The sequence below is a fragment of the Micromonospora sp. IBHARD003 genome, assembly GCF_056106285.1.
Map to the genome: position 1 here is coordinate 3,957,346 of NZ_JBWBBX010000001.1, position 115,343 is coordinate 4,072,688.

Consider the following 115,343-nt stretch of genomic DNA (forward strand, 5'->3'; position numbering starts at 1 on the left):
CCGGCGTCCCCTCAGTGTCGCCCATCGGACACTGTGATCAGCACAGGGCCCTGCCACAGCCGGAAGGGATCGGTACCATATACCCACGAGGGGTATATCGGACAGGACAACGGGACCACGGGAGCACGCGATGACGACCACGGAAACGGCCGCGGAAACGGCCGCCCAGACGGCCGGCGGACTTCCGGTCACGGACCACGACCGCGGCACGCACGGCTACCACAAGCAGAAGGACGAGCACCTCAAGCGGCTGCGCCGGATCGAGGGCCAGATCCGCGGTCTGCAGCGGATGGTCGACGAGGACACCTACTGCATCGACATACTCACCCAGGTCTCCGCCTCCACGAAGGCTCTGCAGTCCTTCGCCCTCCAGCTGCTGGAGGAGCATCTGCGTCACTGTGTCGCCGATGCCGCGCTCAAGGGCGGGGACGAGATCGACGCGAAGGTCGAAGAGGCGACGAAGGCGATCGCCCGCATGATGCGGACCTGAGACCTCCGCACCTCCACCCCGGCCCGCCGCCGGGCCGGCCCGTGGCGTCGGTCACCGTGCGGAACCGTGATGTCAGCCACCGCGTAGGACTGCCGCACTGCTCACATTGAGGACCTCGTCGATACGGTCGGCGCTGAGCCGCTCCTCGTCGGCGTCCGACGCCGCGATCATCAACTCGCCGCACAGTTCGATCTCGGCGAGGGCCACGTGGTCCTGGGCTGTCGGGGTACTGGGCGGAGCCACGTGCTTTCACCTCTTCCAGCCGGTGTCGACTTCCTGCCTACTGCTGCGACGGGAACGGCTCGCCGGGAAGCGCGAAGCCTGCGGTGCACGGGCTCCCCAGACCAGTGGACGGCCGGGAGGATACATGCCCCCGGGCCCACAAGTGCCGAGCGGAGTCCGCAAGGCGTTGGGGCTCCCCCTGCTGGAGGCCCGGAGCCTGCGGGGCGTCACGAGCCGGTGAACCTTTCCGGTCACGGCCTAGCCTAGGGAGCGGGACACCCGACCCGCATGGCACGTCCGGACCATTTGGCGACCCACCCATTGCGGATCCCTCGGCCTGGGCCCTGTCCGGCCGCCGCATGAGGCGATCACAGCCGGGCCTGTCGCGCGTCAGACGCGGACCCGGCCCGTATAGAGGTCGCGGCGCGCGGGGAGCTCCACGACGACGGGCGTGCCGAAGGCATAGAGCAGGGTCGTCGAGGAGACGGCGACCGTGCGCCCCTGGTTCGTGAAGCTGAACTGATGGCGCACCTTGCGCAGCCGCCCCGCGTCGTCGAGATACGCGTCGAAGGGCACGGAGTCCTCCCCGAAACCCTTCGCCGCCGCGGTCAACGCGCCTTTGGCCAGGGGTGAGGCCGTCTTCGCGGCTTGGGCGATGTCGGTGGTGCCGCGGTAGTGGGCGACCTTGACACCGGCGAGCTCCACCCGGCCGACATAGGTGACCGTCCGCGCCGCCCGCAGCAGTTCGGCGGCCGCCGCCGGGTCGGTCGCCCCACCCGTGACCAGATTGCCGTCCTTGAGCGTATGGGTGTCGACCCGGACCCATTTGTCGGCGGGGACTCCGGCGCCACGGTCCTTCATGTACAGCGCGCCGGGTGCCAGCAGTTCGGTGATCGGGCGGTGCTCGTCGGCTCCCGACGGATCCTTGGGGAGCACGACCCGCAGTCGCCCCATACCGCGGCGGAAGTCGTAGGCGCCCTCGCCCCGGATCGTCACCCGGGTACCTCCGGCCGCCATCTCCATGGAGGTGCGCGCCTTCGACGTCCCGGACCGGGCGAGCACTTCGGCGGCGCTCCGCACGGCGGCGACGGGGTCGCCGGTGGGCCGGGCATCGGCCACGGCGTTCCCACCCCCGGAACATCCGGTGGTCGTGACCATCCCCATCCCTGCGCCCACCACGGCGGCGGCCGTGCACACCCCGCCCCTGAGCCTGTGCTGCACCACCATCGCCGACATCCCCTTCCTGGACCCTCCCGTCCCGGATAACGACGGCAACCGGTACGTCGTCACGGCACGTACGGTGGGGTGGTGGACGGCCAGCATGAGACGCGTACGACCGAGCGGGGTTCCTTCTGCCTCGCCCAGTGCAGCTGTGGGTGGCGCGGCCCGGCCCGGCGTTCCCGTGACCGCGCCCGCACGGACGCGCAGGAGCACGAGAGCCGTCCCGAGGCCGACCTGTAGGCGCGCGCCCGTTACACGCCGCTGTGACGCGCCCCAGTTAGGCGGCCTTGTTACGCGGCCTTGTTACGCGGCCAGGCCCTTCTCGCCCGTCTCCGGCCCCCGCCGAGGCTCCGCGAGGTCCAGGGTCTCGTGCTGTCCCTGCCCCGTCTCCCGCTCCCGCTCTCCGGCGGCGGCGCGCTTCGACCGTACGACCCACCCGGCCCGCCGGGAGCGTGCGACCGCCGACAGCAGCGGCGTCAGCAGTGCCAGCGCCGGAGGAGCGAGCAGCAGGGTGACCGCCGTACCGAGCGCGAACCCGCCGACCACGTCGGTCGGATAGTGGACCCCCAGGTACACCTGGGAGAACCCCTCCACCAGCGCCAGACCGATCGTGGCGAGCCCGAAGCTCCGGCGGGCCATGAACAGAGCTGCCCCGACGGCCATCACCACGGTCGTGTGATCGCTGACGAACGAGAAGCCTGCCGTGTCGCCCGCCAGGACCTCGATTCCCTGGTGGTCCAGGAACGGCCTCGGCCGTTCCACGAAGCCCCGGATGGGGACATTGACCAGCAAGGCGAGACCGGCTGCGAGGGGCGCCCAGACCAGCGCGGCCAGCGCCGAAACGGACTCCTGCCCGGTGCTCCGCCGCCGAACGCTCCACCAGCACCAGAGCACCACGAGGACCAGGGCGAGCATGATCCCGTACTCGCCCACGAACTCCATCACACGGTCGAACCAGGGCGGCGCCGATCGCGCCAGCCCGTTGATGTCATGGAGCAGACTGACGTCGGGGTTCGCCCCTTCACGTCCGAGTCCAGCCATCTGCTGCTGCACCCCTTGCCTGGCTTGTCGCGTCGATGTGGCGGAGGCGCCCGGTTGCGCACCGCTCCGCTCAAGGGAACGACACGTCCCGCGGGTCCGTTCCACTGTCTACGGAACGATCACCATGACGTTATCGAAGAGTGACACGTCGTCGCAGCTCAGGGCCCTGGCTTCACACTGAGTTCCGCTGCGCCGGTCCCACTCTGTGAGATCCGCTCGGCACCGACACCCCGTCAGCTCCCGTTTCCCGTCAGTTCCCGTCAGTTCCCGTCAGTTCCCGTCAGCGTCCAGGCCCGGACGTCGGGAGCGCCGCCGCGCCGTCCTTCGTGACCCTGGTCGCGCCGAAGTAGTCAGGCGTGTCGATCTTGTCGAACCGGATCACGGCCCCCGTGAACGGGGCGTTGATCATGTAGCCGCCGCCGACGTACAGCCCGACGTGCCGGATCGCCCGCGAGTTGGCCAGGTCGTCCGAGAAGAACACGAGGTCACCGGGGAGCAGTTCGTCGCGCGACGGATGCGGTCCCGCGTTGTACTGGTCGTTGGCGACCCGCGGCAGCTCGATCCCCACTTCCCGGTACGCGGCCTGGGTCAGCCCCGAACAGTCGAACCGCCCGCCCTGCTCCGGCGTTCCGTTCCCGCCCCACAGGTACGGCGTACCGAGCCTGCCCTGCGCGAAGCCGATCGCACCGGCCGCCTGCCGCGACGGCTCCAGCCGTCCGACCGGCTTGGCGAAGCTCGCCTCCAGGGTGCGGATGACCTTGACGTAGTTCTGGGTCTCCCGGATGCCGGGCACTCCGCCCGCCCTGATGACCCGGTCCGCCCCCGCGTTGTAGGCGGCCAGCATGTTGTCGGTCTGATCACCCGGCACGGACTTGACGTACCCCGCCAGTTCACAGTCGTACGAGGCGGCGGACGCGATCGCATCGGCCGGGTCCCAGATGTCCCGGTCCCCGTCCCCGTCCCCGTCGATGCCGTGGGCCGCCCACGTGCTGGGGATGAACTGCGCCATCCCACGGGCGTCGGCATGGCTGACCGCACGCGGGTCCCAGCCGCTCTCCTGGTACAACTGGGCCGCCAGCAAAGCGGGGTTGATGGCCGGGCAGTGGGTGCCCCACCGCTGCACCATCGACTGGTACATGGCCGGCACGGCGCCCTTGGCGAGCGCGACGGGCCGCCCGTTCCCACTCGCCCCCATCAGTCCGGCCGCCGCCGAGTACGTGCCGACGACGAGCAGCGCGACGAAGCTCAGACACAACCCGACACCGACACCGGTGGCCAACCAGACTTTGCGCACGCTTCAACCCTGCCTTATCGAACGGCCCCTGACACCCCATCCGGAGGCCGGTGGCCGACTACTTCACGACAAAGCCGGTACAGGCCACGCTCATGTAGTCCCTGACCCCCCGCACATGGAGCACCTGCACGGTCCAGGCGCCCGGGTCGTTGGCGAGGGTGATGGCCGCCTCGGTCCGGCGGGTGCCCGTGTTGTCGGTGGCGTGCGAGACGAAGTCGTCCGGGTAGGTGAGGGTCAGGTCCTTGCCGGCCTCGGCCAGGGGCCCGAGGTCGACGGGCTTGCTGGTGTAGCCGATGCTCAGGTTCTGCATCGGAAGGTCCTTGTAGGGCTTGCCGGTACGGGCGTCGATCTCGTGCGGCGGCTTCACGGCGACCGACACGTGGTACGGCAGCTGCTCGGTGTGGTACGGCTTCAGATACAGGTTCACCTCGACCTTCCCCCCGCCCACCGGTTTGGCGTCGCTCAGCAGGAACTGCGACCGCTCCTCGGGAGGCAGGTTGCAGGAACCGTCCCCCGTCTTCCCGCCCCCCGTCCAGTACTCCCGGGACGGGTTCTTCTGCTCGACGCGGTCGGGAGCGGCTCCCGCCGCGCCGGACCGGGCCGGCACGGGCGCCCCGCCCTGCGCCCGGTCCCCGCTCTTCGCGCCGTTCGCGCCCTTCCCGTTCTGCTGGTTCTGCAGCACCAGATAGCCGCCCACGACCCCGGACGCCACCAGCAGAGCCGCCCCGAGCATCACTGCCCGGCGACGACCGCCCCGACCGTGCGCCGTGGGCGGGGCCGTTGGCGCCGGCGGTATGTGCGTGGGCGCGTTCGCCACGCCGTACGTCGGCACATAGGTGGGCGTGTACCCCTCCGTCGCGTCCGCCGTACGGGCAACGGCGGCGGCCGGACCGGGAAGCTTCGGCTCCTCCCCCGCCGCCACCAGGGCCACGTACACCGGGTCGTCCACCAGCGCCGAGTCCACCCCGCAGCGGCGGATCACCTCGTCCGGAGCCGGACGGTCCGCCGGATCCTTGGCCACGCACGCCCGGATCAGCGCCGCCAGCCCGGAATCGACACCCGCCACGTCGATCTCCTCATGCACGGCGCGATAGCTCACTCCTGACGCCTCGCCATGTCCGAACGGCGGACGGGCCGTCGCCGCGAACGCCATGAGCGCCCCGAGCGCGAACACATCGGCCGCCGCGGTGACCTCGTTGCGCACCAGGACCTCGGGCGCCGTGAAGCCGGGGGTGCCGGGTGCGAGGCCGGTGGCCGTGAGCGCCGAGTCCGTCACGCCCTTCGCGATGCCGAAGTCGATGAGCTGCGGCCCCTGCTGGGAGAGGATCACGTTCTGCGGCTTGAGATCCCGGTGCGTCACTCCGTAGGCATGCACACTGGCCAGCGCCTCGGCCAGTGCGGCGAACAGGCGCCGCGCCGAGTCCGCGGGCAGCGTGCCCCGCTCCCGGACCGCACGGTCGAGGGTCGGACCCGTCACGTACTCGGTGGCGAGCCAGTACGGCGTCGTCTCCAGCGACGCGTCGATGAGATTCGCGGTGTACGCGCTGCGCACCGCCCGGACCGTCGCCGCCTCGCGGCGGAAGCGCGCCAGCGCCTCGGGATGGCCGACGATCTCGTCCTTGATCACCTTGATCGCGACCAGCCGGCCGCCGGGCGAACGCCCCAGGTACACCTGACCCATGCCCCCGGCGCCGAGCCGGGAGAGGAGGGTGTGCGTTCCTATCTGCGAAGGGTCCTGAGGTGTGAGCGCGTCCACCGGAGGACGATGTCACGGCGGACCGGGGAAGGACCCGGCCGTTGATCCACTTGTGATCAATACATCCAGGGCACATCCAGGGCCTCTCTGCGCGTACACCGGAAGCCGTCGGTGGCCGCGGTGAGCCACCGAGACCGGCAGTTGCCGCCCGGCACCTCTGGATCCACCCGGTTACCCGCAGGTAGCGTGGGCCGTACCAGCAGTCGCAGCGGAGAGGCGGCCCCCGTCATGACGGAACCCGAGGCGTTCTTCGAGCGGATCTCCGAGAGCCGTTTCGCGCCGACCGAGCACACCCGCGGCCCCTGGGACGCGCACTCCCAGCACGCCGGACCACCCGCCGCCCTGCTGGGGCGCGCCGTGGAGGAGCGGACCGGAGCGCGGACCGGCATGCGGCTCGCACGCATCACCTACGAGATCGTGCGACCAGTGCCGATACGGCCCCTGGAAGTGACCACGAACGTGCTGCGGGCCGGCCGCAACGTGGAAGTCGTCGAAGCCGCACTCGCCCCCGAGGGCGAGGCCCCGGTGATGCTGGCCCGCGCCCTGCGGGTCCGGACGCTGGAGGACCCCGGACCCGCCGTCACGGACGGGCCCCAGGTGGCCTCGCCGGCCGAGACGGCCGAAACCCCCTTCTTCGGCGTCCCCTGGGACATCGGCTACCACACCTCCATGGACACCCGCTTCACCGAAGGGGCCTTCCGCGAAACGGGCCCCGGCACCTGCTGGATGCGGATGAGGCTGCCCCTCGTCGCGGGGGAGGAGATCCGCCCCCTGGACCGGGTCCTCGTCGCGGCCGACTCCGGCAACGGCATCAGCAACGTCCTGGACTTCACCCGGCACGTCTTCGTCAACGCCGACCTGACGGTCCATCTGCACCGCCACCCGGTGGGCGAGTGGGTGTGCGTCGAGGCGCGTACGAGCGTGGATCCGGCCGGAATGGGGCTCGCCGACTCCCGGCTCCACGACGAGAAGGGTCCCATCGGACGCGGCGCCCAGACCCTGTTCGTGGCGCCCCGCTGAGCAGCACCGATCTCGGCCCGCCCGAAGCGGTTCCGTCACGTTGCGTTATCGAGCGACATCGCGACGCTGCGGCCGAACCGACCTCGGCAGGACGAATCCGGACGGCTGTCACCTCGTCAATATCTGCCCTGATGAGGTCATTGACGGAGCAACGTCTCCCCGCCGCCGTATCCCGGCCCCGCCGGACCCGAACCCCACCTGCGTGGTCTGAACCAGTCTCCCACTACCCTGTGTGACGCAGCCACGAGGCTGTGAACCACCCCTGCCGACGACCAACGGCGGGGCCGGCACCGCAGGAGAACACATGAGCAACACAGGAAACGTGGGGAACAAGGTCCGCCGAGCCGGCGACTCCGGGGGAACGGTTGCCGCGGTGACTGTCATCGCACTCATCGCCATAGCCGTGGCGCTGCTCGGCCTGATGGCCGTCCGCGCCTGAGCCGACGACCCGGCAGGGCGGTGACCGGCCGTCGGCCGCCGCCCTGCCACCGGCGCCCCACCCAGGCGCCCCGCCTCAACCTCGCCCCAACCCCGCACGACCCTCCACACGGGCATCCGGACGGGCTGTTTCCGGCCGAGATCGTGACGTGTCGACACGGACACGAGCCCGATCGGCCGTCCACTCCGTCAACCCCGCTCAACTCGTTCCCTCGGAAGGGACGTTGGGCTGACGCCCGCCTCCGCGGCCACACCCCCGCCCTGACCTCGCTATTTGCCGTCTTAAGTGCCCAAACGACAGTCATTGCCCGAAGTCACCCCCCGTGATACACAGAGTGACCATACGGGTGCTCGCACGGAACCGGCCCGGTGCCACCGCAGGTCACAGCGACCGGTTCGGTCAAGCGTGCGGGGATCGGGTAAAGAGACCAGCCAAGTCGGCGCACAAGACCGGTTTCATCAGCGAAGATAGAACGTGGCCCATGCCGAATGGCAGGGGCGTCGAACTACCCGACAGGGGCGGTGAGTTACATGATCCTGGCAGCCGAGAAGGGTGACATCACCACCATCATCGGTGGTATCGCCCCGAACTGGGGCCCTTTCGGAAGCCTCGGGAACGAAGCCCGCGTGATGATCGAGGTCGTGATGGCGGTCGCCATCCTGCTCTGCCTGGGCATCGCGGTCTGGGGGGCGGCCAAACAGCGCATCGGCGCGACGGCCCTCCGCGACACCTTCAGCGCCGAGCAGGGCAAGGGCCTGATCGTCGCAGGGCTCACCGGCGTCTTCATCATCGGATCGCTGGGAACGCTCTTCACCATCGTCTACGGGATGGCCGTCTGACGTCCCCACACCCGATCCGGCCGACTCCCCCGACTCATCCGATTCCGACTCCTCCTGTTCCGACGACTCCGGCTCCGACGACTGCGGCTCCGACTCCGGCTCCGACTCCGACTCCGACTCCGACGAGCATCCGATTCCCCGTTCCCACGACTCCCGCGGCTCCATCCACCTTCCACACCACCCGCCCGTCGCACCCACCGGCAGAGGTTGCGTCCCCCTGATGTCCAGTCATCACACCGCGCCCGCGCGGACACCAGCACGGCTACCGTCGTACTACGGGACCGGCTGCCCGGGCCGTGCCGAGGGCCCCGGCACCGGGTACGGCAGCCCTGCCCACCGGCACCGCGGCCAGGGGTACGGACACGGAAGACAGGGGCACGGCGGGGACACGTACGACGACGGCAGGGCAGCACCGCAGACGGCTGAGGGGGCGGACGCGGCATGAACTTCGACGACGGGCACGACGAGTTCGACGCAGACGTGGGAGGCGTCGGCCAGACCCGCACCCGCCTCCCGGAACCCGCCGCGGTCACCGATGTGTACGGGGGCGCCCGCCGCCCCGTCCGCAACTCCCGCTCTCTCGTCACCGCGACCGGTGTGGCCGTCCTGCTGATCGCCGCGATCGCGTTCGCCAACCGCGGCAACGGCTCCGACTCCGGCCGCGCCGACGCAGAGCGGGACCGCGCCGCCTCCCCCACCGCGGCCACCGGAGTACGCCCCGTGACCGGCAAGAACGGCGACATCCCCAAGGGCTACACCCGCGACGAGCAGGGAGCACAGAGCGCCGCGTCCAACTACGCGGTCGCACTCGGCTCCACCGGCATGTTCCAGCGCGACAACCGGCACCGGATCCTGGACGCGGTCTACACCCCCGAGGCAGCCGGCCGGATCAAGGGCCCGCAGGACACCGCGTACTCCGCCGACTTCCTCGCGAAACTCGGCCTGGATGCCAACGGCAACCCCCCGCAGGGCAGGACCTTCGTCTCCCGGACGATCCCCGTGGGCACCAGGGTGGACTCCTTCTCCGGAAGCAAAGCCAAGATCTCCGTCTGGTACACCGGCCTCGTCGGCATGTCGGGCGAGGGCTCGAAGGACCCCGTGCGCACCACATGGCGGACATGGACCGCCGACCTGCGCTGGAGCGACAACGACTGGAAGATCGTCAGCGACTCCGAGAAGGAGGGACCGGCCCCGGTACCCGGTGACAACACCGCATCCGGCTCCGAGGAGATCAGCAAGGCGGTCCAGGAGTTCGGAGGGTTCACCTATGCCCGGTAGCCCGCGCACCCACTCCCGCACCGCCCGCGTCCTCGCCGTACTGACGGGAATCCAGACCACCGCCGTCCTCTTCGCCACCCGGGCAGCCGCCGCCCCCAGCCCGTCACCCAGCCCCAGCCCCAGCCCCTCGGGCAACGGCTCGGAGGCCTGCCGCTATCTGTACGGCCACGCCAAGCGCTACTGCGAACAAGGCGAGTCCGCGGGCAGGTCCGGCGGGGCACCCGACGTCACCGCCCCGCTCGACCCCCTCGCCTCACTCGCACGCGGCTGCGCCGACGCGGCCGGCTCGATCATCGACGCCCTCTCGGGGGCCGTGAAGTCCACCGCGCAGGTGGACTTCACCAACGGCACCTTCCTCGCCCAGTACGCCATCGTCTTCGCCGCCTCCACCTTCCTCACGCTCCTGCTGTGGCTGCTGGCCGTCGCCAAACGAGCCATCCGCGGCGTCCCGCTGGCGACCGCCATGTCCGAGGCGATCGGATTCCTCTGGCTCACGGTCATCGCCTCCGCGTTCACCCCGCTCATCCTCTACACACTCGTCTCCGCGACCGACGCCGTCACCGATGTCATCGCCAAGGCCACCGGCGGCCAGACGGACGTCTTCTTCGGCAGCTTCAAACAGGCGCTCCAGAAGGGCGACGACATCGGCGGCGGGCCGATCATGCTGATCATCGTGTCGCTCGTGACGGTGCTCGCCGCCGGAGTGCTCTACCTCGAGCTGTTCATCCGTGCCGTACTGCTCTACGTCGGCGCGCTCCTCGGCGTCGTCGTGTACTCCGGGCTCGTCGACAAGAACCTCTGGGGACACGTACGCCGCTGGGCCGGGATCATGATCGCGGTGATCCTCGTCAAACCGGTCGTCATCATCGTGCTCGGCCTCGCCGGCGCACTGTCGGGCGACGACGGGCCGAACGCCTTCTCCGCGGTCGTCACCGGCCTCGCGATCATCCTGCTCGCGATCTTCGCCTCGGCGATGATCTACCGCTTCGTACCGGGATTCGGGGACGAGATCGCCGCCTCCCGCAACAACCGCATCCAGAACAGCGCGGAGAACAAGGCCGCCGCCGTCATCAGCTCCCCCGCCGCCCTCGTGTCGCAGGGGATCAAGACCCACAGCAGCCGCAACCACCAGGGCGACTCGTCCGGGAACACACCGCGCCCCGCGAGCCCGGTCGCCGGCGGGGTGGCCGCCCACAGCGCCCGTGGAACCGGTGGCGGCGGCGCCACCGGCCCCACCGCCGCACCCGCACCGCGTAGCGGCGGCAGCGGCACCCCGCACAGCCACCGCAAGAGCACAGGCACCGGAAACACAGGAGGTGGAGGGCGTTGACGACGCAGTCACAGCCCATCGCGCCCCGCCGTACGTATCTCATCGGCCGGGCCCGGCCCAACGCGATCGTCGGCAAGAACCGCGAGACCGGCGAGATCGCCCTGATCATCGTCGGCGCGTTCCTCGGCATGATGAGCGGACTGCTGGTCCCCGTCCTGTCCCTGCGGATCGTGCTGCTCACCGGCTTCCCGCTACTCGCTCTGGCCGCCGTGTACGTCCCGTACAAGCAGCGCACCTTCTACCGCTGGTTCGAGATCAACCGCAGCTACAAGCGCACCCTGCGCAGCGGCACCGTCTACCGCTCCGGCGCCATGGAGTCCGGCACCCGGATCGACGGCCGGGAGATCGAGGTCGGACCCCCGCCCGGCATCGGCAGGATCAACTGGCTCGCCGCGCCCTTCGGCCCGGACGAGATGGCCGTTCTGCTGCACGCCGACCGCCGCACCGTCACCGCGGCGATCGAGATCGAGGGCCCCGGCGTGGGCCTGCGCGACAGCGAGGACCAGGAAGCCCTGGTGGACCGTTTCGGCACCCTGCTGAAGCATGTGGCCAACGGCGACGGTTTCGTGACCCGCCTCCAGATGCTCGCCCGGACCCTGCCCGCCGACCCCGACGCCCACGCCAAGGACGTCACCCAGCGCGGCGACACGACCGCACCGGCCTGGCTCCGCGACTCCTACGACCAGCTCCAGTCCATGGTGTCCACGTCCAGCGAGCAGCACCGCGCCTATCTCGTCGCCTGCATGCACTTCAGCCGCGAACTGGCCGCCGAGGCCGACGCCATGGCCCGCGCCGCCCGCCAGGCCGCCGGTACCAAGAAGCTCGACAAGGACGCCGGTCTCGCCGTCGTCATGGCCCGGGAGCTCACCGACATCTGCGCCCGCCTCGCCGAGGCCGACATCCGCGTCCGCCAACCGCTCGGCCAGGCCCGCCTCGCCTCCCTCGTGCACTCCATGTACGACCCGGACCACCCCATCGACCACATCCAGGCGATGACGAAACGCAACGCCTGGCCCGCCGAACTCGACGCCGTGGAACCGACCTACCTCCAGGCCAAGACCCGCGAGTCGTCCACCCGCGCCCCCTGGTGCCATGCCACCGCCTGGGTCAAGGAGTGGCCGATGACTCCCGTCGGCGTGAACTTCCTCGCCCCGCTGCTCGTCCACACCCCGGACGTGATCCGCACCGTCGCGGTCTGCATGGACCTCGAGCCCACCGAGGTCGCCATCGAACGGATGCTGACCGAGAAGACCAACGACGAGGCCGAAGCCAGCCGCGCGGCCAAGATGAACCGCACCGTCGACCCGCGTGACGTCGCCGCCCACAGCAGGCTCGACCAGCGGGGTGAAGATCTCGCCAGCGGCGCGGCAGGGGTCAATCTCGTCGGGTACATCACTGTGTCGTCGCGCACGCCCGAGGCCCTCGCCAGGGACAAGCGCACGATCAGAGCCTCGGCGGGCAAGTCGTATCTCAAGCTGGAGTGGTGCGACCGCGAGCACCACCGGGCCTTTGTGAACACGCTGCCGTTCGCGACCGGCATCCGCCGATAGGGGCCCTGATCCGATGCGAGATCCGCTCTCCGTCCTGACCGAGTCCTTCACCTCGTTCCTCTTCGGAAAGGTCGAGACGACCCGGCTTCCCGTACGCACCTCGACGGGCCAGGCCCAGGCCGTCTATCTGCCGACCGCGGCGCCAGGACTCGGCGACTCGGGCGTGATCATCGGCCGCGAGGTCTACAGCGGCAAGGGCTATATCTACGACCCCTTCCAGCTGTACGGACAGCAGTTGCCCGCCCCGCACTGGCTCGTCCTCGGCGAGTCCGGAAACGGCAAGTCGGCGCTCGAGAAGACCTACGTACTGCGCCAGCTGCGCTTCCGCGACCGCCAGGTGGTCGTCCTCGACGCCCAAGGCGAGGACGGCGTCGGCGAGTGGAACCTCATCGCCGAGGAACTGGGCATCACCCCCATCCGGCTCGACCCGATGGCCGCGCTGGACAGCGGTATCCGGCTCAACCCGCTCGACCCCTCGATCACCACCACGGGCCAGCTCGCCCTCCTCCGTACCATCATCGAAGTCGCGATGGGCCACGGCCTCGACGAGCGGTCGGGCTTCGCCCTCAAGGTCGCGCACGCCTACGTCAACGAGACCATCACCAACCGCCAGCCCGTCCTGACCGACATCGTCGAGCAACTGCGCCACCCCGAACCGGAGTCGGCCGAGGCGATGAACGTCGCCATAGACGACGTACGGGCCTGGGGCCTGGACGTCGCCCTGGTCCTGGACCGGCTCGTCGACGGTGACCTCCGGGGCATGTTCGACGGGCCGACCACGGTCGGGATCGACCTCGACGCGCCGCTGATCGTCTTCGACCTCTCCCATATCGACCGCAACTCGATCGCCATGCCGATCCTGATGGCGATCGTGGGCGTCTGGCTGGAGCACACCTGGATCAGGCCCGACCGGAAGAAGCGGATCTTCCTGGTCGAAGAGGCCTGGCACATCATCAACAGCCCCTTCGTCGCCCAGCTCTTCCAGCGGCTGCTGAAGTTCGGGCGCCGGCTCGGCCTGTCCTTCGTCGCCGTCGTCCACCACCTCAGCGACGTGGTCGACGGCGCGGCGGCACGGGAGGCCGCAGCGATCCTCAAGATGGCCTCCACCAGAACGATCTACGCGCAGAAGGCGGACGAGGCACGGGCGACGGGCCGGGTCCTGGGCCTCCCCCGATGGGCGGTGGAGATCATCCCCACCCTCACCCCCGGAATCGCGGTGTGGGACGTCAACGGCAATGTCCAGGTCGTCAAACACCTGGTCACGGAAGCGGAGCGACCACTGGTCTACACGGACCGGGCCATGACGGAATCCTCGGCGCGCGACGACGTACCGGAGGACGTCCGGGCGGCCGAGTGGGAGACGGAGCAACGCGCGGCCTTCATCGAGCAGCAGCAACAGCGCCTCAGCGAGTCCTCCGAGTCAACGGTGGCCTGACACGATGCCGCGCGACCTGCCGAGACGCGACGAGCGATCGCAAGGGGAAGGGGGCATCCCCGACGGGCTGCTGGTCGGCCTGCTGGGCTTCCTGCTCGGGGTGACCCTGCTGGTCTGGACGGCCACGGGCCTCGCCGGGCTCTTCGCCCACGGGACCTGGCCGCACGGCGTGACCTTCACGAGCACCCCGCTCGCCATACGCAGCCTGATCTCGGAGCCGCACAACCTCCCGGCCGCATGGCCGGCGGCCCCTGCCGACCAGCTCTCCGGGTACGGGCTGTTCTGGGGCCTGTTCATCGGCGAGCTGATGGTGCTCGTGGTGCTCGCGGTGTTCGTACTCGGGACGCTCGCCCGACTGCGCGCCCTCCGGGCGTCCCGGCGCGAAGCCGCGGCGCCCCTGCAGCGACACCTCCGCACCGGCCGCCGGACAGGGCACCACGGGACGGACACGAGCCCACGGACGAGCCCACCGGCAGAGCCGATGGACGACACGGAGACCGAACGGGCGACCGCCACCGCGGTGGAAGCGCGGCAGCCGACGGAAGCGGGGGACCCGCTGGGCCCGCGGAAGACCTTCACTGCACACGGATCAGCCGCCACCGCGGACGCCGGCCCGGTCACCCGGGCTGCTTCGACCGCCCATGCCGCCCATGTACCGACCGCCGTCCCGGCAGAGCCCGGACCGGTCGAGGCGTCGCCGGCATTCGGCACCGACCGCCCCGCGTCGGAACACATCGTCCCCGCCCCGCGTACCCCACAAGCCCGGGGCGTCGTCTACGGAGACCCGCCCACCCGGAGGCCTTCCGCCGTCCAGGCCATCCTCGACGCCAACGGCCCCGTGCTCGTCGTCACCTCCGACCCCTCCGTGTGGACCGAGACGAAGGACGCCCGCGCCAAGCTCGGTCCCGTCCTCGTCTACGACCCGGGACACCTCTGCGACACCCCGGCACGCCTCCGCTGGGCCCCCACCACGGGCTGCGAGGAGCCCGACACCGCCGCAGCCAGAGCAGTGGCTCTACTGGCCCCGGTACGGCCCCACGCCCGTATCGACGCCGCGGTCGCCGAGACAGCGGAAACGCTCCTGCGCTGCTGGCTGCATGCCGCCGCCGTGGACGGACGCCCCTTCAAACAGGTGCACCGCTGGGCACAGGGCACCAGCGCCCATGAGCCGGTACGCATCCTCCGTACGCACCCCAAGGCCAGATCCGGGCTCGCCGGTCTTCTCGAGTCCGCACTCACCGCACATCCCGAACGCCGGGAAATCGCACAGGAACTGACGGCCCGTGCCCTGGCATCCCTGTCATCGATCCACATCCGAGACGCCTGCACATCAAATCGAGCAGATTCGCTCGCGCTGGAATCATTTGTTGTCGAGGGGGGCACTCTCTATGTGGTGGGTGAACCCATTGAGGATCCCCGCACCCGCCCCGGAGCAATGCCTCTGCTGACCGCCGTCACCTCGAGCGTGGTCGAGCACGGCCGCCGCATGGCTGCACGGTCATCCGACGGCCGGCTCGACCCACCACTCGTCCTGGTGCTCGACGACATCGCCGCCGTAGCACCGCTGCCTCTGCTGCCCGAGCTGCTGACGTCCGGAGCCGACCTGGGCATGCCCACACTGGCCTTGCTCCGCTCCCGCGAACAGGGGCGCGCACGCTGGCCGGGCCATGACATCCTCACCGGCTGAACCTCCGTCACCAGACAGCATCCGTCAGGGAAGAGCGGCACGGGGAACGTCAGGGAGAGATGGCTGGAAGGAACGGCTGGGAAGTACGTCAGGATCGGAGTGCAGCACCACGAGGCAGCTCGAACTCCAGCTCCATCGCGGTCTCGTCCCCCGGCACGGGGATCTTCACCCCACTGGGCCGGAAGCCGATCCGACGGTAGAAGGCCTCGGCTCGCGCATTGGACTCGTGCACATACAGCCTCACACGTTCGACGCGGGGCTCCTCCAGCGCCCAGGACCACTCGACGGCGGTCCGGAACAGCTCGTCAGCCAGCCCACCGCCACGTGCCTCGGGCTTGACGAACACTCCGACCAGATGAGTCTGGTCGACCGTCGCCGGCGTCCCGAACCGCGCGTCGTCCTGCGGCCGCTCAACCAGTACGGTCACCGTGCCGTCCCAACGGCCGTCGGCGGCCTCGGCGATGAACTGCGTGACCCACACTCCCGCTGCGGAAGTGCTCGCACGTTCCCGCCAGAAGTCCGGGGACCTGTCGACCGCCTGCTCGTACGTCTCCAGAAAGGCGAGGGGAGCGGCGGGATCCTGCAGCGCGGCGAGCCGGATGTCCCGGACCTTCTCCCAGTCGTCGGCGCGCACGGCGCGAATGGTGTAATCCATGCGCCGATCCTCCCGAGCACCGTCACGCGGGTCAAAGCAATTCCTCCGGGCACCTCCGGTGGGAGCACGGAGCCCATGAACGCAGAAAAGCCCCGTACCATCAAAGGTACGGGGCTTTCCCGGAAAAATTGTTCGGCGGCGTCCTACTCTCCCACAGGGTCCCCCCTGCAGTACCATCGGCGCTGAAAGGCTTAGCTTCCGGGTTCGAAATGTAACCGGGCGTTTCCCTAACGCTATGACCACCGAAACACTATGAAGAAATCAAACACCACCGGCATAAACGGGGGCGTGTTCGTTACTTCAGAACTAACACAGTGGACGCGAGCAACTGAGGACAAGCCCTCGGCCTATTAGTACCGGTCAACTCCACACGTTACCGTGCTTCCATATCCGGCCTATCAACCCAGTCGTCTACTGGGAGCCTTACCCCATCAAGTGGGTGGGAGTCCTCATCTCGAAGCAGGCTTCCCGCTTAGATGCTTTCAGCGGTTATCCCTCCCGAACGTAGCCAACCAGCCATGCCCTTGGCAGAACAACTGGCACACCAGAGGTTCGTCCGTCCCGGTCCTCTCGTACTAGGGACAGCCCTTCTCAAGACTCCTGCGCGCGCAGCGGATAGGGACCGAACTGTCTCACGACGTTCTAAACCCAGCTCGCGTACCGCTTTAATGGGCGAACAGCCCAACCCTTGGGACCGACTCCAGCCCCAGGATGCGACGAGCCGACATCGAGGTGCCAAACCATCCCGTCGATATGGACTCTTGGGGAAGATCAGCCTGTTATCCCCGGGGTACCTTTTATCCGTTGAGCGACGGCGCTTCCACAAGCCACCGCCGGATCACTAGTCCCGACTTTCGTCCCTGCTCGACCCGTCGGTCTCACAGTCAAGCTCCCTTGTGCACTTACACTCAACACCTGATTGCCAACCAGGCTGAGGGAACCTTTGGGCGCCTCCGTTACTCTTTAGGAGGCAACCGCCCCAGTTAAACTACCCATCAGACACTGTCCCTGATCCGGATCACGGACCCAGGTTAGACATCCAGCACGACCAGAGTGGTATTTCAACGACGACTCCACAACCACTGGCGTGGCCGCTTCAAAGTCTCCCACCTATCCTACACAAGCCGAACCGAACACCAATATCAAACTGTAGTAAAGGTCCCGGGGTCTTTCCGTCCTGCTGCGCGAAACGAGCATCTTTACTCGTAGTGCAATTTCACCGGGCCTATGGTTGAGACAGTCGAGAAGTCGTTACGCCATTCGTGCAGGTCGGAACTTACCCGACAAGGAATTTCGCTACCTTAGGATGGTTATAGTTACCACCGCCGTTTACTGGCGCTTAAGTTCTCAGCTTCGCCCCACCGAAATGGAGCTAACCGGTCCCCTTAACGTTCCAGCACCGGGCAGGCGTCAGTCCGTATACATCGCCTTACGGCTTCGCACGGACCTGTGTTTTTAGTAAACAGTCGCTTCTCGCTGGTCTCTGCGGCCACCCCCAGCTCACCGAGTAAATCGGATCACCAGACGTGGCCCCCCTTCTCCCGAAGTTACGGGGGCATTTTGCCGAGTTCCTTAACCATAGTTCACCCGAACGCCTCGGTATTCTCTACCTGACCACCTGAGTCGGTTTAGGGTACGGGCCGCCATGAAACTCGCTAGAGGCTTTTCTCGACAGCATAGGATCATCCACTTCACCACAATCGGCTCGGCATCAGGTCTCACCCTGTATGAGAGACGGATTTACCTATCTCTCGGGCTACACCCTTACCCCGGGACAACCACCGCCCGGGCTGGACTACCTTCCTGCGTCACCCCATCACTTACCTACTACCACCTTGGATCAGCGGCTCCACCACTCCCCCTCACTCCGAAGAGATCAAGGGCGGCTTCACGGCCTTAGCATTAATGGATTCGATATTGGGCGCTTCAAAGCGGGTACCGGAATATCAACCGGTTGTCCATCGACTACGCCTGTCGGCCTCGCCTTAGGTCCCGACTTACCCTGGGCAGATCAGCTTGACCCAGGAACCCTTAGTCAATCGGCGCACACGTTTCCCACGTGTGTATCGCTACTCATGCCTGCATTCTCACTCGTGAACCGTCCACAACTCGCTTCCGCGGCTGCTTCACCCGGCACACGACGCTCCCCTACCCATCACAGTCCCCGTTGGGGGTACATACTGCAATGACACGACTTCGGCGGTACGCTTGAGCCCCGCTACATTGTCGGCGCGGAATCACTTGACCAGTGAGCTATTACGCACTCTTTCAAGGGTGGCTGCTTCTAAGCCAACCTCCTGGTTGTCTCTGCGACTCCACATCCTTTCCCACTTAGCGTACGCTTAGGGGCCTTAGTCGATGCTCTGGGCTGTTTCCCTCTCGACCATGGAGCTTATCCCCCACAGTCTCACTGCCGCGCTCTCACTTACCGGCATTCGGAGTTTGGCTAAGGTCAGTAACCCGGTAGGGCCCATCGCCTATCCAGTGCTCTACCTCCGGCAAGAAACACACGACGCTGCACCTAAATGCATTTCGGGGAGAACCAGCTATCACGGAGTTTGATTGGCCTTTCACCCCTAACCACAGGTCATCCCCCAGGTTTTCAACCCTGGTGGGTTCGGTCCTCCACGAAGTCTTACCTCCGCTTCAACCTGCCCATGGCTAGATCACTCCGCTTCGGGTCTAGAGCGTGCAACTCAATCGCCCTATTCGGACTCGCTTTCGCTACGGCTTCCCCACACGGGTTAACCTCGCTACACACCGCTAACTCGCAGGCTCATTCTTCAAAAGGCACGCAGTCACGACACAGAGACAAGTCTCTGTGCGACGCTCCCACGGCTTGTAGGCACACGGTTTCAGGTACTATTTCACTCCGCTCCCGCGGTACTTTTCACCATTCCCTCACGGTACTATCCGCTATCGGTCACCAGGGAATATTTAGGCTTAGCGGGTGGTCCCGCCAGATTCACACGGGATTTCTCGGGCCCCGTGCTACTTGGGAATAACTCAAACGAGCCGCTGATGTTTCAGCTACGGGGGTCTTACCCTCTACGCCGGGCCTTTCGCATGCCCTTCGCCTACATCAACGGTTTCTGACTCGTCTCATCGCCGGCAGACGATGAAAGAGAAATCCCACAACCCCCACGACGCAACCCCTGCCGGGTCTCACACGTCATAGGTTTAGCCTCATCCAGTTTCGCTCGCCACTACTCCCGGAATCACGGTTGTTTTCTCTTCCTGAGGGTACTGAGATGTTTCACTTCCCCTCGTTCCCTCCACACTGCCTATGTGTTCAGCAGCGGGTGACAGCCCATGACGACTGCCGGGTTTCCCCATTCGGAAACCCCCGGATCAAAGCCTGGTTGACGGCTCCCCGGGGACTATCGTGGCCTCCCACGTCCTTCATCGGTTCCTGGTGCCAAGGCATCCACCGTGCGCCCTTAAAAACTTGGCCACAGATGCTCGCGTCCACTGTGCAGTTCTCAAACAACGACCAGCCACCCATCACCCCATCCTTCAACAGGACGAGTTCACTGGGGCCGGCAACCCGAAGACACAAGCTCACGCTCGTACCCTCAGACACCCAACAGCGCGCCCGACACGATCAGTTGAGACTCTGCGTTCCACGCCGAAGCAGTACTAACAGTCTCTCATCCTGAATCGTGCCGAATAATCAACGTTCCACCCATGAGCTACCAGCACCGGACATTCGCCGATGTTCTGGCCTCTGACCAACCGAAGCTGGTGAGAAGTGCTCCTTAGAAAGGAGGTGATCCAGCCGCACCTTCCGGTACGGCTACCTTGTTACGACTTCGTCCCAATCGCCAGTCCCACCTTCGACAGCTCCCTCCCACAAGGGGTTGGGCCACCGGCTTCGGGTGTTACCGACTTTCGTGACGTGACGGGCGGTGTGTACAAGGCCCGGGAACGTATTCACCGCAGCAATGCTGATCTGCGATTACTAGCAACTCCGACTTCATGGGGTCGAGTTGCAGACCCCAATCCGAACTGAGACCGGCTTTTTGAGATTCGCTCTGCCTCGCGGCTTCGCAGCTCTTTGTACCGGCCATTGTAGCACGTGTGCAGCCCAAGACATAAGGGGCATGATGACTTGACGTCGTCCCCACCTTCCTCCGAGTTGACCCCGGCAGTCTCCTGTGAGTCCCCATCACCCCGAAGGGCATGCTGGCAACACAGAACAAGGGTTGCGCTCGTTGCGGGACTTAACCCAACATCTCACGACACGAGCTGACGACAGCCATGCACCACCTGTATACCGACCACAAGGGGGCGACCATCTCTGGCCGTTTCCGGTATATGTCAAGCCTTGGTAAGGTTCTTCGCGTTGCGTCGAATTAAGCCACATGCTCCGCTGCTTGTGCGGGCCCCCGTCAATTCCTTTGAGTTTTAGCCTTGCGGCCGTACTCCCCAGGCGGGGAACTTAATGCGTTAGCTGCGGCACCGACGACGTGGAATGTCGCCAACACCTAGTTCCCAACGTTTACGGCGTGGACTACCAGGGTATCTAATCCTGTTCGCTCCCCACGCTTTCGCTCCTCAGCGTCAGTAATGGCCCAGAGATCCGCCTTCGCCACCGGTGTTCCTCCTGATATCTGCGCATTTCACCGCTACACCAGGAATTCCGATCTCCCCTACCACACTCTAGCCTGCCCGTATCGAATGCAGACCCGGGGTTAAGCCCCGGGCTTTCACATCCGACGTGACAAGCCGCCTACGAGCTCTTTACGCCCAATAATTCCGGACAACGCTTGCGCCCTACGTATTACCGCGGCTGCTGGCACGTAGTTAGCCGGCGCTTCTTCTGCAGGTACCGTCACTTTCGCTTCTTCCCTGCTGAAAGAGGTTTACAACCCGAAGGCCGTCATCCCTCACGCGGCGTCGCTGCATCAGGCTTTCGCCCATTGTGCAATATTCCCCACTGCTGCCTCCCGTAGGAGTCTGGGCCGTGTCTCAGTCCCAGTGTGGCCGGTCGCCCTCTCAGGCCGGCTACCCGTCGTCGCCTTGGTAGGCCATCACCCCACCAACAAGCTGATAGGCCGCGGGCTCATCCTTCACCGCCGGAGCTTTCAACCCTCCCCCATGCGGAAGAGAGTGGTATCCGGTATTAGACCCCGTTTCCAGGGCTTGTCCCAGAGTGAAGGGCAGATTGCCCACGTGTTACTCACCCGTTCGCCACTAATCCACCCCGAAAGGCTTCATCGTTCGACTTGCATGTGTTAAGCACGCCGCCAGCGTTCGTCCTGAGCCAGGATCAAACTCTCCGTGAATGCTTACCCGACTGCGCTTAACAAAAAGCTGCGGGCTGACACCACGAGAGCGGTGCGACCAGGAGGAATAATCCCGATCGCACACAGCGTCCTCGCTGTGTATCGCCTACCCACCACAAGTGGCCGGTAGGACTTTTCAAAGGAACCTCATCTCCACGATGGGAGACGGGGTATCAACTAATCTGGCGTTGATTTTTGGCACGCTGTTGAGTTCTCAAGGAACGGACGCTTCCTTCGTACTCACCCTCTCGGGCTTTCCTCCGGGCGCTTCCCTTCGGTGTTTCCAGCTTAGCAGACCCGATTTCTCGTTTCCGCCACCCGCCGGACCGGGCTGCCAGAACATTCCTCCGCTTTCGCGAATTCCCTTTCCGGCGTTTCCGACTCTATCAGATCCTTTCGGGCCCGATTCCCAGTCAGAGGGGGGTTGTCTTTCCGGCCCTGCGGCCGTTCCGACGTTCCGAACTCTAGCTGATTTCCCAGGCGACTCATAATCGAGTCCCGTGAAATGAATTTCGGCATGCGAAATTCACCCCGGCTGGGGGATCGTGCAGAGTTTGGTTGCCGCTACTGCGGCGGGAGGGTCGGCACAGAACCGTATCGGCTCCGTGACAACTCGAAGAACCTTACGGAGCGCCGAGGGGTGTGTCAAGCCAACTCTCCCCCCGTCAGTCCAGGTCGCTCAGCCGGCCTCCCGCGTCCGGCTGGGTGTGCTCGACCCGGCGCAGGAGGCGGATGAGCATCTCGCCCAGGACCGCGCGCTCTTCGCCCGACAGGTCCTGGAGCAGTTCCTCCTCGAAGTCCGTCGCCATGCGCATCGCCTCGAGCCACTTCGTCCGGCCCTCGTCCGTCAGCTCGACGATCACGCGGACGCGGTTGCTCTCGTCGCGGTCCCGGGTGACCAGGCCCTCGTTCGCCATCCGATCGATGCGGTGGGTCATGGCGGCCGGGGTGAGACCGAGGCGCTTGGCCAGTTCACCGGGACCGAGGCGGTAGGGCTCGCCCGCGAGCACGAGGGTCTTCAGGACCTCCCACTCGGCGCTGCTGATGCCGAGTGCGGCGACCTGGCGGCCGTACGCGACGTTCATCCGGCGGTTGAGCCGGCCGAGTGCGGAGACGACCTTCTCGACCTGAGGGTCGAGGTCCCGGAACTCGCGCTGATAGGCGGCGATCTGCTCGTCGAGGCTCGGCTCCTGCGCGGGCTGCTGCGTCGAGAGGGCCTTCGGCGTGGCGTCCGGCGTCGCCGTCTTCGTGCGGCCGGACCGGTCGGAGGTGTCGGGCATGGCGTCACTATCCCATGCATCCGGTTGGCTTCTAAGTCCTTCGATGTGTACTGTTCAAGTCCTAACTTTAGTTTCGAAGTCTTGAGGGTTCAGTCCTCCGGACTCCAACCAGATCGAGGCAGGTGAGTGTGACCAGGGTGAGGGGCGCCGCGATGCGCCGGATTCAGGCGGGGAACGCGCTGAGCGCGTTCGGGCTCGGCTTCACGGTTCCGTATCTCTATGTGTACGTGGCCCAGGTGCGTGGGCTGGGGGCCACCACAGCCGGGGTGGTCCTCGCCGTGTTCGCCATGGCCGCGCTCGTCGTCCTGCCCTTCACCGGACGGGTCATCGACCGCCGGGGCCCCCTCCCGGTCGTGGTCGTGGCCGCCCTGCTCGCTTCCCTCGGTGCACTGGGGCTGGGACTGTCCGGGAACGTCGCCATGGCCGTGCTGTCGGCGGCGGTGCTGGGCGCGGGTACCGCGGTGATGCAGCCCGCACTCGCCACGATGATCGTCTGGTGCTCCAGCTCGGCCACCCGTACACGTGCCTTCGCGATGCAGTTCTTCCTGCAGAACCTCGGCCTCGGCATCGGCGGGCTGATCGGCGGTCAGATCGTCGACCAGAGCCGCCCCGGCACCTTCACCCTGCTGTTCGCCATCGAATCGGCGATGTTCGTCGTCCTGGCAGGTCTCGCGGCGACCGTCCGGATGCCCGCCTCTCCGTCGATCCGGGACTCGATGCCGGAGAACATCGAGGCCAAGGCAAAGGGGGGACTGCGAGCGCTGCTCGGTCACCGGGCGATGGTGCAGCTGTGCGTCCTGGGCTTCGTCCTCTTCTTCGCCTGCTACGGGCAGTTCGAGGCCGGGCTCGCGGCCTACGGCATCGAAGCGGCCGGCATCGGCCCGGAGACGCTGGGCTACGCCCTCGCGGCGAACACCGCGGTGATCGTGGTCGCGCAGTTCCTCGTGCTGAAGTACGTCGAGCGGCACCGGCGCACCCGGGTGATCGCCGCCGTGGGGCTGATCTGGGCCGTCGCCTGGCTGCTCGCGGGGTACGCCGGGCTCGGACACGGCAGCCAGGCCATGGCGGCAGCAGCGTTCGTCTCCACGTACGGGCTCTTCGGGCTCGGCGAGGCGATGCTGTCACCGACCGTGGCGCCGCTCGTCGCCGATCTGGCCCCGGAGTCGATGGTCGGGCAGTACAACTCCGCGTTCGCACTGGTCAAGCAGCTCGCGCTGGCGGTCGGTCCGGCGGTGGGCGGACCGATGGGCGCCTCGCTGCACGGCCCGTACATCGTGACGTTCTTGCTCTTCTCCCTCGGCATCACCGCGCTGGCCCTGCGGCTCGGCAAGCGGCTCACGCCGGTACAGGACCGCCCCGCCCTCGTCGCGAAGTCGCGGATCGTGGCCCAGCGGCGGCCGGACCACGACACGGTCGAGGCCACCGTCTGAGCCGTCCTGGCCAAATCACCCGAACGAGTGAGGCCCTCGGGGGTCGGTCGGGGTGGCCGCGCCATGGCGGCCGGGCGGTGGGTCCTGCTGGTCGGGCAGCGCGAACTCGCACCACACCGCTTTTCCGCCGCCCGGAGTGCGGCGGCTGCCCCACGACGAGGCGATCGTCGCGACGATGGAGATCCCCCGGCCCGCCTCGTCCTCCGTCTCCGCGCGGCGGCGGCGCGGCAGATGGTCGTCCCCGTCCGTCACCTCGATGATCAGGCGCCGGTCGGTGCGGCGGAGCCGCAGGCGCATCGGCGGGGTGCCGTGCTGGAGGGAGTTCGCGACGAGCTCGCTCGCCGCGAGCACGCCCAGATCGCACAGCTCGACCGGGAACCGCCAGGAGGCGAGCACGCCGGAGGCGAACGCACGGGCGCGGGGCGCCGCTTCGACACCGCCGAGGAGCTCCAGGGCGGCGTTGTGGAACAGCTCCGCGTCCGTTCCCGTACGGGTGGGGTGCTCGAGGACGAGGACCGCGACGTCGTCGTCGTGCTCGGCCGTCACCCCGAGGGAACGGATCAGCCGGTCGCAGACCACCTGCGGGGCGCCCGTGGCTCCGGCGAGCGCACGCTCCAGGGCGGCGACGCCTTCGTCGATGTCCTCTCCCCGCCGCTCGACGAGGCCGTCCGTGTACAGGACGGCGAGGGAACCGGGCGGGAGGGCGATCGTGGCGGACGTGTGCAGCCAGCCACCGGTGCCGAGCGGCGGACCTGTCGGTTCCTCGGCGCGGTGGACCGTACCGTCCGCGTCCCGGACGAGGATCGGCAGATGGCCCGCCGACGCGTACACGAGGCGGCCCTCGTTGGGGTCGTGGACGGCGTACACACAGGTGGCGATCTGGCTGGCGTCGATCTCGGACGCCAGTCCGTCGAGCAGCTGCAGCACTTCGTGCGGCGGCAGATCGAGGCGGGCGTAGGCCCGGACGGCCGTGCGGAGCTGGCCCATGACCGCGGCGGCGCGCACCCCGCGGCCCATGACGTCGCCGATGACCAGGGCGGTGCGGCCGGCGCCGAGAGTGATCACGTCGTACCAGTCGCCGCCGACCGCGGCGTCCGTGCCCCCGGGGCGGTATTCGGCGGCGATCCGCAGGTCGTCCGGCTGTTCCAGCTCCTGCGGAAGCAGCGAGCGCTGGAGGGTGACGGCGGTTTCGCGGTGGCGGCGCTCGCTGGCGCGCAGACGCTCGGCGGCCTCCGCATGGTCGGTCACGTCGGCGGCGAACACGAGAACACCGCTGCCGCCTCCGTCACCGCCTCCGTCCTCGGCGTCGCCGGCCGCGGCATCCCGGCCGGGTGCGGCGGCCGGCAGGCAGGTGACCGTGTACGAGCCGCCGCCCTGGATCCGGCGGGACTTCACCGTGCGCGGTCTGCCGCTGCGCAGCACTTGGTCCATCAGTGGCAGCAGGCCCAGCTCGGCGAGCTCGGGGCAGGCGTCCGCCGCGGGGGCGCCGACGGCCCGGTGTCCGAAGGCCGCCGCGTACGCGTCGTTGACGTAGGCGACGCGGTGCTCGGGGCCGTGGACGAGTGCGACGAGGGCGGGGAGCGGGCCGAGGAGCTCTTGCACGGCGAACTGCTCCAGCCTGGGAGGCTCACCGGCGTCCGCCGCGCCGGAGCCGTCGGTCATGGCATCGGTGCCATGCGGGGCCGTGGCGCCGTCGGAGGCTTCGGCCGCATCGGAAGGAAGCTCGGGTCGCCGGTCGTACTCACCGCGGGCCGCGGGCACGGAGCCGCGGGCGATCCGCGCTGCGGCGCGACGCTGCGTACCGGGGAGCCGGGCGCTCCAACGCGTGAAGTTCACGGATTTTCAAGCCTCGCGTGTTCGTGTGCTGATCGTCTCGGGTGGCGCGGCCGGCCGGTCCGGCCGACGACCCGGGGTGAGCCGCGGGCAGTGCACCCGGGCCTCGTCGGTTGGTCTGCTCGTCCTCGTGGAGGTCCTCGCGAGGGCCGATCACTCCGTTCGGTCGGTGCGGTCGCTCTGAACGCGCACACTGTGCCTATCACTCTGCGCGGACTCACCCGGTGCGATTCGCTCTTCGCGATTCGCCCGGCGCGGATCGCTACGGACGGATCGCGCCCGGCGAATCGCAGCGGCAGATCACTGGGGACGGCTCACCCGGGCGGGTGCCGGTTCACCTATCGTCACACGCACAGTGTGGCCGACCGCACTGACAGCCGGTCAGTCCTCGGTCCGGTCCGTTTCCCCCCGGAGGTCCCTGCCGCCCAACCCACGGGGCTTCCCCTGCGAGGGTGGATCCTCGTGACGGCGTGTGAGGGGTTTCGACGGCACGGCACCGGCGGCGAGTTCGAACTCGGCACGCGGATGCTCCAGCGAACCGAGCGAGACGATCTCCCGCTTGAAGAGCCCCGACAGCGTCCATTCCGCCAGGATGCGCGCCTTGCGGTTGAAGGTGGGCATACGGCTCAGGTGGTACACACGGTGCATCAGCCAGGCCGGATAGCCCTTCAGCTTACGGCCGTACACATGGGCGACGCCCTTGTGCAGCCCGAGTGAGGCCACGGAGCCGACATATGCGTGTGCGTACTCCTTGAGGGGTTCCCCGCGCAGTGACGCGACGATGTTCTCGGCGAGCACCTTGGTCTGGCGTACGGCGTGCTGGGCGTTCGGAGCCGTCACCTTTCCCGGCTCCGGCGAGGTGACGTCGGGTACGGCGGCGGCGTCACCGGCCGCCCAGGCGTGTGACACGCCCTCGACGGTGAGCTGGGCGGTGCACCTGAGGCGGCCGTGGTCGTTGAGGGGGAGATCGGTCGAGCCGAGGACGGGAGCGGGTTTGACGCCGGCGGTCCACACCACGGTGCGGGTCGGAAGGTGACTGCCGTCGCTGAGGACGGCGACGCGGTTCTCGCAGGAGTCGAGCCGTGTTCCCAGCCGTACGTCGATATTGCGTGCGCGCAGCTCGCGGATGGCGTACGTGCCCATCGCCTCGCCGACTTCGGGGAGGATGCGGTCGCTTGCCTCGACCAGGACCCATTTCAGGTCGCCGGGCTTGATGTTGCGGTAGTAGCGCGTCGCGTAGCGGGCCATGTCCTCCAGCTCGGCGAGCGCTTCGACGCCCGCGTAGCCGCCGCCGACGAACACGAAGGTGAGAGCCGCGTCGCGCAGTCCCGGTTCACGGGTGGAGGAGGCGATGTCCATCTGCTCGATGACGTGGTTGCGCAGACCGATGGCCTCCTCGACGGTCTTGAACCCGATGGCGAACGTGGCGAGGCCGGGGACCGGGAGGGTGCGCGAGACCGAGCCGGGGGCGATGACCAGCTCGTCGTAGCCGATCTGGATCGGGCCCGTGCCCTCCTCGTCCGCGGCGAGAGTGGTGACCGTCGCGGTGCGTTTGGCGTGGTCGAGGGACCGGACCTCGCCGATCAGGATCGTGCACCGGTCCAGCACCCGGCGGAGCGGGACGACCACATGGCGCGGCGAGATGGAGCCGGCGGCCGCCTCGGGGAGGAAGGGCTGGTAGGTCATGTACGGCTCGGGCGTGACGACGAGGATCTCGACCTCGCCGCTGCCCAGCTCCCCCTTGAGTCTCTTCTGGAGGCGGAGCGCGGTGTACATGCCCACGTAGCCACCACCGACGACGAGAATGCGTGTGCGCGGCGAGGAGCCGGGGGCCGTGTCCCGGGAGTATGCAGCCTTCACCATCCCATGACGCAACGCCGTCAGGCGTTTGTCCACAGGCTCGACGAATTGTGTGACCGGAGGTTTTGGCCGAGCATCGTCGGTCCGATTTGTGGGCGTAAGGGAAAGCGTGCAGGTCAGCGCGGGTGAGGGGGAGAGCGGGAGCGGGCGGAATCGGGAATGTTCCGGCCCTTGCTCCGATCGGGGGGCACACCGTGCGGAAGAGCCCCTTCTGAATTGACCCCGACTCAACTATGTTCGTACCTCGTCGGGGCGAGCGGACCGTGACTGGTCCCATTCATCTCACCCCGACTGTCAGGGGAGGGCGTCTCCGGGGGGAGACGACATCATTACCGGGGGAACGGGTATGCACATTCAGGACTCGCATTGGCAGACCGCTGTCGCTTCCGACGGCAGTGGGCACGCGGTGAGGGGACCGGTGACCTCGGCAGCGACCACTGCGGGGGCTGCCGGGGCTTCGGGAGCTGTGACCGGCTCCATGGCCGGGGCCACGAGGCGTTCGGCACCGCTGCGCGTGGACGCGCAGCGCAATCTCGAGCACGTACTGCGCGCCGCGCGCGAGGTGTTCGGCGAGCTGGGCTACGGCGCGCCGATGGAGGACGTGGCCAGGCGCGCACGCGTCGGGGTCGGCACGGTCTACCGCCGCTTCCCGAGCAAGGACGTGCTGGTGCGGCGGATAGCCGAGGAGGAGACGTCCCGGCTCACGGAGCAGGCACGTGCCGCTCTGGGCCAGGAGGAGGAGCCGTGGTCGGCCCTCTCGCGCTTCCTGCGCACTTCGGTCGCCTCGGGAGCGGGGCGGCTGCTGCCCCCGCATGTGCTGCGGGTCGGTGTGGACGTGGACGACTCGACGGTCGTCCCCGAGATCCTAGGCGGCGCACAGGACATCGGGCGGGAGAGCCAGGCAGAGCCGCGGGTGCCACAGCAGCGGCAGGGCTTCGCCGGACAGCCCGATCTGCGGGTGGTCGGGGCGCTGCGGCCGCCGGCCGTGGAGCCGTCGGCCGAGCGGATCGACGCCGGAGCCGGGGAGCTGCTGGAGGTCGTCGGGCAGCTCGTCGACCGCGCACGGGCCGCGGGTGAGCTGAGGAGCGATGTCACCGTTGCCGACGTGCTGCTGGTGATAGCCACGGCGGCTCCGTCACTGCCGGATGCGGCGCAGCAGGCGGCGGCTTCGGCCCGCCTGCTGGACATCCTGCTGGAGGGTCTGCGGTCGCGGCCGATGTGACGGCAACCGGCGGGGGTTCTTCCGCCGGTGGAGGAGGGTGAGTCGAGCCGGGCCTGCCCAATCCGCTCAGCATGCCCCAGACGAGTGAACGCTCGCGCCGGGTTCCGGAAGGTTTCCACGGATGAGTGGATGCCTGACGAGTGCGTCCTGATGGATGCCGCTCTGTGACACTCTGGGCCGATGTTCGGGTTATTGGGGTGTGTACGGGGGCTTCCTCGATGAGCAATGACGGTCGCGACGAACCACTCGGCGGTACGACCGGGCCGCAGGCCGGCACCCCGCCCCGCGGACGCATCCCGAGCCAGGGGGGCGGCCCGGGCCGCCCGCGCAGGGACGGAGCTACCTCCGGGCCCGCACACGCGAGGCGGCCCGGCCCCGAGGTGCCGCCGCAGCGGGCGGGGGCGGACGGACCCGATGGCGAGGCCACCGTCCTCGAACCGCCGCCGTCCGACACCGCGTTGATCGAGCGGATGCGGGACGGAGACGACAGCGCCTACGCGGAGCTGTTCCGCCGGCACTCCAAGGGCGTGCGCCGCTATGCCCGGAGCTGCTGCCGCGACGAGCACACCGCGGACGATCTGACCGCGGAAGTGTTCACGCGCACGCTGCAGGCGGTGCGGGTCGGCGCCGGACCCGAGCATGCGGTGCGGGCGTATCTGCTCACGGCCGTACGACGGGTGGCCGCCGACTGGGCGAGGACCTCGAAGCGGGAGCAGCTGGTCGAGGACTTCGCCGTCTTCGCCGACCAGGCCGCTCGCCCGTCCCATGCGCCGGCGCCCGGCAGCCACGATCCGGGCGCGGACGTGCGGGCGATGCACAAGGCGGAGCAGTCTCTGGTCGTACGGGCCTTCCGCTCACTGCCCGAGCGCTGGCAGGCGGTGCTCTGGCACACGGCCGTCGAAGCGGAGTCGCCCGGAGAGGTGGCACCGCTGTTCGGACTGAGCGCCAATGCCACCGCCGTCCTCGCCAGCCGGGCCCGTGAAGGGCTTCGACAGGCCTATCTGCAGGCGCATGTGAGCACCGCACTCACCGCGGGCGGGGACTGCGCGCAGTACGCCGACCGGCTCGGGGCGTACGCCCGGGGCCGCCTGAGGATGCGGGCCGAACGCGGTCTGCGCAAGCACTTGGAGAAATGCGTCCGCTGCCGGCTGGCCGCGGGTGAGCTGGAGCAGGTCAACGCGAGGATTCCGGCCGTGCTGCCGGTCGCGGTCATCGGCTGGTCCGCCGCCGGGTACACGCTCAAGGCCACCGGGATCGCGGCGGGTGGTGCCGGGGTGGCTGCCGCCTCGGGGGCCGCCGCGGCCGGTGGATCAGGCACCGCCGCGGGTGCGGGAGCGTCGGGCGCTTCGACCGGAACGTCCGGTGGGGCGGCGGGGACCGGAGCCTCCGCAGGCACGGGGGCACAGGGCGGCGCAGTGTCGGCGGGGGTACTGGGAGCTCCGGCGAAGGCCGGGCTGGTGGCGGTCGTGACGGGCATCGCCGCGGCAGCGGCGCTCGTCTGGCTGCTCTCGGCCGATCCGGAGAACGCCCTGCCCGAGCAGAAGGCGAAGCCGCCTGCCACACAGCCCGTCGTACCGGAAGGCTCAGCGCCGTCGCAGGGTCCGGAGCTCCCTCCCTCGTCTGCTCCCCCACTTGTGCCGCGGGCGTCTGCCTCACCCGGCGAGCCGTCGCGCGGTGCGGGCGTGGCCCACTCACCCGCCACCGCCCCGGCCCCCGCCTCACGGCCCTCCTCCTCCGCTCAGCCGTCGCCCCGGCCCGGGCCGGGGCGGCCCACGGCACCGGCCCCGGTCCCCGCACCGCCGTCCGCGGCGGCCGAGCCGGTCGTCTACCACGTCAACCGACTGGCGTACCGGACGTTCGGCCGCCCCACCGGTCCGGAGATCCGGCTCGGCACGGGCAATTGGCTGTGGCAGCGCACGGACCTGCCGGTCGGCGGCACGCGGTACGAGCACGGCATCTCGGTCCGCGCCAGGTCGTCCGTCGCCATCGACCTCAACCGCCCGTGCAGGGCTTTCGATGCGCTGGCCGGTGTCGACGATGCCACCCTGGGCCGGGGCTCGGTGCGTTTCTCGGTGTACGGGGACGGGACACGGCTGTGGCAGTCACCGGTGATGCGACGCGGTGACGCGGCGGTCCCGGTGAGCGTCGGCATCGCGGGACACCGGACGATCCGGCTGGCCGTGGAGCCCCGGACGCCGTTCGGCGCAGTGGCGCTGGCGGACTGGGCGCTGGCACGCATCAGCTGCGGCTGAGCACGACCGGCGATTGCGCCGCGGCTGAACGCACCGCCTCGTCCGACGCCGGGCGTCCAGGAGTCCAGGAGTCCAGGAGTCCAGGAGTCCAGGAGTCCCCTAAGGATTGTCGCCGGCCACGGCCGCCTCGAGCGCCTCGATGACCGTGGTGATGCCGAGCCCGGCTCCCACGGCCTGTTCGGCCGCGAACGCCTCGTCGCCGAGCGCCGTCCGCGTCCTCAGCTCGATCGCATCCGTCATACGGCGCTCGGGGGCCGACCGGTGCAGACCGGCCCGCCAGGCACCGGCCGCGGCGACGACCCGCACCGCGAGCCGGTCCTCACCGAGCAACGGCAGCACGGTCGCGGCGCTCTCGGCGAGATGGGCCACGATGATCTCCGAGCAACGGGCTGTCTGCGCCCTGCGCAGGGCCGCGACAAGCCCGCGCGCCCCGACCAGGACCCTTTCCGACGCCCCGTCCCGCACTCCACCAGGCTCCGCCTCCTGGACGGTGATCCGCGCCGCGAGGGCGTCGAGCACCGCCGCGAACTGCGGGGGAGGCGTGCCGCCGGCGCACGCCCGCTGGGCCTCGCCGACGAACTCCCGGGCCCGGCCCGTCTCACCGCGTTCCAGGGTGATCACGCCGCGCAGATAGTCGATGTACCCCAATGCGTCGCGGACGTTGTGGTGCGTGGCCTCGGCGCCGGCTTCGTCCAGCCCCTTCTCCGCCGCTTCCGTATCCCCCCGGCGGAAGTCCAGATCGGCGATCCGCGCCAGCAGAAACGGCGCCTCGGCCAGGGCCCCGACCTCGCGGGCGATTCCCAGTGCCTCGGCGAACGCGGCCTGTGCGTCGTCGTAGCGGCCCCGCATGAGGCTCGCCTCGGCGACGGCGCTCTGCACCTGGGACCGGAGCCAGCGGTCCCCGACGCTGCGACTGAGCTCGCGCAGCTCGGCGAGGTCGTCGTCGACGGAGGCGAGGCCGCCCATGTGGTCGATGGCCAGATGGGTACGGAACATCAGCATGACCGCGATCTCCCAGTCCCCGCCGTGGCGGCGGCAGTTGAGCACGGCGGCGTCGAGGGTCGGCAGGATGTTGTCGGGCCCGTCGATGAGATAGCTGGTGAACGGCCACATCAGACCGGGGAAGCGGGCAGCCGCAGGCCCGCCCGCGCCGAAGACGGCCCCCAGCCGGTACATGGTGCTCCGGGTGTTCGGGTCCTTGAGGAAGTCCGCGCTCGACTGGTCCTCGAAACCCAGGAAGAGCTGCAGCATGCTCACGTGCAGACGGGGCCAGTAGCGGGGATCGTCGGGTTCGTCGCCCGGGTCGGGGGTGACCGAGAGCGCCCGGTCGACCCAGGCCAGCCCCTCGGGGCGGTAGTTGCGCAGCCACCAGAACCAGGCCATCGCGAGGACCAGGCGGACCGCGTCGCCCTCGCGCCCATCGGCGGTGGTGGCGCGGTGGAGGACGGCACGGATGTTGTCCAGGTCGGCCTCCAGCCGCCGGATCCACGGGAGCTGCCGGCCGGACCGGAGCTCCGGGTCGGCCCGCTCGACCAGGGCCGTGAAGTGCGCGGTGTGGGCCCGCTCGGCCGCCTCGAGGAGCTCCGGTGTCTCGCCGGCGCGTTCGGCGGCGTACTCGTGGATGGTCTCCAGCAGCCGGAAGCGCATCTGGCCGGCGCCGTCGGGAGCGACCGTGACCAGGGACTTGTCGACGAGGGCGCCGAGCAGCGCCGCGGCGTCCGGTGTACCGGTGACCGCCTCGGCGGCGGCCAGGTCCCAGCCGCCGGAGAAGACGGACACCTGGCGCAGCACGGACCGTTCGCCCTCGTCGAGCAGCTCCCAGGACCAGTCGACGACGGCGCGCAGGGTCTGCTGGCGGGGCATGACGGTACGGCTGCCGCTGGTGAGCAACCGGAAGCGGTCGTCGAGGCGGTCGGCGATCTGGCGTGGGGTGAGCAGACGAAGGCGGGCCGCGGCGAGCTCGATGGCGAGGGGCAGACCGTCGAGACGGTGGCAGATCTCGGCAGCCGCCGCGGGATCGTCCTGCACGCGGAAACGGGGGTTGGCGGCAGTGCCGCGGTCGGCGAGCAGCCGGAGGGCCGAATCGTGGGACAGCGAGTCCACGGGGCGGACGGACTCGCCGGGCACACCCAGTGGCTCGCGGCTGGTGGCGAGGACTCGCAAGCCTGGGCAGTGGGTGAGCAGGGTCTCGGCGAGCGCCGCGGCCGCGTCGATCACATGCTCGCAGTTGTCGAGGATGAGCAGCAGGCTGCGGTGCGCGAGGTGTTCGACGAGCTGGGCGGTGGGGTCGTCGTGGGGCGGCTGGCCCTCGCGGGTGATCAGATTGGTCTCGCGCAGTCCGAGGGCGGAGAGTACGGCTCCGGGTACGGCGGCCGGGTCGTCGAGCGGTGCCAGTTCGGCGAGCCATGCAGGGGCGTGTGGGGCGTACGGGGCGTCTGTGCGGGGGTGCGGGTCTGCGCCGGTGTGCGCGGTGCCGGTGTGAGGGTGCGGCGGGGAGCTGTGCCGACTGCCCGCGGCTTCCTCGGCGAGGCGGGTCTTGCCGGCCCCGCCAGGGCCGATGAGGGTGACGAGCCGCGACCGGGTCAGATCGCCGCGGATCGCGAGGAGTTCGGGACCGCGGCCCACGAAGGAAGTGAGACGGGGGCGGAGGTTGCCCTCGGGCTGTTGCGGGTCAGGGGTGCGTGGCCCGCCGGGGGCGGTGGTCGCCGAGGACGGGTCCGGGCTGCGCGGCACCCTGGCCGGTTCGAGCAACTGCTCGTACAGCAGGTCGAGCTCGGGCCCCGGGTCCGTACCGAGGCCGTCGGCCAGGGCACGGCGGGCTTCCTCGTACGCGGCGAGGGCATCGGCGTGCCGGCCTTCGGCACGCAGGGCGCGGATGAGCTGGGCGCGAAGGGTTTCGTCGTAGGGGTGCGCAGCGGTGAGCTCCCCGAGCTCGGGTACGAGGGTGGCGGTGTCCCCGCGCCGGAGATCGGCCTCGACGCGGTGCCGCACGGCGGCCAGACGCTGGGCCTCCGGGCGCACACCGATGTGCCGGCCCGGGAGGTCCGCGAAGGCGGGGCCCCGCCACAGGGCGAGCGCCTGACGGAGCGTGGCGGCCGCGGCGGCGGGGTCCGCGGCGTCGAGCTGCGCGGTGCCGGTGCGTACGAGGTGCTCGAAGACATGGAGGTCGATGTCGTCCGGCGTGGCCGCGAGCCGGTAGCCGCCGGGGGTGGACTCCACGGCCTCTTTGCCCAGGACGCGCCTCAGCCGCCCGACGAGTGCCTGCAGGGCGGCGGGGGCGTCGTGGGGCGGGTCCCCGTCCCACACATCGTCGACGAGCTCCGTCACGGAGGCGCTGCGGCCGCCCCGGTGGGCCAGCGCCGCGAGGAGCGCCCGCAGCCTCGCGCCTCCGACGGGGAGGGGTCGACCACAGTGGTCGCGCGCTTCGGTGACGCCGAGGATGAGATACCGCACGGGGTCATTGTCGCGAAGGGTCCTCGCGGGGGCTCGGCCTTTTCCGGGGGACGGCCCCGGAGTGCGCGAGCGCACCCCGGGCGGCGGCCGGGTCGCCGAGCCGCTCGAAGGTGTCGGCCAGCCTCAGCTGCAGCGCCCCTGTGCACCCCGCGCCACGCACTCCGCACCCCGCGCTGCCGACGCAGCGCGCGCCTAGTGACCTGAGTCGGAGGTTCTTCGTTAGTTCGGTGTGAGTCGTCCTGGACCGAAGATCCCGCCGCTGTTGTTGACTGATGCCCAACGGGCTGTGCTTCTGGGGTGGGTGCGTCGGCGTACGACGGCTCAGGCTCTGGCCCAGCGGTCGCGGATCGTGCTGGAGTGCGCCGAGGGGCACTCGATCTCGGAGGTGTCGCGGTGTCTGGGGGTGGCTGCGGATACGGTCCGTACCTGGCGGCGTCGCTTTCTGGAGCGAGGCTTGGACGGCTTGTGCGACGAACCGAGGCCAGGCGTCCCGCGGAAGATCACCGATGCTGATGTCGAGCGGGTCATCGTCAAGACGCTCGAAGAGCGGCCGGCTAACGCAACGCACTGGTCGACCCGGTCAATGGCTGCCGCCACCGGGATGTCGCAGTCGACGGTCTCCCGGATCTGGCGGGCGTTCGCCCTGGCTCCGCACCGCTCGCAGACCTTCAAACTGTCCACCGACCCATACTTCATCGACAAGGTCCGCGACGTTGTCGGTCTCTACCTCGACCCACCGGAGAAGGCCCTGGTCCTGTGCGTGGACGAGAAGTCTCAGATCCAGGCTCTGGACCGGTCTCAGCCCGTGCTGCCGATAATGCCCGGCGTTCCCGAGCGTCGCAGCCACGACTACGTCCGGGCCGGCACCACGACCCTGTTCGCGGCCCTGGAAGTGGCCACCGGCAAGATCATCGGTTCCCTCCACCGTCGTCACCGTGCTATCGAGTTCAAGAAGTTCCTCACCAAGCTGGACAAGGAGGTACCCGCGGACCTCGAGGTCCATCTGATCCTGGACAACTACGCCACCCACAAGACAGCAGCCATCAAGCAGTGGCTCCTGGCTCACCCTCGCTTCCACCTGCACTTCACCCCCACCAGCGCGTCCTGGTTGAACCTGGTCGAGCGATGGTTCGCCGAACTCACGCAAAAGAAGCTCAAGCGCGGCGTCCACCGCTCCGTCCAGGCCCTCGAACGCGACATCCGCACCTGGCTCACCGACTGGAACACCAACCCACGGCCATTCGTCTGGACGAAGACCGCCGACGAGATCCTCGACAAAGTCGCCGCCTACTGCCGACGAATCTCTGACTCAGGTCACTAGGGGGTTTCTGATGGATCTCCGTGGAGGAAGGAGCGGCGTCCGGTGCGTGCTCTCGGAGTGCCGGTTGGAAGCCCTCGTACGGGACGTACTTGGGCTTTCGGCCGGTGCGGCGAGTGGGGGTACCTCCCACGCCGTAAGGCCGTGGGGGCGTGCCGGGCGTCGCGACGCCGCGGAGATCCGGCAGAAGCCCCCTACCCCCGCAAGCTCGGCTTCGGCGGTACCCCCGCCGCGACCGCCCGGCTCCGCGGCGCCGCCGTCCCCGTCCAGCAGGTGCCGCGCCGCGCGAGCAGGCGCCGCAGCCACAGCTCGGTCGAGACCAGCTCCGCGAGGCCGTCCAGCGGCACCGGCTCGCCCTCCGACGCCGCGCGCAGCGCCTTGCGGACCACCCTCGCCTCCACCAGGCCCGCGTCCGCGAGCAGCGGTGTGTCGAAGAGCGCCAGCAGTTCCGGCAGGGCAAGCCGCAGCCCCAGACGGGTGGCCGCCGTCGAGGCCGCCTGGGACGGAGCGCCCCAGCCCGGCGGAAGGTCGTGGATTCCTGCGCCGGCGAGGACCGACCGCAGCACCGCCGCCCGGGCGCCGGGCTGGACCCGCAATGCTTCGGGCAGATCGCGGGCGGCCCGGACGACCTGGTTGTCGAGGAACGGCGCGTGCAGCCGCTGACTGCGTACCTCGGCCGCCTGTTCCAGCACCCGGTGGTCCGCCGCATGGCGGGCGAGCGCCGCCCGGGCCCGGGCCTCGCCCGGCCGCAGCACCGGCGTCGGCCGGGTCGCCGCGGCCTGAAGGCGAACCGATACTTCGGCGAGTGCCTCCCCCGTGAGCCAGCGCGCCGCGGGCCCCGGGCGGGACCAGGCGAGGGCGGCCAGGGACGCGCCGAGCGGACCGTTCACCGAGGGCACGGCCCGGTTGGCCGACGGCAGATGGGCCGCCGCGGACTCCAGCCCCGCACGGTAGGGCGTACGTGCCAGCCTGCGCGCCGCCCGGTACACCGTCAGCGGTACGAGCAGCGCCCCGGCCGGTGTCCCCTGGGCGCGCGCCAGTGCCGAGACGGGCTTGAGCAGCGGTCGGCGTCGGCGGTCCATCAGAAGGTCGGCGAGCCGGGCCGGATGGGCGTCCAGGACCTGGCGTGCCCCGAGTCCGGTGAAATGGTCGGCGCTGCCCGAGGCCAGCCGGCGCCGGTGGCGTTCCGCCAGTACCAGGGAGGGTCCCGGCTCGTCCGTGAGCGGTCCGGAGGCCAGGTCCGCGTAGGGCAGCGCCTCCTCCCCCGCGGCGACGACGACATGGTGCAGCCGTGGGTTCTCGGCGATGAGCCGGGCCCGTTCGAGCTCGGCCTCCCGCCCTTCGCCGGCGGCCAGGTCGTTGAAGGTGACGGCGAGCAGCCGCTCACCGGCGCCGGTGCCGTGCCCCAGTATCGTGCCGGGCACTCCGGGCAGCCCCGCCGCGAGCAGGGCCAGGGTCGCGGATGCGCTCCCCCCGGACAGGTCGGCTCCTATGCCGGGAGCCGGCGCGCCCCGTGCCGCTCGGCGGTCGGCCGGTCCCATGCCGGGTACGGGGCCCGGGTCGGGCGGCAGTACCCCGGGCGCGTGCCGGGGGGCGGTGAGCCGGGCGCGTACGGCATCGACGAGCGCGTCCCGCATCGCGTCCATGGCCCGGTCGTCCTCGAGTTGGGGCGCGGCGACGGCGAGCGAGGCGACCGGTTCGTATCCGGTGATCTCGCGTGAGCCCTCCCTGAGGATCAGCGCGTGCCCGGGCGGGATGCGCTTCACACCGGTGTAGGGAGTGGAGTCGCGCAGTGCCTCCGGGGTCTCGGGGCAGGCCAGCAGCGCGGCGAGATGGCCGATGTCGAGCTGCGCCTCGATGAGGTCGGCCAGCGGCAGTGCGGCGGTGGCGTAGGCCGTTCCGCCGGCCCAGGGCGTGTAGAACACCGGCCGGGCGCCCGCCAGATCGCTCGTGATGGTGATGCGGCGGCCGATCTGCACCACCGCCGTGTAGCTGCCGGCCCAGGAGGTGAGATGGCGCAGCGCGCCGCCGCGCGCCGCGAGGAGCCCCACCCGTAGCTCCTCGTCACTGGCCGCGCAACAGCCCAGCACGGCCAGGCGGGTGATGGAGCCGCCGGATGCGTCGGCCGTGACGACGCGCACCTCGTCGGGCCGCCAGTCGCCGACGGCCCAGAGGGGATCGGGGTCGCCCCACAGCAGTTGTGCGCCCACGGGGTGCACGGTGCGCTGCTCCTCGCCCTGGCCCGGCGGGGCGCCCGGTCCCGGCGGTGCGCCCTGGCCCGGTCTTCCCGATCCGACGGAGCCCGCCGTGCCGAAGCTTGCGGCGATACTGCTCCACCCGACCAGCCACCGCATCGCGCCTCCACAGCCTGTGGACAACCCTCATGCCCGGCACGCGCGATTCGGTACATCCGATACACCGATTCGACACACACCGATGAGGACATGCTGCCACGACAACGGCGCGCAGGAGTGTCTCCAGGTCGCGTACGCAAAAAGTGAACGCGCCCCTGGCATGGGCCATATGACCACGACCCGGCGGGGACCGGCGGCACACCCCCGGCGGCCCGGCGGCACGCTCCCGGCGAGGGCCTCGCCGCACGCTCCCGGAGGAAGCACGGAGCCACCCCCGGGGAACGCACCCAACCGCCCCCGGAAGGGCGGCATTCGGCCATTCTCCGAACACCCGGAATCCGAACACCGGTCCGGGAACCCGCTCGCACGCACGGCCCGGGAGACGTATCGCCGCCTCCCGGACCGGTCCGCCGCCCGCGGGGATTGAGACGGCGGTGTCCCCCAGCCCACTGGATCCCTGTGCCAGTGGGCCGACCCACGCAGGACTCATCGAAGCGCTGCCGCCACGACCGGGCGAGAGCGCACGGACGGGCGCACGGCCACACGGCGGGAGCACGGCCGAGCGCGGCTCGCGCACACGCGCACGATCCGGGGCCCGGCACCGAACCCACCACAATCTCGCCATACGGGACACCACCTCTTAACGGTCGGGATCCGGCGAACTACGCTGTGTGGCACTGCTGTTCTCCGCGGGGGGCATATTCCGAGGGGCTCGGCCACACGCTCTTGCGGGCGGGCCGGGGACCCACGGTGGAGCCGCCGGCGGATGCCATGCCTCCAGGGGAGAACGCAGTACGAATGCCGCGCGCCCGCACCGGGTGCCCCGGCGGCCGTCTGTGTGTCGAGGGGTGGCGCATGTCCAGGGAGCAACGCGGGCCGAACGAGAAGCTCGGCACCGTTCTCGCCCTCGCGGGAATCAGCAACGCGGGCCTCGCCCGGCGCGTCAACGACCTCGGAGCGCAGCGCGGCCTGACCCTGCGCTACGACAAGACGTCGGTGGCGAGATGGGTGTCGAAGGGCATGGTGCCCCAGGGCGCCGCGCCCCATCTCATCGCCGCCGCCATCGGACAGAAGCTGGGCCGGCCGGTGCCGCTGCACGAGATCGGTCTCGCCGACGCCGACCCGGCACCCGAGGTCGGGCTCGCCTTCCCGCGTGACGTGGGCGAGGCGGTGAAGGCGGCCACCGAGCTCTACCGGCTCGATCTGGCGGGGCGGCGCGCGGGAGGCGGCGGGATCTGGCAGTCGCTGGCCGGATCGTTCGCGGTGAGCGCCTACGCCACCCCGGCCTCCCGCTGGCTGATCACGCCCGCCGACCCTTCGGTCGAGCGCGATGTGGCGCGCCCCGCGGGCCGCGCCGACGAGCGTCCCGCGGACGGCGGCCCCGAGGGCACGACCGCGGAGAACCCGTCCGAAGAGCATGTCCGGGTCGGCCACACCGATGTGGCCAAGCTCCGCGAGGCCGCCGAGGACGCCCGCCGCTGGGACTCCAAGTACGGCGGCGGGGACTGGCGTTCGTCAATGGTCCCCGAGTGTCTGCGCGTCGACGCGGCGCCGCTGCTCCTCGGTTCGTACTCGGACGAGGTCGGCCGGGCACTGTTCGGGGCGACCGCCGAACTCACCCGGCTGGCGGGCTGGATGGCCTTCGACACCGGACAGCAGGAGGCGGCACAGCGGTACTACATCCAGGCGCTGCGCCTGGCCCGGGCGGCGGCCGACGTGCCGCTCGGCGGGTATGTGCTGGCGTCGATGTCCCTGCAGGCGACCTACCGGGGCTTCGCCGACGAGGGCGTCGACCTCGCGCAGGCGGCGGTGGAGCGCAACCGCGGACTGGCCACCGCCCGGACGATGAGCTTCTTCCGGCTGGTGGAGGCGCGGGCGCACGCGAAGGCGAGCGACGCGGCCGCGGCCGGTGCCGCGCTGAGGGCCGCGGAAAGCTGGCTGGAGCGTGCCCGCGAGGGCGACGCGGACCCGTCGTGGCTCGGCTTCTACTCGTACGACCGATTCGCCGCCGACGCCGCCGAGTGCTACCGCGATCTGAAGGCACCACGCCAGGTGCGCCGCTTCACCGAGCAGGCACTGTCGCGGCCGACGGACGAGTACGTACGCTCGCACGGGCTGCGGCTCGTGGTGAGCGCCGTCGCCGAACTGGAATCGGGCAATCTGGACGCGGCCTGCGCGGCGGGGACACGGGCGGTGGAAGTCGCGGGCCGGATCTCGTCCGCGCGTACGACCGAATACGTCCGGGACCTGCTGCACCGGCTGGAGCCGTACGGGGACGAGCCGAGGGTGGCGGAGCTGCGGGAGCGAGCCCGGCCGCTGCTGATGGCGCCGGCGTGAGCCGCCCCCGGGGCGAAGTGACCCACGGCACCCCATCCGGCGCTCCGGGCTGGTTTGACGCCGCTGTCGGCGGGCCAGTGCATCATCGGAGGGAGCGGCCGTCGCACAGCCGCTCCCGGATGCCGTGTCCCCGGCGGGGCACAGCCGGGGTGGGAGGTGTGGGATGACAGCGGCGTACGACTGCGACGTGCTGGTGATCGGTGGCGGGATCATCGGTCTGTCGACGGCGTATGCGGTGACGCGCTCGGCCCCCGGGACCTCGGTGACGGTGCTGGAGAAGGAGCCCGGCCCCGCCCGGCACCAGACCGGACGCAACAGCGGAGTGATCCACAGCGGTATCTACTACCGGCCGGGATCGCTGAAGGCACGTTTCGCCGTCAGCGGCGCGGCGGAGATGGTCAAGTTCTGCGCCGAATACGGGATCCCGCACGAGGTCACGGGCAAGCTGATCGTCGCCACCGGCAGCGAGGAGCTGCCGCGGCTGCACGCCCTGGTGCAGCGCGGCAGGGAGAACGGGATTCCGGTGCGTGAGCTCGGCCCCGCGCAGATAACGGAGCACGAGCCGCAGGTACGCGGAGTCGCGGCGATCCATGTCGGCACGACCGGGGTGTGCGACTTCGGCGCGGTCGCCGCGCAGCTCGCGGAGGTGGCGGGCGCCTCGGGCGCGGAGATCCTCTACGGCGAGCAGGCGCAGGCGGTCGACCGGCGCCCGTGGGGGGTGGCGGTGCGCACTTCGACCGGGAGGATCGTCCGGGCCCGGGTGCTGGTGAACACGGCGGGGCTGCACTGCGACGAGCTGGCCCGTCTGGCCGGCGACGAGCCCGGGATGCGGATCGTCCCCTTCCGGGGGGAGTACTACGAGCTGGTCCGCCCCGAGCTGGTGCGGGGGCTGGTGTATCCGGTGCCGGACCCCGCGTTCCCCTTCCTCGGGGTCCATCTCACCCGGGGGGTCGAGGGGGGTGTCCACGTCGGCCCGAACGCCGTGCCGGCCCTCGCCCGCGAGGGATACGACTGGTCCACGGTCCGTCCGCGCGAGCTCGCCTCGACACTCGGCTGGCCCGGCTCCTGGCGGATAGCGCGCCGCCACTGGCGCTACGGCGCCGGTGAGCTGCACCGTTCGCTGTCGAAGCGTGCCTTCACGGAAGCGGTCCGCCGATTGCTTCCCGCGGTCACGGAGGACGATCTTCGGCCGGTCGCCGCGGGTGTGCGCGCCCAGGCGGTGCTGCGTGACGGCACCCTCGTGGACGACTTCCTCATCCGGGAGGCCCCGCGCACGGTGCACATCCTGAACGCCCCGTCTCCGGCGGCGACCGCCTCCCTCCCGATCGGCCGCGAGGTGGCACGCCGCGCGCTCGCACGGCTCTCCTGAGCCGCGCTCCGCCCGAGGCACGGGCCCCCCACCGGCCCTGCCCCCGCGCGTACAATCGGGGCATTGTGTCTGAGTTCCAGAGCGTCACCGACGTCACCACCGAAGCCGCCCCGCCGGCGGTCGGGCCCCGTGTCGTCGCGGCCCGCGCCAAGGGTGAGCCGCGGTTTCCCGGAGGCCCCGCCGCGGATCCGGCCGGGTCGCACCACGAGCGGCGCATCCGCAGTTTCCAGCCGCGCCGCAGCCGGGTGACCGCCGGGCAGGACGACGCGCTGCGGCGGCTGTGGCCCGTCTGGGGGCTGGACATCGACGGACTGCGGACGCTCGATCCGGACGAGATGTTCGGCGGTCTGCCGGTCGTCCTGGAGATCGGCTTCGGGATGGGTGAGGCGACCGCGCAGATGGCGGCGGCCGACCCCGGCACCGGCATTCTCGCCGTCGATGTGCACACCCCCGGGCAGGGAAATCTCCTGGGGCTCGCGGAGCGCATGGGCCTCGACAACGTCCGGGTGGCCAACGGTGACGCGATCATCCTGCTGCGCGAGATGCTCACCCCGGACGCGCTGGACGGCCTCCGTGTCTACTTCCCGGATCCGTGGCCCAAGAAGCGCCACCACAAGCGCCGGCTGATCCAGCCCGACTTCCTCACACTCGCCGCGACCCGGATGAAGCCCGGCGCCGTGCTGCACTGCGCCACCGACTGGGAGCCGTACGCGGAGCAGATGCTCGCGGTGCTCTCGGCGCACCCGGACTTCGAGAACACCAGGGAGGACGGCGGCTTCGCGCCCCGTCCCCCGTTCCGGCCGCTGACCCGGTTCGAGGGCCAGGGCCTGGACAAGGGGCATGTGGTGCACGACCTGCTGTTCCGCAGGAGTGCCCGCTAGGTCCTGTGGCCGTGCAGGGCGCCGCGAGCCGGTGAACCTATCCGGCCACAGCACTAGGTCCTGTCGTCTGGACGGAAGCCGTACCGGTGACGGCGCCCGACGTGCCCCGTGACACGTCCGGAATGCCTGTTAACGCATCGCGCGCTGTCAGTCGTGCTCGTTAGGGTCGTCGGGTGTCCGACCGGTCCCGGCTGCCGTACCCCACGGCGCCCCACCCCCTCGTCCCGGCCTGCGACGAGCACGTGCTCTTCGACGCCGTGCCGGAGCGTGCGCGCTGGCGCTACAAGCCGCGCCGCTCCCTCTGGGGCAACACGGCGGTGCGCGCCTGGGCCGTGATCACCCTGCTGGTCCTGTGCGGCCTGGTCATCCTGGCACTGGTCCGCGAGCAGACCGGCACCGAGGGCTTCCTGGTGGGCCTCGGCCTCGCTCTCCTGCCGGTGCCGCTGCTGATGGCGGCGTTCCGCTGGCTGGACCGGGTCGAGCCGTGCCCGTGGCCGAACCTTCTCTTCTCCTTCGCCTGGGGCGCCTGCGCCGCCGCGCTCGTCGCGATCATCGCGAACTCCTTCGCGACCCAGTGGATAGCGACCGCGACGGCCGATCCGGCGTCGGCCGACACGATCGGCGCCACGGTCATCGCTCCCGTCGTGGAGGAGAGCGCCAAGGCGGCCGCCGTGCTGCTCCTCTTCCTCTTCCGCAGGAGGGACTTCACCGGAATCGTCGACGGCGTCGTCGTGGCCGGGTTCACCGCGACCGGTTTCGCCTTCACCGAGAACGTCCTCTATCTCGGCAACGCCTTCCTCGAGGACCAGGAGTTCGGCCGTTCGGGCTTCGCGTCCGTCACGGCGGCGACCTTCTTCGTACGGATCGTGATGTCGCCGTTCGCGCATCCGCTCTTCACCGTGCTCACGGGCATCGGATTCGGTGCCGCCGCGCTCACCGCCCGGCGCCGCCGGCTGCGCAGGACCGTGCTGCCTCTGCTCGGCCTCACCCTGGCGATCGGGGCGCACGCCCTGTGGAACGGCTCGGCGGTCTTCGGCCCCTGGGGTTTCTACGCGGTGTACGGGGCCGTCATGGTGCCTGCCTTCGCCCTGCTGACCTGGCTGGCGGTCTGGACCCGGCAACGCGAGCTGCGTACGGTCGCGGCCCAGCTTCCCGCGTACGCGGCGGCAGGCTGGCTCTCCCCCGCCGAGCCACAGGCCCTGTCCTCGATGCAGACCCGCACGATGGCCCGCGATCTCGTCAACCGCGCCCACGGGGGCATGGCGGCCCGCGCCGTGTCGGAGTACGAGGCGTTCGCGACCTCGCTCGCCTTCCTCCGCCACCGGGCTTACCAAGGCACGGCGGGTCCCGACTTCATCGCCCGTGAGCAGGAGCTGCTCCACCACCTCTGGCAGCGCAGGCACATCGCGTCCCCGGCTCTGACGCATGCCGCCAGGGCGACGGGCCGCGTACGGGTGCCGCCGCCACACAGGGACTACGAGGGGTACAACCCCTACCGGGCTTAGGGTCGGCTTAGGGGATGGCTTAGGGTCCGTCTTCCAGGGCTTCCGGGACTTCAGGCCGGGATCAGAGGCTGAGGCCCTTGCCCCGCAGCCATGCCGCCGGGTCCACCCCGTCGCCGCCCGACGTGTGCACCTCGAGGTGCAGATGCGGACCGGTCACATTGCCGGTGGCGCCCACACGCCCGATGGTCTCGCCGGTCGCGACGCTCTGGCCCGCGCCGACGGTCATCGAGGACAGATGGCAGTACCAGATCTCGGTGCCGTCCTCGAGCTCCAGCACGATGCGGTACCCGTACGCCCCCGACCAGCCGGCGGACTTGACGGTCCCTCCGTGCACGGCCTTGGCAGGCGTTCCCGTGGGGGCCGCGAAGTCGAGTCCGGTGTGGTAGCCGGACGACCACATGGAGCCGGCCTCGCCGAACGTGGAGGTGAGGGTGTACGAGGACGTCGGCAGCGAGTAGCTCGCGGCCAGCTTGGCGAGCCGCTCGGCCTCCGCCGCTTCTTCGGCCTTCCGCTTCGCCTCTTCGGCCTCGCGCTTCGCTTCCGCGGCCTGGGCCTCGGCCGCCGACTGCTGCTTGTTGGCATCCGCGGCGGCCTTCACGGCGGCAGCCTGCTCGGCCGCGTTCGTGGCCTCCGCTTCGACTTCGGCCTGCTGCTGCTCGGCCTGCTGGAGGATCCGGGCACGCAGGGCCTCACCCGCGTTGCCCTGCTGGGAGCCGGCCTGTGTGGCGGTGTCGGAGACGGGCTGCGCGGTCAGCGGCCGGGCATTGGCGTCATCGTCCTGCTCGTCGGAATCGTCCGAGATCAGGTCGCCGACCCCGGGAAGCGACGCGGCGTCCGGCAGATTGTCCGTGATGGTGTCCGGCAGGGAGATGGATACCGCCGGCTTGTCCTGGGCGGTGGCCATGCCACCCGCACCGACGGCGGCGATCACCCCGACGCCGAGGACGGTGGAGCTGCGCGCGAGTCCGTTGCGCTGCTTGGCGACGCGGTGCCTGCCGCGGACCGGACGAACGGTCTCCTCGGTGGGGTTCCATTCCTCCGCCCCGGAGGAGAGGTTCCACTCGGCGGTCGGAGGCCACTCGGTGGTGGGAAACTCCTGGAGGGCAGGCTCGTTTGACGCCACGGAGGCGTGCTCCTTTCCTTCCTTCTCGCCTACCGGGTTAGCTGACGGGTTCGGAGCAGGAAGGTCTCCTACGGGCACGACGAAGCACCCGATTCACCCCAATTGGTGGTTCCCCGGTTCCCTTGCGGGATTCGGCGCATGCGCACGGTGCCGCCTCTTGCGGCGGCTGGGACGACCGCGCTGCGTTATCGAACGTTAATAGACACCGAGGCCGTATTCCAAGCCGTTCCCGTTGATCGTTAATGAATCTCAGTGGGGACAAATCAGCCGGATTGCGGGCGAGTCGTGCGACTTGACCGCCCCTCACACCTCAATGTTCACGGTTGAATTTCTGATGGCACGTCACACGTGAGGGGAAGGGCTGCGCGTCGATCACCTTCCGTACATGCATCCGTACCCGCAGGATCGGGCACGGCGCCCGGAGCACGCCCATGCGCCCACGTGCCCACGTGCCCATGAAACCCCTAGGACACCACCGGCATCGTCCGGCGCCGCGCCGGCTGCCGCACACCGGGCCGGCCGACCGCCAGCAGCGCCATGTCGTCCGTCAGGCCACCGCCGGTGTGCCGCCGCACATCGGCGACGAGCGCGTCCAGCAGCCCGTCCGGCCCGGGAAAGATACGGCCGCAGAGCCGCTCCTGCGGATCGTAGAAGGTGCCGTGCCCGTCCCGGGCTTCGGTCAGACCGTCCGTGTAGAGGAGCAGCGTCGCCCCGGGAGGAAAGGGCGCCTCGTCCGCGTGGTCCGGCCAGTGGGCGAGCTCCCCCATGCCGAGCGGCAGCGCGTTCTGGCTCGGTTCCAGCAGGTCCAGAGCCCCGTCCGCGTACAGCACGATGGGCGGCGGATGGCCCCTGTTGACCACCCGGACGCGCCCCTCGCCGTGCCGGATCTCGGCGAGTATGGCCGTGGTGAACCCCTCGACCTCGTCGAGTCCGTGCGGCCGGGCACCCTCACGCGCCAGCGCCCGCTCCAGTCGCTGGGCGACCCCCTCCAGCGCGGACTCCTCGTCGGCCACCTCGCGGAACGCCCCGAGGAGCACGGCCACCGTCTCGACCGCGTCCAGCCCTTTGCCCCGTACGTCCCCGACCACCAGCCGCACACCGAACGGCGTGTCCTGTACCGCGAACAGGTCCCCGCCGATGAACGCGTCCGCCTGCGCCGCCTCGTACCGGGCCGCGACCTGCAGGCCACCGATCCGCTCGGCGGGCGTGGGGAGGACCGCGCGCTGGGCGGCCTCGGCGATGACCCGCGCGGAGGCAAGGCGTTCACCGCTGCGGCGGAGCACCCGGTTGATGTAGAGGGCGACCACGGACACCGTGAGCACGGTCAGGACCTCGGTCGTCGCCGGCACCTGGCCCACCGTGCCGTTGTAGATGTGCAGACCGAGCACGGTCAGCACGCTGGTGACCATGGCGAGCAGGGTGCCGCGCCAGGAGTAGAAGGGGGCGGCGAGCAGCGGAGCGGCGGCGAAGAGCGGCGACGCGCGGTACGCCTCGGGCGTGAACAGATCGAAGACCACTCCGACGACGATCATCAGCCAGGGCAGCAGCATGACGAGGACACGGCCGCGGTTGCGCCGGGGTCCTTCGTCGCCTGCGTTGTATGCCACGACTGTTCTCCTGCCGGTCCGACCACGATCGCGGACGGTACCGCGCCCCACCCAGGCTGGCCGTAGCCGCGCCGCGGGGCGAGTCGCCGTCGGCCAACCGGACCAGGTCCTGGCGGAGGCGATGGTCACCGGGGGCCCTCTCGTGACCGTACCCCAGGCGGCGGCACACGGCAGCCGCTCCGGTCACCGGCTCCGTACGGCACCCGGACAGGGCCTGGACGGGCCTGGACGCACCGATGGCCCGAATCCTTCTGGATTCGGGCCATCGGCCTTGAGTAGCGGGGACAGGATTTGAACCTGCGACCTCTGGGTTATGAGCCCAGCGAGCTACCGAGCTGCTCCACCCCGCGTCGGTGAACACCACCTTACGCCATGCGGAGCAAGATCCACTCCACTTTTCCCCCCGGGTGTCGTGGAAGCCGGTACTGCCGGGCGAAAAACCCGTCCGGCGACCCGTTCGGCGACCTGGCGGCGACCCTGTCCGGCACACGTCTCCCCGGCCCCGGGCGGCGACTGCGGCGGCCGCCCCGGGCCGCGCCCGGCCGACCGGCGACGACTATTCGGCGATCTCCGTCCGCTCCCACCACTTGTACACGGTCAACCGCCCCTCCGGACTGTCCTCGTGACGCGTGGTGGCCTTGAAGTGCTCGTAGCCGCCGTGGTGCGGAATCTTCAGTTCCTGTCCGGGTGGCGTGATCGGCACGATCTTCCCCTGCAGATCGTCCGGTCCGCCCTCCAGGAGTGCCTTGGTAGCCATACCTCCAGTTTTCCCACCACAGGGCCGAACGCGCATGTCCACAGCCGGTTCGTCCCCGGCCTGGCCATCCGGACCGCGCTGCGGTCAGCCGTCCAGCGAGTCCAGGAACCCGAAGAGATTGACCCGAGTGCGTGCGATCTGCTGCTCCACCGTGAGCGACTCCTTGAGCCGCCCGCCGGGCACCGGGACCTTGATCCCCCGCACATACAGGGAGCAGTCGAGATCGGTGCACATGTACGCCCCCACCGAATTGCCCTCCCTGCCCGCCGGGCCCGCCTTGCGCGCGGTCATCAGGGAGACGCCGCCCCCGGGGTGCGTGGTCAGACACAGGGAACACATGCTGCGATGCAGATATCCGCGCTGCCGTGACGGAAAGCGCAGGGCCACTCCGACGGGCCGGTCGTCCCGCTCGGCGACGATGTAGCTGCGGTCGGGCGCCGCCGGGTCCCGCCAGCCGAGGAAGTCCAGGTCGTCCCAGGGGCGCTCGCCGAGGTCACGGGGCACGGCCAGACGCTTGGTCTCGCCCTTCGAACAGTTGACGAAGGACGCGCGGATCTCCTGCTCAGTGAGTGCCTTCATACCCGTGACGCTAGGTTTCCTAGGCCTCCTAGGCAATCGATTAAATGTCCTAGGCTGATGTGTGACGACGGAGACCAGGGACGGAGATGGTGCATGGCTCGTGCGGGGCTCAACACCGAGCGGGTGGTGAAGGCGGCGGCGGATCTGGCCGACGAGACCGGATTCGACAACGTCACGGTCTCCGCGCTGGCACGCCGCCTCGGCGTGCGGGACGCGAGCCTCTACTCCCATCTGAAGAACGCGGCGGACCTGCGCGCCCGGGTCGCACTCCTGGCCTCCCGCGAGTTCGGCGACCGCGTCACGACGGCGGTCGCGGGCCGCGCCGGCAAGGACGCACTGGCGGCATTCGCCCAGGCGTACCGCGCCTTCGCGCTGGAGCACCCGGGACGCTACGCGGCGACTCAGATCCCCCTCGGCCCGGAGGTCGTCGACGAGTCACCGGGACACCGCCGCATGATGGAAGCCACCTACGCGATGCTGCGCGCGTATCCGCTCTCCGAGCCTGATCTGACCGACGCCGTACGGCTCCTGCGCAGCGCCTTCCACGGCTACAGCAACATCGAGGCGAGCGGCGGCTTCCGGGCCGACCGCGATGTCCAGTCGTCCTGGGACCGGAACGTCGACGCGTTGCACTTCCTGCTGGAGCACTGGCCGTCGTCGCCGGACGACCGCAGCGAACCCTGATCAGGCGGCGACGGTCTGCGGGAGCTTGGCTGTTGCGCTGGCGGAGGGGGACGAACTCGATGACGGGGAAGGCGACGAACTGGGTGACCCGGAAGAACTCGCGGAAGGCGCGGGCCCGTGGCGGCGGGATTCGGTGGGGACAACTCATTGGCCTCGGCCCGCACATCGACGAATCTCTGGACCTGCCGCATCTGTTCCAGGATCTCCAGATCCTGCGCCGAGAATCCATCGCGGCTCAGGCGCACCGCCTGTTCGAGCCGGCCACTGGACCGGTACCTCGGCCCGGGAGCGGAGCCCGGGAACGCCCGAGAACGTGTCAGCCCCTGACCTCCGGCTTTCACCGCAGGTCAGGGGCTGGTCGTTCGGTAGGCCGTGTGGGACTCGAACCCACAACCAACGGATTAAAAGTCGAGGAGTCCGAGTGATCACGGGTGACTCGCCATGCCCACCCATGCCATTCCGCCTGGTCAGGCCAGGCACCGAGTCGAGTCCTGTACCGCCTGATCCCACTCCGTCCGCAGGCGTCCGGGCTCACATCGGGCTCACGCGCCTGAGGTCTGACCTGCACGTATGACCGTCACCGTTGCCGGGCAAGCGGGGCCACCTGGGCGACCGCCTGCCCGGCGAGCACCTCCTGTGTCGCCGCGGCCCGAGGTCGAGACACCCCACCTATCGCAATTATCCGATTTTCGGCTTTTTTTCTGTTTTGATGTGAGTCGCTATCACTCCTGCCCGGGTCCGCTACGTGACGGGCCGTCACACAGAAGGAGAGCTACGTCGGATGCCTAGATCACCAGGCATGATCGCGGGTGTCCCGCGTCGTGCGAAGACGGCGGCGCTCAGCCGTCACTGGAAGGCGGCCGTTCTCGCCGCGGCCGGGCTGGTCACCATGACCGGTACCACTGCCGTCGCGGGCATCACGGACGCCGAAGCGACCGAGACGAAGGCTGCCCCTACCGTGCGGGACGACGCCACGGAGACCAACAAGGGCGAGGGCGACAGGGACCACGAAGGCAAGAGGAAGCCCGCCGCCTCGAAGGGCGGCGGGGACCGGGAGTACGGCGACGGGCACGCCCACGGCGACGAGGAGCACGAGGGCAAGAAGCACCACTACGGGGATCACGACGGCGGCGAGCGGCATGTGGGGTGCGACCCGAACGCCCTGGTCGCGGCGCTCGTCGATCTGAACGAGAACCGTGGCGGGCAGCTCGTCCTGGCCAAGGACTGCACCTACGTCCTGACAGCCAGCCAGGACGGCAACGGCCTGCCGAAGATCATTCAGCCCATCTCGATCTTCGGCCAGGGTGCGACGATCGCCCGCGCCGCCAATGCGGACCAATTCCGCATCTTCGAAGTCGGCTCTGGCGGCGACCTGAAACTCGGCCACCTCACCCTCACTCGCGGCAAAGCAGCCGCCGGTCAGGACGGTGGTGGCATCGTGGTCGACTCCGCGGGACGGCTCGACCTCGACCACGTCACCCTCACCAACAACGCCGTCGACAACCTCGAGACCAGCGTCGCCGGCGGCATCTACAACCAGGGCATCACCGCGATCAGCCACAGCACCCTCAGCAAGAACTCGGGGGACGACGGCTCCGCCATCTACAACACCGGAGGCAAGCTCGAGATCACCACCTCCAAGATCACCGGCAACACCGGCGATACCAACGACGGGGACGGCACCATCCTCAACTCCGGCGGCTCCGTAAAGATCACAAAGAGCCTGCTCAGCCACAACCACACCGACGACGGCGGCGGCATCGCCAACCTCAGCGGCGTGGTCGAGGTCGAGAAGAGCGCCATCGCCCACAACTTCGCGGCGGAGGACGGCGGCGGCATCGCCCACAACGGGGGCAGTCTCTTCGTGCGCAAGAGCAGCATCAGCGACAATGTCGGGATCGAGGGCGGAGGCGGCTTGAGTCTCTTCGCGTCCGCGACGATCGAGGACAGCAAGATCATCGACAACGCCACCACCGGCAGTCTCGCTCACGGCGGCGGCATCCTTGTCGACCTGAACGACCCCGATGAGGTCGCACTCCGGGACACGAAGGTCCTAGGCAACCGGGCCGTGGGCGACGACAGCCGCGGCGGCGGCATCGAAGTCGACATCGGCAGCCACCTCACCCTCACCGACACCAAGGTGAAGGGCAACATCTCCGACGTACCCGCCGGCGGCGTCCGCAACAACGGCACGGTCGTCACCAACGGCAAGGTCCGGATCGTCGACAACGTCCCGACCAACTGCCAAGACGCCAACCCCGTCCCCGGCTGCTTCGGCTGACACACCTACCGTTCCCCCGAACGCCACGCCACCCGCTCCTGCCCCCGGCAGCCCTCCCAGGGGCAGGAGGGCGGTATGCCTGGGGAAGGTCGACGAGTCGTCTACAGCCTCATCAGCTTCCCGCCTCAGCGGCACCGCCCCTCGTACCGCCGGGGCCGTCACCGCTGCCGGGCAAGCGGGACGACCGCCTGCCCGGCGAGCACCTCTTGTACGTCGCGCTCGGTACCGGCCCTGCCGCTTTCGTGTGAGGAACGGGAGAACGTTGCTCCGGCTGGTGCCCGCGGTCCTAGGGTTGGCCGCGATTCGATCGGGCCTGCTGCTCCGATCTGCACAGCTCAGCTCGGAGGAACCATGGAACACCTGCGGCTGCTGCGACGGCGGCCCGTCCTGGTTCTGTGGCTGGCGCAGAGCCTTTCCGTCCTCGGCGATCGGCTGTACGCGCTCGCGGTCATGTGGGTCGTGTACGCCGCGACCGGATCGGCTTCCCTCATGGGGCTTGTAGCGGTGGCGGAGTCGCTGCCGTACATCGCTCTCGGGACGGTGGGCCGGCGAGTGGTTGCTCGCTTCTCCTCGTACCGCGCCCTCGCATGGGTCGACGGGGCACGTGCGGCCGTCGCGGTTGCCCTCCCGTTCCTGTGGTCCCCAGACGCGGGCGGTATCGCCGTGCTGCTTGCCGGGGTACTGCTGCTCGGGGTGCTAGGGGCTCTGTTCGATCCCAACCTCGGCGCCCTGGTTCCTGATCTCGTCGAGCCCGAGCGGGTACAGCAAATCACCGGATTGCTCGACCTCACTGGCCGTATCGCCCGTATCGCAGGCCCGGCGAGCATCGGCCTGCTGCTCCTCATCGTCTCCGAGGTCCAACTGTTCGCCCTGAACGGCGCGACGTTCGCCGTCTCCGCCGTGGCCCTGCGATGGTTGGGCCGTCGGTACGCGACGACGGCCGGTGGTGCAGCGGTAGGGCGCTCCGGGGGCAGGGCACGGTCGTCGGTACGGGCGTGGCCGCTGCTGCGTGAGCGCCCCAGGGTCGGACTGGCGATCGGCCTGCACGGCGTGGCTCTGTTCTGCTCAGCCGTTACAGCCGTCGGTATGCCCGCCCTGCTCGCCACGCGATACGGCGCAGGTGCTGCCATGTACGGACTTGCCACTGCGGCCGTTGGCGTCGGCGCCCTGCTGGGGAACCCGCTCGCGAGCAACCGCCGCTCGGGCGGCTGGCTGACCGTGTACTGCGGTGCCTGGGCCGTACAGGGCGCGGCTACCGCGGGCATGGGTCTGGTGCTCGGCATACCCTCGCTGCTACTGCTCGCCTTCGTCACGGGCGTCGTCACTCCGGCGACGAGTGTCACCCTCCGGGCGCATCTCGGCGCATTCGCCCCGGTCGAGCGGCTGCGCTTGATGTCCGTTGATCAGACGATTATCCGTACAGGCGGCACGGCCGGGATGCTGGTGCTGCCCTTGGTCGTGGATGCCGCACCCCGCATGGCGTTCGTGCTGGGGGGCGCAGCGGTGGCCGGCTGCGCGCTCTGCGCCCTGCTGATTTCCTCGCAGTTGCTGCGCCCCGATGCCCTGCCGGTGAGTACGGCACCTCAAGAGCGAGCCGTCGCTGCGGAGTAGGCGCGACAGGGGGCGCCCGCCAAGACGGGCACTGGCCCCCGCCACGGAGTGCGTGGCGGGGGCCAGGGTTCTACTGGTGAGCCTGAGCGGCTACGCCGCCGACGCCTCCGGCTTCCACTCGGCCGCGTCGAGCGCGAGCCAGTGCTCGACGGTCACGTTCTCGAACGGCACACCGATCTCCTTGTAGATCCGGGTGTGCATGGCGCCGAACCAGGCGCCTCGGCGGTCGTCGAAGAACGCGCGGTCGTACCAGGCGACCCCCAGCAGGACCGTGCCGCCGCCGTTCTCGTTGTCCGGGTCGGCCTCGAAGTACGTGCACTCCCAGTCCCAGAGCATCTGCTCGTCGGGGCGAGAGCGCAGGCGCTCGTCGCTGGCGCGCAGGTGCTCGATGCACCGTTCAACGGTCGCGGCGTCGGGGCAGTAGTAGCGGCAGTCGCTGAACGCTACAACCTGCTTGCTGCCGCGCCGCGCGGGGTCGACGTCCTCGCCGGTGAGCACCCGGACGCGGGTGATCGGCGGGGCGCTGGTTTCGAGGATGGTCACAGTGGTTCTCCTCTGTCTGTCGATGGTGCGCCGTGGATGGTGCGCGATCACCAGCCCGACCCGGTGAGCGGGTACAGGCTGGGGCTGTGGGAGTCGCTCGACCGGATGGCACCGGGAGCGACGTAGCGGACGTTCAAGCCGATGCGGGTACCGGCCGTCGTATTGCTGTCCGAGCGGTGGAGTAGCCGGACGTCCATCAGGCACCCTTGACCTGCGTTGAGGGGAAGCCATACCCCTTGGTCGTGGGCGTCGTTGGGCATCCCCTGCGTGCTGAGCGCCCTCCCGCGGCGAGCGTTGCTCTCCTCGCGGTCGTTGGTGAGGTATCCGGCTGTGTGTGAGCCGGGAATCACCTGCAAGCAGCCGTTGGCGGTGGTCGCGTCCGTAACGGCCAGCCAGGCAGCGACGGACTTCTCAGGGTCGAGCTGCATCCGTCTGTTGGTGCCGTCCTGGTGCCAAGGCACGGAAAAATCGCGACCGGGCCACTTGATCATCAGAAAGGTGTTCTCGACGGCGACCGCCTCGCCGATCAGTTGCTGAACGGCGACCAGCAGACCAGGAGAGCGCACCGCGTGCGCGGCCCATTCGGAGCGCAGGTGTGCGTCGAGCACGACCTCGGTTCGGTCCGCCCGATGCTCGGCGATGATCTCGGCTGCGCGAGCGCGGGCACGTCCGTTGGTGTTCCATTCCAGCCCGGTCCGGAACCCACTTGGGTCGAGCGGACTCGGTCCGGCGTACCTGATGGTGGGGCTCTGGCTCATCGGGCTCCACCCTTCGGTTCGCAGCGGGTGCACTGGCAGGGCGGAAACGCGACGGGGTTCGTAGGCGGGCTGTCCCGGACCCCGGGCCTGACGACGACCTCTGCACGCTCTTGGACGATCTGCCCTGTCCGGCCGTTGATGTTGTACACACGAATGGTCATGGGCATGCGCTCTCCCGCTGCTCAGGGGCGTTGTAGATCCGGTGTGCTACCAGTCCACCGTCTGAAGGAGCCTCATGGGTCGCCAAGTAGCGGACGTTTAGGCGGACGTTTTCGCCTCGACAGCGAGGGTCAGATCACTACCGTGGGAGCACATTCCGCAGCGGCGAGGGGGCAGCGCATGGCGGGACAGGTGACGGGTGGGCTGGCGCGGTTACGTCAGACCGCCGGGCACACGCAGGCATCATTCGTCGAGGCGTTCCGGAAGGAAGCCGACCGCCTCGGCGTCGCTGCCGCGGTGAGCGTCCGGCAACTGCGACGGTGGGAGAGTGAGACACCGCCGCCATTGCCACATCCGGGCCAGCAAGCAGTACTTGAGGCCATGTTCGGTATGCCGCTTGCCGAGATGGGATTCGTCGTCCCCGGTCATCGGGTGACTGTAGCGGCGCCGATCAGCGACGCTGGAGAGGTGAAGAGGAGAACGTTCGTCGCAGACGCGGGCGCCCTCGCTGCCGCGACCCTGCTACCTGCCGCGTCGGGGCCTCGCATCGGCACGACCGATCTCGGGCGGCTGAGAGAGCGGCTCGACGGGCTCTACCAGACGGATCACACCGTGGGCAGTGTGCCGGCGAGCACGCAGGCTGAGCGCATTGAAGCGGAGATCACGCGCGCCCTGGGCAGTGCCTCGTACACCTCCCGTGTTGGCCGGGAGCTACAGACGATGCTCGCCGAGTTGCACGGGCACCGGGCCTGGTACGGCTATGACGGCGGGCGCGTCGCCGAGGGCCGCGGCGCCTGTATGGAAGCGCTCGCCGTGGCGCAGCTTGTCGACAACCCGCTGCTACAGGTCTCCGTGCTGGAGACCCTGGTACTACTCGCGGTCAAGGCCGGCCGGTCATGGGAGGCCGCGAGCGCCGTGGAGAACGCTTACCGCCTCGCGACCCGAGCCGGGGCAGGTGCGACCGTTCACCTCGTGATCGCGCTCCGCGATGCCAATGTCGCCACGCACGCCGGAGACCTGTTGGGCGCCCGCCGCGCCCTGACCCGCGCGGTTCGCTACCAGGGGCGCGTGGACTCCGACGCGGACGTGCCCAACTGGGCCAAGTTCGTAGGGCCGTTCGAGGTCGACTACGCCACGGCGGACATGTACGTACGGGCAGATCAGCCCAAACGCGCCGTACCGTTCCTCCGCGCGGCCGTGCGCGGCATCGGCGGCGGGCTCGCCCGTAACAGCGCCTCGTACCGCGTCAAGCTCGCCGGTGCTCTCCTCGCCGCGGGAGAGGTCGACGAGGCATGCGCCGAGGTGGGCGGCGTATTGGATACCTGGGGCGGCATCACGTCGCCCCGCCTGCTGGGCAAGGTGCACGATTTCAAACGGACGGTCGGGGAAGTCGACAGCCCAACGGCCCGCGAATGCGTGGCACGTATCCGCGAAACCGTGTGAGAGGGGCCCGGATGAGTCCGACAGCACAGGTCAGCGTCGAGCAGTTCGACGGGCCGACCGCCGCCAAGGCCGAGGAAGCGTTCCGTCTGGTCTACGCCGAGGCGTTCGCCGACCCTCCCTACGACGAGACCGAGACCGACGTCGCAGCCGCGTTCCGCCGCTTCCGCTCACAGACCCGCAAGGCCACCTTTCGCGGCGCCCTGGCAAGCGCCTTGGACGGCGAGGCTGTCGGCATGGCGTACGGCTATCCCCTCGGCCCGCAGACAGGCTGGTGGGACCAACTGACCGTGCCCGTACCCGAGGAGATACGCCACGAGGACGGCCGGCGGACGTTCGGCCTAATGGAACTTGCCGTACGCGTCGCCTGGCGCAGGCAGGGCATCGCCCGCCGCCTGCACGACGCCTTGCTCGACGGCACCGAGGCAGAGCGGGTGCTGCTCAACGTCCACCCGGACAGCAAGGCGGCGGTGGCCGCGTACCGGGCATGGGGGTACCGGAAGGTCGGCGAGGCGCGCCCGTGGGCTGGCGCCAGCCTGCACGACGTGATGCTGCTCGACCTGCGCTGAACCGGTCGCGACGTCCTCGGCCACGCCCTTGTGCGCGTGGCGGTCGGTATCCGGATGAGCACGTTCGGAAGCCTTGGCAGGACTGTCCGCCGCCCTGTCAGTGGGGCGCGGTATTCGCGCGCGCCCGCGCGCAAGGTCGCGACCGGTCGCAGGGCGGCATTCCAGCGTGTAGAGGGGGACGGTTGGGACGCGGGGGACGCTGTTTCCGGGTTCCTCTCTACCTCTCTCTTCACCTTGATGACGTGGACAGAGGGATGGGGGGTTGGAGGCGTCCCCAGCGTCCCCTTGACGGGGGAGCCTCGCCGCTTCGGTGTGGGTAGGGGTGTCGTGGGGGGGACGACGTAGGGCGTGGGGTGCGTCCCCCCGCGGTCCCCTTGCGTCCTCTGGGCGTCCCTCGCGTCCCCTGGACGCAGGAGCGCCCCGGGCGGCGGGGTGCCGTGCCGGGGCGCGTTGAGGGCGTGGGGCGGTTCATGAGGGTGGGGCGTAGGTGACGGCCCACACCTTGCCGTTCTTGTTGCTGCCGGAGGTCCGGGCTAGGTGGATGCCGCGTGCTCGGAGTGCGGGAGCGACCTGGCGGATACGGGCGCTGAGGACTGCGGGCGTCTTCGGCCAGCCATCGGCAATGCCGCGTCCGTCGCTGCCGAGTTGCCGGTGAAGCTCGGCCATGGTCCCCTGCCAGCCCGCGGGCGGGAAGGCGTATGAGGCGGTCCATTCACGCAGGGCTGCGGCGACGGGGTGTCCGTCGAGCACAGCGTCGTTCAGTGCGTCCTGCGCTCCGGTGAACGCGTCGAGGCTGTGCCATCCGGTGACGCGGTCGAGGGCGTGTAGCAGTTCGGCGAAGTCGGCGAGCCGCGGGCGCTCGGTCAACTCGGCAGCCGCGCGTGGGAGGTCGGCCCACACTTCGGCGGCGAGGTCGAGCAGCGCGCAGAGGATTCGCGGGTGCGCTTGTTCGTAGGCGGCCCACAGGGCGCTCGCGGTGCGTCGTTTGTGCCGTGGGATGGGTTGGAGTTCAAGCGGCATCATGCGTTCGGCGAGGTCGTTGCGGACCGCGCCGAGGTCAATACCGGTGAGCAGTACGGGCCGCTGGTAGGTCAAGACGTTTACGTCGTCGTCGGTGTAGAGGGCGCGGGTTACCTGCGCGTCGCCGGTGACGATGCGGCACAGGGCGTCGGAGAGCCATCCGGGCATGCCGGAGAGGTTGTCGAGGGCGAGGATCCAGCCGGCTGCGGTGGTCGGGCCGAGGTCGCGCAGGGTCTCGGGGGCTTGGCGCAGGGGAGCGCGGGCGCCCTCGATGACCCCGGAGAGCATCTGTCCCGACGTGCTCTTGCCCGTGCCCTGCTCGCCGGTGAGGTAGGCGATGGGCCGGGGGATGCTCGGGCGCAGTGCGGCGAGCAGCCAGCCGATGGCGAGCGGCAGCGTCTCAGCTGTGAACGGCAGCAGCTCGGCGAACTCGTCGATACCGGCGCGCCAGCCACCCGGGCCCTGGTCGGGGCGCGGCAGGGGGCGAATCAGCTTGGTACGGCGCCAGACCGGCCCGGTCTCGGGGTCGGGGTGAGTGAGCGTCCATCCGTCAGGGGCGAGGCGTACGGACTCGCCATCGGCTCGGCCGAGGTCGAGCCATGTCACGGTGGGGTCGTCGGGGTCGGCTGCAATGCGCAGGGGCAGTTCACCCTCGGGTGCGTGCATGGCGAGCGCGTCGAGGGCGGCGAGGGCGTCGGCGAGCGCGGACTGCGAAGGGGTGCGGTCGTGCTCAGCCACGTACGCACGGATGAGGTGCTGTCGCAGGCTGCCCGTGCCGCTGTGGGCGGTGGCACGCAGCGGCACGCCGACGGGCGGACCGTCGTACGGCACCGCGTACGGGGAGCCGTTGTGATGCAGGTACCGGAACCGGTTCTGTCCAAGTACACGAAGGACCTCGGCCTGCGGGGGCTGTCGTTCCTGCTTCGGGACATGCGGCGGCACTGCGCCCGGTTCCTGCCTTGGGAAGGGGACGATGGAGCGCGCGGCGGCGGACGGGTCGAAGGTTAGGGCCTGGGTCATGCGGCGACTCCGGTCAGTGCGCGCGGGTGCCGCTCGCCCGCGGCGAGGCCCGAGCGGATCGCGGTCTCGGCCTCGCGGTCGGGCAGTCCTACGTGCCGAGCGGCGTCGGCGAGGACCTCGGCGACCTGGGCGCGGTCGAGCCGACCCGCCTCGCACAGGGTGCCGAGGGCGAACGCGGCGCGGTTGAGCGTGTGGTTGCGCGTGCCGGGCTGCGCCTCAGCGACGGCGCGCAACTCGGCCTCGACAGCGGCGGCCACATACCCGCTGCCCACGCTGCGGGAGCGCCAGGGCAGGGCGACACGAGGCCGCTCGGGACGTACGCGGTGCCCGGTGCGGTCGAGATCACGGGCGAGCCACACGGGCAGTTCGGCGACCGTGCGGCAGTCGCCGAGCGCGGTGTACGTGCCGGAGCGGATGACCGTGCCCGGCGCCACCGCGTACGACACTCCCGCGCGTACGTCGAGCTGCCACCCGAGCGCCCCCGCTTGCGGACGCCATGTCGTTCCGGCCGGAGCACGGAACCAGTAGTGCAGCCCCCCGGACGGGGTGCGGACGGTGAGCGTTTCCGGAGCGCAGCCGGGCAGCGTGGCGCGGCGTACCTCCACCAGCAGCGCGAGCACATCACGACCGTCGAGGATGCTGCCCGCGGCGACGTCGTCGGGCAGTTCGACGCCGGGGAGCAGTCGCTCGGGCTCGGTCGGCACCTCCCCTCCATGGCAATCAACGTCGAGGATCACCAGGCCGGACGGGCCCGCGGCCACCCCGACGCCGGCCGCGGGGGTACGGCCCCACCATGCGGCGATGCGGTCGGCATCAATCGTGGCGGCGAGCACCCCGTGACAGGGGCGCCCCTCCGCGTGGCATGGGCAAGCGCGCCCGTCATGCTCGGTGTACGCGGGGTTGGGACGCTCGGCAGTGCCGGGCGAGCACCGGGCGCACCCGCGTACGGGCACTTTCAGCCCCGGTGCGAGCGGGTGCACCGCGTATCCCTGCGCAGCCAGCCACAGGGCAACGCGAAACGGGTCTGGGGTCGGGGCAGTCAAACTCTCACCGCCCCAGCAACGCGGCGAGCAGACGCACGACGCTGGCGAGCCCGTGCGGATCGGTGCCGTGCACCTGATAACCCGCGGAGCGTGCCAGGACAGCGGCCAGTGTCCGAGCAGTGTGATCGTCGATATCCCGGGCGCCCCCGATGAAGAGGCGCGCACGGAAGCCGTCGGGCGTCGGGGTCAGACCACCCAGCTCCCGAGTGGCGTCAGGGAGCACCGCCCACCCATGCGAGACGGGCAGGCGGTAGCTCATCGTCGGCAAGGAAGCCGGGCGGCGGATGCGGTCTCCGTTGCTCACGCCGCGCCCGCCTCGGCCTGCGCGTCGCTCTGGAAGCCGAGGAAGCGCAGCAGGTCGTACCGAGTCACGCGGTACTGCCGCCCGAGGCGGAGGACTCGCACCGGGTACTCGTCGTTCTTCGCCATGGCGTACCCAGTGGTTCGGCCGAGCGCCAAGGCTCGGTTGGCCGTGTCGAGGTCGAAGCTGACCGGCAGGGCCATCAGCTCGGCTGCCGTCATTCCCTTGGCGCTCTGGTCGTCGAGCACGCTCATTACATCCTCCAGAAGGTTGAGCGATCTATCCCCTCCGAGCATGATCCCCTGGATTGCCTGGTGTCAACCCCACCCAGGGTGTAGCGTTCATTCCCGTGGAGAATGAACAGGGTCAGCCGGAAAAGACTGCCTGGAGCTACGGCTACGAACCCGAGAAGGCGTTGGGCGAGGCTGTGCGTGAACTCCGCACAGCGCGCGGCCTATCCCAAGAGGACGTGGCGACGATGATGAGCCGCAGTGGGTTCTCGTGGCGTCAGACCACCGTCGCCAAGACCGAGGCCGGCTCACGCCCCGTACGAGTCAACGAGGCTGCTGCGCTGGCCCTGTGCTTCGGAACCTCCGTCAACGAGCTGCTCGGCAACCAGGCAGAGACCACGGAACAGTCCTTGATCGAATCGACCTACCGCGTCGCGTACTCCCTGCACATGAGCACGCGGTTGCGCGCTGAGGAAGCGCTACGGCGCAAGAAAGCCGCGGAACGGGAGTACGAGGAATCCCTCGCTCAGCTCCGCGAGACACAGAAGTCCTACGAAGAAGCCAGTCGGGCGTTCAGTGAGGCATTCCTCGACCCGCTCGACGAGGGGGAGGAGAAGGGTTGACCGGCTCAACCTTCAAGCGGTGCGCCTGCCGCAACCCGGAGACGGGCAAGCAGTACGGGCAGTCGTGCCCCAAACTCACACAGAAGCGCCACGGCCTGTGGAACGTCCGTCAAGAGCTGCCGAACGACCGGGACGGAAAGCGCCGAACCTTCCGCCGCTCCGGATACGCCACGAAGAACGAGGCGCAGGGCGACCTCGACAAGCTGCGCGCGCTGCTCGGAATCCCCGGTGAAGACGACCTGGACGGCCGCCTCCTCATCGGTGACCTGCTCGAAACGGTCGCTTCCAAGAAGGAGGCCATACCCGACTATGAGGAGACCCAACGCCGGTTCCGCACCGGCCAGTCCCTCGCTGCCCGCCTGACGGTCGGCGACTGGCTAGACCAGTGGCTCGCCGGCAAGCGGCGACGCGACTCCACCCTCGACGGATACGAATCGCACATCCGTCTCCACTTGAAGCCACACATCGGACAGCACCGCCTAGACCGGCTCAACGTGGGGCATTTGGTCGAGCTGTTCGACGCGATCGAGGAGCACAACGAGGAGATCCTCGCCGAGAACGCCAACCGGCGGGCGCAGATCGCCCTGAGCAAGCCGACCACATCCGGGCGCCCCCTTCCCGCCGAACGCGCGCGGATCGCCGCGGAGCGCGCCAAGCTCGCCGAGATGAAGCCGTTCCGGAAGGTCACTGGCGCCGCAACCCGACAGCGCATCCGGGCGACGCTTCGCGCTGCCCTCAATGACGCCATCGCTCAGCAGCTCATCACGTTCAATCCGGCGTCACACGTCGAACTGGAGACCGGGAAGCGACCCAAGGCGCTCGTATGGACGGACGAGCGAAGGGCCCAGTGGAGGCGAACGGGAGACAAACCGTCGCCCGTCATGGTCTGGACTCCCGAGCAGACAGGCGCCTTCCTCGACCGCGCGTCGAAGCACCGCCTCTATGCCCTGTTCCATCTGATCGCTTTCCGCGGCCTGCGCCGTGGCGAGGCATGCGGCCAGCAGTGGACGGACACCGACCTCGGGGCCGGGCACCTCACGATCACCACGCAGCTCGTACAGCGCGGCTGGAAGGTAGAGGAGTCCGCGCCCAAGACGGACAGTGGCGAACGCGTCGTCGCCCTCGACTCCGAGACCGTGAAGGTGCTCAAGAAGCACCGCAAGCGCCAGATGCAGGAGCGCCTCACCTGGGGCGAGGCATACGTCGACACCGGCCGCGTGTTCACGCAGAAGAACGGCGAGTGGCTCCACCCGGCATGGGTGACAGACCAGTTCCGGCGGCTGGCTGCCGAGGCTGGCCTTCCTCCGATCCGGCTGCACGATCTGCGCCACGGCGCGGCGACGCTTGCACTGGCGGCCGGCGCGGAGATGAAGGTCGTGCAGGAGATGCTCGGCCACTCCTCCATCACGATCACTTCGGACACGTACACCAGCGTCCTTCCCGAGGTGGCGCGCAAGGCCGCCGAGGCAGCCGTGAGGCTGGTGCCGCGGCAGGCTACTCGTACCGCCGGGCTCACATCGGGCTCACATCAGGCCAACGGCCGCCCTCGAAACAGCAAAGCGCCCCAGCCGAAACACTCGGATGAGGCGCTAAGGCGCAGGTCAGGTGGCATATCCCCGTCCCCGCGTGCGGTAGGCCGTGTGGGACTCGAACCCACAACCAACGGATTAAAAGTCCGCTGCTCTGCCAATTGAGCTAACGGCCCTCGACGCGTCATCCATGAGCATAGCCGGACGTGGCCGGTGAGCCGATCGGGTATTGGCTCACCGGCCACGTCACCCGACGCAGCACGCCCGTAAGGGGCTCTAGGAGAGGCCCTTCATCGACGCCCAGCCGACACCGATCTGCGCCGCCGCCTCGAAAGTGCCGTTGCCGTCGCCCGAAAGGCGGAAGAGGGCGCCGGCCCGGTCGCGGGCGATCAGGTCGGGACGGGCATCGCCGGTCACGTCGCCGACACCGACGATCGAGGTGTACGAACCGCCCCAGCCCGAGAGGATCTTCACCGCCCGCCGGAAGCCGCCGGTGTCCGCGCCGTCGTAGCGGTAGACCGTGCCGTCGCTCTTGCGCGCGATCAGATCACCGGCGCCGTCGACGTTCAGGTCGCCCACACCCACGATGTGGGTGAAGGACGACCACCCGGAGCCGAGCTTCACCGCGCTCGCGACCGTGCCGCCGCTGCGCCCGGCGAAGAGGTACAGCACGTTCCCGTTCCGTCCGATGAGGTCGTCGCGCCCGTCGCCCGTCAAGTCACCGGGGGATGTGAGCACGTCGAACCCGCCGAAACCGCTGCCGGCCTTGGTGTACGGGACCGAAGGCGTCAGGGCCTGTCCGCAGGCCGGCTTGTAGGCGCGCAGTTCGCCACCGGGCATCCGGACGAGCACGTCGTTGCAGTTGTCGCCGCTCACGTCGCCGAACGGCACCGCGCTGACCCCGGCGGGCCAGCCCGCCCCCGAGGTCTTCCCTGAGACCCGGCCCGTGCCCGTGCCGTGCCAGAAGTCGAAGGAACCGGAAGACGTGAGGGCGAGCAGGTCACCGTTGCCGTCCGGGAGGGTGGCAGCGCCCGCGTGATCGTGACGCTGAACGGGATGACCGGTCACCGCAAGGACGCCCGTTGCCGTGGCGACGCCCTGGCCGTCGGCGGGGCGAACCGTAAGCGTCCAGGTGTACGCGCCATCAGGGGCCTTGCCGCCGGACGACATTCTGCCGTTCCACGTGGTGCTGACCGAGTACTTGGTCGCGCCGCCGCTCCACGCGGCCACGGTGCGACCCGTGGTCTTGTGCCGTACTACGACGTCCCAGGAAGCGGCCGGCCTGGTCAGCCACCATTCGGCACGCCAGTCCACGGGCGTCCCGTCCCCGTCCACGCCCGGCGTCGTGGAACTGTAGAGAACGGCGAGGGGCGACGCTGGCATGCCGAAGTGCCGCACGTGGACACCGTCCCGTGCCGTGTACGCCAGCTGCCCGGAGCGGCGGTCGAGCGAGACGATGCCTGCCGAATCGGCGACATGCTGCGCCACTGCGGTCCCGCTGCGAACGTCAAGGACGTCCAGCGCACGGTTGCCACCGCCGATGGCAACGAACCCGTCGCCCAGTTGCGCCGGACCGAAGTCCGCGAGCGGCACGTTTCGCCGGTTCACCAAGTCGTAGACACCGGCCGCGTAATAGGGCGCGGTGGAGATGCTGCACTTCCAGTACACCCATCGACCGACCGCCTGTAGATCGGCAGTGTCATCGCAGCCGGCCCCAGGGCTGATGGAGATCAACGGCTTCCCGGTATGTACGTCCTTCGCCGTGTACGTCCCAGGCAGCGGGATCGTCCAGAGAGTCGTACCCCAGATGGCAGACGCCGTGGACGGCTCCTTACGGATCACCTTGCCGGTGTCGATGTCGACAACCCGGAATTCCCAGCCGGGTTGCGCCGACTGGCCTTGGACCAGCACCAGGTTGTCGGAAGCTCCGCGGACCCACATCTTCGGGGACCGCGAGTCCTGTAGACCGACCTCGACGGGAGCTCCTGGGAAATCTTCGCCCGGCTCCACCACACGCAGCCGGCCCGGCCAGCTGTCCGACGAGAGCTCGTCCCGGTACACCAGGCGTCCATCACCGGTCGGACGGATCTCCGGGCACTCCACGTCTCCCCAGCACTTGTTGTACGGAGACAGAAGACCACCGCGCCGACGGAGCTCTCCGTATCCGGGATCGCCCTCAGTGATCTCCCGCTCGTGGAACGACGTGGCCCGGTCCCCGTATTCGAGTGTCAGGAGCCTGCCCTGATCCATCACCATGCGCTGGATACCCGTGGGTACCGCGGGAATTCCGAGCACTCGCGTCACACGCGGGGGCCCCGCCCACATCCGCGGTGATCGCATTGATGCCGTAGTCCGCTGCCGACGACCCACCCACGACCATCACACCGCCGTCGGGGTGGACGGCCACCCGCGTCGTACCCCGAGCGATGAGTGTGCGCTCCTGTGAGCCGTCGAGGGGAACGGCGACGATCCTGTACTGCGATGCCCCGGACGTCTTCGGGCCGAACTGCGAGTCGTACCTGCCGAGGATCAGCGAATCGCCGACGACGCCCAGGATGTACGCGTCTTTCAGGTCGACCTTCAGCTCCAGGGCCGGGGAGTCGAACTTCCCCAGCTCATGGACACGGACAGCGCTCCCGCCCACGGGGGTCACCAGGTGATGGGCCGTCACCACGGAGTTCACGTATGCCGCCCCGGGCGGCAGGAGCTCGGCTGTCGCCGACCTGATATCGACCCAGGCGTATCGGGTCGTTGCCTCACCGGGAATGGTCACCGAGCGCAGGAATCCATTCGCCCCGTTCCTGGGGGTCGGCCACTCCATGGTGCTGCCGGCGGGGAGTCCCGTCACGAGACGGTCGACCAAAGCCCCGTTCTCGATCCGCAGGAGATGATCTTCGGTCCAGCTGCTCCCACCGGCGCTGCCCCCGGCGCGCGTCACGACGGTGTCACCGATGGTCGACCGGTAACGCTGGCCCTCCGGGATCGTGATCACGGACGCCGCCCCGGTGGCCATGTCCTGCAACCGCACGTCCCGACTGCTGCCCGTCGGTGGAACCGCGACGACATCCGATGCGGTTCCGTACCACTCCACGGGGTCCACCGACCCCTCGCCCTTGCCGCCTTCGATCCGCCGAGTGGAGCCGTCCCACGTCGTCCATTCCAGACCGAAGTAGTCCGAAGCCGTGTCGAGATGCAGAAAACCGGAAGGGCCGGCGCTCATCACAGAGCCGTAGCCGGGCGTGGTTTGCATCGTGCGAGGCACGACGATCTCGCTCGCGTCCACGGCATGTGCGGGCGGCGCACCCGGCACGCCGAGCGCGGCAGCAAGGGCGACGGAGGCACCCAATGTGACAGTGACAGGTCTCGCGGCCCGGACGCGACGGAACACACGATGGGTCAACTGAGCCCTCCCCAGAACTCCAGAAGACGGATGGGGCGAGCGGCAGAAACACCGGTCTGGCGATGAATTCGAGCCAAGCCCCCCTTGGCCGCTCCCCACCCAAAAGTATGCAGAGCATAACAGCGGCCCCATACGCATCGGTAGGTCTTTTCGAACGGGTTCAGGTGGGCAACGGACGAACAAACAAGCGGGCCCGTACGGCACTTGATGTGCCGTACGGGCCCGCAGTCACTCAGTCAGTTCTCAGCCGTTGCGCTTCCAGCGCGGCTTGTCGTCACGGCGGCCGCCACCGAACGAGCCGGAGCCCGAGCCGCGGTGGTGGTCGTCACGGCGGCCCTGCGGGCGGTCGTGGCTGCCGGCCGAGCGGAAGCCACCACCCGAAGGACGGTCGTCGCGACGGTCGCGGTTGAACGGGCGGTCGCTGCCACCTCGGTGGTCGCGGCGCTCGAAGCCACGGTCGTTGTCGCGGCGCTGGAAGCCGCCCGAAGGACGGTCGTCACGACGGAAACCACCGCGGTCCCCGCGGTCGTTGTCACGACGCTCGAAAGAACGGCCACCACGATCGTCACGGCGGTCGTCACGACGGAAACCACCACGGTCGTTGTCACGACGCTCGAAAGAACGGCCACCACGATCGTCACGGCGGTCGTCACGACGGAAACCACCACGGTCGTTGTCACGACGCTCGAAAGAACGGCCACCACGATCGTCACGGCGGTCGTCACGACGGAAACCACCACGGTCGTTGTCACGACGCTCGAAAGAACGGCCACCACGATCGTCGCGACGGTCGTCACGACGGAAACCACCACGGTCCCCGCGGTCGTTGTCCCGGCGGAACCCGCCGCGGTCGTCGTCACGACGGTCACGGCGCTCGAAGTTGCCGCGGTCGTCACGGCGGTCACGGCGCTCGTACGAAGGACGCTCGTCGCGGGACTCACGGGAGTCGCGCTCCTCACGGGCCACCGGTCGCTGCTCCGGCACGGACACCTCGGCGACAACCTCGGCCTGCGCGGCCTCCGTCACCTCGGCGACCGCGGCCTCGGGGTCCTCGCCCCGCTCGCGCGCGGCACGGGCCACCAGGCGGTCGGCCTCCTCGCGCAGCTCGGCCGCGCGGCGCTGGACGCGCTCCAGCTCCTTGGTGAGGCTGGCGGCTTCGCGCTCGGCCTGCTTGGCGGCGTTGTTCGCGGACTCGGCCTGGACTTCGGTCAGCGAGCGGGCGCCGGTGATCTCGGCGACCTCGGGGTCGAACGCGCCGGCGCCACCGACGATGTGGCGCGAGGCGTCGACGCCCGCGTCCTCCATCAGCCGGAAGATCTGGCGGCGCTGGTGCGGAAGCGCCAGCGAGACGACCGTGCCCGACTGGCCCGCGCGGGCGGTGCGGCCGGAACGGTGCAGATAGTCCTTGTGGTCCCCGGCCGGGTCCACGTTCAGCACCAGGTCGATGCCGTCGACGTGGATACCGCGGGCGGCGACGTCGGTGGCGACGAGGACGCTGACGTAACCGTCCTTGAAGTCCGCCAGGGTGCGGGTACGCGCGCCCTGGGTCATACCGCCGTGCAGCGCGTCGGCGTGCACGCCCGCGTCCCGCAGCTGCTCGGCGACGCGGTCGGCGCCCAGCTGGGTGCGGACGAAGATGATGGTGCGGCCCTTGCGGGCGGCGATCGCCGCGGTGACCGGGGCCTTGTCCTTCGGCTTCACGACGAGCACGTGGTGCGACATGGTCGTCACGGCGCCCTGGGCGGCGTCGACCTCGTGGCTGACCGGGTTCACCAGGTAGCGCTTGACGAGCGTGTCGATCTCGTTCTCGAGCGTCGCGGAGAACAGCATCCGCTGGCCGCCGGTCGGGATCTGGTCGAGCAGCTCGGTGACCTCGGGCAGGAAGCCCAGGTCGGCCATCTGGTCGGCCTCGTCGAGGACGGCGACCTGGACCTGCTCCAGCGAGCAGGCACCGCGGTTGATGATGTCGCGCAGCCGGCCCGGGGTGGCGACGAGGATGTCGACGCCGCGCTCCAGGGCGTAGATCTGGTTGCCCATGGACGTGCCGCCGCAGACGACCTTCATCTTCAGGCCGAGGACGTCACCGTACGGCTGCAGCGCGTCGGCGACCTGCATGGCGAGCTCACGGGTCGGGGTGAGGATGACGCCGCGGGGCTTCTTCTTGTCGGTGTGGCCGCCGGCCAGCGTCGACAGAAGCGGGAGGCCGAAGGAGAGGGTCTTGCCGGAGCCGGTGCGGCCACGGCCCAGAATGTCCTTGCCGACCAGGGCGTCCGGGATGGTCGCGGCCTGGATCGGGAACGGGACGGTGACACCGTTCTGGGCGAGCTTGCGGACGACGCCCTCGGGCAGGCCCAGGTCGCCGAAGGTCACCTCGGGAGCACCGGCTTCCGCGGTGATGTCGGTGGTGTCGGTGGTGTCGGCGCCGGCGGTGCTGTCGACGCCCGTACCGTTCACGGCCTCGGTCGTGTCCCCGCTCTCGACACCGTTCTCGATGTCGTTCTCGATGTCGTTCTCGGGCAGGACGGCACGGTCAGTACTGGAAATGGACATGCGAAATGCGAAACCTTCCGGAGTCTCGGCACGCGCCCAAACTCCGTGATTCGCAATTCGACCGCCTCGATGCGGTCAGCCACGGCAAGGGAGAGTACGCGCCACACGCGGCGCGCTTCTGTGGTGGCGCCGGGCAAATGGGATCAAACGATCTACCACCATACGCACCTTCCCCCGCTCAAGGCAAACCAGGGGAATGCGGCGCTCGTCACACTCTCCTCACCACCGGTCCTGCTCGGGGCTCATCTGCGGCGACGCCTCCGGCTCCGCGAACGGCGCGTCCGACCACGCGTCGGAAGTCTCGCGCAGCGCGCCCAACTGCGTCTCGGGCGCCGGTGTCGCGGTCGGCGGTTCCGTCGGCTCTCCCGTCGGGCCGGGATCGGTATCGGGCGGAGTGGGCTCGGCGGGCGGAGTCGGCTCGGCGGGCGGATCCGTGGGCTCCGTGGGCGGATCCGGCTCGCCCGGCACGGACGTGGGACCCTGCGGCCCGGCGGGCTTCGGTACGGGCCCACCGCTCCCGCCGGCCGTCGGCGGCCGCACCGATGGTGCGGCGGACGGGCTCGGACCGGCGTCGGCCCCCGCGTCCTCGCCGCGCCTGCTTCCGGCAGCGCCGGAGTGCAGAGTGCCGCCCATGCCGCTGCGAGTGCGCCCGTCGGCGCCGCCCGGCGCGGCACCCCCGCCGTCCGGCTCTGCCGCCCCGCCGCGCTGCCGCGGCGACTCCGAGGACGCCGGCGCCCCGCCGCCCTCACCCACGCTTATGCAGCCGGCGGTGGACGCGGCCGCCAGGACGGTGGCGATCCATACGGCACAGCGGCCGGGAACGGACATCTGGCGCATGGGAGGCACCTCCGGGACACGGGACGCGGGCTTCACTGCCCAACTCCCTCTGCCCAACTCCCTTTGCCCCACAAGGGACACGCCTGCCACACGCCGCCGTCCGCAACTACCCGCCCAGCGCCCCCGTCAGACCCAGCCCCAGCACCACAGCGCCGAACCCCACCACCAGCGACGCGGACACGTACGCCGCGGCCAGCCGCACCGCACCCCGCTCGGCCAGCCGCAGCGTCTCGTAGGAGAAGGTCGAGTACGTCGTCAGCGCCCCGCAGAATCCGGTGCCGAGCAACGCGTACACGGCCGACGACTGCCCCTCGCCGACCGACACCCCGGCGACCACACCCAGCACCAGGCTTCCGACGACGTTCACCGTGAACGTCCCCAGCGGGAAATCCGAGCCGTACCGCGCCTGCATCGCACGGTCCGTCAGATACCGCAGCGGTGCGCCGGCGGCCGCGCCGAGCACCACGAGCAGCCAGTTCATCGCGGGCCCACCACCCGGCGGGTCACGGTCGCCGCCAGCCACACCGCGCCGAGCGCCGTGATCAGTGTGGTCGCGGCGTAGACGACGGCCGTGACCGGCCGCTGACGCTCCACCAGAGCCACCGTGTCGAGGGCGTAGGAGGAGAAGGTGGTGTAGCCCCCGAGCACCCCGACCCCCAGGAACGGCCTCGCCAGCGGCCGCGCGATCACCTTGCGCTCGGCGACCAGGACCATCAGCACGCCGATGAGCGCGCACCCCGACACATTGACGACGAGCGTCGTCCAGGGCGAAGGCCAGGCGAGCCACACCCCGTAGCGGGCACAGGCGCCGATGACCCCGCCGGCCGAAACCGCCGCGAGCACCTGCCACTTCCCGGCGCCGCCGGTCTCCGCGCGATGCGCGCGCAGATGCAGATCGACGTCCGGATCGACCGGCTCGCCGGACCCGCGCTCCGGACCGGGACCCGGAGCTGCCGGATCTGCCGGATCCGGTCGAGGGCTCACCCGTACCCCAGCGCGTGCAGTCGTTCGTCGTCGATGCCGAAGTGGTGGGCGATCTCGTGGACCACGGTGATCTCCGTTTCGGCCACGACCTCCTCCCGTGACTCGCACATCCGCAGGGTCGGACCCCGGTAGATCGTGATCCGGTCGGGCAGGACGCCCGCGTACCACTCTCCCCGGTCGGTCAGCGGGGTGCCCTCGTAGAGCCCGAGCAGCTCCGGGTCGTCGGCGGGCGGTTCGTCCTCGACGAACACCGCGACGTTGTCCATCAGCCGTGTCAGTTCCGGTGGAATCCGGTCCAGGGCCTCGGCGACCAGTTCCTCGAACTCCTCGCGCGTCATCTCCAGCACCTGGCCATTGTCACGCAGCGGGGATACCGGCGGCGCGCGGCATACCAGCCCCCACACATGGGCATACGGGACCAATGGCTCGCGCTCGTGAACGGCTCCACGCCTTCCGCACCGCCCTCGCGCGCACCTGCCGCTTCCGCCGCGACCCGCTGAACCGGCCGCGGCCGCAACAGCCGGCACCGGGCACCCGGGGGTTCCTGCGGGATGCCGCCGGCACCGGGCACCCGTACGCCCGGGCGCTCGGCCTGATCGCGGTCGTCCTGGTCGGCGCCTGGCTCGGGCTGCTGATCGTCGGGGCCGTCCGCGCACCCGTGGGACCGATGGACACCACGCTGACCCTGCGCCCGTCCCTCTCCGGCGGCACGAAGATCAATGTCTCGCCGCTGGGCGCCCTGGAGCTGGACTCCCATGTGGCACCCATCCGCCTCGACGTCGACGTCGACCGCCTCGACCCGGTCCGGTCCCAGGCCCTCGTCGAGCACCCCGAACGGCTCTCGGGCCTGCAGCAGGAGGTCACCGGGGACGTCATGGCCGGCACCCGCGACCTGGCGTGGCGCTCCTGCGTCGCGGTCGTCTCCGGTGCCACCGCCCTCGGCCTGGCGGTCTACCGGCGCCCGCGCCGGGCCCTCGCGGCCGGCGGTCTCGCGCTCGTGCTCCTCGCGGCATCCGGCATCAGCGCGTACGCCACCTGGAACCCGAAGTCGGTCCTCGAGCCGAAGTTCTCCGGTCTGCTGAGCAGCGCGCCGTCGGTCGTCGGCAACGCCCGCTCGATCGTCACCGAATTCGACGTGTACCAGAAGGAGTTGGCCCGGCTGGTGACCAACATCACCAAGCTGTACGACGCGACCTCCACGCTGCCCGTCTACCAGCCGGACCCGGCGACGATCCGCGTACTGCACGTCTCCGACGTCCATCTCAACCCGGCCGCGTGGCACATCATCGGCTCGCTCGTGGAGCAGTACCGGATCGACGTCATCATCGACTCGGGCGACACGATGGACCACGGCAGCGCCGCCGAGAACGCTTTTCTCGACCCGATCCCCGATCTCGGTGCGCCGTACGTCTGGGTCCGCGGCAATCACGACTCGCCCGCCACCCAGCGCTATCTCCAGGGCCTGAAGAACGTCCACGTCCTGGACGGCGGCGGCGCGGTCACCATCGCCGGACTGCGGGTGGCCGGGACGGGCGATCCGCAGTTCACACCCGACCGCTCGACGGCACCGGGCGGCGACCCCGCCGAGCGCATGGCCGGCATCCGCCTCGCCTCCGCCCTGCGCGACCAGCGCCGCGGGGGCACGCCGGTCGACATCGCGGTCGCCCACAACCCGGTCGCCGCCCGCGAGGCCGACGGCGAGGTCCCGCTCGCCCTGGCCGGACACGTCCACCACCGGGTGAACGAACTGCTGCCCCTCGGCACCCGGCTCAAGATCGAGGGGTCCACGGGCGGCGGCGGACTGCGCGCGGTCCAGAACGACGAGCCGGAGAAGGTACGCGCCTCGGTGCTCTACCTCGATCGCGGCACCCGGCGGCTGCAGGCGTGGGACGAGATCACCCTGGGGGGCCTGGGCCTCACGACGGCCGAGGTCAGCCGCCACCTGGCGACCGGCGTGGCCCCGGAATCCGGCCCCTCGGGACCCCCGCGGCCGCGGACCCCGTAAACCGTTTTGGCGATAGCTCTCCGCATCCCATATGCTTCTCACGTCCCCGACGCGCTGCGAAGCGCCCAGGCGGGCCTTTAGCCCTCATCGTCTAGTGGCCCAGGACGCCGCCCTTTCAAGGCGGTAGCACGGGTTCGAATCCCGTTGGGGGCACGCACAACCGTGTGCGAGACTTGGTCTCGCACAATGCATCACCTCTGGTCCTGTGGAGCAGTTTGGAGTGCTCGCCACCCTGTCAAGGTGGAGGCCGCGGGTTCAAATCCCGTCAGGACCGCTGCGGCTCGCAAGAGCCGCGTGGCTGGGTAGCTCAGTTGGTACGAGCGTCCGCCTGAAAAGCGGAAGGTCGCCGGTTCGACCCCGGCCCCAGCCACCACGCTGTACAGCGAAAACGCCCGCACCGAGATTTCTCGGAGCGGGCTTTTTGTTGTTCCTGCGCCCGCGCTATCGGCACGGCGAGGGCGGTCGCAGAACGGCGAGTTACGGCTGGCCTGGACCGCTGGCGAGCTGTGCCGCACGACCTCGTACAGAGCCCTCAACGTGAACTGTGCCGGGCTGCACAGCACTTCGAAGCACCACGACCACCACCCGTCGTGAAGTGCCGCGACGTACCCCGCGAGTGTCGCCCCGGCTTCCGGACCCACTGCCGATACAGTGCTGGCGATCCGCACCGGGCGCGCCCGCGACCGTGCGGTCCGCCCCGCCGACACCCCGGCCGCCCTGCGCCACGGCGTGTCATGCCCCGAGTCGCACGAACCGACCAGACCACCTCATCCATGCCCCTGCGCCACACCAGCCTCCTCGGACTCGCCCTCGCGCTGTCCGCCCAGGTGCCCGGTCCACGGCCGCCACCGCCGCCCCGGCCACCGTCCCCCTGGCGGCGGGAACCCTGTCCATCAGCGCGCCCGCGGCCGCCGATATCGGCGTCGCCACTCCGGGCGCGACGCTCAGAGTGCGCTTCACACCGGTCGAGGTCGTCGACGGGCGGGGACTCTCCTCCGCCACCTGGACCGCAAGCGTCACCTCCAACCACCTCACGGACCGGTCCAGCACGACGAGGCGGATCACCAGGAGCTCCGTGTCGTACTGGTCGGGGCCCGCGACCAGTACGACCGGCACCGGCACCTTCGTCCCCGGCCAGGCCACCCGGGCGCAGCAGGTGACCCTGGCCACCTCCCGCACCGCCTTCCAGCTCACCGGCGGCAAGGGGAACAACTCGGCCCGCTGGGAACCCACCGTGGTGATCAAGATTCCGACCGACACGCAGAGCGGCCGGTACGTCGGCAGCGTCACGCACTCGGTGGTGTGACACACCACCGCTCAATTCGCCGGTGCCGGCCCGCCCTGAGACCCCGCCGCCGTCATGCGCGGCTGCGGCGCCGCCACACCCGTACCGCCGTGACCATCGCCGCGGCTGCGACCACCAGGGCGAGCAGGGCCCAGTCCGGGACGGCCCTGCCGACGCCGGCGGCCCATTGCTCCAGGGCGTACGAGGCGTCCACCGGGAGCAGCCCCGGCAGCGCGGTCGTGCCGTCGAAGACGAGGAAGACGCTGCCCAGGGCGATGAAGAACAGCCCGGACAGGGCGGATGTCGTATGCAGCTCGAACCGGCCCCCGACACGGACGGTGCGACCGCGCAGCCATGTCCGCTCCCCCAGCCCGCCGCGCTCCCACAGCAGTGCGAGCACGAAGAGCGGGACGGCCATCCCGAGGGCGTAGACGGCGAGGAGCAGCGCCCCGTACGCCGGGCTGCCGCTCAGCGCCGCCACCGTGAGGACGCTCCCGAGGATCGGGCCCGCGCAGAAGCCGGCCAGACCGTAGACGAGGCCCAGGGCGTAGACGGACAGGGCCGTCGTGGGGCGGATACGTCCGCTGACCTCGGCGAGACGGCGGGAGGCGAAGCCCTTCCCCAGGATCTGGGCCACGCCGAGCGCGATGATCAGCCAGCCCCCGGCCGCGACCAGCAGTTCGCGGTGGCCGTAGAAGAACCGCCCGGCGAACGAACCGGCGGCTCCGAGCGGCACCAGTGTGGTCGCGAGACCCGCGTAGAAGATGCCGGTACGGGCCACGAGCCTGGTCGCGGTGTCGATCGAGTACGCGAAGAACGCGGGGAGGAGCAAGGCACTGCACGGGCTGAGCAGGGCGAGCAGGCCGCCGAGGAAGGCGGCGAGATAGCCGATGCCCGTCATCGGCCGGAGCCCTGCCCGAGGGTGGAGCTCTGCCCGGAGCCGGAGGCGGAGCCCTGCCCGAGGCCGGAGCTCTGCCCTGAGCCGGAGGCGGCGCGCGGAGCACCCGGGGCCGGCGAACCGGACGGACTCCCCGGCACACCGGGGCCACCCGGGCCGGACGGCTTCCCCGGAGCCGGGGACTCCACCGACGGGCTCGGCCCGTCCGGGCCCGCGGCCATGCCGGGATCGGCGGCCTTCAGTGCCGCCTCGATCACCTCCACGAACGCCCCCTCCGACTGCGCCCCGGCGATCGGGCGGCCGTTGACCAGGAACGACGGTGTGGACGTCGCACCCAGCCCGTAGCCCTCCTCCTGGTCCCTGGCCACCGCCTGCCGGGCCGCTTCGCCGTCCGCGTCGCTCGCGAAGCGGTCCAGGTCCTTCACACCGGCTTGGCGGGCGAGTTCCCGCAGCCGCTCCTTGCCGAACCCCTTGTCCTTGGCGTCCGCGGCGTAGGCGGCGTCGTGGAACTGCCAGAAGCGCCCCTGCCGTCCGGCCGCCCAGGAGGCGCGGGCCGCGCTCTCCGACTCCTCGCCGAAGATCGGGAAGTTGCGCCATTCGATGCGCAGGGTGCCGTCCTCGACGTACTTCTTCACCAGCACGGGCTGGGTGTCACGGGCGAACTTCCCGCAGTAGCCGCACTTGAAGTCGGCGTACTCGATCATCACGACGGGCGCGTCCGCACGGCCGAGGGCCAGCGGGTCGCCGGAGGCACGCCGGGCGAGCTTCTCCAGTTCGGGGTAGACCCCGGAGTCCGGCCCGGGGGAGGACTCCGCGACCTCGTCGGCGGCGGACGAGGACGAGTCGGGACGGGTGGCCGTGTAGGAGACGAGACCGAGCGTGACCGCAGCGGCGGCAACGCCGGCGCCGATCACGAACGGCTTCAGGGATGTACGGGCGGACCGGGACCGGGAATCGGGCATGACTGTGGTCTCTCCTGGACGCGAAGGGGATGGGGGCACGGGCGGTGGACCGTCGGAAGGGCCGGGGGCCCGAGGTCCTGTTCCCCCTAAACCCGCAGGACGGAGAGGTCGATGGGACGGAGCGCGGGCAACGGCGGAGGACCGGGATCCGGAAGTGTGTACGGCACGGCCGAGTGGAGAGCCCAGCAGCCCGGGACGGCGTGAGCGCTCGATGCCGCGGGCAGCAGTTCGTGCGCCGACGACCCGCGCGGCGGCACGGCGGGGCTCAGCCCGCCGTCGTCCCCGGGGCCCCGGTCACAACCGGGGGCCTTGTGCCCGGCCGGCTCCGGCCGGGCCTGAACCTGCCGGGCCACATCGGCCCGCGCCGTGTGGAGCCGCGCCGTGGGCGTGGTGGACCCGGCGCCCCCGGAGAACCCGTCACCGCTCCCCGCGCCACCGGTGCTCAGCAGCGCCGCGAGCAGCAGCGCCGCCAGCGCACCCGTGGCCGCGGGCACGCGGCACCACGACCACGGGCTGCGAAAGCGGGGCATGGGCGGGTCTCCTGCTGTCTGCTGTCTACGGCGGTCGGGACCTGCCGGTGCCGGCCGCTGTCCGGACAGGCGTCCGTCCGTGTCGGCCGTGTCCGGTACGTCCGGCTCGGTGTGATCGTCATCGTACGGGGCCGCACTCCACCCGCCCGGCAGCCGCCCGGACCCTCCCGTGACGCGCCGCACGAGCCCACGCCGGTCGGAAATGGGTTCGCCACTGCGCTCGCCCGGGTGCGATCCTGGAGCCCGTATGTCTACTTCCTTCGCCGATCTCCAGACCCAGCTGGCCGAGATCTCGCTGCGCGACGCGCACCGGCTCGGGCGGCGGCTCGAAGGCACCCGCCGTATCCGCAAGCCCGAAGCCCGGCAGGCCGTGCTGGACGAGATCGCGGCGGAGGCCGCCAAGGCCGCGGCCCGTACCGCCGAGCGCGCGGCACGGGTGCCCGGGGTCACCTACCCCGAGCAACTCCCGGTCAGTCAGAAGAAGGACCAGATCCTCGAGGCGATACGGGACCACCAGGTCGTGATCGTCGCGGGTGAGACCGGTTCCGGCAAGACCACCCAGATCCCCAAGATCTGTCTGGAGCTCGGCCGGGGCGTGCGCGGCATGATCGGGCACACCCAGCCCCGCCGGATCGCGGCCCGCACGGTCGCCGAGCGGGTCGCCGAGGAGTTGCGCACTCCGCTCGGCGAGGCGGTGGGCTGGAAGGTCCGGTTCACCGACCAGGTCGGCCAGGACACCTTCGTCAAGCTGATGACGGACGGCATCCTCCTCGCGGAGATCCAGACCGACCGTGAGCTGCGCGCCTACGACACGATCATCATCGACGAGGCCCACGAGCGCAGCCTCAACATCGACTTCCTGCTCGGATACCTGGCACAGCTGCTGCCGAAGCGGCCCGACCTCAAGGTCGTGATCACCTCCGCGACGATCGATCCCGAGCGGTTCTCGCGGCACTTCGGGGAGGCCCCGATCGTCGAGGTGAGCGGGCGCACGTACCCCGTCGAGGTGCGCTACCGCCCCCTCCTGGAAGAGGACTCCGACGAGTCCGACCGCGACCAGATCACCGCGATCTGCGACGCGGTCGACGAACTCCAGAAGGAGGGACCGGGCGACATCCTGGTCTTCCTCTCCGGGGAGCGGGAGATCCGCGACACCGCGGACGCCCTGAACAAGAAGAACCTCCGCCACACCGAGGTACTGCCGCTGTACGCCCGGCTCTCGCACGCCGAGCAGCACCGTGTCTTCCAGCAGCACACCGGCCGCCGCATCGTCCTCGCGACGAACGTCGCCGAGACGTCGCTGACGGTCCCCGGCATCAAGTACGTGATCGACCCGGGCACCGCCCGTATCTCCCGCTACAGCCACCGCACCAAGGTCCAGCGACTGCCCATCGAGGCCGTCAGCCAGGCCAGCGCCAACCAGCGCAAGGGCCGCTGCGGCCGTACGTCCGACGGCATCTGCATCCGGCTGTACACCGAGGACGACTTCCTGTCCCGGCCGGAGTTCACGGACGCGGAGATCCTCCGTACGAACCTGGCGTCCGTCATCCTCCAGATGACCGCGGCCGGGCTCGGCGACATCGAGAAGTTCCCCTTCATCGACCCTCCGGACCACCGCAACATCCGCGACGGTGTGCAACTGCTGCAGGAGCTGGGCGCGCTGGACGCGGCCCAGAAGTCCCCCCAGGAGGGGAAGAGGGGGCAGCGGCTCACGGAGATGGGCCGCAAGCTGGCGCAGCTGCCCGTCGACCCCCGGCTCGCCCGGATGGTCATCGAGGCCGACAAGAACGGCTGTGTCCGCGAGGTCATGGTCATCGCCGCCGCGCTGTCCATCCAGGATCCGCGCGAGCGGCCCTCCGACAAGCAGGCGCAGGCCGATCAGCAGCACGCCCGCTTCCGGGACGAGACGAGCGACTTCCTCGCCTTCCTCAACCTCTGGCGCTATGTCCGCGAGCAGCAGAAGGAGCGCGGCTCGTCCAGCTTCCGCCGGATGTGCAAGCAGGAGTACCTGAACTTCCTGCGCATCCGCGAATGGCAGGACATCTACGCCCAGCTGCGCGCGGTCGCCAAGCAGATGGGGATGCATCTCGAGGAGCCTCCGGCGGACGCTGCCGTCCCGGACCAGTCCGTCCATGTCTCGCTGCTCGCCGGTCTGCTGTCCCACATCGGGATGAAGGACGTCAAGGACACCCAGCGGGAGGGCGGGAAGAGTTCGGCGAAGAACGAGTACCTGGGCGCCCGCAACGCCAAGTTCGCCGTCTTCCCCGGCTCCGCCCTCTTCAAGAAGCCGCCGCGCTTCGTGATGTCCGCCGAGCTGGTCGAGACGTCCCGCCTGTGGGCCCGGGTCAACGCGAAGATCGAGCCCGAGTGGATCGAGCCGCTCGCCGGGCACCTGGTCAAGCGCACCTACAGCGAGCCGCACTGGGAGAAGGACCAGGCGGCGGTGATGGCGTACGAGAAGGTCACGCTGTACGGCGTGCCGATCGTCGCCCAGCGCAAGGTGAACTACGGCCGGATCGACCCCGGGACGAGCCGCGAGCTGTTCCTCCGCAACGCCCTGGTCGAGGGTGACTGGCGTACGCACCACAAGTTCTTCGCGGACAACCGCAAGCTGCTCACCGAGGTGGAGGAGCTGGAGCACCGGGCCCGTCGGCGCGACATCCTGGTCGACGACGAGACCCTGTTCGACTTCTACGACCGGCGGGTGCCCGAGCACGTGGTGTCCGGCGCCCACTTCGACTCCTGGTGGAAGCACAAGCGCCAGGAGCAGCCGGATCTGCTCGACTTCGAGCGCGAGATGCTCATCAACGAGAAGGCCGGGGCCGTCACCAAGGACGACTACCCGGACTCGTGGCGGCAGGGGCGGCTGAAGTTCCCGGTCACCTACCAGTTCGAGCCGGGTGCCGACGCAGACGGCGTGACCGTCCACATCCCGCTGCAGGTGCTCAACCAGGTCACGGACGAGGGCTTCGACTGGCAGATCCCGGGCCTGCGCGAGGAGGTCGTCATGGAGCTGATCCGCTCCCTGCCGAAGCCGATCCGCCGCCACTACGTGCCCGCGCCGAACTACGCGAAGGCCTTTCTGGAGCGTGCCGTCCCACTGCAGGAGCCGCTGCCGGCCACGCTCGCCCGCGAGCTGCAGCGCATGGTCGGGGTGCCGGTCACGGGTGACGACTTCGACCTCGGCAGGATCCCGGACCATCTGAGGATCACCTTCCGGGTCGTCGACGAGCGCCGCCGCAAGGTGGCCGAGGACAAGGACCTGGAGGCGCTGCGCCTGAGGCTGAAGCCCAAGGCGCGCCAGGCCCTGTCCGAGGCCGCCGCGGCCACCGCCGAGCGCTCGGGCGGCGAGGCGATCGAGCGCACGGGCCTGAAGGACTGGACGGTCGGCCCGCTCGCCCGCGTCTTCGAGACACGGCGCGCGGGCCATCCGGTCAAGGCGTACCCGGCCCTGGTCGACGCCGGTGAGAGCGTGTCCGTACGGCTCTTCGACACCGAGGCCGAGCAGACACAGGCGATGTGGCAGGGCACCCGTCGGCTGATCATGCTGAACATCCCGGTGAACCCGGCGAAGTTCGCCTCCGAGCGGTTGTCGAACCAGCAGAAGCTCGCTCTCTCGCGCAATCCGCACGGATCGATCCAGGCGCTCTTCGACGACTGCGCGACGGCCGCGGCGGACAAGCTGATCGCCGACCACGGCGGTCCGGTCTGGGACGGGGACGCGTTCCGCAAGCTGTTCGACGCGGTGCGCACGGACCTGGTGGACACGACGGTGCGGACCGTGGACCAGGTGGGGCAGATCCTGGCCGCCTGGCAGGCCTGTGAGCGGCGCCTCAAGGCGACGAACAGCCTGACCCTGATCAACAACCTCCAGGACGTGAGGGAGCAGCTGACGGGCCTCGTGCCCGCGGGCTTCGTGACGCGTACGGGGTTGAAGCGCCTGCCGGACCTGATGCGCTACCTGGTCGCGGTGGACCGCCGGCTGCAGCAGATGCCGACGTCCGTCCAGCGCGACACCACGCGTATGGGGAAGGTCCACGAGATGCAGGACGAGTACGCCTGGCTGCTGGAGCAGATGCCGAAGGGCCGGCCGGTACCGCAGGAGGTCCTGGACATCCGCTGGATGATCGAGGAGCTGCGGGTGAGCTACTTCGCGCACGCTCTGGGGACCGCGCAGCCCGTCTCCGACAAGCGCATCATCAAGGCGATCGACGCGGCTGCGCCGTGACGCGGCCGTCGCCATGAGTGAGTTCGACCGGACCCTCTGAGCTGCTGTAGAGTCTCACTCGCAGCCGACGGAGCAAAGGGCTGCGAAACCTGGTCCTGTGGAGCAGTTTGGAGTGCTCGCCACCCTGTCAAGGTGGAGGCCGCGGGTTCAAATCCCGTCAGGACCGCAGCAGTCGAAAGGCCCGCACCTTCTGGTGCGGGCCTTTCGGCGTATTGACGGCGCCACTTGCCACCGGTACCCAGACATGACAGGGGTACGGGGCCCCGGGACCGCGGAGGTGGCGCATGGCGGCATCCACAGCGAGGCACGAGACCCGGGCGATGCTGCGCGCCCATCTGGCGGCCGTCTCCGGCTATCGGCACCTCACCCGGCACTGTCCGGTGTGCCATCGGCTGCTGCGCCTCGCGATGGAGCCCACGGAGCCTCTGGAGCCCCTGGAGTGGGAGATGGAGGACATCGAGGGGAGTGCCGGGGCCGTGGATCCCGACGGCACCGCGGATCCCGACCGAAACGCGGGGTCCACCGGCACCGCGGATCCCGCCGGACACGCAGGTCCCGGAAGCGCACGGCCGAACGGGGCCGAAACCCTGCCCGACGAGGGTGACCAGGGCAACCCCCCGGCCATGTGACGGGAGTCACCGAACGAGTTTTCAGAATCGGTGAACTTACGCATCTCCTACAACGGGCCAATTTAATATGTGCAATTGCACGACTCTTCGAGTCGTCCCCCAACGCCCCCGGGAAAGCCGGTGACCCGCCCGGCCGGCCACACCTTTCGCCACCTTCGACGGGACGGACCCCCGCCTCCACCTCCGGCGGAAGGGGCCCTTCATGCCGCGCGGGCCGCGCCCTACCGGCTACTGCCGAGTACCGCCCACGCGGCCTTTCGGCCACAAAAAAGATCGCGCTGGACCCGGCGGAGTCCAGCGCGATCGACGACGAATCCTGTTGGGGCAGGCGCCCGCCGTGTCGAGCTCTGTTCGGGCTGCGGGATTGGGGGTCCCGGCTGTGCCCTGCTTTCGGCGTGTCAGGCCTCGCTGCGCTGCTGCGGAATACCCGCAAGCAGTGCGCGGACCTCTGCCTCGCGGTACCGGCGGTGTCCACCGAGCGTACGGATGGACGTGAGCTTGCCAGCCTTGGCCCAGCGCGTGACCGTCTTCGGGTCCACGCGGAACATCGTGGCAACCTCAGCCGGGGTCAGCAGCGGCTCGGCATCAGGGGTGCGAGCGGTCATGAGCGGCCTCCTCGGGAGAACCGAACCTTCTCGGTTCTTTCCTCTAAATTCTGCACCTTGACCCGCGTTGCCCGAAATGGCGGACGCGGGCCGAGTCGGTTATAGGACGAACGGCTTGTCCTCGGCACTACAACTACACCATCTGTCCAGCCACGTCGGCCAAACCGATGGAATTGCCCTCTCAGGTGTTCATCAGCGGCGGAAGCCGATGGACCATGGCATAACGGACAGTCACCTCACAGTGACGATCAGTCACAGAGCGATCAGGAGTCATCAGACCCCCCATAGCGTGCAATGCAGAGCAATCCACCTTTTTACGGATGGAAGGAACCCTCCCCGGACTCCTTGTCCTATTTTGGCACGAGGGTGGGCGAGGGACGCAAGGGACGACTTAGTGCTGTCCATCACGCTTGGCCCAAAGGCCCGGATCGGGGCCTACGTCCTGATCATGCTGTGTTGGGCTGCCGGAGCCGTCTGCCAGGAGCGCGCCGTCAGTTCGCGAACTGGAGGTCCCGGACCGCTCGCCACCGCTCGGTGAGCCGTCCGTACGCCGCACCGGCACCTTCGCCGTCCCCGTCCCGCAGTGCCGCGATCCCGTCGGCGACGTCCGCCGCCGAGCGGTCCTCGGCGAGCTGCTCCAGGGGCAGGGCGTGGACCAGGCCGCCGTAGTCCAGCTCGACCAGTGAGCGCGGATGGAACTCCTCCAGCCACCGGCCCACGTCCACCAGGCCCTCGGTGAGCGGACCCTCGTCGACGGACTCCCGCAGGGTCTTCAGCGCGCGCGCCAGCCGCCGCCGGGCCTGCACCATCGGCGTCCGGTAGCGCAGCACGGGCGGCTCCCCGGGCACCGTGCCCGGCCCGTACTCCCGCTCCTCGTCCGCGAACAGGGTGAACCAGCGCACCGGCACCTGCCACACCGCCGTCCTGATCCACGGCCGCGCGTCGGGGTGGCGGTCGCGCCACGCCTCGTAGTCCGCGGTCGCCTGCCCGCGCACCACCGGCGGCAGCACCGCGTCCAGCACGGGCGAGGGGAACAGCTCCGTCAGCTCCTTCAGGGCCAGCCAGCCGCGCAGCCGGGTGCGCCAGGGGCAGACGCACACCACCCCGTCCACCTCCGTGACGAAGGCGTCGCGGCTCTCGTGCACCGGCACCGGGACCGGCGGAGTGGGCAGCAAGTCGACCAGCGACCGACGCAGTTCGTCCTGCGCGGTGGGAGTGCGCCCACTACGGGCGTAACGTGCCCAGTGACCCCGCTCAGGCTCCGGGAACGCCGCCAGAGGCTCGTACACCCGCAGGTAAGAGGCGTACGGGACGATCACAGAGGTGACGGCCGGCATGTCGCAGATCCTTCCACGCTCGTACACGGGCGTACTCCGGGAGAGGGTGATCCTCGGCACTGGGTCGGATCTACGCACCCGTAGGACTTACTCTCTTGCCCAACCGGTCCCTCCCCACCCTTCCCCGGCCACAAGCACAGGAGGCGGGGGCGGGAAGGACCCACCACCGCCGCTTCGTACCTGGGAGTCACCACCGTGACCGATGTAACCGGCGCCCCTGTCGACGTACTGCACACCCTGTTCCAGTCGGACCAGGGGGGCCACGAGCAAGTCGTGCTGTGCCAGGACCGTGCCAGTGGCCTGAAGGCCGTCATCGCCATCCACTCGACCGCCCTGGGCCCCGCCCTCGGCGGCACGCGCTTCTACCCGTACGCCTCCGAGGAAGCGGCTGTCGCCGACGCGCTGAACCTCTCGCGCGGGATGTCGTACAAGAACGCCATGGCCGGCCTCGACCACGGTGGCGGCAAGGCAGTGATCATCGGTGACCCCGAGCGGATAAAGAGCGAGGAACTGCTGCTGGCCTACGGGCGCTTCGTCGCCTCGCTCGGTGGCCGCTACGTCACGGCGTGCGACGTCGGCACCTATGTCGCCGACATGGACGTCGTGGCCCGGGTGAACCAGTGGACCACCGGCCGCTCCCCCGAGAACGGCGGCGCCGGCGACTCGTCCGTCCTCACCGCCTACGGCGTCTTCCAGGGCATGCGGGCCTCCGCGCAGCACCAGTGGGGCGACCCGACCCTGCGCGGCCGCAAGGTCGGCGTCGCGGGCGTCGGCAAGGTCGGCCACTACCTCGTCGGGCATCTGCTGCAGGACGGTGCCGACGTCGTCGTCACCGATGTGCGCGACGAGTCGCTGCGCCGGATCACCGAGAAGTTCCCGCAGGTCACGGTCGTCAAGGACACCGACGCACTGATCCGCACCGAGGGCCTGGACATCTACGCCCCGTGTGCGCTCGGCGGCGCGCTGAACGACGAGACCGTGGCCGCGCTGACGGCGACGGTGGTGTGCGGCGCGGCCAACAACCAGCTCGCGCACCCCGGTGTCGAGAAGGATCTGGCCGACCGCCACATCCTCTACGCGCCCGACTACGTCGTGAACGCGGGCGGCGTGATCCAGGTCGCCGACGAGCTGCACGGCTTCGACTTCGACCGGTGCAAGGACAAGGCCGCGAAGATCTTCGACACCACGCTGGCAATATTCGCGCGCGCAAAGGAAGACGGCATTCCGCCGGCCGCTGCGGCCGACCGGATCGCCGAGCAGCGGATGGCTGAGGCGCGGCGCGCCTAGCGCCCCGGACGCGTTCACCGCCGGCCGGCGAGACAAGACTCACGCAGGTCGGCGGGTCGACCGCCAAGAACAGGTTAAAATCGCGGTTGACCAGCGAGGACGGGGCGCCTCGCCGGTTCTGCGAGGTGGCACGTCATGCGGGCGGCGTACCGTATGGCCGCGGAAGCAGGTACCGTTGAAGCTCTACGGACCGGTCTCTTTGAGGAGAGCCCGTTCCGAATCATGAACGCGTGTCAAGACTCTGGGGCCGTCGAGCCCCGTCACCGAGGGGGTCGAGCCATGGGGCGCGGCCGGGCCAAGGCCAAGCAGACGAAGGTCGCCCGCCAGCTGAAGTACAACAGCGGCGGGACTGACCTGTCGCGTCTGGCCAACGAGCTGGGCGCTTCGACTTCGAGTCCGATTTCGAGCCAGCCGCCGAACGGTGAGCCGTTCGAGGACGACGAGGACGACGACCCGTACGCCCGCTATGCGGAGCTGTACAACGAGGACGAGGGCGACGAGGACGAGGACGAGTCCGGTCCGTCATCCCAGCGCCGCGGCGCTTGACGCTCACACTGAAACCCGGTCCGGGGCTCGTCCCCGGACCGGGTTCTGTGCTGTTCAGCTCGCGTAGTCGTTCACCAGCGCGGCGCCGGAGGTGTGCTCACCACGCTCGGTGACCGTTCCCGCGACCCAGGCGTCGACACCGCGGTCGGCAAGGGTCGTCAGGGCCACGTCGACCGACTCCTCGGGGACGACGGCGATCATGCCGACTCCCATGTTGAGGGTCTTCTCCAGCTCCAGCCGCTCGACCTGGCCCGCGCTGCCGACCAGGTCGAAGACGGCGCCGGGCGCCCAGGTGGACCGGTCGACGACCGCGTGCAGACCGTCCGGGATCACCCGGGCGAGATTGGCCGCGAGTCCGCCGCCGGTGATGTGGCTGAAGGCGTGGACCTCGGCGGTACGGGTCAGCGCCAGGCAGTCCAGCGAGTAGATCTTGGTGGGCTCCAGCAGTTCCTCGCCGAGGGTGCGGCCGAACTCCGGGACCTCCCGGTCCAGGGACCAGCCGGCCTTGTCGAAGACCACGTGCCGGACCAGCGAGTACCCGTTCGAGTGAAGGCCCGAGGACGCCATGGCGATCAGCGCGTCCCCCGTACGGATGCGATCCGCGCCCAGCAGCCGGTCGGCCTCCACGACACCCGTGCCCGCGCCGGCGACGTCGAAGTCGTCCGGACCGAGCAGACCGGGGTGCTCGGCGGTCTCGCCGCCCACCAGCGCACAGCCGGCGAGGACACAGCCCTCGGCGATGCCCTTGACGATCGCGGCGACCCGCTCCGGGTGGACCTTGCCGACGCAGATGTAGTCCGTCATGAACAGCGGCTCGGCACCGCAGACGACGATGTCGTCCATGACCATGGCGACCAGGTCGTGGCCGATCGTGTCGTACACGCCCATCTGGCGCGCCAGGTCGACCTTCGTGCCGACGCCGTCGGTGGCGGAGGCGAGCAGCGGGCGCTCGTAGCGCTTGAGGGCCGAGGCGTCGAAGAGTCCGGCGAAGCCGCCGATGCCACCGAGCACCTCGGGGCGGCGGGTCTTCCTCACCCACTCCTTCATCAGCTCGACGGCGCGGTCACCCGCCTCGATGTCGACGCCTGCGCTTTTGTAGGAGGTCGTCGCGGAGGCACCAGCAGTCTCAGACATTGCCAAGGACTTTCGTGTCGTGGAACGGGGCCGTCAGGGGCGACGGAGCGCGTCGGCGGCGTCGGCTCCGCCCGCCAGCTCGGTCTCCAGCAGCTGCTTGCCGAGCAGCTCGGGGTCGGGCAGCGCCATCGGGTACTCGCCGTCGAAGCAGGCGCGGCACAGATTCGGCTTGGCGATGGTCGTCGCCTCGATCATGCCGTCGAGGGAGATGTACGCCAGGGAGTCGGCGCCGAGGGAGGCGCCGATCTCGTCGATGGTCATGCCGTTGGCGATGAGCTCGGCGCGCGTGGCGAAGTCGATACCGAAGAAGCAGGGCCACTTCACCGGCGGCGAGGAGATCCGCACATGGACCTCGGCGGCGCCCGCCTCGCGGAGCATCCGGACCAGCGCGCGCTGGGTGTTGCCGCGGACGATCGAGTCGTCGACGACCACCAGGCGCTTGCCCTTGATGACTTCCTTGAGGGGATTGAGCTTGAGGCGGATGCCGAGCTGGCGGATGGTCTGCGAGGGCTGGATGAAGGTCCGGCCGACGTAGGCGTTCTTGACGAGACCGGAGCCGTAGGGGATGCCGGAGGCCTCGGCGTACCCGACGGCCGCCGGAGTGCCGGACTCGGGCGTCGCTATGACCAGATCGGCCTCGGCAGGCGCTTCCTTGGCGAGGCGGCGACCCATCTCGACCCGGGACAGATAGACGTTGCGTCCCGCGATGTCGGTGTCGGGGCGAGCCAGGTAGACATACTCGAAGACACAGCCCTTGGGCTTCGCTTCTGCGAATCGCGAGGTGCGGACACCCTGCTCGTCGATCGCGATCATCTCGCCCGGCTCGATCTCGCGGACGAAGCTCGCACCGCAGATGTCGAGGGCCGCGCTCTCGGAGGCGACCACCCAGCCGCGCTCCAGCCGACCGAGGACCAGGGGGCGGATGCCCTGCGGGTCACGGGCGGCGTAGAGGGTGTGCTCGTCCATGAAGACGAGGGAGAAGGCGCCACGGACCTCGGGGAGGACCTTGGCGGCCGCCTCCTCGATGGTGAGCGGCTTGCCGTCGTCGTCGGTCTGCCCGGCGAGCAGAGCGGTGACGAGGTCGGTGTCGTTGGTGGCGGCTACCTGGGTGGCCCGGCCGTCCTTTCGGGGCAGGCCCGCGACCATCTCGGCGAGCTGCGCCGTGTTGACCAGGTTGCCGTTGTGGCCGAGCGCGATCGACCCGTGGGCGGTGGCCCGGAAGGTCGGCTGGGCGTTCTCCCACACGGAGGCCCCGGTGGTCGAGTAGCGGGCGTGACCGACCGCGATATGACCGCGCAGGGAGCCGAGAGAAGTCTCGTCGAAGACCTGGGAAACGAGGCCCATGTCCTTGAAGACGAGGATCTGGGAGCCATTGCTGACCGCGATACCCGCGGATTCCTGGCCCCGATGTTGAAGGGCATAGAGCCCGAAGTACGTGAGCTTGGCGACCTCTTCACCCGGAGCCCAGACACCGAAGACGCCGCAAGCGTCCTGGGGGCCCTTCTCACCGGGGAGCAGGTCGTGGTTGAGTCGTCCGTCACCACGTGGCACGGCACCGAGTGTAGGCGAGATCGACCACTGGTCCGAATTGGGTACGGGTCAAGATTGCGCCCTGCGGGCTCGGAGCTTCACACAAAAGCCGCGTAATGAGGCCTTTGGGCGGTCCTACGGGGGCCCCGGCGGGGTGCCGGGGCGTGCCGCATGTCACTCTCCGCACTGTGTTGCCCGGGGGCGCCGCCCGCTCAGGACGCGGTCGCCACGAGTCCCTTGCCGTCGGCCGCCGTGATGCGCAGGCTCCGCTGGTCGAGCACGTACGACACCTTCCCCTGGAGCACCTTGCCCAGCTCCCCCTCCAGCGTCATCTGCGGCGGGGGACACATCCTGCGGGTGGTGGCGAGCCTGCCGAAGGTGATCGTCGACGCGGACTCGGACACCTCGGCCGTGCCGGTGAAGGTGTTGCAGCCGAGACCGCCCCGCGCGGAACCGTCCTTGCCGAGGACGAGATACGCCCGCTTCTCCGTGCCGGCCGGCAGCGAGGCCGCCGTATCGCCCTTGAGCAGCGAGGTGACGGTCCACGTGGTGCCGTACAGCGGGGCGCGCTTCTGCTCGGTCAGGGCGATGGAGTCGCCCTTCGCCGTCGTCAGGGTGAGCACTCCGCCCTTGATGCCGGCCTTGAGCTTCCCCGAGAAGGTCGTGCTCATCGCGCGCTCGAACGCGTCGACGTCCTTGCCGCAGCCCATCTCGGTCCGGCTGGCCCGACCGACGGTGAGCGTGTCACCGTCGACGGTGACGTCCGCGCCGAAGTGGTTGCAGCCGAAGTTGCCCTCGGCGCGGCCCTTGGTGTCGATCCGGACATGGGCGCCTTCGGGGGCGGCCGTCTTCTCCCCGCCTACGGTCACGCTGTCGACGGACCAGTGCACTCCGGTGACGGGGACTTCGGACCGTACGGAGGCGCCCCCGCTGCCCGACCCCTGCTCCGTGCCGCAGGCGGTCAGCGTGAGGACGGCGGTCAGCACAGCCGTACCGGGAACGATCAGCTTGGTTCGCATGTCGGTCTGACGGTACCGCTGTGACTGCGGTTCCCTCAGGCAAGAAGCGGCAGCAGTCCCGAAATGTCGGCGCGTTCACCACTGGCGCTCACCCGGGCGGCGGCGACCGCCTCGTCCCACCCCGTGCGGCCCGTCGCCAGCCGGACCCAGGTGAGCGGGTCGGTCTCGACGACGTTCGGCGGGGTGCCCCGGGTGTGCCGGGGGCCCTCGACACACTGCACCACCGCGTACGGCGGGATCCGCACCTCCACCGATCCGCCCGGCGCCTTCACGGCGAGCGCGTCCGCGAGCAGCCGGACGCAGGCGGCGAGCGCCTGGCGCTCGAAGGGGATGTCGCGTCCGGTGGCGGCGATCAAGTCGTCGGTGTGGACGATCAGTTCGACGGTGCGGGTGACCAGGTGGTCACCGAGCCGCATCGCCCCCCGCCGCGTCGGGACGAGGCGGTCGTCGGCCGTATGCGCCAGGGTGTCGGCGAGATCACGCGCGGTCGTGTCGTACAGCTCGCCCAGGGCGTCCGCGGTGAGGGCGGTCACGGCGGGCTCACGCGCGCTGCTGTCGATCGCCGCGGCCTGTTCGTCCGCGCCGAATGGCCAGTCCAGCAGGGCGACTTCCTGCTTCGGCGGTTCCGGCTGGGAGACGGCGCGCGCAGTGGCGCCCGCACAGAGCGCGATGTGGGCGGCGAGATCGCGGACGCTCCCACCCCCGGAAGGCACCCCCGGCTGAGAGCCGCGCGAGGTCGGGGCCGCCAGTTCCTCGGGGGTCAGCGCCGCCACCGCCTCCCGCATATGACCGAACTGCGCGAGGACCGCGGCGCGGATCTTGACGGAGTCATAGCTGCGTGCGCGGGCGCGCTTCCTGGCCGGTGGCATGGGGTGAGGCTAGCGCTGTGGCCGGTTCCGCCTGGCAGGGGCGGGGGCCCGGGCAGAGGATGAGAAGGAGCAGCGGTGCGGGCCTACGGGCGTATCGCGTTACCGGCTGACGTACGGGCAACGAAGGGCGTGAGACAACCATGGCTGAGCACCCGGACAGCGCTCTCGTACGACGGGGTTACGAGGCGTTCGGCAGAGGCGACCGGGACACCCTCGCCTCCCTCATGACGGCGGACGTCGTCCACCACGTCCCCGGGAACGGTCCGATCTCCGGCCATCACAAGGGACGCGAGGCCGTGCTCGATCTGTACCGAAGAGTCGCCGAGCTGGCCCACGGCACCTATCGGATCGAACCCAGGATGGTGGCCGCGGACGGCCGGGGGCACGTGATCGCCTTCCACCGGGCCTACGCCGAGGGCCCCGACCGCGGGATCGAGATGAGCAACGGGATGTTCTTCACGATCGTCGGCGGGAAGATCTCCGACATCGACGAGTGCATCGAGGACATCGACGAGTCGGACGCCTTCTGGAACACGGTGATCTGAGCGGTCCACGCGGGCACGGGCGCGCTCAGGGCGTCGTCGCCCCGCCCCGTGGTGTGCAGCCAGCCGGCGGCGTCAGGTCCGCACACGACGAAGCCCCCGCCCGGACCGCGTCCGAACGGGGGCTGTCTCCGTCGTTGACCGCTCAGGCGAGCAGCGCCGGAATGGTCTCCTCGTGCGCCGTGCGCAGCTCGCTCAGCGGGATGCCGAACTCGCCCTGCACCTCCACCGCGTCCCCGTCGACGACACCGATCCTCGTCGCCGGCAGACCCCGCGCCCCGCACATGTCCGTGAAGCGGAGCTCCTCGCTGCGCGGCACCGCGACGACCGCGCGGCCCGCGGACTCGCTGAACAGGAAGGTGAACGCGTCAAGGCCGTCCGGCACGACCAGCCGGGCACCCTTGCCGCCGCGCAGGCAGGACTCGGTGACCGCCTGGATCAGACCGCCGTCCGACAGGTCGTGCGCCGCGTCGACCATGCCGTCGCGGGACGCCGAGATCAGGATCTCGGCGAGCAGCCGCTCCCGCTCCAGGTCGACCTTCGGCGGCAGACCGCCGAGGTGGTCGTGGACCACCTGCGACCAGGCCGAGCCGCCGAACTCCTCGCGGGTGTCGCCCAGCAGGTAGAGCAGCTGGCCCTCTTCGGCGAACGCGATCGGCGTACGGCGCGTGACGTCGTCGATCACACCCAGGACCGCCACGACCGGCGTCGGGTGGATCGCCGTCTCGCCCGTCTGGTTGTAGAGCGAGACATTGCCGCCGGTCACCGGGGTGCCGAGGGTCTGGCAGGCGTCCGCGAGACCACGGGTGGCCTCGGCGAACTGCCACATGACGGCCGGGTCCTCGGGCGAGCCGAAGTTCAGGCAGTCGGAGACCGCGAGCGGCTTGGCACCGGACGCGGCCACGTTGCGGTACGCCTCGGCCAGCGCGAGCTGAGCGCCCGTGTACGGGTCGAGCTTGGCGTAGCGGCCGTTGCCGTCCGTCGCGACCGCGACACCGAGGTTGGTGTCCGGGTCGATACGGACCATGCCGGAGTCGTCGGGCTGGGCGAGGACGGTGTTGCCCTGCACGAAGCGGTCGTACTGGTCCGTGATCCAGGACTTCGACGCCTGGTTCGGGGAGGCGACGAGCTTCAGGACCTGCTCGCGCAGCTCCTCGCCGCCGGCCGGACGCACCAGCTTGCCGGCGTCGTCCGCCTGCAGCGCGTCCTGCCAGTCGGGACGGGCGTAAGGCCGCTCGTACACCGGACCCTCGTGGGCGACGGTCCGCGGCGGCACGTCGACGATCTGCTCGCCGTGCCAGAAGATCTCCAGCCGCTCGCCTTCGGTCACCTCACCGATGACGGTGGCGATGACGTCCCACTTCTCGCAGATCTCCATGAAGCGGTCGACGTACCGCGGCTCGACGATCGCGCACATCCGCTCCTGCGACTCGCTCATGAGGATCTCCTCGGGCGAGAGGGTCGCGTCGCGCAGCGGCACGGTGTCGAGCTCGACCCGCATACCGCCGGAGCCGGCGCTCGCCAGCTCGGAGGTGGCGCAGGACAGACCGGCACCGCCGAGGTCCTGGATGCCGGCGACCAGCTTCTCCTGGAAGACCTCCAGGGTGCACTCGATGAGGAGCTTCTCCTGGAAGGGGTCGCCGACCTGGACGGCGGGGCGCTTGGCCGGCTTCGTGTCGTCGAAGGTCTCGGAGGCGAGCACGGACACGCCGCCGATGCCGTCGCCGCCGGTGCGGGCGCCGTACAGGATGACCTTGTTGCCCTCGCCGGACGCCTTCGCGAGGTGGATGTCCTCGTGCTTCATCACACCCACGCACAGGGCGTTGACCAACGGGTTGCCCTGGTAGCAGGAGTCGAAGACGACCTCGCCGCCGATGTTCGGCAGACCCAGGCAGTTGCCGTAGCCGCCGACGCCCGCGACCACGCCCGGCAGGACGCGCTTGGTGTCGGGGTGGTCGGCGGCGCCGAAGCGCAGCGGGTCCATCACGGCGACCGGACGGGCACCCATGGCGAGGATGTCGCGGACGATGCCGCCGACGCCGGTGGCCGCGCCCTGGTAGGGCTCGATGTAGCTGGGGTGGTTGTGCGACTCGACCTTGAAGGTGACCGCGTAACCCTGGCCGACGTCCACGACACCGGCGTTCTCGCCGATGCCGACGAGGAGGGCGTCGTTCTCGGGGGCCTTCTCGCCGAACTGGCGCAGATGGACCTTGCTGCTCTTGTACGAGCAGTGCTCGGACCACATGACGGAGTACATCGCGAGCTCGGCGCCGGTCGGGCGGCGGCCGAGGATCTCGCGGATCCGCGCGTACTCGTCCTCCTTGAGGCCGAGCTCCTTCCAGGGCTGCTCGACCTCGGGCGTCTCAGTGGCGTGCTTGACGGTGTCGAGAGTCATGCGGCGACCAGCCTCTTGATGATCGAGGTGAAGAACCCGAGGCCGTCCGTGCCGCCGGTGCCGATCAGCGGCTCCACGGCGTGCTCGGGGTGCGGCATCAGGCCGACGACGTTGCCCGCGGCGTTGGTGATGCCGGCGATGTCGCGCAGTGAGCCGTTCGGGTTCATGTCGAGGTAGCGGAACGCGACCCGGCCCTCGGCCTCGAGCTCGTCGAGGACGTGCTCGTCGGCGACGTAGCGGCCGTCCATGTTCTTCAGCGGGACGGAGATCTCCTGGCCCTGCTCGTAGTCGGCGGTCCAGGCCGTCCCGGCGTTCTCCACCCGCAGCTTCTGGTCGCGGCAGATGAAGTGCAGATGGTTGTTCCTCAGCATCGCGCCCGGCAGCAGATGGGCCTCGGTGAGGATCTGGAAGCCGTTGCAGATGCCGAGGACCGGCATGCCGGCCTTCGCCTGGTCGATGAGCGTCTCCATCACCGGCGAGAAGCGCGAGATGGCTCCGGCCCGCAGGTAGTCGCCGTAGGAGAAGCCGCCCGCGAGGACGACCGCGTCGACCTGCTTGAGGTCCTTGTCACGGTGCCAGAGCGAAACGGGCTCGGCGCCGGCGAGGCGGACGGCACGCAGTGCGTCCTGGTCGTCGAGCGTTCCAGGAAAGGTGACGACTCCGATACGAGCGGTCACGACTCCACCTTTACGACGAAGTCCTCGATGACGGTGTTCGCGAGGAACGTTTCGGCCATCTCATGGATACGGGCGAGGGCGGCATCGTCGACCGGACCCTCCACCTCGAGTTCGAAGCGCTTTCCCTGACGTACGTCCGCGATCCCCTCGAAGCCCAGGCGGGGCAGTGCGCGCTGCACCGCCTGGCCCTGCGGGTCGAGGATCTCCGGCTTGAGCATGACGTCGACTACGACGCGTGCCACTGGCACTCCCGGTGGTGTGGTGCTGAAGGCGGTTCCCTCAGCGTACCCGTCCGGAAAATCTACGCGCATAGATATACGAAGAAGCCCCGGGGAAAATCCAGAGAAAACCCACTCGGCCCCATTGTCGATGACACGCTGAGGCAATTAGCAGGGCTTCACAATGCGACACCGATCGCTGTACAAAGGAATACAGCGGAAAGCAGCATTGCCCCGCCGTAGCCGGAATTATCGGTATCGCCGCACGTCAGCACCGGCCCATCCGGTCAGGCGCGGCGAAACCGCAGGAAAGGACCTATATCCGTGGCTCAGCGTGTAGTGGTCGCCCTCTTCGACGACATCGACGGCGGAGAAGCAGCGGAAACGGTCAAGTTCGGCCTGGACGGGAAGTCGTACGAGATCGACCTCAATCCCGCCAATGCAAAGAAACTGCGCAAGGTCCTCGCCCCCTACATGGCGGCGGGACGCAAGGCGGCGAAGCACTCGGGCAAGGTGCGCAAGGAGTACCGGCACACCACCCTCGAGCCGGACCCGGCGGCCGTCCGCGCCTGGGCCCAGTCGAACAAGATGGACGTGCCGGCCCGCGGCCGGATCCCCAAGCGGGTCTACGAGGCGTTCCGCCAGGCGGGCTGAACAAGCCGGACCGAACACGAGCACGTCCGCGGGCGGCCCACCTGCGAGGCGGCCGAACGGCACCCCTCGCGAACCGAGTTGCACGGCACCCCCGCAGGTGGGCTAGAGTCTGGACCACGCCGAGGGGCGAGGCCGACAGGCCTAACCTCACGGAGCGTGCGGGTGTAGTTCAGTAGTAGAACAGCCCTCTTCCAGAGGGAAGGCGCAGTGTGCAATTCCTGTCACCCGCTCCGCACCAGGTAAACGACCACCCCGGTGGATCGGGTACAGTGGTGCACGCACCGCCCAGTGAAAGCTGAGCGGCAGCAGTGCGGACGTGGCTCAGTTGGTAGAGCATCACCTTGCCAAGGTGAGGGTCGCGAGTTCGAATCTCGTCGTCCGCTCAGAAGAACGAGGCCCCGGTCATGACGACCGGGGCCTTCGTCGTATGCATATCGCCCGCCGCATATCGCCGCGCTCCGGCCATTCACCGCCGCCGTCATCCGCACCGCCGGCACCGACCGTTCGTCCCGCGCCCCACTGACATTTGTCATGAGCGTCGATGACAGCGTGCACTGCCCGCCACCCTGGATGCGGGGAAGCCTGGAAGCATGGCCAACGAGGGTTTTGTGATCGAGGCCGGTGAGCTGCGCCGCAGCTACGCCGGAGGGTTCGAGGCCGTGAGTGGAATCACGTTCTCCGTGGCACGGGGTGAGCTGTTCGCGCTGCTCGGCACGAACGGGGCGGGCAAGACGTCCACCGTCGAGTTGCTGGAGGGCCTGGCCGCACCCAGCAGCGGCACCGTACGGGTGCTCGGCCACGACCCGTACCGCGAACGCGCCGCCGTGCGCCCCCGGACCGGGGTGATGCTCCAGGAGGGCGGCTTCCCCTCCGATCTGACGGTCGTCGAGACCGTACGGATGTGGGCGGGATGCACCAGCGGCGCCCGCCCGCCGGAGGAGGCCCTCGAACTCGTGGGCCTCGGGCAGCGGTCGGGCGTACGCGTCAAGCAGCTCTCCGGGGGCGAACGACGGCGGCTCGATCTGGCCCTCGCCCTGCTCGGCCGGCCCGAGGTGCTCTTCCTCGACGAACCGACGACGGGGCTCGACGCGGAAGGCCGCCAGGACACCTGGCGGTTGGTACGGGAGCTGCGGGACGCCGGTACGACCGTCCTGCTCACCACGCACTACATGGAAGAGGCGGAAGCGCTCGCCGACCGGCTGGCGATCATGCACCGGGGCCGCATCGTCACCACCGGCACCCCGGCCGAAGTGTCGTCCTCACGCCCGGCCCGCATCCGCTTCCTGCTCCCCGTGGACGTCCCGGCGGCACGGCTGCCGATAGCGCTGCGGGCAGCGGCCGAAGGGCGGCGGATCGGGATCCGGACCCACCGGCTGCAGCGGGACCTCGGTGAACTGCTGCGCTGGGCCGAGGACTCCGGGGTGGAGCTGGAAGGGCTGGACGCCCGCTCGGCCACCCTCGAGGAGGCCTTCCTCGACATCGCGCGGTCGGCCACGGGCGAAGAACTGGCAGGTGCACGGTGAACACGACCACCACGGCAGGACGGCTGGCCGCGCTCGGACGGGCCGAACTGACCCTGCTCGTACGCAACAGGACGGCACTGTTCGTCGCCCTGCTGATGCCCGTGGGCATGGTGGGTGCACTGCGGTCCGCCCTCGAGCCGGAGCACCTCGAAGGCTCCGGGATGCGGCTCGGCGACGCCCTGCTGAGCGGCGGGATCGGCATGGTGCTGATCCTCGTGGTGTACCTCAACCTCACCTCCGCGCTGGTGGCACGGCGCGAGGACCTGGTGCTCAAGCGGCTGCGCACGGGCGAGGTGTCCGATCCGGAGATCTTCGGCGGAACGGCCCTGCCGGCCGCCGTGCTGGCCGTCGCCCAGTGCGCGGTGCTGGTCGTCGCGGGCGCGGCGTTGCTCGGCACGGATCCGCCGCGGCGTCCCGAACTGCTGGTGGCCGGCGTGCTGGTGGGCACCGTGCTGATGACGGCACTGGCCGCCGTCACCTCCTCGGTCACCCGCACCGTGGAGAGCGCACAGCTCACCACGGCGCCGCTGTTCCTGATCTCGGCGTTCGGCTCGGGACTGTTCATCCCCCTCGAAGCGCTCCCCGACCGGCTGGCGTCGGTCTGCGAACTGCTGCCGATGACCGGGGTGATGCGGCTGGTGGAGGCGGGGCTGCTGGGCACTTCCGACACCGCCGGACTGATGCGCGCCGCCCTGAACGTGATGGTCTGGACCGCGCTCTCGGTGTTTGCTGTGCGTCGGTGGTTCCGCTGGGAACCACGGCGGTAGGCGTGGAGCGAGGGGGCCGATGTCCAGACTGACAGGGTGGTGGACCCGCCGGGGGAGCGCGGCGAAGGTCGAGCTGTACACCCGCTGGTCGTTCCACTCGTTCGTCCTGGTCGAGGTGGTCACGATCGGGCTCGCCACCGTGGGGCACCAGGGCCCCTGGCCGCTCAGTCTCCCCGTGACGCTGCTGGTCTGCGTCCACGCCGTGCTCTGCGGAGTGCTCTCGTCCCGGGCCCTGGACTGGAAGCTGGGCCGGCGCCCGCGCCCGGTCCGTACGGCGCTCGCACTGGCGGCACTGACCGCCGCGGGAACACTCGCCGTGCTGCTGCTGGGCGCGACGGGGCCGATCGAGGACTCCGCCGCGGCCACCCTGACCGTGGGCCTCAACGGCTTCGGCTGCGGCACCCTGGTGCTGTGTCTGAGCAGGGCCCGGCACATGGTCCATCTCGTCCTGGCCGCCACGGCCGGTGCGACGGTGGCGGCCCTCGCGCTCGCGATGCCCGCTCCCGAAGCCGTCGGCTTCGGCGTCGGCACCCTCATCGCGAGCTCTCTCATCGCCTTCACCTGCGGATTCTCCGCATGGCTGGTGAACGCCGTATGGGAGCTGGACCGCTCCAAGGAACTCCGGGCCCGGCTGGCCGTCGCCGAGGAACGGCTGCGCTTCGGACGGGATCTGCACGATGTGATGGGCCGCAATCTCGCGGTGATCGCCCTGAAGAGCGAGCTGGCCGTGCAGCTGGCGCACCGCGGCGCGACGGAGCAGGCACGGGCGCAGATGACCGAGGTGCAGCGGATCGCCCGTGAGTCGCAACGGGAGGTACGGGATGTCGTGCGCGGCTATCGCGAGGCGGATCTGCCCACCGAACTGGAGGGGGCACGGGGTGTGTTGACGGCCGCCGGCATCAGCTGCCGGATCTCCTCCCAGGACGCGGACACGCCTGGCGCCGGTCTGCCGCCGGACGTCCAGTCGGCCTTGGCGTGGGTGGTGCGGGAGGCGACGACGAACGTCCTGCGGCACGGTGACGCGGGACGCTGCACGATCCGCCTGGGCGTGACCGACGGCTCCGCGGTACTGACGGTCGAGAACGACGGTGTGGATCGCGGTGTCAGCAGGGCCGTGGACGAGGGCATGGACGCGGGCGTGGAGCAAGCCGTGGACGCGGGCGTGCGCGGGGGTGCGCACACCGATGTGGCCGACGACGCGAGCGGGGGCGCGAACGCCGGTGGCGGGGCCGTACGGGACGCGGCCGGTCCGGGCTCGCGACAGGGCACGGGGCTCGCGGGTCTGCGGGAGCGTCTGGCCGTGCTGGACGGCACGCTGGACGCCGGCCGTGGGGCCGGAGGCCGCTTCCGGCTGACCGCACGGGTGCCGCTGCCGTCGCGGGACACCGAGGTCACGGCCGACCCGCGGGGGGACCGTGCCACCGGTCACGCGACGGTTCCGGCAGGACGCAAACGGAAGCGGTACGACGAGACGGGAGCACCGGGGGCGGCCGGCGCGGGAGGACAGCTGTGAGCCATGACCGAGTGCGGGTGCTGCTCGCCGACGACGAGCATCTGATCCGGGGGGCGCTCGCGGCCCTGCTCGCCCTCGAGGACGACCTGGTCGTCGTCGCCGAGGCCGCCTCCGGCCCCGAGGCCCTCGCCATGGCCCGGGCGCACCGCCCCGACGTCGCGGTGCTGGATCTGCAGATGCCGGGCGCCGACGGAGTGAGGGTGGCCACAACGCTGCGCACCGAGGTGCCGGAGTGCCGGACCATGATCGTCACCAGTCATGGCCGCCCGGGACATCTGAAGCGGGCCCTGGCGGCCGGGGTGCGCGGCTTCGTCCCCAAGACCGTGAGCGCCCGGCGGCTCGCCGAGATCATCCGCACCGTCCATGCGGGAAACCGCTATGTGGATCCGGAGTTGGCCGCCGATGCGATCTCCGCCGGGGACTCGCCGCTGACGGCCCGCGAGGCCGAGGTCCTGGAGCTGGCCGGGGACGGCGCCCCCATCGCGGAGATCGCCGAGCGGGCCGCACTGTCCCAGGGGACCGTCCGTAACTATCTGTCGTCGGCGGCCTCGAAGCTGGGTGCCGAGAACCGGCATGCCGCGGTGCGTCTCGCACGCGAGCGAGGTTGGGTATAGTGGCCTCTGCGCCACGGCGCATGCGGACGTAGCTCAGTTGGTAGAGCGCAACCTTGCCAAGGTTGAGGTCGCGAGTTCGAGCCTCGTCGTCCGCTCGGAAAAGAAGCCCCCGGCCCATCGGCCGGGGGCTTTTTCGTGCCGTCGACCGGGCGGCTTGTGCTGTGGCCGGGGTTTCTGATGGATCTCCGCTTGGGGGAGTGCCGGCCGGAAGCCCTCGTACTGGACGTACTTGGGCTTTCGGCCGGTGCGGCGAGTGGGGGTACCTCCCACGCCCTGAGGCCGTGGGGCGTGCCAGGGCGTCGCGACGCCGCGGAGATCCGTCAGAAGCCCCCTAGCTAGGACCAGCGGATGCCGGTCAGCAGCTCGTACGCCTCCGCGTACTTGGCGCGGGTCGCGTCCACGACGTCCTGCGGCAGCGGGGGCGGTGGCTGCTCGCTCTTGCGGTCCCAGCCGGAGGCACCCGAGGTCAGCCAGTCCCGTACGAACTGCTTGTCGTACGACGGCTGGGCACGGCCGGGCTGCCATGCGTCGGCGGGCCAGAAGCGCGAGGAGTCCGGAGTCAGCACCTCGTCGGCGATGACGAGCTCGCCGTCCCCGCCGTCCCCGGTGCGGGTGAAGCCGAACTCGAACTTGGTGTCCGCGAGGATGATCCCCCGCTCACGGGCGATGTCCCGGGCGCGACCGTAGACCGCGAGGGTCTTCTGGCGCAGCAGGGCGGCGGTCTCCGCACCGATCCGGTGGGCGACCTCCTCGTACGAGACGTTCTCGTCGTGATCGCCGACGGCGGCCTTGGTGGCGGGGGTGAAGATCGGGGCGGGGAGCTCGGAACCGTCCACCAGTCCCTCGGGTAGGGCGAGGCCGCAGACGGTGCGGGAGTCGTTGTACTCGACCAGACCGGAGCCGGTGAGATAGCCCCGGGCCACGCATTCGACCTGCACCATGTCCAGGGCCTTGCAGACGAGCGTGCGCCCCTCCCAGTCGGCGGGCGCCCCGGGCGGAAGATCGGTGGAGAGCACATGGTTGGGGACGAGGTCCTCGAGGCGCTCGAACCACCAGAGGGAGAGCTGGGTGAGGATGCGCCCCTTGTCGGGGATCTCGGTCGGCAGCACCCAGTCGTACGCGGAGATCCGGTCGCTCGCGACCATCACGAGGTCGCCCGCCTCGGTCTCGTAGAGGTCACGCACCTTGCCCGTGTGCAGATGCACCAGACCTGGCACCTGCAGCGGTTCGGGCTTTTCGACGAATCCGGACACGGTTCCTCCCCGTGGTTCTGTCCCAACGGCTCCGATTCTTCCGCATCGGGGGCGCAGTGCCGGGCAGGGGGGCCGTCTCGTGTGGGTCAGAGGTACGGCGCCGCCCCCTGCACGGGCCGCGGGACGGGTCGGGCAGCGGTGTGCGGCCCGGTCTGCTGCGGGCGCGGTGGACCGGTCCGGCCGGTCGCCCCCGGGCGGTCCCGCCCGGTCAGTCGCGCTTGCAGATGCGGTCGAGGAGATTGGCGGTGGCGCGCTGGACGCGGGCGTCCACGTGCCCGGGGCGGTCGAGGGCCGGAGACCAGGCGAAGGTGCCGGAGGCGAAGACCAGTGCACCCGAAGGGGCACGGTAGAGGGAGGTCTCCTGGTGCCGGACGGCGCCGTCGCCGTCCCGGTAGGGCGAGTGGGCCAGCAGGATGCGGCCGCAGTGCTCGGGTAGCGGGGTGCGCGGGAAGTAGCGGTCGGCCTCGCCGGCGACCAGCCCGGGGATCTCGTCGCCGTCGCCCGCTCCGGTCGCCTCCCACAGCCAGTGGTCCGCGTTGCGCACTACCAAGGGGTGCGGCTCGGGGACGCGGCCCGCGTACTGGATGCCGAGCAGCTGCTGCTCCGCCCGGTCCACCTCGCGCCACAGGGCGGGGCGGCCCGGGCCGCGGCGCTTGCGGCACGTCAGCAGCCGGTCGGGTACACCGGACGCCGACGGGCCCAGCTCGACCTGCCAGTACATGGTGTTGGCGGAGAGGAAGACGAGGGACGTGCCGTGGTCGCGGGCGCACTCGACGGTGCGGCGCATCGGCGCGGACCAGTATTCGTCGTGGCCGGGGAAGACCAGGCCCCGGTAGCGGGTCGGGTCGACCCGGCCGGCGTGCAGATCCCGGGTGTCGGCGTAGGCGAGGTGGTAGCCGTAGCGCTCGGCCCAGCGGATGAAGTCGTAGGCGTGCCCGACGTGGAGGGGGAGGCCGGCGCCCGCGTAGGGACGGTCGAAGGACACGGTGGTGGCGGCATCCTCCTCGCCGAGGAGCCGGCCGTGCTCGTCCCAGGCGTGGTAGAGGCTGGCGCCGGTCCGGCCGTCCTCCGGATAGAGGTTGTACGCCTGCCAGGTGATGTCGGGGAGCAGCAGGAGCAGATCGGCCGGATCGCTGTCGCGGACGGTGAAGGGGATGTGGGAGCGATAGCCGTCGGCGGTCGTGAGGACTGCGACGTACGCCCCGATCGACCAGTACGACGGGACCTGGAGGCGCCAGGAGAGCCACCAGTGGTGGCAGGAAACCGTCCGGTCGGCGGTGAGGGGGGCCGGCTGGACGATGCCGGAGAGACGGGGGCTGGTGGTGATCTTGGATGCGCCGTCCCCGCCGTAGTGGCCGATGCGGTAGACGTCCACGGAGAACTGCTGCGGTGGATCGACCGTCACATGGAAGTCGATGGCCTCGCCCGGGGCCACCGCCCCGCCGGAGGCGAAGCCCTTGATCTGGCGGCGGACGTCGTCGGCGGTACGGGGACGTCCTCGGGTGCTGTCGCCACGGCCCGGGTCGGGGTCCGCGTACCAGGGCACGACCTGGCCCGCGTCGTCGAAGTACTGCTCGCTGCCGCGCAACCAGGGCAGCGGACCCTGTCCGAAGGGATCGGAAACGGCATGGGCGAGGGCGCCCGATTCCCATCGCCGGATCTGCTCCGCCCCCATGTCGCGCCCCTCCTCCGGTCGCCCGGCCACTCTTTTGATGAAGACGCCTGCCGCTACGGCACGGCCGTTGTCGGCGCCCTCCCCAGCACATCACATAACGCACGCACTCCGTCACCGTTCGTCGCGAATTAACGTGAACGGAATGCGCCATTCCTGGCGGGGGCTGGCCGCCTGGTTCCGGCGGGGTCGCTTCGCGGGGTCGCCGCCGGGACACGGCCGCGGCCAAGGACCGCGTTCACACCAGCCGGACGGGCTTTTCGGGCCGGACGCCCACCGCCGCGAACCAGTCGCGCAACGGCTCGGGGTCACCGTCCTCGACCAGGCTCAGCACCCGGCCGCCCAGATCAGCGCTGCGCTCGCCACCGATGAGCAGGGCGGGGCCGTCGAGCCAGTCGAGCCCCGGCGCGGCACCGGCGGTGTCGACGGCCGCGCAGCAGACCATGGCGATGACATGGTCAGCGAGCAGCTCACGGGCGGTGCGAGGCGGCTGGAGCGGGAAGAGCGGCAGTGGTTCCGTGGCCCAGACGGGCAGGGCGTCGCCCAGCGGGTCGGCGCCGGCGGCCGTGTAGCCCGGAAGCCCCGCGGGTCCGGTGGCGCCGGCGGTCCGCTCGCGTGCCGCCTCCTCGCGGGCGACCTCCGCGCTGATCCCGGCGGCGAGTGCGCAGACCGGGGCGTCGTCGTCTTCCGTCACGGGGAACGCGTCGCCGGACGGCCCGGCCCCCGCGGACCGTGCAAAGCCGGATTCCGGCCCTGTGACGACTTCGGCGGCTTCCCCGTCCGGCAGATGGCGGGCGGGTCCGTCGGCGGGAACGCCGTCAGGGGAGTGAACACCGGCTCCCGCCAGCCCCGCGTGCACCTCGGAGAGGTAGTTCATCACCCGGGCGAGGTTCGGCCCGGCGGGCGCGGCGGCGGGGCTCACACCCATCGCGTCCAGCACTCGGTGGAGCCTGGCCGCTTCCGTACGCCACTTGCGGTCCACGACCTCCTCCGGGTACGCCTGCCAGTCCACGGGGGCCCAGTCGGCTCCGCCCTCGCCCTGACAGCCGTGGAAGAGGCGGGCGGCGAGCAGTGACGCGGCCTCGTCGACCACGCCGGGCTCCTCGAGCAGATCGCAGGCGGGTCGCTCGCCCAGCCGGGAGGCGAAGCCCTCCGCCAGCCGGTCGCGGCGGGACAGCTCGGTCAGCGCCGACACCACCCCGGCATCGAGCCGGGACGGCCAGCGCCCCATCCGCCACGCGGGCAGTGCCACCCGGGTCAGCAGCCGGTCCCACCCTGCGTAGGCGAGCCCGACCTGCTCCTGCGCCACGATCCGCAGACCGTAGTCCACGGTCTGTGCACGCTCGGACGCCGCGGCGGCGACCGCCCGCTCCATCTCGGCGGCGTGCAGGCGGCAGCTGCGCAGCAGGATCCGGGCGATGACTCCGGCCAGCGCGAGCGCCGGCCCGCGGACCGGGCCGAGGTCGGAGCGGGAGGCGGCACCGACGGCGGCGTCGAGACCGCGCACGAAACGGCGTGCCGCGGCTATGTCGGGGTGGGCGGACGGTCCTGTGCCCGCGACGACCGGTGCGAGCACGGCCCTGAGCTCGGCGACCCGCATCCACCACAGGAAGGGGGAGCCGATCACCAGCACGGGCGCGACGGGGACGCGGCCGGCACCGCCCGATATCGCCTGCGCGAGGGGCGAACCCGCGGACGGCGAGGCCCCGCCGTCCACCCGCTCCGGGCCCGTGTCCGTGCTGCGCAGGCCGACCCGTTCGCGGCCTTCCAGGATCAGCGCCCGCCACCCGGCGGCCCACCGGCTCTTCGGGTGTTTGTGGCCCTGCGCGGCGCCCTTCGTGGTCTCGGGGACCTTGGGGCGCGTCGCCGGATGCGTCCGGTCCTCGAGCCAGCTGTCGCAGTCCGGGGTGAGCGCTATCGCGGACGGCATGGGGACGTCCAGCCGGTCGGCGAGCTCCTCCACCAGCCGGTACAGATCAGGAGCCGCCTCCTCGGACAGCTCCACCGTGGGGCTGACGGCCGGCCTCGCCCGGGCGATCACCAGAGCGACGGCCGCGGCGACGAGGAGCACGACGACCGCGGCCGATGTCACCGCCAAGCGTGCGGCGTCCCAGCTTCCGCCGCCGATACGGCCCGTGGCCTCCCCGGCCAGCAGCACGACGGCGACGGCTGCGGGCAGCAGCGCGACGGCCAGTGCCCAGCTGCGGATGCGCAGCACGGCAAGGGCCCGGGCGCGGGCGGCCAGCGCGCCCGCCTCCTCGCCGATACCGGTTCCGGACACGGCCGGACTCACCCCCTCTGCCCTGCGGCGGTGTTGCTCACTCCCCCACTGTGGCACCCGCCGCAGACATCGCAATGCCGGTGGGCCAAGTGCCGGAACGCCTGCGCCGCACCCTAGTTGGGGCTGCTGCGGCCGTCATCCGTATAGCTCAGCAGTCACTCGATGGAATGGCCTTGGGCAAAGGTGATGACGGACGAGGGGGCTAAGGGCTGTCCCGGTGACAGGGCCTAAGGGCTGTGTCAGGGGTGTCTTCGGACTTCACTCCCCGGCGGCCTTGCGTGCGATGTCCGTACGGTGCTGCGAGCCGTCGAGCCGGATACGGCCGACTGCCGCATAGGCACGTGTGCGCGCCTGGGCGAGATCCTCGCCGGTCGCGGTCACCGACAGCACACGGCCTCCGGCGCTGACGATCGCCTCGCCGTCCTTCCTGGTACCGGCGTGCAGCACGTAGGCGTCCGGGGCGTCCTGCTCGGCGACCGACTGCAGTCCCTCGATCGGGTCACCGGTGCGCGGTGTGCCCGGGTAGTTGTGCGAGGCGACGACCACGGTGACGGCGGCGTCCTCACGCCAGTTGAGGGGTGGCTCGTTCTCGAGCGTGCCCCGTGCCGCGCTCAGCAGGACGCCCGCGAGGGGGGTCTTGAGGCGGGCCAGGACCACCTGGGTCTCGGGGTCACCGAAACGGGCGTTGAACTCGATCACCCGGACACCACGGCTGGTGATCGCGAGGCCCGCGTACAGCAGCCCGGAGAACGGGGTACCGCGCCGGTGCAACTCGTCCACCGTGGGCTGGAGCACGGTCTGCATGACGTCGTCGACCAGCTTCGGATCGGCCCAGGGGAGCGGGGAGTACGCACCCATGCCGCCGGTGTTCGGTCCCTGGTCGTCGTCGAGGGCCCGCTTGAAGTCCTGTGCGGGCTGCAGGGGCACCACGGTCTCGCCGTCGGTGATGGCGAAGAGGGAGACCTCGGGACCGTCGAGGTACTCCTCGATGACCACCCGTCCGCAGGCGAGCGCGTGCTCACGTGCCGCGGCCAGGTCCTCGGTCACCACGACGCCCTTGCCGGCCGCGAGGCCGTCGTCCTTGACCACATAGGGGGGCCCGAAGGCGTCCAGCGCCTCGTCGACCTCCTCGGCGGTGGTGCAGATGTAGGAGCGGGCGGTGGGCACGTTCGCGGCGGCCATGACCTCCTTGGCGAACGCCTTGGAGCCCTCGAGCTGGGCGGCCTCGCGCGACGGGCCGAAGCAGGCGATCCCCGCGTCACGCACGGCGTCGGCGACCCCGGCGACGAGGGGTGCCTCGGGGCCGACGACCACGAGGTCGGCTTCCAGCCCGGTGGCGAGCGCGGCCACGGCGTCGCCGTCGAGCGCGTCAACCGGGTGTAGTTCAGCCACCTCGGCGATTCCGGCGTTGCCGGGCGCACAGTGCAGAGCGGTGACGTCGGGGTCGAGGGACAGTGAGCGGCACAGGGCGTGTTCGCGGGCGCCGCCGCCGATGACGAGGACCTTCACGGCAGCCAGGGTAGCCCGCTCGGCTGCGCCGCCCTTGTGCGGGCCGCCGAAGCCACCACCCCTACTCGTTCGTGTATTCCTCCACGACGGTGGCACCGAGCTCCCGGACGATCAGGTCGTGGCCGGAGAGAGCGGAGTCCACGAGGTCCGGATCGTCCTCCTCCGGGATGTCGTCCTCGGGCGCCACGGCCTGGCGGCGGGCAGTGGCTCCGGGCGCCGGCGCCGCACGCAGGGCCTCGGATGCGGACGACTGCGGGCCGCCCCCGCCGGTCTGCGACGCGGGCTGGTCGGGTCGCGACGGGGCGGGCGCGGGGGTGGCCGGGGGTGCGTAGGACGGCGCTGCGGACGGCTGGCCCGGGCCGGGCCGACCGCCGTAGCCACCGCCCCCACCGGGTCCCGGGCCCGGTGACGGACCGGCGCCGCCCGACGGGTCGATGATCGCCTCGATCTTCCACTGGACGCTGAACTGCTCGCTGAGCGCCTGCCGGAGCACGTCCTCGCTGCCGCTGCTCGCGAAGTTGTCCCGGGCGCCGGCGTTGATGAAGCCGAGCTGGAGGGTGGTGCCGTCGAAGCCCGCGACCTGCGCGTTCTGACTGAGCAGGATCCAGGTGAAACGGCGGCGGTTCTTGACGGCCTCCAGAATGCCGGGCCACATGTTGCGCACCTGGGCGGCGCCCTGGGCCGCTCCCGGCGAGACGGCCTGGGGCTGGGGCTGGGCCTGAGACTGGGGCTGCGGGGCGGCTGGGGTCGCCGCTGCCTGGGCGGGCGGCTGGGCCGGGGAAGGACGGCCCTGGCCCGGGGCCGCGGCGGAGGGCCAGGCACCGGGGCGCTGACCGGACGAGGCCGCGGGGCCCTCGGCACCGGCACCCGAAGCACCCGCTCCCGAGGCGCCGGGAACGGCGGCGCCCGGCCATGCCCCTGGCCGGGGCGCGGCGGCCTCCGGCGCGGTCGGAGCCTGCACCTGCGACTGGTCGGATGCGGGAGCCGGCACGCCCGTGGCCTCGGGGGCGGCGGACGGCACCGCGGCGGCGGCAGGAGCGGATGGAGCGGACGGCACCGGCTGCGGTTCGGCGCCAGTGCCCCGCGCCGCGGCACGCGCGGCCGCCGCGCCACCGCCGGGACCGGGTGGCATATGGGCGTCCGTGTCCGGCACGAACGCCATGGCGGGCGCCTGGCCCGCCGACGGGAAGGAGACTCCGCGCTCCAGCCGGTCGAGGCGCGCCTGCAGCGAGCGCTCGTCGTCGAAGGCGGCCGGGAGCAGTACCCGGGCGCAGATCAGCTCCAACTGCAGCCTGGGCGAGGTCGCCCCGCGCATCTCGGTGAGCCCGGTGTTGACCAGGTCCGCCGCTCTGCTGAGCTCGGCGGCACCGAAGACCTGGGCTTGTGCCTGCATACGTTCGACGACGTCCGCGGGGGCGTCGATCAGCCCCTTCTCGGCCGCGTCCGGCACGGCGGCGAGAATCACCAGGTCCCTCAGCCGCTCCAGCAGATCGGCGACGAAACGCCGTGGATCGTTGCCGCCCTCGATGACCCGGTCCACGACCTCGAACGCCGCGGCCCCGTCCCCCGCGGCGAACGCGTCCACCACCGAGTCGAGCAGTGCCCCGTCCGTGTATCCGAGCAGGGCCGTCGCCATGGCGTACGTCACACCGTCGTCGGCGGCTCCGGCGAGCAGCTGGTCCATGACGGACATCGAGTCACGCACCGACCCGGCCCCGGCCCGCACCACCAGCGGCAGCACCCCGTCCTCGACCGGAACGTCCTCCCGGCCGCAGACCTCGCCGAGATATTCCCTGAGCGTCCCGGGCGGCACGAGCCGGAACGGATAGTGGTGCGTCCTGGACCGGATGGTCCCGATGACCTTCTCGGGCTCGGTGGTGGCGAAGATGAACTTGAGGTGCTCCGGAGGCTCCTCGACCACCTTCAGCAGGGCGTTGAACCCCGCCGGCGTGACCATGTGGGCCTCGTCGATGATGTAGATCTTGTAGCGGCTGGACGCCGGCCCGAAGAACGCCTTCTCCCTCAGCTCACGGGCGTCGTCCACACCACCGTGCGAAGCGGCGTCGATCTCGATGACATCGATCGACCCCGGCCCGTTGCGCGCGAGGTCCCGGCAGGACTGGCACTCCCCGCAGGGGGTCGGCGTCGGCCCCTGCTCGCAGTTCAGACACCGCGCGAGGATCCGCGCACTGGTCGTCTTGCCACAGCCGCGCGGCCCGCTGAACAGGTACGCGTGATTGACCCGGTTGTTCCGCAGCGCCTGCTGCAGCGGGTCGGTGACATGCTCCTGCCCGATGACCTCGGCGAAGGACTCGGGACGGTAGCGGCGGTACAGCGCAAGGGACGACACGCCTACGAGGTTATCGGGGCCCGCTGACATCCGGCCCCGCCGGACGGAACCCGCACCGTCTCCCCGCGTACGGGACGCGCATCGGCCGCCGCCGGGCATGCAAACGCCCCCCACGCACCCGCCAGAGCCAACCTACCCTTGCTGCCTTCCGGCCCTGGGGGAGTTCAGTCAGATAGCGCCACGTGAGGGGCTCCGCACAGAGTACCTGATGGCGGGGGTAGGGAGTACCTGATGGCGGGGGTGGGGAACGAGTTCGCGAGCACTCCTCCGCGTCATGTAATGTTTCCGGCGGAGGATTCGCCTAGAGGCCTAGGGCGCACGCTTGGAAAGCGTGTTGGGGGCAACCCCTCACGAGTTCGAATCTCGTATCCTCCGCCAGTGCCTCACCGGGCACGATGTCGAAGGGCCCTACCGTTCGCGGTGGGGCCCTTCGGCGTGCGTGGTCTCAGTTACGCAGGACGGACAGCCGTGGACTTCCCCGGACAGGCTCCGGCTGCTCTATGCCAACGATCAAGGCAACCGGGGTCGTGATCGTCGATCGCGTCGAGACCAAGATCCGTGTGGTGGATCACTGGTTCGCCGCAAGCGTGGCAGCGGGGCGGCACGGCCGACCGAAGCGGGCACACTTCTGCTCGAAACCCGGGGGGAGCCATCCACCGCGGCCGGGGTTCTCGGCATGTACTGGTCTCAGTTCTGGTCTCATCTCGGCGGCCTGTTATTTATGCCATAAGGGATATTCCACCCCTTCGACTTGCCGTCGGCCGACCGAGCCACAGGACATCGCCTTCACTCACACGCGGGTTCCTGACGGTGCAGGCCGGTGGCGTCCCCCCGCGATGCGCCATTCTGAAGCCCGCGCTGAACCGGTTCCGGTTCGGACGCCAACTCGTCCTTGTGAGGTGTCCCCCATCGGCAAGCCCAGCGAATCAACTCTGACCACCTGGCTGAGTGGTCTGGAAGCCGACCGACTGGAGCGGGTTCTGGCAGCTCGCCCGGATGCCGTATGCCCACCGGAGCCGCGATCGCTCGGCGAACTGGCCGACCGCCTTCAGCGCCCGCCGTCGGTGGCGTCGGTGCTGCCCGGGCTATCGCTGCCGCACCTGCAGGTGGCCGAGGCGCTGGCGGCATTAGGGCCTGTGCCACGTGCCGCTCTGGCCGACCTGCTGGACGTGACAGGAACGGAGAGCGATCGCGGGCTGGACGCGGCCCTGGAGACGCTGGCCGATCGCGCGCTCGTGTGGCCGGACGGCGAGGGGCTGCTGCACATGGTGGCGCCGCTGCGGCAGGCGTGGGACTCACCTCTGGGGCTGGACGCGCCGCTCGCCCGGCTGCTGGCGGACACCACATCCGAGGAGCTGCGCCGCATGCTGGTGGCCCTGGGCCTCCCGGCGTCCGCCACCACCAAGAAGCAACGGCTGACCGCCCTGCTCGCGCACCACAGTGATCCGGAACTGGTCGCCGCGGCGGTCGCTTCGGCACCGGCAGCTGCCCGGAAGCTGCTTGAACGGCAAGCGCGTCACCATGGCGAACGGACGAGGTCACAGGCGGACGTCATCCTCGGGACACCGGGGTCCGGCTCCGAGCCGGGTGCCGCGTGGGCACTGGAGCGGGGGCTGCTGGTCCAGGGCCGGTACTCCGGGTACGGGCCCGCCCGTATGCCGGCCGAGGTGGCGCTCGCGCTGCGCGGGGCCGACTGGCACGCCCCGTTCGAGCCCGTCCCGCCCGTCGTACGGACGGTGTCCGTCGCCTCGGCGGACGTGGATCGTGAGGCGGCCGCAGCCGCTACGGCGTTCGCTGCCCATGCCGCGTCGGTCCTGGCGACATGCGCCGCCTCCGAGCCGGCCCTGCTGAAGTCCGGCGGGGTCGGAGCACGTGAGCTGGCCCGGATCGGTAAGGCCGCGCAGTGCGACGACACCGTCGTACGCCTCGCGCTGGAGGCGGCGTACTCCGCCGGGCTGCTGGCTCCGGACGGTGGCCACGTCGTGGCGACGGACGGATACGACGCCTGGGCGGAGCAAGAGCCGGCGGAGCAGCTCACCGCGCTTCTCCAGGCATGGCGGACGCTGCCACTCACCCCGTCCCAGGCCCGGGACTGGGACGGCAAGGCGCTGCCCGCGCTCGCCGGAACACCGCCCTGCGGCGGATGTGTACAGGCCCGGGAGGGGCTCCTCGCCGTCGCGGCATGCCTCCCGGCGGACCAGGGAGTGCAAAACCCCGCGGAACTGGGGCCGCTGGTCACCTGGCACCGGCCGCTCGCCGAGCAACTCCCCCATGACGCCACACCCTTCGCCGCCGTGATCCGGGAAGCGGAACTGCTCGGAGTCGTCTCCCGCGGCGCCCTGTCCCGCATCGGCGCCGCTCTGCGGGCCGACGCGGCCGACGCACTGGCCGACGCCTGTCGGCACCTGCTGCCACCGGCCACCGGGGCAGCCCGTTTCGGCGCGGACCTCACCGCCGTCGTCACCGGCACGCCGTCCGCCCGCCTCGCCGCACTGCTGGACACGGTCGCGGACAAGGAAGTCGGTGGCACGGCATCGGTGTGGCGGTTCAGCCCCGCAACCGTTCGCCGTGCCCTGGACGCGGGCCGCACGGCCGATGCCATCGCAGCCGACCTGACCGCCGTCGCCGTCGGCACCCTCCCCCAGCCGCTGTCGTACCTGATCCACGACGCCGCGCGCAGTCACGGCCGTGTGCGCATCGCCCCCGCCGCCTGCGTGATCCACGGACAGGAACCCGCCCTCCTCGCCGAACTCGCCGCCCACAGGAAGCTTGCCGGACTCGGCCTGCGCCGACTGGCACCGACCGTGCTGGTCAGCCGGACCCCGCTCGACAAGACCCTCGCGGCACTCCGGGCCGCCGGCTATGCCCCCGTCGCCGAGGAGGCCGACGGAACGGTGCGCGTGGACAAGACCCGGCGCCGCCGTGCCGCCGCCCCTGTCCCGCCTCCGCTCCCGGGCCAGCGAAAGCGCTCCGTGCCGACGGTGACTCCGGTGGCCGTCGACCCGAGCACCCTGGCCGCTGCACTGCGGGCCGCCCCGCCCATGCTCCCGGCTCCCGACCCGTTCGGCACGGGCGTCCCCTACGGCACGGACACCGAGGAGATCGTCGCCGGATACGCGAAGAACCTGACGTACAGCGATGTCCGCCAGCTCGCCCATGCCGTGGACGCCAACACGGCCATCACGATCGACTACGTCGCAGCCTCGGGTAACCGGACCGTACGTACCCTCAGCGAGCTCGAACTCGACCCACCCCACCTGTACGCCTGGTGCCAACTGCGTGACGACGAACGGGCCTTCACCCTCTCCCGCATTCACGGCGTCATGCCCGGGTAGCCGAACGGGTCGCCGGGATCCGCGTCGTGGCTCGCGGTTCGGCTGATCGCTGCGACAAGGCCCCGCGCCGCAGCACCGAGCCAAACCGAACGGGCCGAACCAAGCCGAGCCGGTCTGAGCCGAGCCGGTCTGAGCCAACCGTCACTACTACTGCCGATCGTGGACTAGGTCGAGCGCATCGCGCGGCTGAGGCAGTGGACCAGAAGCGGGACGCGGGCACCGCACAAGCCGTTGCTGTTCCTGTACGCGCTCAGCCGGTTTCACCAAGACGCCAACGGCGAGCTGCGCTACAGCGCGGTGGAGGACGATCTGCGGCGGCTGCTCGCCAAGTACGGACCCATAACCGGACGACGCCCGCCTATCCCTTCCATCACCTGGTGAGTGACGGGGTGTGTGAGGTGCGCACCGAACGCGGGCCAGGCAGCCCCGGGACCAGCGTCAGGGAGTTGCGGGCGACGGGGGCTGCCGGGCGGCTGACGCCGGAGCTGCGCGCGGCGCTGCGGCGGGAGCCGTCCCTGCTCGGCCGGATGGCGCGCGTACTGCTCGACATGAACTTCCCGCCCTCCCTCCACGGCGAGCTGTGCGAAGCCGTCGGCTCTTGAGCTCTTCGACGACAAGAGGAATTACCGTCGGTGAACTCGGCCCAGTTCCTCATCGACACCACCCTCGCCCGGTTCTTGTGCGGTGACGCCGAGCAGTACGGATGGGATCAGGCCGCAGCGGCGGGCCTCATCGCAACCTGTCCGATCACCGAATTCGAATTGTTCTATAGCGCCCGCTCCGCCGCTGACCGCGCGCAGGGAATCGAGAACCTGCGTCTCCTCTTCGGGTGGGCCCCCGTAGACGACCGGGCATACAGCCGGGGCTTGCAGGTCCAGGAAGCCCTGACCAAACGAGGTCAGCACCCGCAGCGCAGGGGCGGTCGACCTGGTGGTCGCTGCCACCGCCGAGCTCCAGAGCCTCACGCTCCTGCACCGCGACCGCGACATTCATCGCCGCGCGCCACGACGCCTCCTTGACGAGCGCCGACCACCCGGACCGACACGCGCCCGTCCTGAGCCATCCCCAGGAACTAGGGGTACGTTTTATGTAGGCGTACTTCTATATCTGGAGCGACCTGGCGACCCTCTACGGCCAGGCCTGACGCACGCTCACGCACCCGTTCCGGCATGGCTGAGGCCGGGCGCGTTGTGACCGGTGGAAGCGTCTCTGTCACCTCCGACGAGTCACCCGCGTCAGATGGCCTTCTTTTCCAGCGATACCGCGCCGGCCGTCAGGGCGGCTGCGGCCCAGGCGAGCGTCGCGACGAGTGCGAGCAGCGGGGAGAGGTGTCCGGGCAGTGCGTCGATGCTCGTCAGGGAGGAGGCGGTGGCACCGGGGAGGTAGGGCTGAACGCGCTCCAATGTGAAGCTGAGGGTCGGGAGTACGAGGAAGACCGCCAGCGCGCTGACGAGCGCGCCCGCGCTGGAGCGGATGAGTGCGCCCAGGCCGAGTGCCATCACGCCACTCAGTGCGAGTTGCAGGCCGGTGCCGAAGACCAGCCGGAGCTGAACACCGGTGGACGTGCCCACCGTGATGCCGTGCTGGGCGAACAGGGCGCGTGCGGCGGCGAGTAGCGCCGCGGCGGACAGGGTGCCCACCACGAACACGGCTCCCGACAGCACCGTCGCCTTGCCGATCAGCAGCTGCCAGCGCCGGGGCACCGCGGCGAAGGTGCTGAGCGCCTGGCCGGAGCCGAACTCGGAGGTGATCAGCAGGACTCCGAGCACGAGCACGGTGATGCGGGCGAGTCCCGTGCTGACGAAGGCCATCTCGAGGGGGTCGCCCGTATCCGCGCTGCTCGCCAGGTCGGTGGTGGCGGCGACGTAGGTGAAGATGGCTCCGAATGCCACTGTCACCAGTGCCGTGAGGGCCAGCAGCAGGCGGTAGGAACGCAGCGAGAGGATCTTCGTCCATTCCATGAGGATCGCGTCCAGGATGCCGCGTGTGGTGGCGTTGGCCGTGCTGGACGTCGTCGGCGGAGCGGTCGGGGCAGCTGTGGTGGCGTTGGTCGTCATGCGGCGAGACCCCCCGAGGTCAGGGCCGTCTGGGCGGCGAATTCATTGTCCGGGGCGGTCAAGCGCATGAATGCCTCCTCCAACGACACTCCTTGGGGCGTCAGTTCGTACACGGTGATGGCGTGCTGGGCGATCAGGTCGCCGACGGTTTCCGGGGGCAGACCGGTGACCTCCAGTACGTGCTGCGGGTGCGGGTGCGTCGTACCTCCCGCGTCCCGTAGGACTTGCCGGAGCCGCGCGTGGTGGCCTTCGGTGGTCCTGATGCGTATCCGGTCGGCCGAGTAGCGGGACACCAGCTCGCGCGTGGGGCCGGCCGCAAGGATCTCGCCGCGTCCGATGACGACGATCCGGTCGGCCAGCAGGGCCTGTTCGCTCATCAAGTGGCTCGATACAAGCACCGTGCGGCCCTGCGCCGCCAGGTCGGTGAGCAGGCCGCGCAGCCAGATGATCGCGGCCGGGTCCAGGCCGTTCATGGGTTCGTCCAGGATGACGGTCCCGGGGTCGCCGAGCAGCGCGGCCGCTATGCCCATGCGCTGGCTCATACCGAGGGAGAGCCGGCCGGCCGCTTGATGGGCCACGGCAGTGAGGCCGACCAGCTCCAGCACATCGGTCACCCGGCGCTTGGCGAGGCCGCTGCCCCGAGCCAGCGCGGTCAGATGGGACTCGACGCTTCGCCGGGGATGCACGCCGCGGGATTCCAGGAGGGTGCCGACGGCGGTGAGCGGACGGTGCAGTTCGCGGTAGGGGACGCCGTGGATGGTGGCGGTTCCGCTGGTCTGCCGGTCCAGGCCCAGGAGGATCCGCATGGTGGTCGACTTGCCCGCGCCGTTGGGACCCAGGAACGCGGTGACCGATCCCGGCGGCACCTCGAAGGAGACGTCGTTGAGTGCGAGTTTGCTGCCATAGCGCTTGGTGAGCTGCTTGACTTCGATCATGGCGTGCTCCTGATGGCAGTGTGCGGGGGGCGCCCGTCGCGTCCGTCGAGCGGGCCACGGGGTGCCAACTGGACAGTGGCTGTGGCGAGTGTTTCGAGTGCCGGCGGTGGGTGGTGGGCGACGACCACGACCGTGCGGCCTTGTTGGTGCCACTGTCCGAACTCTGCGAGCAGCGCGGTCACCCCTTCGGTGTCCATGCCGTTGAACGGTTCGTCGAAGACGAGGAAGGTGGCGGGCTCGATGGTGGTCAGCACGATCCATGCCTTGCGCAGGTTGCCGGTGGACAGTTCACCGGTGGGCGTGTCCCGCCAGGACCGGAGTCCGTAGGCGGTCATACGGGCATCCAGCTCGTCGTCGCGCACGTCCCTCACCGGCCTGAGTAGTTCGACGTGTTCGGCGATGGTGAGTGCCGGATAGAGCGCGGGGTTGCTGCGGCACACCGTGCGCCGGCCACGCAACCGCGGGTCATGGGCGGGGAGGCCAAGGACCGAGACGGTACCGGAGGACGGCCTGAGCGCCCCGGACATCAGTTCCACGACGGTGGACTTGCCGGTGCCGTTGGGGCCGCTGATCAGTGTCACGCCGTCGTCGAGGCGGAGGGACAGGTCGGTCAGTACGGGTGTGCTCTCGCGGTATCCGGCGGTCACCGCGTCAAAGTGGCAAACAGTCACGAAGCGATCTTTCTGCGCAGTATCCGGTCCGCCAGGGCGAGGCAGCCGAGGGCGGTCAGCGGCCCGGTGGCCAGGGCGACGGGAACGGGAGCCGTCCAGGGGGCGGTGGCAGCTCCGATGACGGCCACGCTGACGATGCCGCCCAGGGTCCCGGCGTCGCCGGTGCCGTCCGGGTTCTCCAGGCGGCCGGCCTCGACCAGGTCGCTCAGCACCGCTCCCGCAGTGGCCGCGACGGCCAGTGACAGCCCGTACAGCACCGGGACCGGCGAGGCGGCCAGCAGCCCGACCCCGACGCAAGCCGGGGCCATGGCCAGAGCCACCGGCACCAGCAGGCCGGCGATGGTGCCTCGCGCCAGCTTCCGCTCCGTATAGCCCTGCTCCCAGGTCCAGCGCAGCTGCCGCAGGAGTACCCCGGGGCCGGCCACCGAGCCGGACAGCACGGTGATCACCGTCGCGGCGGCGAGCAGCACGCCGCCGCCGACCAGCCGGTCCTTGCCGGCGGTGAGGTCCACGAGCAGGCCGGGAGCGACGCATCCGGCGCCTACGGAGGCGAGACCCGCCAGCGTGATGGCGTACAGAGCACGGCGCAGCGCGACCGCCATGCCCTGCGTGCCGCGGGCCATCGTGAGCGGTACGACGGTGAGCAGCGGGTACCGGGTCGCCCGCCCGGCAGGGACGGGGGCCGGGCCGCTCACCGGCACGGCGTCAGGCTGCCACTGTCCTGGTGTCCGCCGCAGCCGGTGCCACAGCAGGGTGCCCGCCACCAGGACCGCCGACGCCGCGAGGCCCCAGGTCGCCAGATAGCCACCCGCTTGCCGGGCAAGGGAGTCGGCGTAACTCGACAGCGCGGCCGGTCCCAGCGACTCGGCGCGCCGCACGGCGCGGACGGCCACAGCACCGGCCAGACCGCCGACTCCCGCGGCCACGGCCGCAGCAATGGCCTGGCCGAGAAGGCGGGGCCCGCGGGCCCTTCGGCGCGGCGGGCAGCCCGCGAGCGCGACCGGCGCCACGGCGCCGGTGAACGCGAGGACGGCGACGGTCACAACGGTGCCGGCGCCGACCGACCGGTCGGACATGAGCGCGATGCCGAACAGCGCGCCCACGGCCGCGAGTCCGGTCAGGAGCTGCCTCAGCAGTCCCGGCCAGGCGACGCGCCCCAGGAGCACCGCGTGCAGCGGTATGTCCAGCCCGCGCAGAACCGGCAGGTCCGCGGGGACGAACACACT

General features: G+C 70.1%; 85 protein-coding genes, 10 tRNA genes, 3 rRNA genes, 1 other RNA gene, 3 pseudogenes and 1 riboswitch (1 of these 103 running past the window's edge). Of the genes and pseudogenes, 47 read left to right on the forward strand and 55 right to left on the reverse strand.

What is annotated here, in order from left to right; all coding sequences use genetic code 11:
• The first annotated feature begins 130 nt into the window (after positions 1-130).
• Positions 131-490, forward strand: coding sequence for a metal-sensitive transcriptional regulator (locus tag ACTWOL_RS17585; RefSeq protein ID WP_474297683.1), 360 nt, complete (start codon positions 131-133; stop codon positions 488-490).
• A 72-nt stretch (positions 491-562) separates the two neighbouring features.
• Here ACTWOL_RS17585 and ACTWOL_RS17590 read toward each other — a convergent pair whose 3' ends face one another.
• Together ACTWOL_RS17590 and ACTWOL_RS17595 are read right to left on the reverse strand one after the other, a co-directional pair.
• Entirely contained in the window at positions 563-733 is a 171-nt protein-coding gene (locus ACTWOL_RS17590; RefSeq protein WP_474297684.1) for a hypothetical protein, read from the reverse strand.
• Positions 734-1,102: 369 nt separating this feature from the next.
• Positions 1,103-1,939 carry an SCO4651 family lipoprotein gene (locus tag ACTWOL_RS17595; protein WP_474297685.1) on the reverse strand — a complete coding sequence of 279 codons (837 nt, stop codon included), beginning with the start codon at positions 1,937-1,939 and terminating at the stop codon, positions 1,103-1,105.
• 81 nt (positions 1,940-2,020) lie between these two features.
• Between ACTWOL_RS17595 and ACTWOL_RS17600 the strand changes: the two genes are divergently transcribed.
• A complete protein-coding gene (locus ACTWOL_RS17600; protein ID WP_474297686.1) occupies positions 2,021-2,173 on the forward strand; it encodes a hypothetical protein in 153 nt (50 codons plus the stop codon).
• 63 nt (positions 2,174-2,236) lie between these two features.
• On the opposite strand, the gene ACTWOL_RS17605 is transcribed toward ACTWOL_RS17600, so the two are convergent.
• From ACTWOL_RS17605 to ACTWOL_RS17615, 3 genes are all read right to left on the reverse strand, one after another.
• Positions 2,237-2,974: a phosphatase PAP2 family protein gene (locus tag ACTWOL_RS17605; RefSeq protein ID WP_474297687.1), complete on the reverse strand. Its 738-nt coding sequence runs from the start codon at positions 2,972-2,974 to the stop codon at positions 2,237-2,239.
• Between the two features lie 280 nt (positions 2,975-3,254).
• Positions 3,255-4,268, reverse strand: coding sequence for a C40 family peptidase (locus ACTWOL_RS17610; protein WP_474297688.1), 1,014 nt, complete (start codon positions 4,266-4,268; stop codon positions 3,255-3,257).
• Between the two features lie 58 nt (positions 4,269-4,326).
• Positions 4,327-6,024, reverse strand: coding sequence for a serine/threonine-protein kinase (locus tag ACTWOL_RS17615; protein WP_474297689.1), 1,698 nt, complete (start codon positions 6,022-6,024; stop codon positions 4,327-4,329).
• Between the two features lie 228 nt (positions 6,025-6,252).
• On the opposite strand from ACTWOL_RS17615, the gene ACTWOL_RS17620 reads away from it, so the two are divergent.
• The 8 genes from ACTWOL_RS17620 (at position 6,253) to ACTWOL_RS17655 (ending at position 15,602) form a co-directional block, all read left to right on the forward strand.
• On the forward strand, positions 6,253-7,044 hold the full coding sequence (locus ACTWOL_RS17620; RefSeq protein WP_474297690.1) for a thioesterase family protein: 792 nt from the start codon (positions 6,253-6,255) through the stop codon (positions 7,042-7,044).
• 304 nt (positions 7,045-7,348) lie between these two features.
• Positions 7,349-7,483 (forward strand): hypothetical protein, encoded by a 135-nt coding sequence (locus tag ACTWOL_RS17625; RefSeq protein WP_474297691.1) that lies wholly within the window; start codon positions 7,349-7,351, stop codon positions 7,481-7,483.
• A 530-nt stretch (positions 7,484-8,013) separates the two neighbouring features.
• Positions 8,014-8,322 (forward strand): hypothetical protein, encoded by a 309-nt coding sequence (locus ACTWOL_RS17630; RefSeq protein WP_474297692.1) that lies wholly within the window; start codon positions 8,014-8,016, stop codon positions 8,320-8,322.
• A 441-nt stretch (positions 8,323-8,763) separates the two neighbouring features.
• The gene (locus tag ACTWOL_RS17635; protein WP_474297693.1) at positions 8,764-9,600 is read left to right on the forward strand and encodes a DUF8175 domain-containg protein; all 837 of its coding nucleotides are present in this window, start codon (positions 8,764-8,766) and stop codon (positions 9,598-9,600) included.
• Entirely contained in the window at positions 9,590-10,930 is a 1,341-nt protein-coding gene (locus ACTWOL_RS17640) for a hypothetical protein (protein WP_474297694.1), read from the forward strand. The genes ACTWOL_RS17635 and ACTWOL_RS17640 overlap by 11 nt, the downstream gene beginning before the upstream one ends.
• Complete coding sequence (locus tag ACTWOL_RS17645) at positions 10,927-12,480, forward strand: SCO6880 family protein (RefSeq protein WP_474297695.1); 1,554 nt, start codon at positions 10,927-10,929, stop codon at positions 12,478-12,480. The genes ACTWOL_RS17640 and ACTWOL_RS17645 overlap by 4 nt, the downstream gene beginning before the upstream one ends.
• Positions 12,481-12,493: 13 nt before the next feature.
• Positions 12,494-13,915 (forward strand): ATP-binding protein, encoded by a 1,422-nt coding sequence (locus ACTWOL_RS17650; RefSeq protein ID WP_474297696.1) that lies wholly within the window; start codon positions 12,494-12,496, stop codon positions 13,913-13,915.
• Between the two features lie 4 nt (positions 13,916-13,919).
• Positions 13,920-15,602: a hypothetical protein gene (locus tag ACTWOL_RS17655; protein ID WP_474297697.1), complete on the forward strand. Its 1,683-nt coding sequence runs from the start codon at positions 13,920-13,922 to the stop codon at positions 15,600-15,602.
• An 88-nt stretch (positions 15,603-15,690) separates the two neighbouring features.
• On the opposite strand, the gene ACTWOL_RS17660 is transcribed toward ACTWOL_RS17655, so the two are convergent.
• The 5 genes from ACTWOL_RS17660 to ACTWOL_RS17680 all read right to left on the reverse strand — a co-directional run bounded on the left by ACTWOL_RS17660 (position 15,691) and on the right by ACTWOL_RS17680 (position 22,825).
• Positions 15,691-16,257 carry a GNAT family N-acetyltransferase gene (locus tag ACTWOL_RS17660; protein ID WP_474297698.1) on the reverse strand — a complete coding sequence of 189 codons (567 nt, stop codon included), beginning with the start codon at positions 16,255-16,257 and terminating at the stop codon, positions 15,691-15,693.
• A gap of 130 nt (positions 16,258-16,387) precedes the next feature.
• Positions 16,388-16,504: ribosomal RNA gene (gene rrf / locus ACTWOL_RS17665) — 5S ribosomal RNA — on the reverse strand.
• Positions 16,505-16,587: 83 nt separating this feature from the next.
• Positions 16,588-19,711 (reverse strand): 23S ribosomal RNA (locus ACTWOL_RS17670).
• Positions 19,712-20,019: 308 nt separating this feature from the next.
• Positions 20,020-21,545 (reverse strand): 16S ribosomal RNA (locus tag ACTWOL_RS17675).
• The 16S, 23S and 5S rRNA genes sit together here, the layout of an rRNA operon.
• 665 nt (positions 21,546-22,210) lie before the next feature.
• Positions 22,211-22,825: a MarR family winged helix-turn-helix transcriptional regulator gene (locus tag ACTWOL_RS17680; protein ID WP_474297699.1), complete on the reverse strand. Its 615-nt coding sequence runs from the start codon at positions 22,823-22,825 to the stop codon at positions 22,211-22,213.
• Between the two features lie 152 nt (positions 22,826-22,977).
• Here ACTWOL_RS17680 and ACTWOL_RS17685 point away from each other — a divergent pair, with 152 nt between their 5' ends.
• Positions 22,978-24,255 (forward strand): MFS transporter, encoded by a 1,278-nt coding sequence (locus tag ACTWOL_RS17685; RefSeq protein ID WP_474297700.1) that lies wholly within the window; start codon positions 22,978-22,980, stop codon positions 24,253-24,255.
• 15 nt (positions 24,256-24,270) lie between these two features.
• Here the strand turns inward: ACTWOL_RS17685 and ACTWOL_RS17690 are convergent, their stop codons facing one another.
• Together ACTWOL_RS17690 and ACTWOL_RS17695 are read right to left on the reverse strand one after the other, a co-directional pair.
• Positions 24,271-26,091, reverse strand: a complete 1,821-nt coding sequence (locus ACTWOL_RS17690; RefSeq protein WP_474297701.1) for an ATP-binding SpoIIE family protein phosphatase — start codon at positions 26,089-26,091, stop codon at positions 24,271-24,273.
• A 378-nt stretch (positions 26,092-26,469) separates the two neighbouring features.
• Positions 26,470-27,951 carry an NAD(P)/FAD-dependent oxidoreductase gene (locus tag ACTWOL_RS17695; protein WP_474297702.1) on the reverse strand — a complete coding sequence of 494 codons (1,482 nt, stop codon included), beginning with the start codon at positions 27,949-27,951 and terminating at the stop codon, positions 26,470-26,472.
• Positions 27,952-28,414: 463 nt separating this feature from the next.
• Between ACTWOL_RS17695 and ACTWOL_RS17700 the strand changes: the two genes are divergently transcribed.
• Together ACTWOL_RS17700 and ACTWOL_RS17705 are read left to right on the forward strand one after the other, a co-directional pair.
• Positions 28,415-29,170, forward strand: a complete 756-nt coding sequence (locus ACTWOL_RS17700) for a TetR/AcrR family transcriptional regulator (RefSeq protein ID WP_474297703.1) — start codon at positions 28,415-28,417, stop codon at positions 29,168-29,170.
• Positions 29,171-29,388: 218 nt separating this feature from the next.
• Positions 29,389-31,422, forward strand: a complete 2,034-nt coding sequence (locus ACTWOL_RS17705) for a sigma-70 family RNA polymerase sigma factor (protein ID WP_474297704.1) — start codon at positions 29,389-29,391, stop codon at positions 31,420-31,422.
• A 99-nt stretch (positions 31,423-31,521) separates the two neighbouring features.
• Here the strand turns inward: ACTWOL_RS17705 and ACTWOL_RS17710 are convergent, their stop codons facing one another.
• Positions 31,522-34,875, reverse strand: coding sequence for an AfsR/SARP family transcriptional regulator (locus ACTWOL_RS17710; RefSeq protein WP_474297706.1), 3,354 nt, complete (start codon positions 34,873-34,875; stop codon positions 31,522-31,524).
• Positions 34,876-35,104: 229 nt separating this feature from the next.
• Between ACTWOL_RS17710 and ACTWOL_RS17715 the strand changes: the two genes are divergently transcribed.
• Complete coding sequence (locus ACTWOL_RS17715) at positions 35,105-36,196, forward strand: IS630 family transposase (RefSeq protein ID WP_474296322.1); 1,092 nt, start codon at positions 35,105-35,107, stop codon at positions 36,194-36,196.
• 191 nt (positions 36,197-36,387) lie between these two features.
• Here ACTWOL_RS17715 and ACTWOL_RS17720 read toward each other — a convergent pair whose 3' ends face one another.
• Entirely contained in the window at positions 36,388-38,547 is a 2,160-nt protein-coding gene (locus ACTWOL_RS17720; protein WP_474297707.1) for an asparagine synthase-related protein, read from the reverse strand.
• Between the two features lie 855 nt (positions 38,548-39,402).
• On the opposite strand from ACTWOL_RS17720, the gene ACTWOL_RS17725 reads away from it, so the two are divergent.
• The 4 genes from ACTWOL_RS17725 to ACTWOL_RS17740 all read left to right on the forward strand — a co-directional run bounded on the left by ACTWOL_RS17725 (position 39,403) and on the right by ACTWOL_RS17740 (position 44,639).
• Positions 39,403-40,884, forward strand: coding sequence for a hypothetical protein (locus ACTWOL_RS17725; protein WP_474297709.1), 1,482 nt, complete (start codon positions 39,403-39,405; stop codon positions 40,882-40,884).
• Positions 40,885-41,047: 163 nt separating this feature from the next.
• Complete coding sequence (gene lhgO, locus ACTWOL_RS17730; RefSeq protein ID WP_474297710.1) at positions 41,048-42,253, forward strand: L-2-hydroxyglutarate oxidase; 1,206 nt, start codon at positions 41,048-41,050, stop codon at positions 42,251-42,253.
• Positions 42,254-42,468: 215 nt separating this feature from the next.
• A complete protein-coding gene (gene trmB / locus ACTWOL_RS17735) occupies positions 42,469-43,134 on the forward strand; it encodes a tRNA (guanosine(46)-N7)-methyltransferase TrmB (RefSeq protein ID WP_474301184.1) in 666 nt (221 codons plus the stop codon).
• A gap of 173 nt (positions 43,135-43,307) precedes the next feature.
• Positions 43,308-44,639 carry a PrsW family intramembrane metalloprotease gene (locus tag ACTWOL_RS17740; protein WP_474297711.1) on the forward strand — a complete coding sequence of 444 codons (1,332 nt, stop codon included), beginning with the start codon at positions 43,308-43,310 and terminating at the stop codon, positions 44,637-44,639.
• Positions 44,640-44,700: 61 nt separating this feature from the next.
• Here ACTWOL_RS17740 and ACTWOL_RS17745 read toward each other — a convergent pair whose 3' ends face one another.
• The 5 genes from ACTWOL_RS17745 to ACTWOL_RS17765 all read right to left on the reverse strand — a co-directional run bounded on the left by ACTWOL_RS17745 (position 44,701) and on the right by ACTWOL_RS17765 (position 48,705).
• A complete protein-coding gene (locus tag ACTWOL_RS17745; protein ID WP_474297712.1) occupies positions 44,701-45,762 on the reverse strand; it encodes a M23 family metallopeptidase in 1,062 nt (353 codons plus the stop codon).
• Positions 45,763-45,773: 11 nt separating this feature from the next.
• Positions 45,774-45,909, reverse strand: a riboswitch (cyclic di-AMP (ydaO/yuaA leader).
• Positions 45,910-46,226: 317 nt separating this feature from the next.
• The gene (locus tag ACTWOL_RS17750) at positions 46,227-47,369 is read right to left on the reverse strand and encodes a PP2C family protein-serine/threonine phosphatase (RefSeq protein WP_474297714.1); all 1,143 of its coding nucleotides are present in this window, start codon (positions 47,367-47,369) and stop codon (positions 46,227-46,229) included.
• Between the two features lie 276 nt (positions 47,370-47,645).
• A tRNA-Met gene (locus ACTWOL_RS17755) sits at positions 47,646-47,719 on the reverse strand.
• A 206-nt stretch (positions 47,720-47,925) separates the two neighbouring features.
• A complete protein-coding gene (locus ACTWOL_RS17760; RefSeq protein WP_474297715.1) occupies positions 47,926-48,126 on the reverse strand; it encodes a DUF5988 family protein in 201 nt (66 codons plus the stop codon).
• A gap of 84 nt (positions 48,127-48,210) precedes the next feature.
• Positions 48,211-48,705 carry an FBP domain-containing protein gene (locus ACTWOL_RS17765; RefSeq protein ID WP_474297716.1) on the reverse strand — a complete coding sequence of 165 codons (495 nt, stop codon included), beginning with the start codon at positions 48,703-48,705 and terminating at the stop codon, positions 48,211-48,213.
• Positions 48,706-48,798: 93 nt separating this feature from the next.
• Here ACTWOL_RS17765 and ACTWOL_RS17770 point away from each other — a divergent pair, with 93 nt between their 5' ends.
• From ACTWOL_RS17770 to ACTWOL_RS17780, 3 genes are all read left to right on the forward strand, one after another.
• Complete coding sequence (locus ACTWOL_RS17770) at positions 48,799-49,389, forward strand: TetR/AcrR family transcriptional regulator (RefSeq protein ID WP_474297717.1); 591 nt, start codon at positions 48,799-48,801, stop codon at positions 49,387-49,389.
• A gap of 781 nt (positions 49,390-50,170) precedes the next feature.
• Positions 50,171-51,670, forward strand: coding sequence for a right-handed parallel beta-helix repeat-containing protein (locus ACTWOL_RS17775; protein ID WP_474297718.1), 1,500 nt, complete (start codon positions 50,171-50,173; stop codon positions 51,668-51,670).
• A 351-nt stretch (positions 51,671-52,021) separates the two neighbouring features.
• Positions 52,022-53,281: an MFS transporter gene (locus ACTWOL_RS17780; RefSeq protein WP_474297719.1), complete on the forward strand. Its 1,260-nt coding sequence runs from the start codon at positions 52,022-52,024 to the stop codon at positions 53,279-53,281.
• Positions 53,282-53,371: 90 nt separating this feature from the next.
• On the opposite strand, the gene ACTWOL_RS17785 is transcribed toward ACTWOL_RS17780, so the two are convergent.
• Entirely contained in the window at positions 53,372-53,824 is a 453-nt protein-coding gene (locus ACTWOL_RS17785; protein ID WP_474297720.1) for a hypothetical protein, read from the reverse strand.
• Between the two features lie 47 nt (positions 53,825-53,871).
• The gene (locus ACTWOL_RS17790; RefSeq protein WP_474297721.1) at positions 53,872-54,582 is read right to left on the reverse strand and encodes a phytanoyl-CoA dioxygenase family protein; all 711 of its coding nucleotides are present in this window, start codon (positions 54,580-54,582) and stop codon (positions 53,872-53,874) included.
• Between the two features lie 339 nt (positions 54,583-54,921).
• Between ACTWOL_RS17790 and ACTWOL_RS17795 the strand changes: the two genes are divergently transcribed.
• Together ACTWOL_RS17795 and ACTWOL_RS17800 are read left to right on the forward strand one after the other, a co-directional pair.
• Positions 54,922-56,184: a hypothetical protein gene (locus tag ACTWOL_RS17795; protein ID WP_474297722.1), complete on the forward strand. Its 1,263-nt coding sequence runs from the start codon at positions 54,922-54,924 to the stop codon at positions 56,182-56,184.
• Between the two features lie 11 nt (positions 56,185-56,195).
• Positions 56,196-56,750, forward strand: a complete 555-nt coding sequence (locus ACTWOL_RS17800; RefSeq protein ID WP_474297723.1) for a GNAT family N-acetyltransferase — start codon at positions 56,196-56,198, stop codon at positions 56,748-56,750.
• Between the two features lie 468 nt (positions 56,751-57,218).
• Here ACTWOL_RS17800 and ACTWOL_RS17805 read toward each other — a convergent pair whose 3' ends face one another.
• From ACTWOL_RS17805 to ACTWOL_RS17820, 4 genes are read right to left on the reverse strand one after another with little or no spacing between them, the layout of a single operon-like run.
• On the reverse strand, positions 57,219-58,790 hold the full coding sequence (locus ACTWOL_RS17805) for a hypothetical protein (protein ID WP_474297724.1): 1,572 nt from the start codon (positions 58,788-58,790) through the stop codon (positions 57,219-57,221).
• Positions 58,787-59,833, reverse strand: a complete 1,047-nt coding sequence (locus tag ACTWOL_RS17810; RefSeq protein ID WP_474297725.1) for a bifunctional DNA primase/polymerase — start codon at positions 59,831-59,833, stop codon at positions 58,787-58,789. The genes ACTWOL_RS17805 and ACTWOL_RS17810 overlap by 4 nt, the downstream gene beginning before the upstream one ends.
• A 4-nt stretch (positions 59,834-59,837) precedes the next feature.
• Positions 59,838-60,137, reverse strand: coding sequence for a hypothetical protein (locus ACTWOL_RS17815; protein ID WP_474297726.1), 300 nt, complete (start codon positions 60,135-60,137; stop codon positions 59,838-59,840).
• Positions 60,134-60,388, reverse strand: coding sequence for a DNA-binding protein (locus ACTWOL_RS17820; RefSeq protein ID WP_474297727.1), 255 nt, complete (start codon positions 60,386-60,388; stop codon positions 60,134-60,136). The genes ACTWOL_RS17815 and ACTWOL_RS17820 overlap by 4 nt, the downstream gene beginning before the upstream one ends.
• Positions 60,389-60,483: 95 nt before the next feature.
• Here ACTWOL_RS17820 and ACTWOL_RS17825 point away from each other — a divergent pair, with 95 nt between their 5' ends.
• A complete protein-coding gene (locus ACTWOL_RS17825) occupies positions 60,484-60,987 on the forward strand; it encodes a helix-turn-helix domain-containing protein (protein WP_474297728.1) in 504 nt (167 codons plus the stop codon).
• A pseudogene (locus tag ACTWOL_RS17830) lies at positions 60,984-62,363 on the forward strand (site-specific integrase); the annotation flags it as partial. The gene ACTWOL_RS17825 and the pseudogene ACTWOL_RS17830, both read left to right, overlap by 4 nt.
• Before the next feature lie 256 nt (positions 62,364-62,619).
• On the opposite strand, the gene ACTWOL_RS17835 reads toward ACTWOL_RS17830, so the two are convergent.
• The 8 genes from ACTWOL_RS17835 to ACTWOL_RS17870 all read right to left on the reverse strand — a co-directional run bounded on the left by ACTWOL_RS17835 (position 62,620) and on the right by ACTWOL_RS17870 (position 70,631).
• Positions 62,620-62,692 (reverse strand) — tRNA-Lys (locus ACTWOL_RS17835).
• A gap of 100 nt (positions 62,693-62,792) precedes the next feature.
• The gene (locus tag ACTWOL_RS17840) at positions 62,793-64,772 is read right to left on the reverse strand and encodes a hypothetical protein (RefSeq protein ID WP_474297729.1); all 1,980 of its coding nucleotides are present in this window, start codon (positions 64,770-64,772) and stop codon (positions 62,793-62,795) included.
• Positions 64,693-65,862 carry a hypothetical protein gene (locus ACTWOL_RS17845; protein WP_474297730.1) on the reverse strand — a complete coding sequence of 390 codons (1,170 nt, stop codon included), beginning with the start codon at positions 65,860-65,862 and terminating at the stop codon, positions 64,693-64,695. The genes ACTWOL_RS17840 and ACTWOL_RS17845 overlap by 80 nt, the downstream gene beginning before the upstream one ends.
• Positions 65,863-66,159: 297 nt before the next feature.
• Complete coding sequence (locus tag ACTWOL_RS17850; RefSeq protein WP_474297731.1) at positions 66,160-68,466, reverse strand: DEAD/DEAH box helicase; 2,307 nt, start codon at positions 68,464-68,466, stop codon at positions 66,160-66,162.
• 219 nt (positions 68,467-68,685) lie between these two features.
• A complete protein-coding gene (locus ACTWOL_RS17855; protein WP_474297732.1) occupies positions 68,686-69,303 on the reverse strand; it encodes a hypothetical protein in 618 nt (205 codons plus the stop codon).
• 106 nt (positions 69,304-69,409) lie between these two features.
• Positions 69,410-69,784: a fluoride efflux transporter CrcB gene (gene crcB / locus ACTWOL_RS17860; RefSeq protein ID WP_474297733.1), complete on the reverse strand. Its 375-nt coding sequence runs from the start codon at positions 69,782-69,784 to the stop codon at positions 69,410-69,412.
• Positions 69,781-70,197 carry a fluoride efflux transporter FluC gene (locus ACTWOL_RS17865; protein ID WP_474301185.1) on the reverse strand — a complete coding sequence of 139 codons (417 nt, stop codon included), beginning with the start codon at positions 70,195-70,197 and terminating at the stop codon, positions 69,781-69,783. Before ACTWOL_RS17865 ends, crcB begins: the two co-directional genes overlap by 4 nt.
• 86 nt (positions 70,198-70,283) lie before the next feature.
• Complete coding sequence (locus tag ACTWOL_RS17870) at positions 70,284-70,631, reverse strand: metallopeptidase family protein (protein WP_474301186.1); 348 nt, start codon at positions 70,629-70,631, stop codon at positions 70,284-70,286.
• Positions 70,632-70,708: 77 nt separating this feature from the next.
• Between ACTWOL_RS17870 and ACTWOL_RS17875 the strand changes: the two genes are divergently transcribed.
• From ACTWOL_RS17875 to ACTWOL_RS17895, 5 genes are all read left to right on the forward strand, one after another.
• A complete protein-coding gene (locus tag ACTWOL_RS17875) occupies positions 70,709-72,292 on the forward strand; it encodes a metallophosphoesterase family protein (RefSeq protein ID WP_474297734.1) in 1,584 nt (527 codons plus the stop codon).
• Between the two features lie 80 nt (positions 72,293-72,372).
• Positions 72,373-72,445 (forward strand) — tRNA-Glu (locus ACTWOL_RS17880).
• Positions 72,446-72,491: 46 nt separating this feature from the next.
• A tRNA-Asp gene (locus ACTWOL_RS17885) sits at positions 72,492-72,566 on the forward strand.
• A 22-nt stretch (positions 72,567-72,588) separates the two neighbouring features.
• Positions 72,589-72,665: transfer RNA gene (locus tag ACTWOL_RS17890), tRNA-Phe, on the forward strand.
• Positions 72,666-73,241: 576 nt separating this feature from the next.
• Positions 73,242-73,598, forward strand: a complete 357-nt coding sequence (locus tag ACTWOL_RS17895; protein WP_474297735.1) for a hypothetical protein — start codon at positions 73,242-73,244, stop codon at positions 73,596-73,598.
• 52 nt (positions 73,599-73,650) lie between these two features.
• On the opposite strand, the gene ACTWOL_RS17900 is transcribed toward ACTWOL_RS17895, so the two are convergent.
• The 3 genes from ACTWOL_RS17900 to ACTWOL_RS17910 form a co-directional block, all read right to left on the reverse strand.
• Positions 73,651-74,478 (reverse strand): cytochrome c biogenesis CcdA family protein, encoded by an 828-nt coding sequence (locus tag ACTWOL_RS17900; RefSeq protein WP_474297736.1) that lies wholly within the window; start codon positions 74,476-74,478, stop codon positions 73,651-73,653.
• A complete protein-coding gene (locus ACTWOL_RS17905; protein ID WP_474297737.1) occupies positions 74,475-75,437 on the reverse strand; it encodes a DsbA family protein in 963 nt (320 codons plus the stop codon). Before ACTWOL_RS17905 ends, ACTWOL_RS17900 begins: the two co-directional genes overlap by 4 nt.
• Positions 75,438-75,523: 86 nt before the next feature.
• The gene (locus tag ACTWOL_RS17910) at positions 75,524-75,967 is read right to left on the reverse strand and encodes a hypothetical protein (RefSeq protein WP_474297738.1); all 444 of its coding nucleotides are present in this window, start codon (positions 75,965-75,967) and stop codon (positions 75,524-75,526) included.
• Between the two features lie 247 nt (positions 75,968-76,214).
• Here ACTWOL_RS17910 and hrpA point away from each other — a divergent pair, with 247 nt between their 5' ends.
• From hrpA to ACTWOL_RS17925, 3 genes are all read left to right on the forward strand, one after another.
• Entirely contained in the window at positions 76,215-80,195 is a 3,981-nt protein-coding gene (gene hrpA, locus ACTWOL_RS17915) for an ATP-dependent RNA helicase HrpA (RefSeq protein ID WP_474297739.1), read from the forward strand.
• 91 nt (positions 80,196-80,286) lie between these two features.
• Positions 80,287-80,361 (forward strand) — tRNA-Asp (locus tag ACTWOL_RS17920).
• Positions 80,362-80,479: 118 nt separating this feature from the next.
• Positions 80,480-80,824, forward strand: coding sequence for a DUF6274 family protein (locus tag ACTWOL_RS17925; RefSeq protein ID WP_474297740.1), 345 nt, complete (start codon positions 80,480-80,482; stop codon positions 80,822-80,824).
• Positions 80,825-81,222: 398 nt separating this feature from the next.
• On the opposite strand, the gene bldC is transcribed toward ACTWOL_RS17925, so the two are convergent.
• Together bldC and ACTWOL_RS17935 are read right to left on the reverse strand one after the other, a co-directional pair.
• Complete coding sequence (gene bldC, locus ACTWOL_RS17930) at positions 81,223-81,429, reverse strand: developmental transcriptional regulator BldC (RefSeq protein WP_003949541.1); 207 nt, start codon at positions 81,427-81,429, stop codon at positions 81,223-81,225.
• 491 nt (positions 81,430-81,920) lie between these two features.
• Entirely contained in the window at positions 81,921-82,766 is an 846-nt protein-coding gene (locus ACTWOL_RS17935) for a DUF8083 family protein (protein ID WP_474297741.1), read from the reverse strand.
• 228 nt (positions 82,767-82,994) lie between these two features.
• Between ACTWOL_RS17935 and ACTWOL_RS17940 the strand changes: the two genes are divergently transcribed.
• Positions 82,995-84,053, forward strand: coding sequence for a Leu/Phe/Val dehydrogenase (locus tag ACTWOL_RS17940; RefSeq protein ID WP_474301187.1), 1,059 nt, complete (start codon positions 82,995-82,997; stop codon positions 84,051-84,053).
• Between the two features lie 279 nt (positions 84,054-84,332).
• Positions 84,333-84,599, forward strand: a complete 267-nt coding sequence (locus ACTWOL_RS17945; RefSeq protein ID WP_474297742.1) for a DUF3073 domain-containing protein — start codon at positions 84,333-84,335, stop codon at positions 84,597-84,599.
• A 54-nt stretch (positions 84,600-84,653) separates the two neighbouring features.
• Here ACTWOL_RS17945 and purM read toward each other — a convergent pair whose 3' ends face one another.
• The 4 genes from purM to ACTWOL_RS17965 form a co-directional block, all read right to left on the reverse strand.
• Complete coding sequence (gene purM, locus ACTWOL_RS17950; RefSeq protein WP_474297743.1) at positions 84,654-85,733, reverse strand: phosphoribosylformylglycinamidine cyclo-ligase; 1,080 nt, start codon at positions 85,731-85,733, stop codon at positions 84,654-84,656.
• Positions 85,734-85,766: 33 nt separating this feature from the next.
• Complete coding sequence (gene purF / locus ACTWOL_RS17955) at positions 85,767-87,284, reverse strand: amidophosphoribosyltransferase (RefSeq protein WP_474297744.1); 1,518 nt, start codon at positions 87,282-87,284, stop codon at positions 85,767-85,769.
• A 191-nt stretch (positions 87,285-87,475) separates the two neighbouring features.
• Positions 87,476-88,282, reverse strand: coding sequence for an META domain-containing protein (locus tag ACTWOL_RS17960; protein WP_474297745.1), 807 nt, complete (start codon positions 88,280-88,282; stop codon positions 87,476-87,478).
• Positions 88,283-88,317: 35 nt separating this feature from the next.
• Positions 88,318-89,151, reverse strand: coding sequence for a maleylpyruvate isomerase family mycothiol-dependent enzyme (locus tag ACTWOL_RS17965; RefSeq protein WP_474297746.1), 834 nt, complete (start codon positions 89,149-89,151; stop codon positions 88,318-88,320).
• 140 nt (positions 89,152-89,291) lie between these two features.
• On the opposite strand from ACTWOL_RS17965, the gene ACTWOL_RS17970 reads away from it, so the two are divergent.
• Positions 89,292-89,696 carry a nuclear transport factor 2 family protein gene (locus ACTWOL_RS17970; RefSeq protein WP_474297747.1) on the forward strand — a complete coding sequence of 135 codons (405 nt, stop codon included), beginning with the start codon at positions 89,292-89,294 and terminating at the stop codon, positions 89,694-89,696.
• Between the two features lie 151 nt (positions 89,697-89,847).
• On the opposite strand, the pseudogene purL reads toward ACTWOL_RS17970, so the two are convergent.
• From purL to purS, 3 genes and pseudogenes are all read right to left on the reverse strand, one after another.
• Positions 89,848-92,082 (reverse strand): annotated as a pseudogene (gene purL / locus ACTWOL_RS17975) (phosphoribosylformylglycinamidine synthase subunit PurL); the annotation flags it as partial.
• 2 nt (positions 92,083-92,084) lie between these two features.
• The gene (purQ, locus tag ACTWOL_RS17980) at positions 92,085-92,765 is read right to left on the reverse strand and encodes a phosphoribosylformylglycinamidine synthase subunit PurQ (RefSeq protein WP_474297748.1); all 681 of its coding nucleotides are present in this window, start codon (positions 92,763-92,765) and stop codon (positions 92,085-92,087) included.
• The gene (gene purS / locus ACTWOL_RS17985) at positions 92,762-93,007 is read right to left on the reverse strand and encodes a phosphoribosylformylglycinamidine synthase subunit PurS (RefSeq protein WP_266379892.1); all 246 of its coding nucleotides are present in this window, start codon (positions 93,005-93,007) and stop codon (positions 92,762-92,764) included. Before purS ends, purQ begins: the two co-directional genes overlap by 4 nt.
• Positions 93,008-93,307: 300 nt before the next feature.
• Between purS and ACTWOL_RS17990 the strand changes: the two genes are divergently transcribed.
• The 8 genes from ACTWOL_RS17990 to ACTWOL_RS18025 all read left to right on the forward strand — a co-directional run bounded on the left by ACTWOL_RS17990 (position 93,308) and on the right by ACTWOL_RS18025 (position 98,149).
• Positions 93,308-93,637 carry a histone-like nucleoid-structuring protein Lsr2 gene (locus ACTWOL_RS17990; protein ID WP_474297749.1) on the forward strand — a complete coding sequence of 110 codons (330 nt, stop codon included), beginning with the start codon at positions 93,308-93,310 and terminating at the stop codon, positions 93,635-93,637.
• A gap of 158 nt (positions 93,638-93,795) precedes the next feature.
• Positions 93,796-93,867: transfer RNA gene (locus ACTWOL_RS17995), tRNA-Gly, on the forward strand.
• An 80-nt stretch (positions 93,868-93,947) separates the two neighbouring features.
• Positions 93,948-94,020 (forward strand) — tRNA-Gly (locus ACTWOL_RS18000).
• A 207-nt stretch (positions 94,021-94,227) separates the two neighbouring features.
• Positions 94,228-95,160 (forward strand): ABC transporter ATP-binding protein, encoded by a 933-nt coding sequence (locus tag ACTWOL_RS18005; RefSeq protein ID WP_474297750.1) that lies wholly within the window; start codon positions 94,228-94,230, stop codon positions 95,158-95,160.
• Positions 95,157-95,927: an ABC transporter permease gene (locus ACTWOL_RS18010; protein ID WP_474297751.1), complete on the forward strand. Its 771-nt coding sequence runs from the start codon at positions 95,157-95,159 to the stop codon at positions 95,925-95,927. Before ACTWOL_RS18005 ends, ACTWOL_RS18010 begins: the two co-directional genes overlap by 4 nt.
• Positions 95,928-95,946: 19 nt before the next feature.
• Positions 95,947-97,440 carry a sensor histidine kinase gene (locus tag ACTWOL_RS18015; RefSeq protein WP_474297752.1) on the forward strand — a complete coding sequence of 498 codons (1,494 nt, stop codon included), beginning with the start codon at positions 95,947-95,949 and terminating at the stop codon, positions 97,438-97,440.
• Positions 97,437-98,054: a response regulator gene (locus ACTWOL_RS18020; RefSeq protein ID WP_474297753.1), complete on the forward strand. Its 618-nt coding sequence runs from the start codon at positions 97,437-97,439 to the stop codon at positions 98,052-98,054. The genes ACTWOL_RS18015 and ACTWOL_RS18020 overlap by 4 nt, the downstream gene beginning before the upstream one ends.
• 22 nt (positions 98,055-98,076) lie before the next feature.
• Positions 98,077-98,149: transfer RNA gene (locus tag ACTWOL_RS18025), tRNA-Gly, on the forward strand.
• 240 nt (positions 98,150-98,389) lie between these two features.
• On the opposite strand, the gene ACTWOL_RS18030 is transcribed toward ACTWOL_RS18025, so the two are convergent.
• From ACTWOL_RS18030 to ffs, 6 genes are all read right to left on the reverse strand, one after another.
• Complete coding sequence (locus tag ACTWOL_RS18030) at positions 98,390-99,307, reverse strand: phosphoribosylaminoimidazolesuccinocarboxamide synthase (RefSeq protein WP_474297754.1); 918 nt, start codon at positions 99,305-99,307, stop codon at positions 98,390-98,392.
• 208 nt (positions 99,308-99,515) lie between these two features.
• Positions 99,516-100,982, reverse strand: a complete 1,467-nt coding sequence (locus ACTWOL_RS18035; RefSeq protein ID WP_474297755.1) for a N,N-dimethylformamidase beta subunit family domain-containing protein — start codon at positions 100,980-100,982, stop codon at positions 99,516-99,518.
• Positions 100,983-101,217: 235 nt separating this feature from the next.
• Entirely contained in the window at positions 101,218-103,260 is a 2,043-nt protein-coding gene (locus ACTWOL_RS18040) for a hypothetical protein (RefSeq protein ID WP_474297756.1), read from the reverse strand.
• A 258-nt stretch (positions 103,261-103,518) separates the two neighbouring features.
• Positions 103,519-104,769 carry a phosphoribosylamine--glycine ligase gene (purD, locus tag ACTWOL_RS18045; RefSeq protein WP_474297757.1) on the reverse strand — a complete coding sequence of 417 codons (1,251 nt, stop codon included), beginning with the start codon at positions 104,767-104,769 and terminating at the stop codon, positions 103,519-103,521.
• A gap of 61 nt (positions 104,770-104,830) precedes the next feature.
• The gene (locus ACTWOL_RS18050; RefSeq protein WP_474297758.1) at positions 104,831-107,119 is read right to left on the reverse strand and encodes a DNA polymerase III subunit gamma and tau; all 2,289 of its coding nucleotides are present in this window, start codon (positions 107,117-107,119) and stop codon (positions 104,831-104,833) included.
• Positions 107,120-107,218: 99 nt separating this feature from the next.
• Positions 107,219-107,313: signal recognition particle sRNA small type (gene ffs, locus ACTWOL_RS18055), an RNA gene on the reverse strand.
• A 96-nt stretch (positions 107,314-107,409) separates the two neighbouring features.
• Between ffs and ACTWOL_RS18060 the strand changes: the two genes are divergently transcribed.
• The 3 genes and pseudogenes from ACTWOL_RS18060 (at position 107,410) to ACTWOL_RS18070 (ending at position 111,056) form a co-directional block, all read left to right on the forward strand.
• Positions 107,410-107,497, forward strand: a tRNA-Ser gene (locus ACTWOL_RS18060).
• A 521-nt stretch (positions 107,498-108,018) separates the two neighbouring features.
• Positions 108,019-110,454 (forward strand): helicase-associated domain-containing protein, encoded by a 2,436-nt coding sequence (locus ACTWOL_RS18065; RefSeq protein WP_474297759.1) that lies wholly within the window; start codon positions 108,019-108,021, stop codon positions 110,452-110,454.
• Between the two features lie 186 nt (positions 110,455-110,640).
• A pseudogene (locus ACTWOL_RS18070) lies at positions 110,641-111,056 on the forward strand (phosphorothioated DNA-binding restriction endonuclease family protein).
• Between the two features lie 633 nt (positions 111,057-111,689).
• Here the strand turns inward: ACTWOL_RS18070 and ACTWOL_RS18075 are convergent.
• The 4 genes in view from ACTWOL_RS18075 to ACTWOL_RS18090 are tightly spaced (each overlapping or abutting the next) and all read right to left on the reverse strand, a layout consistent with a single transcriptional unit that may run on beyond the window.
• Positions 111,690-112,511 (reverse strand): hypothetical protein, encoded by an 822-nt coding sequence (locus tag ACTWOL_RS18075; protein ID WP_474297760.1) that lies wholly within the window; start codon positions 112,509-112,511, stop codon positions 111,690-111,692.
• Positions 112,508-113,446, reverse strand: coding sequence for an ABC transporter ATP-binding protein (locus ACTWOL_RS18080; protein WP_474297761.1), 939 nt, complete (start codon positions 113,444-113,446; stop codon positions 112,508-112,510). Before ACTWOL_RS18080 ends, ACTWOL_RS18075 begins: the two co-directional genes overlap by 4 nt.
• Positions 113,443-114,117, reverse strand: a complete 675-nt coding sequence (locus ACTWOL_RS18085) for an ABC transporter ATP-binding protein (RefSeq protein ID WP_474297762.1) — start codon at positions 114,115-114,117, stop codon at positions 113,443-113,445. The genes ACTWOL_RS18080 and ACTWOL_RS18085 overlap by 4 nt, the downstream gene beginning before the upstream one ends.
• Positions 114,114-115,343, reverse strand: the 3' portion of a protein-coding gene (locus tag ACTWOL_RS18090) for a hypothetical protein (RefSeq protein WP_474297763.1). 297 nt of this gene lie beyond the right edge of the window; the window shows 1,230 of its 1,527 coding nt (coding positions 298-1,527); the start codon falls outside the window, past its right edge — the gene reads right to left on this strand; its stop codon occupies positions 114,114-114,116. The genes ACTWOL_RS18085 and ACTWOL_RS18090 overlap by 4 nt, the downstream gene beginning before the upstream one ends.

Excerpts from the sequence above, each read along its gene's own strand:
- ACTWOL_RS17585 (WP_474297683.1), top strand. The coding sequence starts at position 131 with ATGACGACCACGGAAACGGCCGCGGAAACGGCCGCCCAGACGGCCGGC.
- ACTWOL_RS17595 (WP_474297685.1), bottom strand. The coding sequence starts at position 1,939 with ATGGTGGTGCAGCACAGGCTCAGGGGCGGGGTGTGCACGGCCGCCGCC.
- ACTWOL_RS17605 (WP_474297687.1), bottom strand. The coding sequence starts at position 2,974 with ATGGCTGGACTCGGACGTGAAGGGGCGAACCCCGACGTCAGTCTGCTC.
- ACTWOL_RS17620 (WP_474297690.1), top strand. The coding sequence starts at position 6,253 with ATGACGGAACCCGAGGCGTTCTTCGAGCGGATCTCCGAGAGCCGTTTC.
- ACTWOL_RS17625 (WP_474297691.1), top strand. The coding sequence starts at position 7,349 with ATGAGCAACACAGGAAACGTGGGGAACAAGGTCCGCCGAGCCGGCGAC.
- ACTWOL_RS17630 (WP_474297692.1), top strand. The coding sequence starts at position 8,014 with ATGATCCTGGCAGCCGAGAAGGGTGACATCACCACCATCATCGGTGGT.
- ACTWOL_RS17635 (WP_474297693.1), top strand. The coding sequence starts at position 8,764 with ATGAACTTCGACGACGGGCACGACGAGTTCGACGCAGACGTGGGAGGC.
- ACTWOL_RS17640 (WP_474297694.1), top strand. The coding sequence starts at position 9,590 with ATGCCCGGTAGCCCGCGCACCCACTCCCGCACCGCCCGCGTCCTCGCC.
- ACTWOL_RS17650 (WP_474297696.1), top strand. The coding sequence starts at position 12,494 with ATGCGAGATCCGCTCTCCGTCCTGACCGAGTCCTTCACCTCGTTCCTC.
- ACTWOL_RS17655 (WP_474297697.1), top strand. The coding sequence starts at position 13,920 with ATGCCGCGCGACCTGCCGAGACGCGACGAGCGATCGCAAGGGGAAGGG.
- ACTWOL_RS17660 (WP_474297698.1), bottom strand. The coding sequence starts at position 16,257 with ATGGATTACACCATTCGCGCCGTGCGCGCCGACGACTGGGAGAAGGTC.
- ACTWOL_RS17680 (WP_474297699.1), bottom strand. The coding sequence starts at position 22,825 with ATGCCCGACACCTCCGACCGGTCCGGCCGCACGAAGACGGCGACGCCG.
- ACTWOL_RS17685 (WP_474297700.1), top strand. The coding sequence starts at position 22,978 with ATGCGCCGGATTCAGGCGGGGAACGCGCTGAGCGCGTTCGGGCTCGGC.
- ACTWOL_RS17695 (WP_474297702.1), bottom strand. The coding sequence starts at position 27,951 with ATGGTGAAGGCTGCATACTCCCGGGACACGGCCCCCGGCTCCTCGCCG.
- ACTWOL_RS17705 (WP_474297704.1), top strand. The coding sequence starts at position 29,389 with ATGAGCAATGACGGTCGCGACGAACCACTCGGCGGTACGACCGGGCCG.
- ACTWOL_RS17720 (WP_474297707.1), bottom strand. The coding sequence starts at position 38,547 with ATGCGGTGGCTGGTCGGGTGGAGCAGTATCGCCGCAAGCTTCGGCACG.
- ACTWOL_RS17725 (WP_474297709.1), top strand. The coding sequence starts at position 39,403 with ATGTCCAGGGAGCAACGCGGGCCGAACGAGAAGCTCGGCACCGTTCTC.
- lhgO (WP_474297710.1), top strand. The coding sequence starts at position 41,048 with ATGACAGCGGCGTACGACTGCGACGTGCTGGTGATCGGTGGCGGGATC.
- ACTWOL_RS17760 (WP_474297715.1), bottom strand. The coding sequence starts at position 48,126 with ATGGCTACCAAGGCACTCCTGGAGGGCGGACCGGACGATCTGCAGGGG.
- ACTWOL_RS17765 (WP_474297716.1), bottom strand. The coding sequence starts at position 48,705 with ATGAAGGCACTCACTGAGCAGGAGATCCGCGCGTCCTTCGTCAACTGT.
- ACTWOL_RS17770 (WP_474297717.1), top strand. The coding sequence starts at position 48,799 with ATGGCTCGTGCGGGGCTCAACACCGAGCGGGTGGTGAAGGCGGCGGCG.
- ACTWOL_RS17775 (WP_474297718.1), top strand. The coding sequence starts at position 50,171 with ATGCCTAGATCACCAGGCATGATCGCGGGTGTCCCGCGTCGTGCGAAG.
- ACTWOL_RS17780 (WP_474297719.1), top strand. The coding sequence starts at position 52,022 with ATGGAACACCTGCGGCTGCTGCGACGGCGGCCCGTCCTGGTTCTGTGG.
- ACTWOL_RS17790 (WP_474297721.1), bottom strand. The coding sequence starts at position 54,582 with ATGAGCCAGAGCCCCACCATCAGGTACGCCGGACCGAGTCCGCTCGAC.
- ACTWOL_RS17795 (WP_474297722.1), top strand. The coding sequence starts at position 54,922 with ATGGCGGGACAGGTGACGGGTGGGCTGGCGCGGTTACGTCAGACCGCC.
- ACTWOL_RS17800 (WP_474297723.1), top strand. The coding sequence starts at position 56,196 with ATGAGTCCGACAGCACAGGTCAGCGTCGAGCAGTTCGACGGGCCGACC.
- ACTWOL_RS17805 (WP_474297724.1), bottom strand. The coding sequence starts at position 58,790 with ATGACCCAGGCCCTAACCTTCGACCCGTCCGCCGCCGCGCGCTCCATC.
- ACTWOL_RS17820 (WP_474297727.1), bottom strand. The coding sequence starts at position 60,388 with ATGAGCGTGCTCGACGACCAGAGCGCCAAGGGAATGACGGCAGCCGAG.
- ACTWOL_RS17840 (WP_474297729.1), bottom strand. The coding sequence starts at position 64,772 with ATGGTGATGGATCAGGGCAGGCTCCTGACACTCGAATACGGGGACCGG.
- ACTWOL_RS17850 (WP_474297731.1), bottom strand. The coding sequence starts at position 68,466 with ATGTCCATTTCCAGTACTGACCGTGCCGTCCTGCCCGAGAACGACATC.
- ACTWOL_RS17855 (WP_474297732.1), bottom strand. The coding sequence starts at position 69,303 with ATGCGCCAGATGTCCGTTCCCGGCCGCTGTGCCGTATGGATCGCCACC.
- crcB (WP_474297733.1), bottom strand. The coding sequence starts at position 69,784 with ATGAACTGGCTGCTCGTGGTGCTCGGCGCGGCCGCCGGCGCACCGCTG.
- ACTWOL_RS17875 (WP_474297734.1), top strand. The coding sequence starts at position 70,709 with ATGGCTCGCGCTCGTGAACGGCTCCACGCCTTCCGCACCGCCCTCGCG.
- ACTWOL_RS17900 (WP_474297736.1), bottom strand. The coding sequence starts at position 74,478 with ATGACGGGCATCGGCTATCTCGCCGCCTTCCTCGGCGGCCTGCTCGCC.
- ACTWOL_RS17905 (WP_474297737.1), bottom strand. The coding sequence starts at position 75,437 with ATGCCCGATTCCCGGTCCCGGTCCGCCCGTACATCCCTGAAGCCGTTC.
- ACTWOL_RS17910 (WP_474297738.1), bottom strand. The coding sequence starts at position 75,967 with ATGCCCCGCTTTCGCAGCCCGTGGTCGTGGTGCCGCGTGCCCGCGGCC.
- hrpA (WP_474297739.1), top strand. The coding sequence starts at position 76,215 with ATGTCTACTTCCTTCGCCGATCTCCAGACCCAGCTGGCCGAGATCTCG.
- ACTWOL_RS17925 (WP_474297740.1), top strand. The coding sequence starts at position 80,480 with ATGGCGGCATCCACAGCGAGGCACGAGACCCGGGCGATGCTGCGCGCC.
- bldC (WP_003949541.1), bottom strand. The coding sequence starts at position 81,429 with ATGACCGCTCGCACCCCTGATGCCGAGCCGCTGCTGACCCCGGCTGAG.
- ACTWOL_RS17935 (WP_474297741.1), bottom strand. The coding sequence starts at position 82,766 with ATGCCGGCCGTCACCTCTGTGATCGTCCCGTACGCCTCTTACCTGCGG.
- ACTWOL_RS17945 (WP_474297742.1), top strand. The coding sequence starts at position 84,333 with ATGGGGCGCGGCCGGGCCAAGGCCAAGCAGACGAAGGTCGCCCGCCAG.
- purM (WP_474297743.1), bottom strand. The coding sequence starts at position 85,733 with ATGTCTGAGACTGCTGGTGCCTCCGCGACGACCTCCTACAAAAGCGCA.
- ACTWOL_RS17960 (WP_474297745.1), bottom strand. The coding sequence starts at position 88,282 with ATGCGAACCAAGCTGATCGTTCCCGGTACGGCTGTGCTGACCGCCGTC.
- ACTWOL_RS17965 (WP_474297746.1), bottom strand. The coding sequence starts at position 89,151 with ATGCCACCGGCCAGGAAGCGCGCCCGCGCACGCAGCTATGACTCCGTC.
- ACTWOL_RS17970 (WP_474297747.1), top strand. The coding sequence starts at position 89,292 with ATGGCTGAGCACCCGGACAGCGCTCTCGTACGACGGGGTTACGAGGCG.
- ACTWOL_RS18005 (WP_474297750.1), top strand. The coding sequence starts at position 94,228 with ATGGCCAACGAGGGTTTTGTGATCGAGGCCGGTGAGCTGCGCCGCAGC.
- ACTWOL_RS18015 (WP_474297752.1), top strand. The coding sequence starts at position 95,947 with ATGTCCAGACTGACAGGGTGGTGGACCCGCCGGGGGAGCGCGGCGAAG.
- ACTWOL_RS18035 (WP_474297755.1), bottom strand. The coding sequence starts at position 100,982 with ATGGGGGCGGAGCAGATCCGGCGATGGGAATCGGGCGCCCTCGCCCAT.
- ACTWOL_RS18075 (WP_474297760.1), bottom strand. The coding sequence starts at position 112,511 with ATGACGACCAACGCCACCACAGCTGCCCCGACCGCTCCGCCGACGACG.
- ACTWOL_RS18080 (WP_474297761.1), bottom strand. The coding sequence starts at position 113,446 with ATGATCGAAGTCAAGCAGCTCACCAAGCGCTATGGCAGCAAACTCGCA.